This is a genomic window from Burkholderia sp. AU33423 (assembly GCF_002223135.1).
Taxonomy (GTDB): Bacteria; Pseudomonadota; Gammaproteobacteria; order Burkholderiales; family Burkholderiaceae; genus Burkholderia; species Burkholderia lata_D.
In genome coordinates this window covers 1,532,136-1,646,581 of sequence record NZ_NKFH01000007.1, presented here as the reverse complement: position 1 = coordinate 1,646,581, position 114,446 = coordinate 1,532,136, and the positions used below count along the sequence as shown (strand labels likewise).

102 protein-coding genes and 3 pseudogenes (2 of these 105 cut by a window edge) are annotated in these 114,446 nt (G+C 67.8%); 43 read left to right on the top strand and 62 right to left on the bottom strand.

Translation table 11 applies throughout. The features are described from left to right. The 3 genes from CFB50_RS25955 to CFB50_RS25945 form a co-directional block, all read right to left on the bottom strand. Positions 1–1,513 carry the 5' portion of an efflux RND transporter permease subunit gene (locus tag CFB50_RS25955; protein WP_089447657.1) on the bottom strand. It extends 1,628 nt beyond the left edge of the window, so 1,513 of the gene's 3,141 nt are visible here — the first part of the coding sequence; it begins with the start codon at positions 1,511–1,513; the stop codon falls past the left edge of the window. Beyond that, positions 1,510–2,628, bottom strand: coding sequence for an efflux RND transporter periplasmic adaptor subunit (locus CFB50_RS25950; protein ID WP_089447656.1), 1,119 nt, complete (start codon positions 2,626–2,628; stop codon positions 1,510–1,512). Before CFB50_RS25950 ends, CFB50_RS25955 begins: the two co-directional genes overlap by 4 nt. Positions 2,629–2,710: 82 nt before the next feature. Continuing rightward, the gene (locus CFB50_RS25945) at positions 2,711–3,328 is read right to left on the bottom strand and encodes a TetR/AcrR family transcriptional regulator (RefSeq protein WP_069251585.1); all 618 of its coding nucleotides are present in this window, start codon (positions 3,326–3,328) and stop codon (positions 2,711–2,713) included. A 77-nt stretch (positions 3,329–3,405) separates the two neighbouring features. Here CFB50_RS25945 and CFB50_RS25940 point away from each other — a divergent pair, with 77 nt between their 5' ends. Beyond that, a complete protein-coding gene (locus CFB50_RS25940) occupies positions 3,406–4,866 on the top strand; it encodes an efflux transporter outer membrane subunit (RefSeq protein WP_089447655.1) in 1,461 nt (486 codons plus the stop codon). A 464-nt stretch (positions 4,867–5,330) separates the two neighbouring features. Here CFB50_RS25940 and CFB50_RS25930 read toward each other — a convergent pair whose 3' ends face one another. The 4 genes from CFB50_RS25930 to CFB50_RS38975 all read right to left on the bottom strand — a co-directional run bounded on the left by CFB50_RS25930 (position 5,331) and on the right by CFB50_RS38975 (position 8,285). Further along, on the bottom strand, positions 5,331–6,083 hold the full coding sequence (locus tag CFB50_RS25930) for a hypothetical protein (RefSeq protein WP_089447654.1): 753 nt from the start codon (positions 6,081–6,083) through the stop codon (positions 5,331–5,333). Positions 6,084–6,137: 54 nt separating this feature from the next. Further along, positions 6,138–7,019, bottom strand: coding sequence for a YjfK family protein (locus tag CFB50_RS25925; protein WP_256979257.1), 882 nt, complete (start codon positions 7,017–7,019; stop codon positions 6,138–6,140). After that, positions 6,968–7,573 (bottom strand): hypothetical protein, encoded by a 606-nt coding sequence (locus CFB50_RS38980; protein ID WP_144020693.1) that lies wholly within the window; start codon positions 7,571–7,573, stop codon positions 6,968–6,970. Before CFB50_RS38980 ends, CFB50_RS25925 begins: the two co-directional genes overlap by 52 nt. Positions 7,574–8,084: 511 nt before the next feature. Then, entirely contained in the window at positions 8,085–8,285 is a 201-nt protein-coding gene (locus CFB50_RS38975) for a hypothetical protein (RefSeq protein WP_144020692.1), read from the bottom strand. 26 nt (positions 8,286–8,311) lie between these two features. Here CFB50_RS38975 and CFB50_RS25915 point away from each other — a divergent pair. Continuing rightward, a pseudogene (locus CFB50_RS25915) lies at positions 8,312–8,623 on the top strand (type VI secretion system-associated FHA domain protein); the annotation flags it as partial. A gap of 54 nt (positions 8,624–8,677) precedes the next feature. Here CFB50_RS25915 and CFB50_RS25910 read toward each other — a convergent pair. The 8 genes from CFB50_RS25910 to CFB50_RS25875 form a co-directional block, all read right to left on the bottom strand. Further along, on the bottom strand, positions 8,678–10,156 hold the full coding sequence (locus CFB50_RS25910) for a sensor domain-containing diguanylate cyclase (protein WP_089447651.1): 1,479 nt from the start codon (positions 10,154–10,156) through the stop codon (positions 8,678–8,680). Positions 10,157–10,530: 374 nt separating this feature from the next. Then, positions 10,531–11,976, bottom strand: coding sequence for an NAD-dependent succinate-semialdehyde dehydrogenase (locus tag CFB50_RS25905; RefSeq protein WP_089447650.1), 1,446 nt, complete (start codon positions 11,974–11,976; stop codon positions 10,531–10,533). A gap of 152 nt (positions 11,977–12,128) precedes the next feature. Further along, positions 12,129–13,427, bottom strand: a complete 1,299-nt coding sequence (locus CFB50_RS25900; RefSeq protein ID WP_089447649.1) for a c-type cytochrome — start codon at positions 13,425–13,427, stop codon at positions 12,129–12,131. A 15-nt stretch (positions 13,428–13,442) separates the two neighbouring features. Continuing rightward, positions 13,443–15,665 carry a xanthine dehydrogenase family protein molybdopterin-binding subunit gene (locus CFB50_RS25895; RefSeq protein WP_089447648.1) on the bottom strand — a complete coding sequence of 741 codons (2,223 nt, stop codon included), beginning with the start codon at positions 15,663–15,665 and terminating at the stop codon, positions 13,443–13,445. Between the two features lies 1 nt (position 15,666). Continuing rightward, positions 15,667–16,122, bottom strand: coding sequence for a (2Fe-2S)-binding protein (locus CFB50_RS25890; RefSeq protein ID WP_043183740.1), 456 nt, complete (start codon positions 16,120–16,122; stop codon positions 15,667–15,669). A gap of 136 nt (positions 16,123–16,258) precedes the next feature. Then, positions 16,259–16,558, bottom strand: coding sequence for a putative quinol monooxygenase (locus CFB50_RS25885; RefSeq protein WP_089447647.1), 300 nt, complete (start codon positions 16,556–16,558; stop codon positions 16,259–16,261). Between the two features lie 99 nt (positions 16,559–16,657). Then, entirely contained in the window at positions 16,658–17,716 is a 1,059-nt protein-coding gene (locus CFB50_RS25880) for an NADP-dependent oxidoreductase (RefSeq protein ID WP_089447646.1), read from the bottom strand. 234 nt (positions 17,717–17,950) lie between these two features. Next, entirely contained in the window at positions 17,951–18,571 is a 621-nt protein-coding gene (locus CFB50_RS25875; protein WP_089447645.1) for a TetR/AcrR family transcriptional regulator, read from the bottom strand. A 307-nt stretch (positions 18,572–18,878) separates the two neighbouring features. Between CFB50_RS25875 and CFB50_RS25870 the strand changes: the two genes are divergently transcribed. Beyond that, positions 18,879–20,450 carry a hypothetical protein gene (locus CFB50_RS25870; protein ID WP_089447644.1) on the top strand — a complete coding sequence of 524 codons (1,572 nt, stop codon included), beginning with the start codon at positions 18,879–18,881 and terminating at the stop codon, positions 20,448–20,450. Between the two features lie 115 nt (positions 20,451–20,565). Here the strand turns inward: CFB50_RS25870 and CFB50_RS25865 are convergent, their stop codons facing one another. Next, entirely contained in the window at positions 20,566–21,588 is a 1,023-nt protein-coding gene (locus tag CFB50_RS25865) for a DNA-binding protein (protein ID WP_089447643.1), read from the bottom strand. 523 nt (positions 21,589–22,111) lie between these two features. On the opposite strand from CFB50_RS25865, the gene CFB50_RS25860 reads away from it, so the two are divergent. Next, positions 22,112–23,296, top strand: a complete 1,185-nt coding sequence (locus CFB50_RS25860) for a thiolase family protein (RefSeq protein WP_089448417.1) — start codon at positions 22,112–22,114, stop codon at positions 23,294–23,296. Positions 23,297–23,509: 213 nt separating this feature from the next. Here CFB50_RS25860 and CFB50_RS25855 read toward each other — a convergent pair whose 3' ends face one another. Then, entirely contained in the window at positions 23,510–24,700 is a 1,191-nt protein-coding gene (locus CFB50_RS25855; protein WP_069251570.1) for a helix-turn-helix transcriptional regulator, read from the bottom strand. Positions 24,701–24,981: 281 nt separating this feature from the next. On the opposite strand from CFB50_RS25855, the gene CFB50_RS25850 reads away from it, so the two are divergent. From CFB50_RS25850 to CFB50_RS40180, 3 genes and pseudogenes are all read left to right on the top strand, one after another. Next, complete coding sequence (locus CFB50_RS25850) at positions 24,982–25,920, top strand: alpha/beta hydrolase (RefSeq protein ID WP_089447642.1); 939 nt, start codon at positions 24,982–24,984, stop codon at positions 25,918–25,920. After that, positions 25,917–27,041 (top strand): bifunctional 3,4-dihydroxy-2-butanone-4-phosphate synthase/GTP cyclohydrolase II, encoded by a 1,125-nt coding sequence (gene ribBA / locus CFB50_RS25845; RefSeq protein WP_089447641.1) that lies wholly within the window; start codon positions 25,917–25,919, stop codon positions 27,039–27,041. The genes CFB50_RS25850 and ribBA overlap by 4 nt, the downstream gene beginning before the upstream one ends. A 199-nt stretch (positions 27,042–27,240) precedes the next feature. Then, a pseudogene (locus CFB50_RS40180) lies at positions 27,241–27,450 on the top strand (type II toxin-antitoxin system HipA family toxin); the annotation flags it as partial. Positions 27,451–27,476: 26 nt separating this feature from the next. Here CFB50_RS40180 and CFB50_RS25835 read toward each other — a convergent pair. Further along, positions 27,477–28,694 (bottom strand): DUF2252 family protein, encoded by a 1,218-nt coding sequence (locus CFB50_RS25835; protein WP_089448416.1) that lies wholly within the window; start codon positions 28,692–28,694, stop codon positions 27,477–27,479. Positions 28,695–28,912: 218 nt separating this feature from the next. Here CFB50_RS25835 and CFB50_RS25830 point away from each other — a divergent pair, with 218 nt between their 5' ends. Next, a complete protein-coding gene (locus tag CFB50_RS25830) occupies positions 28,913–30,148 on the top strand; it encodes an NADH:flavin oxidoreductase (RefSeq protein ID WP_089447640.1) in 1,236 nt (411 codons plus the stop codon). Between the two features lie 60 nt (positions 30,149–30,208). Here CFB50_RS25830 and CFB50_RS25825 read toward each other — a convergent pair whose 3' ends face one another. After that, complete coding sequence (locus CFB50_RS25825; RefSeq protein WP_069251566.1) at positions 30,209–31,336, bottom strand: 4-hydroxyphenylpyruvate dioxygenase family protein; 1,128 nt, start codon at positions 31,334–31,336, stop codon at positions 30,209–30,211. A gap of 357 nt (positions 31,337–31,693) precedes the next feature. Between CFB50_RS25825 and shiA the strand changes: the two genes are divergently transcribed. Both shiA and CFB50_RS25810 read left to right on the top strand, forming a co-directional pair. Beyond that, complete coding sequence (shiA, locus tag CFB50_RS25815; RefSeq protein ID WP_089447639.1) at positions 31,694–33,001, top strand: shikimate transporter; 1,308 nt, start codon at positions 31,694–31,696, stop codon at positions 32,999–33,001. A gap of 211 nt (positions 33,002–33,212) precedes the next feature. After that, positions 33,213–34,514 (top strand): UDP-N-acetylglucosamine 1-carboxyvinyltransferase, encoded by a 1,302-nt coding sequence (locus tag CFB50_RS25810; RefSeq protein WP_089447638.1) that lies wholly within the window; start codon positions 33,213–33,215, stop codon positions 34,512–34,514. An 87-nt stretch (positions 34,515–34,601) separates the two neighbouring features. On the opposite strand, the gene CFB50_RS25805 is transcribed toward CFB50_RS25810, so the two are convergent. Then, positions 34,602–35,213: a hypothetical protein gene (locus CFB50_RS25805; protein ID WP_089447637.1), complete on the bottom strand. Its 612-nt coding sequence runs from the start codon at positions 35,211–35,213 to the stop codon at positions 34,602–34,604. A 297-nt stretch (positions 35,214–35,510) separates the two neighbouring features. Here CFB50_RS25805 and CFB50_RS25800 point away from each other — a divergent pair, with 297 nt between their 5' ends. Next, on the top strand, positions 35,511–36,281 hold the full coding sequence (locus tag CFB50_RS25800; RefSeq protein WP_069251562.1) for an IclR family transcriptional regulator domain-containing protein: 771 nt from the start codon (positions 35,511–35,513) through the stop codon (positions 36,279–36,281). A 105-nt stretch (positions 36,282–36,386) separates the two neighbouring features. On the opposite strand, the gene CFB50_RS25795 is transcribed toward CFB50_RS25800, so the two are convergent. From CFB50_RS25795 to CFB50_RS25775, 5 genes are all read right to left on the bottom strand, one after another. Beyond that, a complete protein-coding gene (locus CFB50_RS25795; protein WP_089447636.1) occupies positions 36,387–38,687 on the bottom strand; it encodes an ATP-dependent DNA helicase in 2,301 nt (766 codons plus the stop codon). Further along, positions 38,684–40,378 (bottom strand): VRR-NUC domain-containing protein, encoded by a 1,695-nt coding sequence (locus CFB50_RS25790; protein WP_089447635.1) that lies wholly within the window; start codon positions 40,376–40,378, stop codon positions 38,684–38,686. The genes CFB50_RS25795 and CFB50_RS25790 overlap by 4 nt, the downstream gene beginning before the upstream one ends. A 97-nt stretch (positions 40,379–40,475) precedes the next feature. After that, complete coding sequence (locus CFB50_RS25785) at positions 40,476–41,354, bottom strand: MipA/OmpV family protein (protein ID WP_089447634.1); 879 nt, start codon at positions 41,352–41,354, stop codon at positions 40,476–40,478. Positions 41,355–41,559: 205 nt separating this feature from the next. Further along, positions 41,560–41,871, bottom strand: coding sequence for a hypothetical protein (locus tag CFB50_RS25780; protein WP_041492268.1), 312 nt, complete (start codon positions 41,869–41,871; stop codon positions 41,560–41,562). Between the two features lie 323 nt (positions 41,872–42,194). Continuing rightward, a complete protein-coding gene (locus CFB50_RS25775) occupies positions 42,195–42,494 on the bottom strand; it encodes a hypothetical protein (RefSeq protein ID WP_089447633.1) in 300 nt (99 codons plus the stop codon). Between the two features lie 141 nt (positions 42,495–42,635). Here CFB50_RS25775 and CFB50_RS25770 point away from each other — a divergent pair, with 141 nt between their 5' ends. The 3 genes from CFB50_RS25770 to CFB50_RS25760 all read left to right on the top strand — a co-directional run bounded on the left by CFB50_RS25770 (position 42,636) and on the right by CFB50_RS25760 (position 44,231). Next, complete coding sequence (locus CFB50_RS25770; protein WP_089447632.1) at positions 42,636–42,884, top strand: hypothetical protein; 249 nt, start codon at positions 42,636–42,638, stop codon at positions 42,882–42,884. Positions 42,885–43,224: 340 nt separating this feature from the next. Next, positions 43,225–43,656: a CBS domain-containing protein gene (locus CFB50_RS25765; RefSeq protein WP_089447631.1), complete on the top strand. Its 432-nt coding sequence runs from the start codon at positions 43,225–43,227 to the stop codon at positions 43,654–43,656. Positions 43,657–43,715: 59 nt separating this feature from the next. Further along, complete coding sequence (locus tag CFB50_RS25760) at positions 43,716–44,231, top strand: PRC-barrel domain-containing protein (protein ID WP_089447630.1); 516 nt, start codon at positions 43,716–43,718, stop codon at positions 44,229–44,231. Positions 44,232–44,243: 12 nt separating this feature from the next. On the opposite strand, the gene CFB50_RS25755 is transcribed toward CFB50_RS25760, so the two are convergent. Next, positions 44,244–44,855 (bottom strand): DUF4142 domain-containing protein, encoded by a 612-nt coding sequence (locus tag CFB50_RS25755; RefSeq protein ID WP_089447629.1) that lies wholly within the window; start codon positions 44,853–44,855, stop codon positions 44,244–44,246. Positions 44,856–44,961: 106 nt separating this feature from the next. After that, entirely contained in the window at positions 44,962–46,953 is a 1,992-nt protein-coding gene (locus tag CFB50_RS25750; RefSeq protein ID WP_089447628.1) for a hybrid sensor histidine kinase/response regulator, read from the bottom strand. Positions 46,954–47,409: 456 nt separating this feature from the next. On the opposite strand from CFB50_RS25750, the gene CFB50_RS25745 reads away from it, so the two are divergent. Then, complete coding sequence (locus tag CFB50_RS25745) at positions 47,410–48,384, top strand: sigma-54 interaction domain-containing protein (protein WP_089447627.1); 975 nt, start codon at positions 47,410–47,412, stop codon at positions 48,382–48,384. Between the two features lie 29 nt (positions 48,385–48,413). On the opposite strand, the gene CFB50_RS25740 is transcribed toward CFB50_RS25745, so the two are convergent. Both CFB50_RS25740 and CFB50_RS25735 read right to left on the bottom strand, forming a co-directional pair. After that, positions 48,414–50,213 (bottom strand): methyl-accepting chemotaxis protein, encoded by a 1,800-nt coding sequence (locus tag CFB50_RS25740; protein WP_089447626.1) that lies wholly within the window; start codon positions 50,211–50,213, stop codon positions 48,414–48,416. A 342-nt stretch (positions 50,214–50,555) separates the two neighbouring features. Beyond that, positions 50,556–50,810 (bottom strand): DUF3562 domain-containing protein, encoded by a 255-nt coding sequence (locus tag CFB50_RS25735; RefSeq protein WP_089447625.1) that lies wholly within the window; start codon positions 50,808–50,810, stop codon positions 50,556–50,558. Here CFB50_RS25735 and CFB50_RS39640 point away from each other — a divergent pair. Continuing rightward, positions 50,803–51,042, top strand: coding sequence for a hypothetical protein (locus CFB50_RS39640; protein WP_179254226.1), 240 nt, complete (start codon positions 50,803–50,805; stop codon positions 51,040–51,042). The genes CFB50_RS25735 and CFB50_RS39640 overlap by 8 nt on opposite strands. Positions 51,043–51,367: 325 nt before the next feature. Continuing rightward, positions 51,368–51,802, top strand: coding sequence for a hypothetical protein (locus CFB50_RS25730; RefSeq protein ID WP_089447624.1), 435 nt, complete (start codon positions 51,368–51,370; stop codon positions 51,800–51,802). Positions 51,803–52,355: 553 nt separating this feature from the next. On the opposite strand, the gene CFB50_RS25725 is transcribed toward CFB50_RS25730, so the two are convergent. From CFB50_RS25725 to CFB50_RS25700, 5 genes are all read right to left on the bottom strand, one after another. Continuing rightward, positions 52,356–53,291, bottom strand: a complete 936-nt coding sequence (locus tag CFB50_RS25725; protein ID WP_089447623.1) for a universal stress protein — start codon at positions 53,289–53,291, stop codon at positions 52,356–52,358. 218 nt (positions 53,292–53,509) lie between these two features. Further along, positions 53,510–54,892 carry an amino acid permease gene (locus CFB50_RS25720; RefSeq protein ID WP_089447622.1) on the bottom strand — a complete coding sequence of 461 codons (1,383 nt, stop codon included), beginning with the start codon at positions 54,890–54,892 and terminating at the stop codon, positions 53,510–53,512. Between the two features lie 443 nt (positions 54,893–55,335). After that, positions 55,336–56,361 (bottom strand): DedA family protein/thiosulfate sulfurtransferase GlpE, encoded by a 1,026-nt coding sequence (locus CFB50_RS25710; protein WP_089447621.1) that lies wholly within the window; start codon positions 56,359–56,361, stop codon positions 55,336–55,338. Between the two features lie 185 nt (positions 56,362–56,546). After that, positions 56,547–57,053: a cupin domain-containing protein gene (locus CFB50_RS25705; protein WP_089447620.1), complete on the bottom strand. Its 507-nt coding sequence runs from the start codon at positions 57,051–57,053 to the stop codon at positions 56,547–56,549. Between the two features lie 370 nt (positions 57,054–57,423). Continuing rightward, complete coding sequence (locus CFB50_RS25700; RefSeq protein WP_069251543.1) at positions 57,424–57,894, bottom strand: universal stress protein; 471 nt, start codon at positions 57,892–57,894, stop codon at positions 57,424–57,426. Positions 57,895–58,218: 324 nt separating this feature from the next. Here CFB50_RS25700 and CFB50_RS25695 point away from each other — a divergent pair, with 324 nt between their 5' ends. Then, positions 58,219–60,327: a PAS domain-containing sensor histidine kinase gene (locus tag CFB50_RS25695; RefSeq protein WP_089447619.1), complete on the top strand. Its 2,109-nt coding sequence runs from the start codon at positions 58,219–58,221 to the stop codon at positions 60,325–60,327. Continuing rightward, complete coding sequence (locus CFB50_RS25690; RefSeq protein WP_039367385.1) at positions 60,324–60,971, top strand: response regulator; 648 nt, start codon at positions 60,324–60,326, stop codon at positions 60,969–60,971. The genes CFB50_RS25695 and CFB50_RS25690 overlap by 4 nt, the downstream gene beginning before the upstream one ends. Positions 60,972–61,038: 67 nt before the next feature. On the opposite strand, the gene CFB50_RS25685 is transcribed toward CFB50_RS25690, so the two are convergent. The 7 genes from CFB50_RS25685 to CFB50_RS25655 all read right to left on the bottom strand — a co-directional run bounded on the left by CFB50_RS25685 (position 61,039) and on the right by CFB50_RS25655 (position 69,302). Further along, positions 61,039–61,443, bottom strand: coding sequence for a lysozyme inhibitor LprI family protein (locus CFB50_RS25685; RefSeq protein ID WP_089447618.1), 405 nt, complete (start codon positions 61,441–61,443; stop codon positions 61,039–61,041). 526 nt (positions 61,444–61,969) lie between these two features. Beyond that, entirely contained in the window at positions 61,970–62,299 is a 330-nt protein-coding gene (locus tag CFB50_RS25680) for a DUF4148 domain-containing protein (protein WP_089447617.1), read from the bottom strand. Between the two features lie 223 nt (positions 62,300–62,522). Further along, positions 62,523–63,404 (bottom strand): PilZ domain-containing protein, encoded by an 882-nt coding sequence (locus CFB50_RS25675; protein WP_089447616.1) that lies wholly within the window; start codon positions 63,402–63,404, stop codon positions 62,523–62,525. Positions 63,405–63,483: 79 nt separating this feature from the next. Continuing rightward, positions 63,484–66,072 carry a penicillin-binding protein 1A gene (locus CFB50_RS25670; protein ID WP_089447615.1) on the bottom strand — a complete coding sequence of 863 codons (2,589 nt, stop codon included), beginning with the start codon at positions 66,070–66,072 and terminating at the stop codon, positions 63,484–63,486. A 176-nt stretch (positions 66,073–66,248) separates the two neighbouring features. Continuing rightward, positions 66,249–67,256, bottom strand: a complete 1,008-nt coding sequence (gene lhpH / locus CFB50_RS25665; RefSeq protein ID WP_089447614.1) for a trans-3-hydroxy-L-proline dehydratase — start codon at positions 67,254–67,256, stop codon at positions 66,249–66,251. A gap of 65 nt (positions 67,257–67,321) precedes the next feature. Continuing rightward, positions 67,322–68,443 carry a branched-chain amino acid ABC transporter substrate-binding protein gene (locus CFB50_RS25660; protein ID WP_089447613.1) on the bottom strand — a complete coding sequence of 374 codons (1,122 nt, stop codon included), beginning with the start codon at positions 68,441–68,443 and terminating at the stop codon, positions 67,322–67,324. Between the two features lie 121 nt (positions 68,444–68,564). After that, entirely contained in the window at positions 68,565–69,302 is a 738-nt protein-coding gene (locus tag CFB50_RS25655) for a FadR/GntR family transcriptional regulator (protein ID WP_089447612.1), read from the bottom strand. Between the two features lie 262 nt (positions 69,303–69,564). On the opposite strand from CFB50_RS25655, the gene lhpI reads away from it, so the two are divergent. From lhpI to CFB50_RS25640, 3 genes are all read left to right on the top strand, one after another. Next, on the top strand, positions 69,565–70,500 hold the full coding sequence (lhpI, locus tag CFB50_RS25650) for a bifunctional Delta(1)-pyrroline-2-carboxylate/Delta(1)-piperideine-2-carboxylate reductase (protein WP_089447611.1): 936 nt from the start codon (positions 69,565–69,567) through the stop codon (positions 70,498–70,500). A 168-nt stretch (positions 70,501–70,668) separates the two neighbouring features. Continuing rightward, positions 70,669–71,073: a response regulator transcription factor gene (locus CFB50_RS25645; RefSeq protein WP_069251532.1), complete on the top strand. Its 405-nt coding sequence runs from the start codon at positions 70,669–70,671 to the stop codon at positions 71,071–71,073. 16 nt (positions 71,074–71,089) lie between these two features. Then, complete coding sequence (locus tag CFB50_RS25640) at positions 71,090–71,869, top strand: helix-turn-helix domain-containing protein (protein WP_089447610.1); 780 nt, start codon at positions 71,090–71,092, stop codon at positions 71,867–71,869. 53 nt (positions 71,870–71,922) lie between these two features. Here CFB50_RS25640 and CFB50_RS25635 read toward each other — a convergent pair whose 3' ends face one another. The 6 genes from CFB50_RS25635 to CFB50_RS25610 form a co-directional block, all read right to left on the bottom strand. Continuing rightward, positions 71,923–72,273: a metal ABC transporter ATPase gene (locus CFB50_RS25635; protein WP_089447609.1), complete on the bottom strand. Its 351-nt coding sequence runs from the start codon at positions 72,271–72,273 to the stop codon at positions 71,923–71,925. Between the two features lie 155 nt (positions 72,274–72,428). Then, positions 72,429–72,668, bottom strand: coding sequence for a UDP-glucose 4-epimerase (locus CFB50_RS25630; RefSeq protein WP_069251529.1), 240 nt, complete (start codon positions 72,666–72,668; stop codon positions 72,429–72,431). Positions 72,669–72,684: 16 nt separating this feature from the next. After that, the gene (locus tag CFB50_RS25625) at positions 72,685–72,975 is read right to left on the bottom strand and encodes a DUF1488 domain-containing protein (protein ID WP_069251528.1); all 291 of its coding nucleotides are present in this window, start codon (positions 72,973–72,975) and stop codon (positions 72,685–72,687) included. 122 nt (positions 72,976–73,097) lie between these two features. After that, positions 73,098–73,496, bottom strand: a complete 399-nt coding sequence (locus CFB50_RS25620; RefSeq protein ID WP_011355271.1) for a DUF488 domain-containing protein — start codon at positions 73,494–73,496, stop codon at positions 73,098–73,100. Positions 73,497–73,639: 143 nt separating this feature from the next. Further along, the gene (locus CFB50_RS25615) at positions 73,640–74,842 is read right to left on the bottom strand and encodes an amino acid aminotransferase (RefSeq protein WP_089447608.1); all 1,203 of its coding nucleotides are present in this window, start codon (positions 74,840–74,842) and stop codon (positions 73,640–73,642) included. Positions 74,843–74,887: 45 nt separating this feature from the next. Further along, positions 74,888–76,273 (bottom strand): amino acid permease, encoded by a 1,386-nt coding sequence (locus tag CFB50_RS25610; RefSeq protein WP_089447607.1) that lies wholly within the window; start codon positions 76,271–76,273, stop codon positions 74,888–74,890. A 319-nt stretch (positions 76,274–76,592) separates the two neighbouring features. Here CFB50_RS25610 and CFB50_RS25605 point away from each other — a divergent pair, with 319 nt between their 5' ends. The 3 genes from CFB50_RS25605 (at position 76,593) to CFB50_RS25595 (ending at position 78,280) form a co-directional block, all read left to right on the top strand. Beyond that, positions 76,593–77,066: an Lrp/AsnC family transcriptional regulator gene (locus CFB50_RS25605; protein WP_089447606.1), complete on the top strand. Its 474-nt coding sequence runs from the start codon at positions 76,593–76,595 to the stop codon at positions 77,064–77,066. A 249-nt stretch (positions 77,067–77,315) separates the two neighbouring features. Beyond that, on the top strand, positions 77,316–77,948 hold the full coding sequence (locus CFB50_RS25600) for a type VI secretion system amidase effector protein Tae4 (RefSeq protein ID WP_089447605.1): 633 nt from the start codon (positions 77,316–77,318) through the stop codon (positions 77,946–77,948). Further along, a complete protein-coding gene (locus CFB50_RS25595; RefSeq protein WP_089447604.1) occupies positions 77,945–78,280 on the top strand; it encodes a hypothetical protein in 336 nt (111 codons plus the stop codon). Before CFB50_RS25600 ends, CFB50_RS25595 begins: the two co-directional genes overlap by 4 nt. 98 nt (positions 78,281–78,378) lie before the next feature. Here the strand turns inward: CFB50_RS25595 and CFB50_RS25590 are convergent, their stop codons facing one another. Beyond that, positions 78,379–79,290, bottom strand: a complete 912-nt coding sequence (locus CFB50_RS25590) for an EamA family transporter (protein WP_089447603.1) — start codon at positions 79,288–79,290, stop codon at positions 78,379–78,381. Between the two features lie 348 nt (positions 79,291–79,638). Between CFB50_RS25590 and CFB50_RS25585 the strand changes: the two genes are divergently transcribed. After that, the gene (locus tag CFB50_RS25585; protein ID WP_089447602.1) at positions 79,639–81,312 is read left to right on the top strand and encodes a phospholipase C; all 1,674 of its coding nucleotides are present in this window, start codon (positions 79,639–79,641) and stop codon (positions 81,310–81,312) included. A 94-nt stretch (positions 81,313–81,406) separates the two neighbouring features. Then, positions 81,407–82,828: a cytochrome-c peroxidase gene (locus CFB50_RS25580; RefSeq protein WP_089447601.1), complete on the top strand. Its 1,422-nt coding sequence runs from the start codon at positions 81,407–81,409 to the stop codon at positions 82,826–82,828. Positions 82,829–82,857: 29 nt separating this feature from the next. On the opposite strand, the gene CFB50_RS25575 is transcribed toward CFB50_RS25580, so the two are convergent. From CFB50_RS25575 to CFB50_RS25555, 5 genes and pseudogenes are all read right to left on the bottom strand, one after another. Further along, entirely contained in the window at positions 82,858–83,589 is a 732-nt protein-coding gene (locus CFB50_RS25575; RefSeq protein ID WP_089447600.1) for a class I SAM-dependent methyltransferase, read from the bottom strand. Between the two features lie 79 nt (positions 83,590–83,668). Further along, complete coding sequence (locus CFB50_RS25570; RefSeq protein ID WP_089447599.1) at positions 83,669–84,979, bottom strand: NAD(P)/FAD-dependent oxidoreductase; 1,311 nt, start codon at positions 84,977–84,979, stop codon at positions 83,669–83,671. Further along, a complete protein-coding gene (locus CFB50_RS25565) occupies positions 84,976–85,731 on the bottom strand; it encodes an amino acid ABC transporter ATP-binding protein (RefSeq protein ID WP_089447598.1) in 756 nt (251 codons plus the stop codon). Before CFB50_RS25565 ends, CFB50_RS25570 begins: the two co-directional genes overlap by 4 nt. After that, entirely contained in the window at positions 85,728–86,384 is a 657-nt protein-coding gene (locus tag CFB50_RS25560; protein ID WP_046547751.1) for an amino acid ABC transporter permease, read from the bottom strand. Before CFB50_RS25560 ends, CFB50_RS25565 begins: the two co-directional genes overlap by 4 nt. 88 nt (positions 86,385–86,472) lie before the next feature. Beyond that, positions 86,473–87,249, bottom strand: a pseudogene (locus CFB50_RS25555) (ABC transporter substrate-binding protein). A gap of 161 nt (positions 87,250–87,410) precedes the next feature. Between CFB50_RS25555 and CFB50_RS25550 the strand changes: the two are divergent. The 5 genes from CFB50_RS25550 to CFB50_RS25530 all read left to right on the top strand — a co-directional run bounded on the left by CFB50_RS25550 (position 87,411) and on the right by CFB50_RS25530 (position 92,579). Continuing rightward, the gene (locus CFB50_RS25550; protein ID WP_069251518.1) at positions 87,411–88,202 is read left to right on the top strand and encodes an IclR family transcriptional regulator; all 792 of its coding nucleotides are present in this window, start codon (positions 87,411–87,413) and stop codon (positions 88,200–88,202) included. Positions 88,203–88,470: 268 nt separating this feature from the next. After that, positions 88,471–89,181, top strand: a complete 711-nt coding sequence (locus CFB50_RS25545) for a GntR family transcriptional regulator (protein WP_089447597.1) — start codon at positions 88,471–88,473, stop codon at positions 89,179–89,181. Positions 89,182–89,253: 72 nt separating this feature from the next. Continuing rightward, entirely contained in the window at positions 89,254–90,060 is an 807-nt protein-coding gene (locus CFB50_RS25540; RefSeq protein WP_089447596.1) for an SDR family oxidoreductase, read from the top strand. 35 nt (positions 90,061–90,095) lie between these two features. Then, entirely contained in the window at positions 90,096–91,028 is a 933-nt protein-coding gene (locus CFB50_RS25535) for a 3-keto-5-aminohexanoate cleavage protein (RefSeq protein ID WP_089447595.1), read from the top strand. A gap of 222 nt (positions 91,029–91,250) precedes the next feature. Further along, entirely contained in the window at positions 91,251–92,579 is a 1,329-nt protein-coding gene (locus CFB50_RS25530; RefSeq protein ID WP_089447594.1) for an MFS transporter, read from the top strand. Between the two features lie 65 nt (positions 92,580–92,644). Here the strand turns inward: CFB50_RS25530 and CFB50_RS25525 are convergent, their stop codons facing one another. Both CFB50_RS25525 and CFB50_RS25520 read right to left on the bottom strand, forming a co-directional pair. Then, positions 92,645–93,967 (bottom strand): TIGR00366 family protein, encoded by a 1,323-nt coding sequence (locus tag CFB50_RS25525; protein WP_089447593.1) that lies wholly within the window; start codon positions 93,965–93,967, stop codon positions 92,645–92,647. Positions 93,968–94,175: 208 nt separating this feature from the next. Next, entirely contained in the window at positions 94,176–95,510 is a 1,335-nt protein-coding gene (locus CFB50_RS25520) for a chloride channel protein (protein WP_089447592.1), read from the bottom strand. Between the two features lie 497 nt (positions 95,511–96,007). Between CFB50_RS25520 and CFB50_RS25510 the strand changes: the two genes are divergently transcribed. Both CFB50_RS25510 and CFB50_RS25505 read left to right on the top strand, forming a co-directional pair. Continuing rightward, the gene (locus tag CFB50_RS25510; RefSeq protein WP_089447591.1) at positions 96,008–97,150 is read left to right on the top strand and encodes a porin; all 1,143 of its coding nucleotides are present in this window, start codon (positions 96,008–96,010) and stop codon (positions 97,148–97,150) included. 216 nt (positions 97,151–97,366) lie between these two features. Further along, the gene (locus tag CFB50_RS25505; RefSeq protein WP_089447590.1) at positions 97,367–97,669 is read left to right on the top strand and encodes a DUF4148 domain-containing protein; all 303 of its coding nucleotides are present in this window, start codon (positions 97,367–97,369) and stop codon (positions 97,667–97,669) included. Positions 97,670–97,802: 133 nt separating this feature from the next. On the opposite strand, the gene CFB50_RS25500 is transcribed toward CFB50_RS25505, so the two are convergent. Continuing rightward, complete coding sequence (locus tag CFB50_RS25500) at positions 97,803–98,750, bottom strand: LysR family transcriptional regulator (protein ID WP_069251510.1); 948 nt, start codon at positions 98,748–98,750, stop codon at positions 97,803–97,805. Between the two features lie 200 nt (positions 98,751–98,950). On the opposite strand from CFB50_RS25500, the gene CFB50_RS25495 reads away from it, so the two are divergent. Both CFB50_RS25495 and CFB50_RS25490 read left to right on the top strand, forming a co-directional pair. Next, a complete protein-coding gene (locus CFB50_RS25495) occupies positions 98,951–101,134 on the top strand; it encodes an FUSC family protein (RefSeq protein WP_089447589.1) in 2,184 nt (727 codons plus the stop codon). 137 nt (positions 101,135–101,271) lie between these two features. Next, the gene (locus tag CFB50_RS25490; RefSeq protein WP_089447588.1) at positions 101,272–101,484 is read left to right on the top strand and encodes a hypothetical protein; all 213 of its coding nucleotides are present in this window, start codon (positions 101,272–101,274) and stop codon (positions 101,482–101,484) included. 129 nt (positions 101,485–101,613) lie between these two features. Here CFB50_RS25490 and CFB50_RS25485 read toward each other — a convergent pair whose 3' ends face one another. Next, positions 101,614–102,723, bottom strand: coding sequence for a DmpA family aminopeptidase (locus CFB50_RS25485; RefSeq protein WP_089447587.1), 1,110 nt, complete (start codon positions 102,721–102,723; stop codon positions 101,614–101,616). Between the two features lie 72 nt (positions 102,724–102,795). Next, entirely contained in the window at positions 102,796–104,202 is a 1,407-nt protein-coding gene (locus tag CFB50_RS25480; RefSeq protein WP_089447586.1) for an APC family permease, read from the bottom strand. Positions 104,203–104,343: 141 nt separating this feature from the next. On the opposite strand from CFB50_RS25480, the gene CFB50_RS25475 reads away from it, so the two are divergent. Continuing rightward, complete coding sequence (locus CFB50_RS25475) at positions 104,344–105,144, top strand: helix-turn-helix transcriptional regulator (protein WP_089447585.1); 801 nt, start codon at positions 104,344–104,346, stop codon at positions 105,142–105,144. Between the two features lie 138 nt (positions 105,145–105,282). Continuing rightward, on the top strand, positions 105,283–105,666 hold the full coding sequence (locus tag CFB50_RS25470) for a hypothetical protein (RefSeq protein ID WP_089447584.1): 384 nt from the start codon (positions 105,283–105,285) through the stop codon (positions 105,664–105,666). A gap of 79 nt (positions 105,667–105,745) precedes the next feature. On the opposite strand, the gene CFB50_RS25465 is transcribed toward CFB50_RS25470, so the two are convergent. Then, a complete protein-coding gene (locus CFB50_RS25465) occupies positions 105,746–106,051 on the bottom strand; it encodes a panthothenate synthetase (RefSeq protein WP_089447583.1) in 306 nt (101 codons plus the stop codon). A gap of 231 nt (positions 106,052–106,282) precedes the next feature. Next, positions 106,283–107,713 carry a cytochrome P450 gene (locus CFB50_RS25460; RefSeq protein ID WP_089448415.1) on the bottom strand — a complete coding sequence of 477 codons (1,431 nt, stop codon included), beginning with the start codon at positions 107,711–107,713 and terminating at the stop codon, positions 106,283–106,285. A gap of 87 nt (positions 107,714–107,800) precedes the next feature. Between CFB50_RS25460 and CFB50_RS25455 the strand changes: the two genes are divergently transcribed. From CFB50_RS25455 to CFB50_RS25435, 5 genes are all read left to right on the top strand, one after another. Further along, a complete protein-coding gene (locus CFB50_RS25455; protein WP_089447582.1) occupies positions 107,801–108,736 on the top strand; it encodes a helix-turn-helix transcriptional regulator in 936 nt (311 codons plus the stop codon). 139 nt (positions 108,737–108,875) lie between these two features. Beyond that, on the top strand, positions 108,876–109,760 hold the full coding sequence (locus CFB50_RS25450; RefSeq protein WP_089447581.1) for a LysR substrate-binding domain-containing protein: 885 nt from the start codon (positions 108,876–108,878) through the stop codon (positions 109,758–109,760). Between the two features lie 182 nt (positions 109,761–109,942). Beyond that, positions 109,943–110,875 (top strand): AEC family transporter, encoded by a 933-nt coding sequence (locus tag CFB50_RS25445; RefSeq protein ID WP_089447580.1) that lies wholly within the window; start codon positions 109,943–109,945, stop codon positions 110,873–110,875. A 125-nt stretch (positions 110,876–111,000) separates the two neighbouring features. After that, entirely contained in the window at positions 111,001–111,936 is a 936-nt protein-coding gene (locus tag CFB50_RS25440; protein WP_089447579.1) for a DMT family transporter, read from the top strand. Between the two features lie 286 nt (positions 111,937–112,222). Further along, a complete protein-coding gene (locus CFB50_RS25435; RefSeq protein ID WP_089447578.1) occupies positions 112,223–112,597 on the top strand; it encodes a COG4315 family predicted lipoprotein in 375 nt (124 codons plus the stop codon). A 111-nt stretch (positions 112,598–112,708) separates the two neighbouring features. On the opposite strand, the gene CFB50_RS25430 is transcribed toward CFB50_RS25435, so the two are convergent. Together CFB50_RS25430 and CFB50_RS25425 are read right to left on the bottom strand one after the other, a co-directional pair. Then, the gene (locus CFB50_RS25430; protein WP_089447577.1) at positions 112,709–114,226 is read right to left on the bottom strand and encodes a CoA-acylating methylmalonate-semialdehyde dehydrogenase; all 1,518 of its coding nucleotides are present in this window, start codon (positions 114,224–114,226) and stop codon (positions 112,709–112,711) included. Between the two features lie 51 nt (positions 114,227–114,277). Next, positions 114,278–114,446 carry the 3' end of an aspartate aminotransferase family protein gene (locus CFB50_RS25425; protein ID WP_089447576.1) on the bottom strand. The gene runs 1,187 nt beyond the window's last position, so only the last 169 of its 1,356 coding nucleotides appear in the window; its start codon lies off the right edge, out of view; the stop codon is at positions 114,278–114,280.

The window sequence follows — 114,446 nt, the reverse complement described above, 5'->3', positions numbered from 1 at the left end:
CGTGACCGCCTTCGAACTTCTTGAGGTTCGGCAGCATCTTCACGCCGAGGTACGGCGTGAAGGCCACGGCGACGACCCACGATGCGATCAGCGCGATCCCGACGATCCAGAACATGTTGCTGGTGTATTCGCCCGCGGTGGAGCGCGCGAAGCCGTTCGGCATGAAGCCGACCGCGGTGACCAGCGTGCCGGCCAGCATCGGCGCGGCCGTATGGCTCCACGCATACGCCGACGCGGCCACGCGGTCGTAGCCTTCCTCCATCTTCACGACCATCATTTCGATCGCGATGATCGCGTCGTCGACCAGCAGCCCGAGCGCGAGGATCAGCGAGCCGAGCGTGATGCGGTCGAAGTTCTTGCCGGTGGCGGCCATCACGACGAACACCACGGCCAGCGTCAGCGGCACGGCCGCGGCGACGACGAGGCCCACGCGCCAGCCCATGCTGACGAAGCTCACCAGCATCACGACGAGCAGCGCGGCGAAGAACTTGACCATGAACTCGTCGACGGCGGCGCTGATGTTCACGGACTGGTCGGTGACCTTGGTCAGGCTCATGCCGAGCGGCAGCGCGGCGTTGATCGCGCCGACTTCCCGGTCCAGCGCACGGCCGAGGTCGAGCCCGTTCCAGCCGTCGCGCATCACGACCCCGAGCAGCAGCGCGGGTTCGCCGTTGTTGCGGATCATGAACGTCGACGGGTCTTCGTAGCCGCGCTCGACGGTGGCGATGTCCGACAGTTTCAGCGTGCGGCCCTGCGCGACGATCGGCGTGTCGCGAATCTTCTGCAGCTTGTCGAACGCGCCGTCCACGCGAATGAAGATCTCCGGCCCGCGCGTCTCGACGGAGCCGGCCGGCGTCAGCGCGTTTTGTCCGTTGAGCGCCGCGAATACGTCCTGCGGGCTCACGCCGAGCGTCGCGAGCCGGTCGTGCGACAGCTGCACATAGATGCGCTCCGCCTGTTCGCCGATGATGTCGACCTTCTTCACGCCCGGCACATGCAGCAGCCGCTGGCGCTGCGCCTCCGCATCGCGCACCAGCAGGCGCTGCGGTTCGCCCCTGGCCTTCAGCGCGAACAGCGCGAACGTGACGTCCGCGTATTCGTCGTTGACCAGCGGGCCGATCACGCCGGCCGGCAGATCGTTCGCCACGTCGCCGATCTTCTTGCGCGCCTGATAGAACTGCTCCTGCACGTCGGACGGCGGCGTGCTGTCGAGCAACGTCAGCGTCGTGAACGCGAGGCCGGGGCGCGTGTAGGTTTCGCTGCGGTCATACCAGCGCAGCTCCTGCATGCGCTTTTCGATCTTTTCGGCCACCTGGTCGTGCATTTCCTGCGCGGTCGCGCCCGGCCATGCGGTGACGATGGTCATCACCTTGACGGTGAATGCCGGGTCTTCCGCGCGGCCCAGCTTGAAGAACGACACGAGCCCCGCGAGCGAAATCAGGCAGATCAGGAACAGTGTGATCGCGCGCTCGCGCACCGCGAGCGCCGACAGGTTGAAGCGGCGCTCGCTCACGGCCGTACTCCTTCGCGTGCGAGCGTGGCGGCCTGCGCGGCCACGCGGACCGCGTCACCGTCATGCAGCAACTGCGCGCCGAGCGCGACGACCCGGTCGCCTTGCTTGAGTGCGCCGGACACGCGCGCGCTGTCGTCATCCACATGCTCGACCGTGACCGGCCGCCATCCCACCTTGGCAGGCTCGCCGGCGACGACCCACACGCCGGGCCCTTTGCCCCCGTCCAGCAGCGCGCCGATCGGCACCTGCAGGCCGGCTTGCGGCGTCGCGCGTGCGTCGTCCGGTATGCGGATCGTGACGGTCGCGCCCAGCGGCGCGGCGACCAGCGTGCCTTGCAGCACGTAGCGCGCTTCGAACGTGCGCGTTCGCGCATCCGCGGTATCGGAGAGCTGGCGCAGCGTCGCGGGGACACTCGAGCCCGGCTTGCCGAACAACTCGGCCTGCGCCACGGAGCCGACCGCGGGGCGCAGCGTTTCCGGCAACTGGATCACGGCTTCCCGGCTGCCGGCGTGCGCGAGCCGCACGACCGGCTGGCCGGCGCTCACGACCTGGCCGGGCTCCGCGAGCGTGTCCATCACGACGCCGTCGCCGTCCGCGACGAGTTCCGCATAGCCGGTCGCATTGCGCGCGACGCCGGCGTCAGCCTCGGCGGCGCTCAGCTGGGCTTTCGCGGCATCGGCCGCTGCCTTGACCTGGTCATAGGCCGATGCCGAGATGGCGCCGGTGCCGCGCAGGTCGCGGTAGCGCGCTTCGTCCTCGGCGGTCTGCCGCGCACGTGCCCGTGCCGCGGCCACCGCTTCGTCGCGGGCGCGCGCCGCGAGCTTCAGGTCGACGGGATCGATCCGCATCAGCGGCTGGCCGCGCCGGACGGTTTGTCCGGTATCGACGAGTCGCTCCAGCACCTTGCCGGACACCCGGAACCCGAGGTCGCTCTGTACGCGTGCGGCGACGGTTCCGGTAAACGAGCGTGACACGGGCGCGGCTGCCTGCACGATGGCGGTACGCACGAGCGGCGCCTCCGTGCGCGGATCGGAAGGCGCTTTTCCGCTGCAGGCAGCTAGCGCGAGGGGCAGTGCGGAAGCGACTGCGAGGAGAGCGGGGCGACGCCGGACCATGAAAGACCCACTGACGAAGTGATCGGGGCTTTCATTGTGTATCTAGTGACCAAAAGAGTCAATGGTCACAATGAGTGTCGATTCACGGGGCGAGACTGCGGAGCACCAGATTCGACAACTGCGCGGGCGCGGCGTCGGTCGTGTCGAGGTTGTACTGCAGCAGCAGCGGATTCAGGTATGGCCGCATCACGAGGTAGATCGCCGTCGCGGTTTCGTCCAGCGGCGTCTTGCGCTCGAACTCGCCGCTTTGCCGGCCCGCCTGCAGCACCTCCTGCAGCAGTTGCTGCACGCGCGCCTCATAGGCCTGCACCGATTGCCAGTTGCCGGTGGCGGCCGACGCGGCGATGTCGTACAGCTTGCGGTCGCGGAAGAACAGCCGCAGGCTCGCTTCCGTAAAGACCTTGAACATGCGCCGCAGCTTTTCGGTGGGCCGTTCCGCCTCGGCGACGGCGACCCGCACGTCGGTTTCGATTTCGTGCAGGCAGTTCGCGCAGATCATCTCGCCGATCGCCTGTTTCGACTCGAAGAACTTGTAGATATAGGCCTTCGAGAAACCGATGGCCTTCGCGAGATCGGACACGGTCGTCTTTTCGTAGCCGTACCGGCTGAAGTGCTCGGTGGCGGCGGCCACGATCTGGTCCCGCACGTCGTGATCGGCCGGGCCGCGTGCGGGAGCGGGGGAAGCGGTGTTTTCTTTCATGGGTTGCGGCTGGCAGGGATGGACAACGAGTGACTATTTGGTATTATAGTCACAATCTGATCTTTGCTAAAACCGTCATGCTACCGAAACCCATCGTTGCCGCGGTGCTTGCTGCGCTCCTGTCGGCGGGATGCGCCGTCGGTCCCGACTATGTGCGGCCGGACATCGCCATGCCGCAGCGTTTCCAGGGCCAGAACGCCGTGGAGCAGGGGCACGCGGCGGCCGAAGCGGAGCTCGCGACGTGGTGGACGGGCTTCGGCGATCCGCAGTTGACCCGGTTCGTCACGCTCGCGCTCGCGCAGAACCTCGATCTCGCGCAGGCCGCGGCACGCGTCACGCAAGCGCGTGCCGGGCTCGGTGCGGCCAATGCGGCGCTGTTGCCTTCGGGCACTGCGACCGGTCAAGCCGCGCGCGTCTACCAGTCGGTCGAAACGCCGTTGGGGCGCGTGCTGAATTCGACGCCCGGTTTCGACCGTCACGGCAACGACTACGAGGCCGATTTCAACGCGAGCTGGGAACTGGATGTGTTCGGCGGGTTGCGCCGCGGGCGGGAGGCGGCGCTCGCCGACTATCAGGCCTCCGAGGCGGCGGCGGTCGCCACGCGCCTTGCCGTGGCCGCGCAGACGGCGGACATCTACATCACGATTCGCGGGTTGCAGGGCCGGCTGAAGGTCGCGCGACATCAGGTGCAGACCGAACAGGATCTGTTGTCGACCATCAATCTGCTGTATGGAAAGGGGCTCGCGGCTGAGCTTCAGGTCAGGCAGGCCGAAGGCGCGCTCGCTCAGGTGCGCGCAACTGTGCCGGTACTCGAAGCCGCGCTGGACACGGCGATGAATGCGCTCGACGTGATGCTCGGCTCGCAACCCGGAACGTATCGCGCGGAATTGCTCGACGGCGGCGACGTGCCGGTTGCACCGCGGATCGCGGCGACGGGAACGCCAGGCGAACTCCTCAGGCGGCGGCCCGACCTGATCGTCGCCGAGCGGCGCCTTGCGGCGTCGAACGCGCGCATCGGCGCGGCCATTGCCGAGTATTACCCGAAGTTCTCGCTGAGCGGATTGATCGGCAGCGCGACGACGATGGGCGCGGGCAACCTGTTTGCAGCCGGCGCGAACCAGGCTGCCGGCGTGCTCGGCCTGCGCTGGCGTTTGTTCGACTTCGGCCGTATCAATGCGCAGATCGCGCAGGCCAAAGGGCAGGATGCCGAGATGCTTGCTGCGTATCGGCTCGCGGCGCTGCACGCCACCGAGGACGTCGAGAACGCGTTCTCGGCACTCGTCAGGCGCGACGAGCAGGCGGCGGTTCTCGCCGACGGCGTGGATTCGCTCGGCCGCGCGAGGGCCGCGTCGTTCGCGGCGTACCAGAAAGGCGTCGTCAGCCTGATCGAGGTGTTGCAGGCGGACGAGAGCCTGCTGCGTGCATCGGACGAGCGCGTGCAGGCGAAAACCGAAGCGGCTCGGGCGTCGGTGGCTGCGTTCAAGGCGCTCGGTGGAGGATGGCAAGGGGCGGCGTCTGAGGCCGTCGCAAGTCGATAACGGTCGTCTGTACGGATGCCTTGGCGGGGAGTGACGGACGGTGCCCGGTCCGCAATTACCGCGTCCAGCCAGTTGTTGCTGGGCTTCGCCATACCGTTCCGGCGCGAGACCTTCAGGCCCGTGTTCCCGCAATCGGGCGACCAGCCGGCGAACCTGTCGCGTCGTCAATTCCAGCCGTTCCGCTGCAAGCCATGGCTTGAGCTTGCCGTCAGCCATGTCCCGAATGACCTTGAATCGGTCCAGCTCGCGCTGCATCGTCGGCTCCCTGGTCAACGAGCCGTCCAGCACGCCAGCAGTCAAGAACACGACATTTTTATTTAGCGGAAACGCGACATCTGAACTTGGGACCTACAATTTTTCCGGTGATAATTCACGTTATGTCAAATAACGAATAAGCCACATCGATCGGCTCGATTCGCCTCTGTCTGCCGCGCGCCGTCGTCCCCGGCACGCGGCCTACCCGATTACGACTGCGAGATCCGGCGCAAGCGATCAATCACCGATTCCGAGCCAGCGGCCGCTCCACCCGCAGCGATGCGACGCGCTTCTTCGACCGCAGCCTGTTGATCGAGCGGCTTTTGCCCGATAGAAGCCACCGTCTGCGCGGCGTCGGCCGTAACACGCGCCTGCGCGGCAGCTGCCTGCAACGCGCCGAGTCCGGTTGAAGCGGAGCCGGTGCTCGCGCGCAAGCGGTTAAGTTCGTCCTGCTGCTGTTGCATCAATTGAGCACGCTCGCGATCGGCCTGCGCCTGCGCGAGGTCCGCCATTGCGGCGCGCGCTTTCGCATCGAATTCGTTCAACTGGGTTTCGACGGTCCTCAGGATTTCCTGCAGCGTCTCGACGAGTTGCCGAGCGCTATCGGCTTCGGCCTCACGCTGCGGAAGATCCCGCTTGCGGCGCTCGAGATCGTCGGTGAACTGCGTCAGCGTTGCTTCGTTGATTTCCTGCTTTTCGAACTTGTCGATCAGCACGACCGACGCTTTCACGTCCCCGTCGATGCTTGCCTTCAGTTCTGCCGCCGCGGTTTGCGCCTTGTTGCTTTTCTGCTTGGCCTCGGCAAGCTTTACCGCCACTTCATGCAGTTTCGCCTGCAGGTTGTCGCGGTCGACTTGCGTAGCCGTTTCGGGATCGAATGCGGCGATCTGTTGCGCCAGACGGTCGCCGACGGTTCCCACGTGTTTCGCAAGCAGTGACGAAACGAGTTTCCAGCCAGACATGGTGTTCTCCTTGGTGAATCTTGTATTGCGGATGGATCGCGGCGGCTTCGCGCCTCAGAAAATCTTGACGCGCAGCGGATCGAGGGCAAGGCCGGCGAAATAGTCGACCCAGACGGCCGGCGCCGGGCGTCCGTCCATCGTCTCGACGTGCTCGAAATCGATCCACAGGCGCTCGATCGGACCGCTTTCCTGCGCCGGGCCGGCCGGCAAGCGCCGCACGTACTGCATGAACGAATGCGTCTTCTCGACGCCCTTCTCGCCGACGCTATCGTCCAGGCGACGTTCCCGAGCAGTCCACGGCCTGATGTAGTCGCCACCGGGCGCGTCACGCTCGAACCCGATCGCATCGTTGCCGCCGAGCAGCGCATCGACGCGCGCCGGATTCCTGGCGAGATGGGCGATCTGGTCAAGCTCGTCGCGATCCATGTCGTAACGGTCCTGCCCGAGCCCGTAGCCGTTGCCGAGGAATGCATCCTGCTCCTCGGCCGTCACCGGATATTCGCGGTACAGGAACTGGTAGTAGGCGACTTCCCGAATATCCTGGGGATCATCCCTGCCCGTCATGAGCTGCAGGAACGCGCCCTGCCCGTTCCTGTCAGGGCCCGTGTTCGTGTACATCCGGAAAATCGACAGATCCGCGTCGGCGTCGATATGCAGGCGGCTGACCGCAACGATCGGCATCTGTGCGTCCGGCGGCACGACGAGGAGCGCGCCCTCCAGTAGAGCGAAGTCGGCCAGCACAAGCTTGATCATGCCGCCGATGCATGCGCCGAGCGGCAGTCCGGTGTCGACCCGGTCCGGTTGAACGGTGCGCGCTCGCGCAAGATCGTCGAGGCGCTTTTCACTGATGCGGCGAACGAGTTCAAGGATTCCCATGGTCGTTCTCAGAGGCGATAGTTGGTGTGGGATGCATAGCGCGCCTTTCTGAGCAGCCACGCGCGGCGCGCACGCTGGAACAGCCCAATGACGAGACAAATGGAGAGAAAGAGCATTCCGCCCAACAGGAACGCATTCATGATCGGATGCTTGCTTTCCCCCGTCGGCTGTTTTTCCGTCGTTGCCGGCGACTGAGCGAGTGTCTCCGCCTGGGCGTCAGATGCGGCGTCCGGCACGGCATCGTCGTCGGGTGCAGCTCGATATCTTGGTGCCGAGGTCGAGTCGACCGAACGCGTCACCGGTTGCTGGACCACGACGGTTTCGCGCGGCGAACTGCTGCGTCCGAGCAAGTAGCCCAGCAGGAACCTGTCATTGCTACTGGATTGCTGTCCAGCCACCGGTGGCGCTGCGCCATGCGCGGGGGCACTGTACGACGGCGAGGTGGATGCGTCGCTGTACGACGGGGTATCGCTGGACGCACTGTGGTGGGGCGAGCTGCCGCCACTGGCGTTATCGCTGCCATGCGACGACTGGTTCGAATTCAGCGTCGCAGCCGCGTCGCGGCTCGACTGAGCCGCATACAGTGCGCCGCCGAGCGCAGTCGCGGCGATCACTTTCCTGGAGCCGGAGCTGCTGAACCCCGATTTCGGGGGCGGGCTGGATGGACTCGCCGACGAAGGCGTCGATGAGCCGTAGGAAGTGCTTTTCGAGCTTGACGATCCGTACGAGCGCCCGTAACCGGAACCGGATGGGCTCGTTGACGAGCGAGCCGATGAGTCGTAAGACGAGCCTTTCGAATTCGACGAACTGTATGAGCGGCCGAAACCCGAGCTGGATGGATTCGTCGACGAACGAGCCGATGAGTCGTAGGAGGAGTTTTTCGAGCTCGACGAACCGGAGAAGCGGCCAAAACCCGAACTGGATGACGAACTGCTGGAACTCGAGCTGGATGAGTAGCGACTCGAGCGTGAGCCGGACGACGAGCCGCTGGAACTCGAACTGGACGACGAGCGGCTCGAACTGAAGCCGGAACTCTTTGCAAAGGCGACCGGCGCCGCGGAACCGGTGGCTAGCGCGAAGGCGACCAAGGTCGCAGTGACCTTGTGGCGTATGGTCCTCATGTTGTTAACGTCCTTGTTGTTCAAATAATGTCTGCCCGGGCCGGCCGGTCTCTCGGTTACCGTTCCAGTCCAGCTTCGTGCGCTGATTCTCGCGCCGTCTCTGCGTGGATCGCGCGCTGCTGTCGTGCAGTGCGCGATCCGAATAACCAGCCCCTTTCGACGCGCGCATGATCGTAGCAAGTTTAAAGAAGGCTTGCTTGATCATTTCAGTTTCATTTTCCGAAAAACGAACTCGCGGTGAGCGACGCGTTCCAGGACCTGCATGCGCACCAGATCGGCATGGTCGCCGGCATGCGCGCCGCGTTGATGGACCTGCTGACGCGCTTTTCGCCGCAACGCCTGCGCGAGCGCGACGACGCGATGCGCTGGTACGAGAAGCGCGTGCCCGTGCTGTACAAGGCGAGGATGTGGGATCGCTACGCGGCGACCCATCGCGACACGGTGTTCGCGATCGAGGACGATTTCGCGTCGGTGTTCGGCAAGGCGTTTCTGGCGGCGTACGACGCGGAAGTGGAAAGCTATCGCGGCAGCGGCTGGCGATGAGCGTCGAACGGCACGCCCGGCGCCGGTAGCGGGCGGTGCGTGCCGGCGGTGGTGTCAGGTGCCCGTGTCATGCGAGGCGACCTTGTTTCGCCCGGTTTCCTTCGCGTGGTACAACGCCTCGTCGGCCGCCTTGATCACCGACTCGACCTCCCCTTCCTGCCCGGGGGCCCAGCTTGCCACGCCGATGCTCGCGGTGACGCGCCCGAATTCGCTTTCCGCGTGTTCGATCGCGAGCCCGTCGATCGCCGCGCGAATCCGTTCGGCGATCTCGGTCGCGCCCGTGGCCGGCGTATCGGGCAGGATCACGACGAATTCCTCGCCGCCATAGCGTGCGGCGGTGTCCGCGGGACGCCGGATGTTGTCGCCGATGCATCGCGCAACCGCCGCCAGCGCGTCGTCGCCGGCCTGGTGACCATACGTGTCGTTGAAGGCCTTGAAGCGGTCGACGTCGACGAACAGCAGCGAAAACACCGAGCGGGCACGGCGTGCGCGGCGCCATTCGAGTTCCAGCACTTCCCCGAACGAGCGGCGATTGTTGAGCCCGGTGAGGCCGTCGGTGCGCGCGAGCATCACCAGCTCGGATTCGGCCCGCATCCTGCGCCGCAGCTGGGTGCCCAGCAAAAAGGACAGCACGATGAACGCCGCGCCGAAGGTCGCCACCAGCGCGCCGATCGTGATCGCGCGCCGCCGCCATGCCGCGTAGATGTCCTGCTCCGCCTCGGCGACCATGATGATCAGCGGCAGGTGCGGCAGCGTCTTGAAGTAGTACAGGCGGCGCACGTTGTCGATCGTCGAGGTCTCGATGAACGAACCTTCGGGCGCCGTCATGAAGTGGCGAAACGTCGCCGCCTTGCTGATGTCGCGGCCGATGGTGTGCACGTCGTACGGCTGGCGCATGAACATGATGCCGTTCCGGCCGACCAGCGAGATCGCGCCGTGCGAGCCGAGCGCGAGGCCGGCACACAGCGTATGGAAATACTCGAGATTGACCGCGATCAGCGCAATGCCGGCAAACGAGCCGTCCGGATTCGACACGCGGCGCGTCAGTGCCACGCTGAGCGAGCCGCCGCGCAGGCGGGACGCAAACGGATCGCTGATGTAAAGCCCGGCGTTCGGATTGTCCCGGTGAACCGTAAAGTATTTGCGGTCGCCGAAATTGCCTTGTCGCGGCACGTCGTTCGCCGAATCGAGGATGATGTTGCCGGCCGCATCCAGCACGAGCATCGAGCCGAGAAATTGCGCGGTCATCGCATGATCGAACAGGACGGCGCGCCGCAGGGCCGGCGTGGCCGCCATGACGTCCTGTCGCTGGAGGCCCTGGATCACCGCCTCCAGCGACAGGCCGTACAACTCGATATTGCGCTCGATGTCGCGCTCGGCGACGAGCGCCAGATTTCGCGACGTCTCGCGTGCGCGGTCGAGCGCGTCGTGACGGCTCTGAAACAACTGCAACACGCAGAGGCCCATCAGCGCGCACGCTATCAAGGTCCCCGCCAGCACAACGTAGTACGGCGCTGCCGACCGCGGATGCATCCGTGTCCTCTCAGGTTGGGCCGATGCTGACGCACCGGTTGTTATGGTTTCTTCTGAAGAAGCTATACCAAAAAGTATGACGTTCGGGTACGAGGTGCAGTCCGGACTTGCCAGCTTGCCGGTCATGTGAGCTGAACAGTATCGGGCGGAAGGGGCCGGCGTCCATTCACCGGGGGGATGCGGCGCGCGTCGTTGCCGGTGACGGAATTGAAACAATCCGCCCGCGGTGAAACGCATATTGAAATGCCGAGGGGGTTGCCGTTCGAATGCACGGCTGGAGCGAGACGCTGGCAAGCGACCGGGCGCGCTGCCCGGCCCACGCCGATCGCGTGCACGGCGCTGTCGGCGCCGCGCACGCGATCGATCGACGACCGTCAGACGGCCATCACCGTCACCGACTTCGTGACGAGGTACGGCTCGAGCGCTTCGGGGCCGCCTTCCGACCCGTAGCCCGAGTCCTTCACGCCGCCGAACGGCATTTCCGGCCAGGGCGTCGCCGGCTGGTTGATCCACAGCATCCCGACTTCGAGGCGCTGCGTGAGCAGGTGCACGTTCGCGAACGAACGCGTGAACGCGTAGCCGGCAAGACCGAACGGCAGGCGGTTCGCTTCCGCGATCGCGTCCTCGAGCTTGTCGAAACCGCGAATCGCGGCGACCGGGCCGAACGGCTCGTTGTTGAACACGTCCGCTTCGAGCGGCACGTTCGCGATCACGGTCGGCGCGAAGAAGTTGCCTTCCGAGCCGATCCGCTCGCCGCCGGTTTCGATGCTCGCGCCGACCTTGCGCGCGTTGTCGATGACCGCCGCCATCGCGGTCAGCCGGCGCGGGTTTGCGAGCGCGCCGAGCGTCGTGCCTTCCTCGAGGCCGTTGCCGACCTTCAGCCCTTCGGCATGCTTGACCAGCGCGCGCGTGAATTCGTCGCGGATGCTGTTGTGCACGAGGAAGCGCGTCGGCGAGATGCAGACCTGCCCCGCGTTGCGGAACTTCGCGCCGCCGGCCGCCTTCACCGCGAGCGCGACGTCGGCGTCCTCGGCCACGATCACCGGCGCGTGCCCGCCCAGCTCCATCGTCGCGCGCTTCATGTGCAGGCCCGCCATCGCGGCGAGCTGCTTGCCGACCGGCGTCGAACCCGTGAACGTGACCTTGCGGATCACCGGGTGCGGGATCAGGTACGACGAGATTTCGGCCGGATCGCCGTACACGAGGCCGATCATGCCGGCCGGCACGCCCGCGTCGACGAAGGCGCGCAGCAGTGCGGCCGGCGACGCGGGGGTTTCTTCCGGCGCTTTCACGAGGAACGAGCAGCCGGTGGCCAGTGCGGCGCTCAGCTTGCGCACGACCTGGTTGACCGGGAAATTCCACGGCGTGAAGGCGGCGACCGGGCCGACCGGCTCCTTCACGACCGTCTGCTGCGCGCCGAGGTTGCGCGGCGGCACGATCCGGCCGTACACGCGGCGGCCTTCGTCCGCGAACCATTCGATGATGTCCGCCGCCGACAGCACTTCGACGCGCGCTTCGGTGAGCGGCTTGCCCTGCTCTTGCGTCATCAGCTGCGCGATCGCGTCGGCGCGTTCACGCACCAGCGCGGCCGCCTTGCGCATCGTCGCCGCGCGCTCGTGCGCGGGCACCTTGCGCCAGGCCTCGAAGCCGCGCTGCGCGGCGGCGAGCGCACGGTCGAGATCGGCGATGCCCGCGTGGGCCACCTTGCCGATCGGCTTGCCGGTCGCCGGGTTCACGACGTCGATCGTCTTGCCGCTCGCGGCGTCGACCCACTCGCCGTCGATCAGCAGTTGCGTATCCGTATAAGTCACGTTAGCCATCCAGACACCCCTACATTGCGTCGATAAACGCGCGCTGCCGCGAACGGCCGCGCGCCGGTTGACAGAAAAAGCCACGCCGCCGGGGCAGGCACGCACCCGGCGGCAGTGACGGCGGGCACGCCGGCCCGCCCTCGTTCCGCATGGGGCCGCGCTCAGCGCGCGGCCGCCGTCGCCTTGCGGAGTTTCGCGACGTCCGCCGCCTGCACGGCCGGCGCACCGTTGTTCCAGCCGGCGCGCATGAACGTCAGCACGTCGGCGATCTGCCGGTCGTTCAACTGGTTCGAGAATGCCGGCATCGGATACGCGGACGGCACGCCATCGATCACGAGCGTCTCGCTGCCGTTCAGCGTCACGTTGATCAGCGACGCGGCATCGGCTTCGAGCACGTTCGGATTGCCGGCGAGCGGCGCGAGCAGCGGCGCGTAACCGCGCCCGTCCGCGCCGTGGCAATGCAGGCAGTAAGCGTTATACACCTTCGCGCCCGGATCGGCCGCCGGCCGGCCCAGCACGACCTGTGTCGGCTTCGGATCATAGCTGTACGGCGGCGCGCCCGTGCCGCCCGCCGCCGGCAGCGATTTCAAGTAACGCGAAATCGCCGTCAGATCGTCGTCGGAGAGCGCCTGCGTGCTGTGGTTGATCACGCTGACCATCGAGCCGAACGCGGTCGCATGGCGGTTCGCGCCGGTCTTCAGGAACTGCGCGACCTCGGCCTCGTTCCAGCGGCCGAGCCCCGTGTTGGGCTCGCCGGTCAGGTTCGACGCGAACCAGTTGTCGATCGGCGCGCCCGACAGGAACGCCGCGCCGCCTTCGTCGAGCGCCTTCTCCTGGAAGCCGACGCCGCGCGGCGTGTGGCACGACCCGCAGTGCCCGAGCCCCTGCACGAGATACGCGCCGCGGTTCCACATCGCGTCCTTGGCCGGCTTGTCGGCGTAAGGCGTCGTGTCGAGGAACACCTTGTTCCACAACGCGAGCGGCCAGCGCATGTTGAGCGGCCACGGGATGTCGGACGGCCGGTTCGCCTGCTTCACCGGTTCGACGCCGTGCATGAAATACGCATACAGCGCCTTCACGTCGTCGTCCTTCAGCTTCGCGTACGACGGGTACGGCATCGCCGGATACAGGTTGTGACCGTCCTTCGCGACGCCCTTGCGCAACGCGCCGGCGAAGTCGGCTTCGGTATAGCCGCCGATGCCCGTCTCCGGATCGGGCGTGATGTTGGTCGTGTAGATCGCGCCCATCGGCGTGACCATCTTCAGGCCGCCGGCGAACGGCGTGCCGCGCGGCGCGGTGTGGCACGCGACGCAGTCGCCCGCTTTCGCGAGATACGCACCGCGCGCGACGAGGGCGCTGTCGGCCGGCGCCGCCGGCGCGGCATGCGCGGCCGTGCCGGCCAGCAGTGCGGACACGGCGAGCAACGACGTGCCGAGCATCTTCAGGGTAAGGTTTTTCATGGTCGTCGCCTCCCCTCAAGCCGTCTTCAGCTGGTCGCCGACCGGCAGCTTGCGCAGCCGCTTGCCGGTTGCCGCGAAGATCGCGTTCGACACCGCCGCGGCTGTCGCGGCCGTACCCGGCTCGCCGATCCCGCCCGGCGCCTCGCCGCTCTTCACCAGATGGACCTCGATCGGCGGCGTCTCATTGATCCGCAGCATCCGGTAGTCGGTGAAGTTGCTCTGCACGACGCGGCCGTCCTCGATCGTGATCTCGCCGTACAGCGCGCCGGTGATCCCGAAAATGATGCCGCCCTGCACCTGCGCCTCGATCGTGTTCGGGTTGACAACCATGCCGCAATCGACCGCGCACACGACACGCTTCACCTGTACCTCGCCGTTATCCACCGCGACATCGACGACGATCGAGAAGAAGCTGCCGAACGCGTGCATCACCGAGACGCCGCGCCCCTGCCCCGTCGGCAGCGCCGGGCCGCCCCAGCCGGCCGCCTTCGTCGCGACGTCGAGCACGTTGAGCGCGCGCGGCGTCTTGCCGAGCAGCGCGCGGCGGTATTGCACCGGGTCGGTCTTGGTCTGCGCGGCCAGTTCGTCGATGAAGCTCTCGACCACGAACGTGCCGCGCGTCGGGCCGACGCCGCGCCAGAACGCGGTCGGCACGTGGCGCGGCTCCTGGCGCACGTAGTCGACCAGCTGGTTCGGCAGGTCGTACGGCAGCTCGGCCGCGACTTCGATCGCGTCGGGATCGACGCCGTCCTTGACCGCGGGCGGCGCGAAGCGCGCGAGGATCGACGAGCCGACGATCCGGTGCTGCCACGCGACCGGCTTGCCGTTCGCGTCGAGGCCGGCCGAGATCCTGTCGTAGTAGCACGGCCGGTACATGTCGTGCTGCACGTCTTCCTCGCGCGTCCAGACCACCTTCACCGGCGCGTTGACCTGTTTGCCGACCTTCACGGCCTGGCCGATCATGTCCGTCTCGAGCCGCCGGCCGAAGCCGCCGCCGAGCAGGTGGTTGTGCACGACGATCCGGTCGGGCGCGAGGCCCGTGAGCTGCTGCACGGTGTCGCGCGCCCGCGTCGGCACCTGCGTGCCGACCCAGATCTCGCACCCGTCGCCGCGCACGTGCACCGTGCAGTTCACCGGTTCCATCGTCGCGTGGGCGAGCAACGGCTGTTCGTAGACGGCGTCGACGCGCGCCTTCGCGTTCGCGAATGCCTTGTCGACGTCGCCGTCCTTGCGTGCGACCGCGCCCTTGCCGTTCGCCGCCGCCTGCGCGAGATCCGCGAACAGATCCTTCGTCGAGACCTTCGCGCCCGCGCCCTCGTTCCACTTCACGACCAGTGCCGACGCGCCGCGCTTCGCGGCCCATGTGTGATCGCCGACCACCGCCACCGCGTTGTCGACGCGCACGACCTGGCGCACGCCGGGGATCTTCTTCGTGGCCGTGTCGTCGACGCTCGCGACCGTGCCGCCGAACACCGGGCTGTTCACGATCACCGCGTACAGCATGCCGGGCAGGCGCACGTCGAGCCCGAACTGCGCGGTGCCGTCGACCTTCTCCGGCGAATCGAGCCGCTTCGCGGGCGTGCCGATCAGCTTGAAATCCGCCGGCTTCTTCAGCGCGACGTCCTTCGGCACCGGCAGCTTCGCCGCCGCGTCGGCGAGCTGGCCGTACGACGCGCGCCGGCCGCTCGGCGGATGCTGCACTTCACCGTTCGCGGCGCGGCAGGCTGCCGGGTCGACGTTCCATTGCTTCGCGGCGGCCGTGACCAGCAGCGTTCGTGCGGTTGCACCTGCACGGCGCAGCGGTTCCCACGCGTAGCGAATCGACGTCGAGCCGCCGGTGAGCTGGCCGCCGAGCAGCGGATCGAGGAACAGCTTCTCGTTCGGCGGCGCATGGTCGAGCGTCACGCTCGACAGCGGCACTTCGAGTTCTTCCGCGATCAGCATTGGAATCGACGTATAGACGCCCTGCCCCATCTCGACCTTCGGCATCACCAGCGTGACCTTGCCGGCACGGTCGATCTGCACGAACGCGTTCGGTGCGAAGACGCCCGGTTGAGCCGGTTCGGCGGCGTCCCCACCGATCACCGAACGACGTGCATCGTCACCCGCGGCCGGCATGCTGAAGCCGAGCAGCAATCCGCCGCCGGCCGCCGCGCCCAGCGACATGCCGAGCTTGAGGAACGAACGGCGCGACACGCCCGCGCCGGCCCGACCGGCTTCGATCAGTCCTCGTGACATGTCAGGCCTCCTTGGCGGCTTGCTTCACGGCCGCGCGAATCCGGTTGTACGTGCCGCAGCGGCAGATGTTGCCGGCCATCGCCGCGTCGATGTCGGCGTCGCTCGGGTTCGGGTTCGACGCGATCAGCGCGGTGGCGGCCATTACCTGCCCCGACTGGCAATAGCCGCACTGGACGACGTCGAGCTCGCGCCATGCCTGCTGGACCTTGTGGCCGGCCGGCGTCGCGCCGACGGCTTCGATCGTCGTGATCTTGCGGCCCGCGACGGCCGCGACCGGCAGCACGCACGAGCGCGCGGCGACGCCGTCGAGATGCACGGTGCAAGCGCCGCACTGCGCGATCCCGCAGCCGAACTTCGTGCCGGTGAGGCCGACGACGTCGCGCAGCACCCAGAGCAAGGGCATGTCGTCGGGGGCGTCGACCGAGCGGGTTTCGCCGTTGATGTTGAGGGTGATCATTCAGCCTCCGGGGCCGGTGTATGGGGGGAAGCGACGCGAACGATGCGCCACGTGGTGTTGTCATCGCCGCCGCGCGCTGTGCGGCGGGTGCCGTGCGGTCCGGGTGGGAGCGGGCCGCGACGGGGATGCTGCCTGGTTATTCGGCGACGTCGATGCCCGACAGCACCTTGATGACCGGCGGCGCGGTGAACCAGTCGGCCGACTTCGTGCGGAATTCGCCGAAATACGGGCTCGCGAGGTGCGCGTCGAAGGCGGCCTGGTCGTCGTAGATCTCGTACAGGTGCAGGTTCGGCGAGCCGTCCTGCTCGCGGAACAGGTCGTAGCGCCGGTTGCCCGGCTCGTTGCGCGTCTTCTCGACCATGCTGCGTAGCTCGGCCTCGGCGGCCGCCGCGTGTTCGGGTTTCAGGAACAGGGAAGCAATCACGTGAAGCGCCATCTTGTCTTTCTCCTATCGTCGATAGCGGAATCGAGCATGCCACAAGCCGGCGTCGCGTGACGCCAGCGTGCAGCCGTTGTGTGTCGCCGTGCCGAGGCGTCAGGCCAGTTCGTCCGGGCCCACGCGCACGACGACCTTGCCGAAGTTCTTGCCGGCCAGCAGGCCGATCAGCGCTTCCGGCGCATCGGCGAGATCGGGGACGACGTCCTCGCGCGTCTTCACCTTGCCCTGCGCGACCCATTCGCTCATTTCCTTCATGAACGTCGCATAGCCGGTTGCATAGTGATCCAGGATGATGAAACCCTGCATCCGGATGCGCTTGCGCAGGATCGTGCCCACGAGCGCCGGCACGCGGTCGCGGCCGGTCGACACGGCCTTGTCGTCGTAGGCCGCGTCGTTGTAGTGCGCGATGATCCCGCACACGGGCACGCGCGCATGGTCGTTGAGCAGTGGCCACACCGCGTCGAACACGGCCCCGCCGACGTTCTCGAAATAGATGTCGATGCCGTTCGGGCACGCTTCCTTCAGCTTCGCGGCGAACGCCGGATCGCGGTGGTCGACGCACACGTCGAAACCGAGCGTATCGGTCACGTACGCGCACTTGTCGGCGCCGCCCGCGACGCCGACCACGCGGCAGCCCTTCAGCTTGGCGATCTGGCCGACCACCGCGCCGACCGCACCGCTCGCCGCCGCGACCACCACGGTTTCGCCGGCCTTCGGCTCGCCGATCTTCAGCAGTCCGGTATAGGCGGTGAAGCCCGGCATGCCGAGCACGCCGAGCGCGTACGACGGATGGGCGAAGTCGCGGCCGAGCGGAATCAGGTCGCGGCCGTCGGACAACGCATAGTCCTGCCAGCCGGCGCCTGCTACCACCAGGTCGCCTTCGCGGAACGCGGGCAGGTTCGACGAGACGACCTGGCTGACGGTGCCGCCGACCATCGGCTGGCCGAGGTCGGCCGGCGGCGCATAGGACGGTGCGTCGCTCATCCGGCCGCGCATGTACGGGTCGAGCGACAACCAGACCGTGCGCAGCAGCACCTGGCCGGCGCCGGGCGTCGGGACGTCACCGGATTCGGTGCGGAAGTTGTCCGGCGTCGGCGCGCCGACCGGGCGCGAATTCAGGATGATCTGGCGATTAGCGGTCTTGCTTTGCGGCATGTGAGCCTCCGTCAACAGGAATGGACGTGCTTCGTGGGCACGATCGGATCAGGGATGGACCAGCGGGAGACGCACGCGGGCGGCTGCATCGGCGCTCAGGCCGTCGCGGCTGCGTGCATGCGGTTGAATCAATCGGGACAGCGTAACGCGGTGTGACACGTTCGTCATGCGTAGTTGAGTAGACCAGTCGTCTAGTATCAGGGTAAAAACAAGGCGCGCCGATGCGCGCCCGGGTTACGACTGCGCGCCGCTCGGGTCGAGCGGCGGCAGGTTCAGCATGCGCCGCGTTTCGATCATCGCCCTTTCGAGCGGCTTGCGGTTGCGGTGAATCTTTTCCAGCAGCGTCGCGCCCAGCCACAGCTCGTACAGGATGGCGGCCGTATGCGACGGATCGGCGACCCCGCTCAGCGAACCGTCGGCCAGCCCGGCCTCGATGCCGCCCGCGAGCCGCTCGATGATCTGGCTCGTGCCGTTCCGCAGCACCGCGCGCATCGCTTCCGACAGGTCCGACACTTCCGCGCCGAGCTTCACCGCGAGGCACTTGCCTTCCGGATCGTCCGCGCATTGCGTGTGCAGCCAGTTGCGCCAGTACGTCATCAGGCGCTCGGCACCCGTGCCGGCCTGATGCTTGAACAGGTTGTCGAGGTGCGCGAGATAGCCATCGAAATACGATTCGAGCAGCGCTTCGCCGAATGCCTCTTTCGAGCCGAAGTAATGGTAGAACGAGCCCTTCGGGATGCCCGCCGCAGCGAGAATCTCGTTCAGGCCAACCGCCGAAAACCCCTTGTGGAGCATGATCGGCTTGGCGATATTCAGGATGTGCTGGCGGACTTCCGCGCCCGAAGATGCATTCATGATGGCGTATGTTAGCAACGATTAGACCGGTCGTCTAGTAACGTCGAGCCGGCATGTTGAGCGGCACTTTACCCGATCCCCGCCGGGCGCCCAAACGTCGTGCCGGCATGCCTCGCTCCTGCCCCGCCCTCCCGCACGCGTGGCGTCACACGCACGACTCGGTTTCGTCGCAGGCGTTTCATCGATCTCCCGCATAAATACGCGCGGCGCATGTGCCGGCAATCGGGCCGCTTCGACCGGCATTGCACACGTGTGCAATGCGCCGGATCGTCGTTGTCGCCTCCCGAAACCGTGACCAGGAACGTCCATGACCGCTTCGAAACCCGAACGCCCGTCCGCGCCGAACCGCCGGCGCTTCATCCAGCGCGGCGCCGCGCTGACCCTGTCGCCGCTCGTCGGCACGCTGGCTGCCTGCGGCGGCGACGGCAACCCGACGTCCGCGTCGTCGTTCGCTACCGCAGGCGCCGCGGACGCGTCCGCGCACAGCTACGGCATCGCCGACCGCTCGATCACGATCAACGTCGTCAATGCGATCCCGTCGACGACGCTCGCGTACGGCAATGCGGCGAGCCAAAGCGGCTCGCTGCCGCAGGCGTCGCAAGCGCAGGTCGCAACCGGGCAATCGACCGCCGTCAGTGCGTCGAACAGCTGGGGCGATTGCACGGGATCGTTCGGCCTTGCCGGCGGCGACGCATCGTTTGCCATTTCGTACACGCATCCGTTCGGGTCGCAACCGACCACCGTCAGCGTCACGCCGTCGGCCGGCTACGTGTCGGGCGCCGACGCCGCCACGTTTCCCGGTCACGACTCGGTCGCGAATCTCACGCTGTATCGCGGCGTCCCGACCGCGAACGGCGCGTGGGTCGTCCCACTCGCGCAGCTCGCGACGCCGCCGGCCAACAACTGCCAGGATTTCGCGAACAGCATGTTCGGCAGCAACGTGCGCACGGCCGCGGCCATCCAGTCCGCGTACCAAAGCACCGGCCCGCTCGGCTACGTGCCGCCCGCCGACTTCACCGGCGGACAGCTGGCGGGCTTCGTCGCGCAATGGGTGCAGCGCTGGCAGAGCGGCGCGGCCTATGGCGTGCTGCCCGCTGCCGACGCGCAACTCATCGACGCGCTGAAGCAGTACGTGTCCGGCGCGTCGAACGCCGGCCCGCTGACGATGTGGGTGCCGCAGATCGCGTGGCAGGCCGGCTCCGATCCGGCGGTGTTCGCGCTGACGGGCTATCGCGCGTTTCCGTTCGTCGATGCACAGGGCAACTGGAACACGAGCACGCTGTCCGCGTTCCTGACGCTGCTGGCGGCCGGCTCGCATATCGTCGCGATCAGCGCGACGAGCGACCTCCCGGCGGGCGTCACGATGCAGGCGTTCGACAGCTTCATGGGCGCGAGCGGGCTGACGACGTCGACGGATATCGGCAACTCGCACTACGCGTCGGTGTTGAACACGACGGGCCGCTATTACCTGAGCGTCGGCAGCGATTTCGCGCCGGCGAACTGCGGGCTGATCCTGTCGTTCCTGTACGGGCGCACGGTGAACAACCTGCTCGCGGGCGCCGGTACATACAACACGTTCATCCAGCTCGAAGGCTGGCAGGCAGGCGGTTCGCGGCACAACGCCGACTATGCGACGTACCAGCAGACGCTGTGGAACATCTCGACGTACGGTGCGTCCGCGTACAGCGAGAAGCGCGCGACGTCGATCTTCCTCGCGCCGGCCGGGTGGACGCCGCAGGTCTATCAGACGACGCGGATGATGCCGTACGTCGGCGCCTATGCGCAGTCGAACGGCTCGCCGCAGGGTTGGCTCAACACGTCGCTCGTCACGATTCCGGCGGATGCGCCGGCGTTGCCGTCGCGGTATGTGTCGAGTTGATCGGTACCGGCGGATGGGCGGGCGATCGGGGGGTAAGAGGCTCGGTCGCTTGCCTGCCCGCTTCTGGCTTCTGGCGTGCGTCGCCTTCGGCTGACGCACGCTTGCGGTTTCTCCTTCAGCGCGGCGGCGCTTCGTCCGCGCGCTTTCGCGTGCGTGCCCTCCGCTCGTCCCGTTGTGCCGCTGGCGCTGCCTTGGCGCCACGCAGCGCCGACCGGCGCGAGAGTGCCGTCATTTCGCGCCGCAGCGCATCGAGTTCCTTGGCCCGTGCCGCATCGGCTGCCTGCGCGCCGTCGAGCTGCCCTTGAAGCACGCCGCATCGATGCAGCGCGTCGCCGAGCTGCGCCTGCAGCGCGGCCACCTCCTTCCGCTGCTGCGCATCGCGCTGCTCCGTGCGCAATGCTGCCGCCTCGAGTTCCTTCTGCATCCGCGCGGCCGCGAGCCGCTCGCGATCGATCTCCTGCAGTGCCCGCTTCTCCGACGCGCGCAAGCGCTCCTCGGCCCGGCCGGCATCGTCGCGCAGCCGGTCGAGCTGGGTGGTGAAATCCGCCCGTGCCTGCGCAAGTGCGCGGTCGCCTTCGGCGTTGTCGGCCGTGAGGCGTTCGATATCCGCTTGCAGCGCTTGCCGCGATGCGTCGTCCGCCGCCCTCGCCTGTTCCAGTTCCTGAATGCGCACCTGCGCGGCCAGCAGCGCGGCCGTGCGCTGCTCCAGCGCGGTTTCCGTGCGGGCCAGTTCGGCCTGCAGTGCCGCGACTTCCGCCTTCGCCGCCGCCCGCTCGGCCTCGACTTCCGCGCGCAATGCGTCGAGCGCGCCGGCCGCGTCGGCGCTCGACCGATTCCATAGCGCCGCCACCAGTTCACCGGCGGCTGCCTGCAGATCGGCCGGCAGATCGGGATGCTCGATGCGCACGCGACTCTTTTCCCGCAACTCGGCCCAGAACTCGCCGAGGACGGCCGTCGGCGTGCTCATGCTGCCCTTGCGGACGAGCTGGTACAGGCGGTTCGCGGTGGGCGTGATGCCGAAACGGAAGAACAGCAGCGCGCAGGCTTCGCGATACAGCTCGCGGGTTTTCGGGAAGTCGGCCTTGAGGCGCTCGATTTCGGCGGTCAGGCGGGATTCGTCGGCAGCGAGATCGGACATGGCGGGGTTGGGTGGGTGATTTCGTCAATAATATAACGTAAACCGTTAGATATCCAATTCAACGCGCTTCATAATTTGACATTATTTGTATAATGTCGAGATGATCGGACGCCACGTCGGGTACGAGCTTGCCGAGCACAACACGTCATCCCGATTCCCTCCCAGCCCGCCCCGCACACCCAAACGCCTCTGCAATCGGCGCAAAAAACCGTCAACACTGCGCGATTGAAAGACGCCCGCCGGCCGCGACGTGCGCATCGTCATACGCGCCCCTCTCGCCGGTGGCGTGCCCTGCCCCCTCAATCTCATACGCAATGCCCCCGTTGACAGTATGCATATGCATAGATACCGTTCCGTCAAAGAGCGCCGCGTAATCCGGTCATCGGAGGCGGCCGCCTTGCACCGCGCCGGCGGGTCCCGCCGGCGTCACGGTGCAATCGAACCGGCGACGCGAATGGCGCGGCGCGCACCCGTTCGCAACCGACTCGTCCGCGCAGCTTGCAACGCGATCCAGGAACGCAACATGAGTACACGCGAAGTCGTCATCTGCCACCCCGTCCGGACACCGATCGGTACGTTCAACGGGTCCCTGAAGGACACCCCGGCCACCGAGCTCGGGGCGATCGCCATCCGCGAAACCTTGCGGCGCGGCGGCCTCGACGGCGCGGCGATCGACACGGTCGTGCTGGGCAACGTGATCCAGGCCGGCAACAAGATGAATCCGGCCCGGCAGGCCGCCATCGGCGCGGGCCTGCCGGTCAAGGTGCCGGCGCTCACGGTCAACCGTGTCTGCGGCTCCGGCGCGCAGGCGGTCGTCAACGCCGCGCAGGAGATCCTGCTGGGCTACGCGAATGCGGCGATCGCCGGCGGCATGGAAAGCATGGAGCGTGCGCCGTACCTGCTCGACGGCGCACGCTCGGGTTACCGGATGGGCGACGCGCCGATCCGCGACAGCATGCTGCGCGACGGCCTCGTCGATGCGTTTTCCGACCAGCATTCGGGTTGGCATACCGAGGATCTCGCGAGCCAGCTCGACATCTCACGCGATCGCCAGGATCGCTGGGCGCTCCGCTCGCAGCAGCGCTTTTCCACCGCGCTGGCGGACGGCAAGTTCGACGCCGAACTCGTGCCGGTCGACGTCCTGCAGCGCAAGACGCGCGTCGCGTTTGCGCGCGACGAGACGCCGCGCCCCGACACGACGCTCGAAGCGCTCGCGAAGCTGAAGCCGGCGTTCCGCCCGGACGGCACGATTACCGCGGGTAATGCGCCGGGCCTGAACAGCGGCGCGGCGGCGATGCTGGTCGCGGATCGCGCATTCGCCGACGCGCACGGGATTGCGCCGAGTGCGCGGCTGGTTGCATTCGGCGTCGCTGCCGTCGAACCCGGCATGTTCGGGCTCGGCCCCGTGCCGGCCGTCCGGATCGCGCTTGAGCGGGCGGGCTGGACGCTGGCCGACGTCGAGCGTTTCGAGATCAACGAAGCGTTTGCGGTCGTGCCGATCGCGGTGGCGGCGCAGCTCGGCATCGCCGAGGAGATCGTCAACGTCGAAGGCGGCGCGATTGCGCACGGTCATGCGATCGGGGCGACGGGCGCGGTGCTGACGACCCGCCTGATCCATTCGATGCGGCGCGACGGCATCAAGCGCGGCGTCGTCACGCTGTGCATCGGCGGCGGCCAGGGCATCGCGCTGGCGATCGAGGCGCTTTGAGTCGAAGCTGACGCGGGCGCATCGACGATTCGGAGGAAAGGAAAACGCCGCGGGCGATGCGGCCCGCGGTGGGGGCTGCCCGAGTCACGGTGCAGCCAGCCACCTTCTCGGCGGCACGTCGCCACGTCGGCGGGCGGCCCGCAGGTTTTCGACCGCATCGCGCACGGATTCGGCGATTCCGCCCATGTCACCGATCTGGGCCCTGGCTGTCGCTTACCCGAGCGGCACGACGCTCCCGAGCAGAATCCGCACGAGCGTCGCCTGGCGCGTGACGCCCGTCTTCGAGAAAATCGCGCGCAGATGGGTGCGCGCCGTGTTCTTGCTGATCCCCGATTCCTCCGCAGCCTCTTCGAGCGTCAGCCCGTTCGTCAGCAGCAGCGCGAGCGACGTCTCGGCGGGCGTCAGGTCGAACAGCTTGCGGATGATTTCCTGCGCGCCCTGCGGCTTGCGGTCGGGATCGCGCAGGAACAGCGTGACGGCCGGCCGCCGCTTGTTGTCCTCCGACCAGTCGGACAGCAGCACCGTGCGTACCAGCAGCCCGAGGCGCGGCTTGTCGAAGCTGCGCGTGATCGGCATCGCCTCGACAGTCGCCGCGGCCGTGCCGTGGTGCCCCATCACCGCATGGCGGATCAGCCGTTTCAGCGTGCGGTTCTCCTGCGCATCGGTTGCCTCGATCGTGCCGCGCGCAATCGTCAGACCGTTGTTCTGCTTGAGGATCTCGTCGGCCACGCTGTTCAGGTCGATGATCGTGCCGTTCTCGTCGAGCGTAATCGTGCCGATCTGCATCCGGTTGATCGCATTCGCATAGATCGAGCGTTCGACCTCGGCCGTGTCGAGCCGCGAATGCAGTTCCACCGCGCGTTTCAGGTGCGGCAGCAGCAGCGCGCAGATCGCCTTGTCGCGCGCGGAGAACTGTTTCGACGCATGGTTGCGGCACACGCGGAAGCGGCACTCGACGCCCGACGCCGTGCGCAGGTCGGCGCCGAGGATATAGCGCACGTCCTGCGGCTTCAGGAACTGCTTGTACAGCTCGCTCGACAGCCAGCCCGTGTCGCCGAACACGTCGTCGACCGTGACCACGCGATCGGCCGGCAGGCCGACGAACGGGTCGAGCGAATAGTAGTAGTTGTTGTACGACGCCTCGCCGTCGCCCGGCACCACCGGGCCGAATTCCGACGCGTGCACGGACAGCGGCGCGCGGCGGTCGCTCGCGGCCGCGCGCAGGATCAGCGTCACGTAGTTCGCCTGCAGCCAGCGGCGGACCAGTTCGAGCGCGCCGGCCCACGGTGGCGTCTCCAGCGGCCCCTGGTAGATGCGCGCCATCAGTTCGCTGAAATCCGCGACGCCGATGTCGGCCTCGTCACTGGTTGCCTGGCTCTCTTGCGGAGCCCATCTCGTCTCCATCAGCACGCTCCATCCTCCATACGACATGTTTCCGGCGCGACCCACCCGCGCCGCCATGATTAAGACGCGTCTAAATTCCGGCGTCATCGGGAGATTCACTGAATGGTGAGAATTGGCCATCCGGGCGAACGAACCATCGTCCGATCGGATGATGTGGCGCCCTGCCCGCTGCGCTGGAATGCCCGTCAGGCCGTGCCGGCAAGCGTCCGGCGCGGACTCAGGGAAAACCGCGACACGGGTTTACCTGATTCAAAACGCATCCGATTCAGACAGGAGTCCCCATGCCGCTCGACCCACAGGCGCAGGCGCTGCTCGCCGCGTTCGCCCAGGCACCCGCGATCGATTTCGCACAGCTCACCGTTCCCGCGTATCGCGCGAGTCTTGCCGCCGGCGGCGCGTTTGCCCCGGGCGATGCCGTCGCCGCCGAAGAGGACTGGCGGATTCCCCTGTCGGGCCGTCAGTTGTCCGCACGGCTGTATCGGCCCGCCGCCGACGGGCCGTTGCCGCTGACCGTGTTCTTCCACGGCGGCGGCTTCGTGTCGTGCGGGATCGATACGCACGCGAACTTGTGCCGCAGCCTCGCAACCCGGGTGCGCACGCTCGTGCTGTCGGTCGACTACCGGCTTGCGCCCGAGGCGCGCTTCCCGGCGGCCGCGCACGACGCATGCGACGCGGTGCGCTGGGCCGCCGCCAGTGCGCGCGATCTCGGCGCGCGCGCCGGGGCGATCGCCGTGGCCGGCGACAGCGCCGGCGGCAATCTCGCGGCCGTCGCCGCGCTGCAGTTGCGCGGCTCGGGCATCGCGATCGCACACCAGTTGCTGCTGTATCCGGTTGTCGATTGCGCGACCGAGAATCCGTCGTACGAAACGCTCGGCAACGGCTATTTCCTGACGGCGGACGCGATGCGCTGGTTCAAGCAGCACTATTTCGACGACGGCGCCGATCGCGCGTCGCCGCTCGCGAGCCCGCTTGCCGCGCCGGACGTCGCAGGCGTGGCGCCGGCGACGATCATCAGCGCCGAATTCGATCCGCTGCGCGACGAGGCCGAAGCCTATGCGCTGCGTCTCGCGCAGGCCGGCACACCGGTGACGCTCGTGCGCTGGCCGGGCCAGCTTCATGGTTTCGCGAGCATGCTCGGCGCGATCGATGCAGCCGACCGCGTGCTGACCTTCGGCGCCGACGCGCTGCGCCGCGCGTTCGATGTGACGGAGGCGCCATGACGCTCGCCGGCACGCTGGAGATCGTCGACGAACTGCGGGCGGGTCGAATGGTCCTGCTCGTCGACGAAGAGGATCGCGAGAACGAAGGCGATCTCGTGATCGCGGCCGATCACGTGACGCCCGACGCGATCAATTTCATGGCGCGCTTCGGGCGCGGGCTGATCTGCCTCACGCTGACCGCCGAGCGCTGCGAGCAGTTGAAGCTGCCGCCGATGGCCGATCACAACGGCACGCCGTTCGGCACCGCGTTCACCGTCAGCATCGAGGCGGCCGAAGGCGTGACGACCGGCATTTCGGCGGCCGATCGCGCACACACGATCCGTGCGGCGGTGCGGGCCGGCGCCCGCCCGGACGACCTCGTGCAGCCCGGCCACGTGTTCCCGATCGCCTCGCGCCCGGGCGGCGTGCTCGTCCGGGCGGGGCACACCGAGGCCGGCTGCGATCTCGCCGCGCTCGCGGGGCTCACGCCGGCCTCGGTGATCTGCGAGGTGATGAACGACGACGGCACGATGGCGCGGCTGCCCGAGCTGAAGGCGTTCGCCGCGCATCACGGGCTGAAGATCGGCACGATCGCCGACCTGATCCATTACCGACGTGAACACGAATCACTCGTCGAACGCGTCGGCGAGCGGCCGCTGCATACGCCCTGGGGGCGTTTCCGCGCGATCGAGTATCGCGACACCGTGCACGGCGCGCCGCATCTCGCGCTCGTGCGCGGCGAGCCCGATCCGTCGACGCCGGTGCTGACGCGCGTGCACGAATGCCATTCGCTGCTCGACCTGCTCGATGCGGAGCCGTCCGCGCATTCGTGGCCGCTGCACGCCGCGCTGCAACGAATCGACGCGGCCGGCTGCGGCGTGGCGGTGCTGCTCGACTGCGACATGCGTGGCGACGCGATGCGGGTGCCGACCGGCCATGCGCGCCGCGACGGACGCGTGACGGGGATCGGCTCGCAGATCCTGCGCGAGCTCGGCGTGCGGCGGCTGAACGTGCTGTCGAGCCCGTTCCGGCTGCCGGCGCTGTCGGGGCACGACCTGGAAATCATGGCGTTCATTCCGCTCGGCGACGACGATCCGGAAAGCGCGCGGGGGGCGCACGCGAGCCCGCTGCGGGCGGCGTGAGGCGTTGACGCGGGATGGCGGGTCGGCTTTACGCCTGACAGGCTATCGCTTGTTTTTGGCGGATACGGTCTTTGGTTTGTATTTTGACAACGCATCCCGCTCGTCCGGCGTCACGCAGCAATCCTGCTCCCCCGTCGGAGCCAACATCGAGCGGCTCTTCAAGGTGCCGAGCACGGCTCGGCGCGCATAGGGCGACGCGATCCAGCCGCGCCACTGGATCGCGCAGGGCCGGCGTGCCGGCCGGACCGAAGACGACGTGCATGCCGCGATGGCGGGCGTCGTGGCTCGCACGGCACCCGCGATTGTCGAAGCGGCCGCGCAGATCCCGGCGGATTTTCCGGCGGGCGCGGCGAACGCGATCTTCGACGGCATGCGTCGGCAGAGCCTCACGCCAGGCGCGACCGGGTAGTCCCGGTCGTCGCTCGCGGCGACACGCTACTCACCGGCGGCGAAGCGCCGGCAATGCTCCAGATACCCCGCTTCGTGGCTGCTCACGAGCTGGACGATGCTGTTCCACAGCCACATGGGTGCATCGATCGTCTTCGCACGGTTGCGGCCGAGTTCGGTGCGCCACGCCGTGCGTGTCGGCTTGTCCATCTGGCGCGCGTGGGCGGCGCCGACCACCGCACCGAGATAGCGCGCGACGTCACGCGCATCGTCCTCGGCGAGCAGATCGATGTCGAGCTTCAGGTCCTGTGGCAACAGTTCCCGGATCACGACCGCGCGATCGAGCAGGCGCGCGGCCCGCATCCGCTCACCGAGGGCAGGCGACAGATGCCGCGCGCCTTCCACGACGCGCTCGGCGTTGTCGCGCGGCATCGCGGCCGTTTCGTCGCGCGGTGCCGCGGCCGTCACGCCCTCCTTGATGTCCATCAGACACAGGTCGTCGCCGTCGGTCACGTCGCCGTCGATGTCGAGCAGCACCGCGTAGCGCAGCCGTCCCAGCGAACTGCAGCCTTTCACCCAGTACGCCGCGTCGAGCACGTCGACCTTGCCCCCGTCGTTGCGGCCCTTGAGGCTCGTGGCGAGCGTCGCGATCGCATCGTCGCCGAACAGCTTGCCGATCGCACGGGATTCCTTCGCACTCAGCGGCCAGAAGCGGCGCCCAAGCGGAATCGTCGGCGCGAGCCCTTCGATCCGTTCGACAGCAAGTTGCCGCCACGAGCGGCGCATGGCCTGCTTCATCACGAGGTGCACCGGTTCGGGACGTTCGGGCAGCTTCGCGTGTCGGCTGCCGAATGCCGACGCATAACCGGCCGTCATCGCCTCCATCATGTGCACGATCGTCAGGCCCGCCAGTGCGGACCCGCGCGCGGCCGTCGCAAGCGAAAGCCCGAGGCGGATCAGGTCGTGAACGGGATTGCCGACGACCGTCTGGTCGAGATCCCGGATTTGCACATCGACCTTCCCATCGCTGTTCGCGACCGGGCCGAGGTTGCCGGTATGGCAGTCGCCGCAGATCCAGATCGACGGCCCGTGCGGCAGTGCGCTGCCGTTGGTTTCGACGAGCCATTCGTAGAACCGTGCCGTATTGCCGCGCACGTACGCGTGAGGTGAACGTGCCATCTTCCGGCGGCGCTGCTCGGTCAGGATCGCCTGGCGCCCGGCGGGTTTCGGCATGCGCTTCTGCTTCGGCTGTGACTGGCTGGTCATGCGGTTCTCCGGATGGTCCTGACGTGTGCGGCATGCCGCTTCGTCACGATGCCATTGATCGATGCATTTCTGCAAACCGGCAGCCTCGCCGATATCCGAACGCCACGGGCGGCCGTCTCATGCTTCATTCGGCCGGATCGGGCCATCCACCCGGACGATGCGCGCCGGTGCGGGGTGCGCACAATGATCGTCGAGCCCATTCCCGACGTCCGACCGACATGGAACCCACCGAACTGTCACCCGCGTTCAGCCCGCTGCAGATCGGCCCGCTGACGCTGCGCAACCGCCTGATCAAGTCCGCCACCAACGAAGGCATGACGCCGAACGGCGTGCCGTCGCGTGCGCTCGTGCGTTTTCACGAACGCATCGCCGAAGGCGGCGCCGCGCTGACGACCGTCGCGTACTGCTCGATCAGCGACGACGGCCGCACGTTCGTCGACCAGGCGCGGCTCGACGTGCCGACGGTCCGCCAGTTCCGCGCGCTGACCGACGCCGTCCATCGCCACGGCGCCGCCGCATCCGCGCAGATCACGCACGGCGGCTGCTTCACGTTCCTGCCGCAGCTGGCGACCAAACGGCCACTGAGTGCGTCGGGTGGCTTCAACAAGGTCGGCGTGATGAGCGGCCGCTTTCTGAAGCAGGCAATGACGCGCGACCAGATGTCGGCGGTCGCCGACGAATTCGCGCAGGCCGCACGCCATGCGCGCGACGCAGGCTTCGATGCAGTCGAGATCCACATGGGGCACGGCTATCTGCTCAGCCAGTTCCTGTCGCCGCTGTACAACCGCCGCCGCGATGCGTATGGCGGCGACGCGGCGCGGCGTGCCGCGTTCCCGGCCGAGGTGCTGCGCCGCGTGCTCGATGCGGTGGGCCGCGACCTCGCCGTCGTCTGCAAGATCGGCGTGACCGAAGGCGTGCGCGGCGGCGGAACGGCCGACGATGCCTGCGAAATCGCGCGGCGGCTCGAAGCCGAAGGCGCGCACCTGCTCGTGCTCAGCGGCGGGATGAACGTCGAATCGGTCTGGCAGCTGTTCGGCAGCCCGTTGCCCGGCGACGCGCGCGCGAATGCAGACAACGCGATCGTGCGTACCGCGATGGCGCTGCAGAAGCTCACCGAGCCGAAGATGGGCGCGTTTCGCGAGATGTATTTCCTCGAGCACTCGAAGAAGGTGCGCGCGGCCGTCAGGATGCCGCTCGCCTACCTTGGCGGCGTACGTTCGCGCGGGAACGTCGAGCGGGCGATGCGCGAAGGGTTCGACGCGGTGGCGCTCGCACGCGCGCTCGTGTTCGAGCCCGATTTCGTCAACGGGCTGCGCGACGGCCGGCTCGCGCAGTCGGGCTGCACGTCGTGCAACCGCTGCGTCGTGTCGATGTACACGCCGGGCGGCACCGCATGCGTGCTGCACGAGCCGAACGACCCCGCGCCGAACCGCGTGCCGGCCGCCGGCGCCTGACGCTTGACGTGTAACGCGTGACGCCCGAGGTCTGATGTCCGATGCGGGCGCCGCGGCCGCTCAGCCGGCGTCGCGTGCGCGGGCGAGCGCCGCGAGATTCCCTTCCCCGAACCCGTGGTGCCCCTTGCGCTGCACGATTTCGAAGAAGATCTCGCCGGGCCGGCGCTTGACGAAGGTCTGGAAGAACAGGCGCGGCGCGCCGTCGCTGCCGATCTCGCCGTCGACCAGCACCGCGCGGCGGCGCAGCGCGTCGAGATCGACGCCGTGCCCCGGCAGCCGTGCGTCGACGTCGTCGTAATAGCGGGCCGGCGGCTCGACGAATTCGACGCCGTTCGCACGCAGCGCATCGACACAGGACAGGATGTCGTCGGTGGCCAGCGCGACGTGCTGCACGCCCTCACCGGGGTGGTCGGGCAGGTACGCATGCATCAGCTCGGTGCGCCGCGTACCTTCCTCGTAGACCGGAATCCGCACCGCGCCGCACGGCGACACCATCACGCGCGATTCCTCCGACACATGCCAGTGCGCGTCGATTTCGTGGATCTCGCGAAAATGCAGCAGGTCGTGGTAGAAATCCAGCCACTCCTGCATGCGCCCCGCGCCGACGGTCTGCGTGAAATGATCGACCTGCTGCAGCCCGACGCCCACGCAGTCGAGGTCGGTATGCGCGGTCGCGATGTCGATCGGCCGGAAGTCGATGTCGAAGATCGAAATATCGCCGACGCCGCCACGCTGGCCGTCACGCCCGCGCCAGCGGTCGACGAAATAGAGGTGCGAATCGCCGATGCCCTGGATCGCCGGAATCTTCAGCTCGCCGACGCCGACCTTCTCGCCCTCGAACGCCCACGCGCCGAGCTCGATCGCCCGCTCGAACGCGCGCCGGGCGCTGGCCACGCGCAGCCCGATCGCGCAGACGCCCATTCCATATTCCTCCGCGTAGCGCGCGGCGAACGAATCGGGCTCGGCGTTGATCAGGAAGTGCATCTGCCCTTGCCGGTAGAGCGTGACGTTCTTGCTGACGTGCCGCGCAATCGCCTTGAACCCGAGCTGCTCGAAGCGCTGCGCGAGCGCTTCCGGCACGGGCGCCGCGAATTCGACGAACTCGAGGCCGGCCATCCCGAGCGGATTGGCAGCCGGATCGGCAACGGGCGGCGTATCGCTGGACAGGGGGTGGGAATTGCCGGGCATTCCAGTCTCCGGGGGCATGCGGTCGATGGGGATGGCGCTCGTTGCGTGCGGCATGCGCGGCCGGGGTGGCTGCCGCGCATCCGCCCCGAACGGGCGGGTTTTCAATGCTGCCAATTTTAACCAGTTCGTTCACGGCGGCACACCCTGGCCAAACGGGATATCGTCACGCCGCCTAGTGCAAACCCGGAAAGCGTTCGATAATCGCACGGATTTGAACGATAATCGCGCACTCTGTCCGATTGGCCAATTGCCGCCATGCGGCGCGCGCCCTATTCTCCGTTCACTCATCGACTTCAATGCAGCATCGGACGCGGCGCCGCCACGATTCCACGATGCGCCGTGCCAGGAGACATCGCCATGACCCCAACCTTCGACACCCTCGACGCCGCCGCCAGCGCCCGCATGCGCAGCCAGGCCCGCAAGGCCGCGATCGGTAGCTTCGTCGGCGCCGTCGTCGACTGGTACGACTTCCTGCTGTACGGGATCGTCGCCGCGCTGGTATTCAATTCCGAGTTCTTCCCGAAAGTCAGCCCGACGATGGGCACGCTCGCGGCGTTCGCGACCTTCGGCGTCGGCTTCCTGTTCCGGCCGCTCGGCGGCGTCGTGTTCGGCCACTACGGCGACCGGCTCGGCCGCAAGCGGATGCTGGTGCTGACCGTGATGCTGATGGGGCTGTCGACGGTCGCGATCGGCCTGCTGCCGACATTCTCGACGATCGGCTGGTGGGCGCCCGTGCTGCTGGTGCTGATGCGCGCGATCCAGGGTTTCGCGGTCGGCGGCGAATGGGGCGGCGCGGCGCTGATGGCCGTCGAAAGCGCGCCGAAGCAGAAGAAGGCGTTCTACAGCAGCGGCGTGCAGGTCGGCTACGGCGTCGGCCTCGTGCTGGCCACGGGCATCGTGTCGATCCTGAGCCACACGCTCGGCGAGGCCGCATTCAAGTCGTGGGGCTGGCGCCTGCCGTTCGTGTTCAGCATCGTGCTCGTGCTGATCGGGCTGTGGGTGCGCAAGAACATGGACGAATCGCAGGAGTTCGTCGAGAAGGTCGAACACGGCAACCGCAAGCTGCGCCTGCCGGTGCTGGAAGCGCTCACGCGCCATCCGAAGGCGTTCCTGCTGATCATCGCGCTGCGCCTCGCCGAACTGTTCACGATGTATATCGTCACCGCGTTCGCGCTCAGCTATTCGACGACGAACCTCGGCATGTCGCGCGACCTGTTCCTGAACATCGGCCTGCTGGTGGGCGCGGTGAGCTGCGTGACGATCCCGTGTTTCGCGTGGCTGGCCGACCGCTACGGCCTGCGCCGCATCTACCTGATCGGCGCGCTGATCGGCCTGGCGTCCGCGATCCCGTTCTTCGTCGCGCTGGAAGCGCGGTCGATCGCGTGGATCGTCATCTTCTCGATCCTGCTCGCGAACGCCGCGCACGACATGGTCGTGAGCGTCCAGCAGCCGCTGTTCACCGAGCTGTTCGGCGCCGAATACCGCTATAGCGGCGCGGGCGTCGGCTACCAGTTCGCGAGCGTGGTCGGCGGCGGGTTCACGCCGTTCATTGCGGTCGGCCTCGTCAGCGTGGCCGGCGGCTCGTGGCACCTCGTCGCCGGTTATCTCGCGGTGGGCTGCCTGATCTCGCTGGTGGTCGCCGCGCGGATGCGGGCGGCGCAGTAACACCCTGGCCCGATGGCCGGCCGCGACCTGTGGCCGGCCATCACGCATGGCTCGGCGCCAACCGGCAACGACCCCGCTGCTTCGCGTGCATGGCGTCAAACACTGTCAGTTACACGCGTCGATTCCCCTTTTCCCCGCTGAACATGCCACGCCGCCCGCCGACCAATGGCATCATATGGGCCTACGTCAGTCACCGATACGCCCCCATATCATGTCGAATCTCATCGTCCACGGCGGCACTCCGCTGCGCGGGGACATCAAGCCGTCCGCGAACAAGAACGCCGTCCTGCCGATCCTGTGCGCCACCCTGTTGACCGATCAGCCGCTGCGCCTCATCGGCGTGCCGGACATCACCGACGTGCGCAAGATCCTCGACATCTTCCGCACGCTCGGCAGCGACGTGTCGGTCGACTTCACGACGGGCCTGCTCGAACTCCATCATCGCAACACGAAATTCGATCCGGCCGTCCACCGGCTGCCGGAAGCGATGCGCTCGTCGATCATGCTGATCCCGCCGCTGCTCGCGCGCTTCGGCGTCGCGCGCCTCGAGAACGACGTGAAGGGCTGCACGCTCGGCGTGCGCGAGATCGATCCGCACGTTGAGGTGTTCGAGCGCTTCGGCGCGCACATCGAGCGCACGCCCGATTCGCTGATCGTCCGCACCGACGGCCCGCTGACGGCCAACGACCACTGGCTCGACTACGCGTCGGTCACGACCACCGAGAACTTCGCGCTGTGCGCGACGGCCGCGAACGGCACGTCGACGCTGATGAATGCGGCGTCCGAGCCGCACGTGCAGGAGTTCTGTCAGTTCCTCGCGATGATCGGCGTCGCGATCGAGGGCCTCGGCACGTCGCGGCTGTGCGTGACGGGCGGCCGCAAGCTCGGCGGCGGCGAGTTCCGCTTCGCCGAGGATTTCCACGAGATCGCGACGTTCCTCGCGCTCGGTGCGATCACCGGCGGCGACATCACGGTGCGCAACTCGTCGCCCGAACATTTCCCGCTGATCGACCGCACGTTCGCGAAGTTCGGCGTCAACGTCACGCATCGCGACGGCTGGTCGCGCGCGGAACGTGACGGCCCGCTGCGCGTGCGCCGGCCGTTCACGCAGAACATCCTCACCAAGGTCGAAGCCGCGCCGTGGCCGTACCTGCCGGTCGACCTGCTGCCGATCTTCATCGCACTCGGCGTGCGTGCGGAAGGCAGCGCGATGTTCTGGAACAAGGTGTACGACGGCGCACTCGGCTGGTCCGGCGAGCTGTCGAAGTTCGGCGCGCACGTGCTGCTGTCCGATCCGCACCGGCTGATCACGTTCGGCGGGCTGCAACTGACGCCGGCGCGCGTCGAGAGTCCGTACATCATCCGCGTCGCGATTGCGCTGCTGATGGTGGCCGCGAGCATCGAAGGCCGCTCGGAAATCATGAACGCGCTGCCGATCCGCCGTGCTCACCCGCACTTCGTCGAGAACCTGCGCTCGGTCGGCGCGAACGTCGAGTGGACGAGCGGCGAGTAAAGCCCTGACGGTACGGCGCACGCGCTGCGAACAGCCGTACCACCCTCCACACCCGGTCGGCGCCTGCGCCGGCCGCGCCTTCCCGCGTTACTCGCCTCCCCCGCAATCGACATCGCCGCCGCCCATGTGGTCGAACCCGTAGAGCATCACGGCCGTCGTGCCGCGCACGGGGTTGCTCGGGCGTTTCGCCAGGCTTTCATCGAGTGGAGACGATGGATACTGGATACTCGTGTCCATCAGGTTGCCCGGCTCCGAGCGCAACTCCGCTTCGGTCAGCTTGCTCCCTTCCGCGCGCGGCAGCCCGAACGCCTTGCGCACGTCCGCTTCGTTCCACGTCCCCTTCAGCGTGACGGTGACCATCTGCAGCCTGCCTTGCTCCCAGTCGAGATCGACCTTCGTCGCGAGCGGATGCACGCTGGCCGCGAGCCGGTCGGGGAACGCCGGGCCCTCGTAGTACGCCTTCGTGTTCTTGCACGCGTCGCCGGTGTTCCGGTACTTCTTCAGCGCGCAATTGAAGCGCTTGTCACGGTAGCCGAAGGTCGTTTCGACGTAGCAGCCGAATTTCGGCGACGTCATGCGCGGCCACGCACGCACGTCGACGGCCGGCTTCGGGAGCGGCGTCCCGGACGAAGGATTCGCCGCGGCAAGCAGCGGCACGGCCGCGACGAGCACGGCCAATACGGATTCGCGAATTTTCATTGTTCTGTTCCAGTCGAGGCGGCGATTCTAGCGCGGCTTCGCGAGCGTATTCGAGCCTGAGATGGCGCGGAACAGCGGCAAGGCCTGCGGCATGTCTTCCACACAGGTTGCGCACGTCCGGCTGACCCGGTAGTTCTGCCTGTTGCCGATTGTCGTCGACGGTCATGTTCCGGGTTCGGGGCGCGCATCCGCCGTCGAATCATTCGCGCGCTAATCGAGCGTCGCGGCAGATCCGATCTGCGCGATAATCGCCCATCCACGCGCGATTACCGCGCACCCAGGCACCCGCTCCCGACGATGAAAAAGCCCGAACTCGACCGACGCGACTGGATTGCCGGCCTGGAAAAAGGCCTGGCGATCCTCGAGGCGTTCGACAGTCAGCATGCGCGCATGACGCCCACCCAGGCCGCCGCGCGCACCGGCCTCACGCGTACGGCCGCGCGGCGCTACCTGCTGACGCTCGAATCGCTCGGCTACGTGTACACCGACGGCAAGCTGTACGGCCTCACGCCGCGCGTGCTGCGGGTCGGCTGGTCGTACTTCGATTCGGCCCGCCTGCCACGCACGGTCCAGCCCTATCTGCAGCAATTGAGCGCGTCGCTGAACGAGTCGGCGTACGTGAGCGTGCTCGACGGCTGGGAACTCGTGTTCATCGCGCGCAACGGCGTGTCGCGGGTGATGACGACCGGCTTCGTGCTCGGCGCGCGCGTGCCGGCGCCGCTGACGTCGCCCGGCGTCGTGCTGCTCGCCCATCATCCGGATCGCGAAGCCGTGCGCGCGTGGCTCGACGACACCGAACTGCCGCCGTTCACGCCGCACACGATCACCAACAAGGCGCGCCTGCTCGAACAGGTCGACCAGGCACGCGACGCCGGTTTCGCGGCGATCGAGCAGCAATTGCAGGTCGGCGTGCGCGGGATCGCGGTGCCGCTGAAGAATCGTCACGGTGAAGTGGTCGCCGCGCTGAGCACGAACATGCCGATCGGCGCGGAGACGGCCGACGCGGCCGTGCGGCGCGTCCTGCCGCACCTGCAGGAAGCCGCGCTCGCGATGCTGAATGTGCTGTAGCGGCAGCGCCCACCCAGGCCGCGTCCGCGGCCGCCCGATCTCGCAACGCGAAGGATGGCACCCACTTGCCGGAATCGGCGGTCTGCCGGAAGCGCTTCTTCCGTCTCACCCGATCCGCCACCACCGCGGCAGCAGGTCGCGCACTTCGCGCCGCCGGTAGCGATCGTCGATCAGGTGCACGACGCCTTCGTCATGCTCGGTGCGGATCACCCGCCCGGCCGCCTGCACGACCTTCTGCAAGCCCGGGTACAGGTACATGTAGTCGTAGCCGTTGCCGAAGCGCGCGTCCATCGCGCGCCGCATCTGCTCGTTGATGTCGTTGACCTGCGGCAACCCGAGCGTCGCGATGAACGCGCCGATCAGCCGCTCGCCGACCAGGTCCACGCCTTCCGAGAACGCGCCGCCCAGCACCGCGAAGCCGACGCCGCGCCCGCCCGCGTCGAAGCGCGCGAGAAACGCGTCGCGCTCGCTTTCCGCCATGCCGGGCGCCTGCGCCCAGACGGGCACGTCCGGATGCCGCGTCTGCATCAGCGCGACCACGCGCCCCAGGTAGTCGAAGCTGCTCAGGAAGCCGAGGTAGTTGCCGGGCCGCGTCGCGTATTGCGCGGCGATCAGGTCGGCGATCGGTTCGAGCGAACGGTCGCGATCGCGCCAGCGCGTCGACACGTGGCTCGCGACGCGCACCGTCAATTGCTCGGCGCGGAACGGCCCGTCGACGTCGAGCCAGCCCGTGTCGCCAGGCAACCCGAGCGTGTCGCGATAGAAATGAAACGGGCTCAGCGTGCCCGAGAACAGCACGGTCGCGCACGCGGCTTCGTAGCGCGGCGCAAGAAAGCCGGCCGGAATCACGTTGCGCACGCACAGCGTCGACTGGGCGCGGCGCCGGCGGCCGGCCGACGCCACGCCGTCCAGCGCCGGCTGGCGCGGCATCGGTTCGCCGTGCAGCGTCGCATCGAAGATCGACGCGCTGTCGAACGCCTCGGCCAGCACGCCGAACTGGATCGCCTCGAAATGAAACCGCAGCAGTGCGTCGCCGTTCGCGCGCGGCGCGTCGGTCAGGTGTTCGCCGATCGCCGCGACGAGGTTCTGCACGGCCGACACGATCGGGCCCGGTATCTCCGGATAGGCGGCATAGCGTTCGGCCTGCGCGCGACTGACCGTGCCCCAGGCGCGGGCGAGCCGGTCGAACGCCTTGCGCAGCGCCGCGGGCGCGGCCTCGCGGGCCGCCGCGAATGCGAACGGATCGAGCGACGCGCTGTACATCTTGCGCGCACGATCGAGCAGGTTGTGCGCTTCGTCGACGAGCACGCCGACCCGCCACTGGTTCTGCTGCGCGAGCGTGTGCAGCATCGCGCTGCCGTCGTAGTAGTAGTTGTAGTCGCCGATCACCATGTCTGACCAGCGCGCGAGTTCTTGCGACAGGTAGTACGGGCAGACGTCGTGCGCAAGCGCGGCCGCGCGCACCGTGTCGCGGTCGAGCAGCCCGGCCTCGATGGCCGCATCGCGCGCGGCCGGCAGCCGGTCGTAGAAGCCTTTCGCGAGCGGACACGATTCGCCGTGGCATGCGCTGTCCGGATGCTCGCACGCCTTGTCGCGCGCGACGAGTTCCAGCACGCGCAGCGGCAGCGCCGGCGTGCCGGCGCCGAGCGTCGTCGCCGCTTCGAGCGCGAGCGCGCGGCCGGGCGTCTTCGCGGTCAGGAAGTACACATGGTCGAGCTCGCCCTCGCCGCAGGCCTTCAGCAGCGGAAACACGGTGCCGAGCGTCTTGCCGATGCCGGTCGGCGCCTGCGCCATTAGGCAACGCTCGTCGCGTGCCGCGCGATAGACGGCCACCGCCAGCTCGCGCTGGCCGCTGCGGAACTGGCCGTGCGGAAACGCCAGCGCACGCAGCGCCGCATCGCGCGCCGCGCGATGGGTCGTCTCGCGCTCGGCCCAGCCGACGAAACACGCGCACTGCTCGGCGAAGAACGTCGCGAGCTCCGCCGCCCCCAGCGTTTGCGTCAGCACCGTCTCGCGCTCGGACACGATGTCGAAATAGACGAGCGCGACGTCGATTTCCTGGAGGCCACGCGCGTCGCACATCAGGTGCGCGTAGACCTTCGCCTGCGCCCAGTGCAGCGCGCGGTGGTTGGCCGGCATCGCATCGAGGCTGCCGCGATAGGTCTTGATTTCCTCCAGGCGGTTCGCTACCGGATCGTAGCCGTCCGCACGGCCGCGCACGGTGAGCGTGCCCCAGGTGCCCGTCAGCGCGATCTCGGTTTCGTAGCGGGCGCCGCGGTTCGACGTGACCGCACCGTGGCCGGCGATGCCTTCGAGCGCGGTCGGCGCGGGCGTGAAGCGCAGGTCGAGGTCGCCGCGTCGCGCTGTGAACTCGCACATCGCCCGCACCGCGACGACGTAGCTCATGCGGACAGTCCCGCCGCTTCGGCGTACGCGACGCCCTCACCGGCCCACTCGACATCGATTACGCGCACCGGGATGCCGTGCGCGACGCAGTACGCGAGCCAGCGCGTCTGGTTGTCCTGCAGGCGGTCGCCGGGGCCTTTCACCTCGATCAGCTCGTAGCGGCGCTCGCCGGGCCAGAAGCGGACGAGATCGGGCAACCCCGAGCGGTTGCTGCGGATATCCGCGAGCAGGCGCGTGAACCACAGCCGCAGGTGCTCGGGCGGCAGGCACGCGAGCGCCTCGTCGAGCAACGCGTCCGTCAGCACGCCCCAAAACACGAACGGCGATTGCAGCCCCGCCTTCGTCGCGAAATGCCGGCGGATCGTGTCGCGATACGCACCCGAATCGAGTTGCGCGAAGCACGCAGCGAACGCGTCCGTCCGGCGCGCGGCGAAATCGGGTGCGTGCAGATCGGCCGGGCCGCGCTGGAACGGATGGAAGAACGCACCGGGCACCGCGGCGAACACGGGCTCCCAGCACAGCAGTCCGAACAGCGAATTGATCAGCGTGTTTTCGACGTAATGGACCGGCGAAGCCGGCTGCGCAAGATGGTCGCGCACCGCGAATTCGACGCTGACGAATGCATCGGGACGGGCGATCACGAGCGTCTCGCGCGGCACGTCCGCCGCCACGGCAGCACGTGCGACGCGCTGGCCGAGCCGGCGCTGCAGGCGCGGCAGCATGCGCTCGACACGCTGGCGCTCCTCGTCGCTCTCGAAGCCGCCGCGCGCATCGAGCGCCAGCGCGAGTGCATCGTCGTCACGCCCGCAGCGTTCGAGCACGCGGATGCGCCGATGGCGGCTGCCGGGCCATGCGCTGCGCGCATACGCGTCGAGCGCGCCGTCCCAGTCGGCCCGGCGCTCACACGTCTGCCCGAGCGCGAACAGCAGCTTCGCGCGACGCGTCGCGAGCCACGGCTGCGCGCAGCCGACCGCGTCGATGGCGCGCATCAGGTCGTCGAACGGCAAATCGTCGGGCCACGCGTCGAGCGCGTCGCGACACGTCTGCAGCGCGAGATACGCGTCGACGTCGCCGCGCTGCTGGAACGCACGCGACGACGGCGCGATCGGCACGCTTTCGTACTGGAACACGCCGAGATCGGCGAGCACGAACTCGCTCCAGTCCTGATGGAGATTGCCGAAGAACATCAGGCGCAGCCGGTCGCACAGCGCGCCGACCGTCACGCGCAGCACGCGGTCGCCGGCCTGTGCGCACCACGTGTCGAGCGGTTGCGCGACGTCGTGCGTGGGTCGCAGCCGCTCGAGCCATTCGGGCTTGCGCTCGCCCGCATGCGCGGCGAGTGCCGGGAAGATGCGCAGCAGATCGGCCTTGGTCGACAGCGCGAACAGTTCGTCGAGCGTCAGCGCCGGCGCCGGATCGACCCAGCCGAGTGGGACGAGCGGCGCGACCGCGTCGAGCGTGCAGCCGATTTCGTCGTAGACGAGCTTGCTGGCGCGGAAGTCGGACCCGTTGCGCATCAGCATCCGTACGAGCAGCGCGCGCGACGCCTGCGGCAGCGTCGCAAACTGGCGGACGAACGCGTGCTCGTGCTCGTCGAACAGGTCGTCGTAACGCGCGCTGAGCCAGGCCAGCGCGCGTTCGAAATTGGTCAGGTAGTAAAACGCCGGGGGCGTCGGCGATGCAGGCGTCACGGGGATCGATCACTGTACATTTGTACAGGTCGGAATCATATCAAATGTGACGGCAACTGCCGCACGCCCCGTCGGCGATCGGCTCCCCGGCCCCCACTCAGAACTGGTAATTCACCGACATGTCGAACACGCCGTTGGTCTTCTGCTGCGTGATCGGGCTGTGCGCGGCGCGGCCGACGAGCTGCTCGATCGCGCCGTCGATCGTGACGAACCAGTGCTTGTTCAGGAACCAGGCCATCGTCACGCCCGCGCCGACCGACTTGAACCCGGCCCCCGATGAATAGGCCGGCAGCCCCGAGCGCGCGGCACCGCCCTGGCTCACGCCGAACCAGCTGTTCATGTAGCGCGAATCGGCGAACGACACGGTCGGCCCCGCGAACCAGAAGAAATGCTCGTTGCTGCCCGGCAACGGCATGTACGCGGAGAAATCGCCGACCCAGCCATTCGAGCCGCCGATGCTGCGCCGGATATCCGCGCGCAGCACGAGCGGAAATTCCTTCGAGATCACATAGTCGGCCGCCAGTTTCATCACCGGTGCCGCGTTGATGTTGTCGAGGCCGTTCAGGTGCTGGATGTCGTCGGCCGAGCGTCGCCCGAGGTCGTAACCGACGGACAGGCTCACGCGCCAGTTCGGCCCGCGCAGCACGTTCGCGCCGAGCCCTTCGCCGGTCGACAGGAAGAACAGGTCGCGATAGCGGATATCGACAGTCGGGCCGCCCATCACGCGATAGCGATCGGAGCCCGCATAGCGCGGCTGCAGCGTCATCGCGGCACCCATGCTGATATCCCAGGTGGAGATGTTCGGCTCGTACAGCTTTTGGAGCGGCACGCCGGCCGAGTATTGCCACTCGCCGAGCGGTGAAGGCGTCTGGGCCGACGCGTCGCGGGCGCCGGCCGCGGCGAGCGCCGCGCAGGCCGACACCCCGGAAACGAACCGGCGTGCGCCGGGTGACAGCAAAGGGCGAGCAACAGTCATCAAGGTCCCCGTCGGTTGCGCGAAACGAACCTGAATTAAAGAAGCGCATTGCGCCTCTTCGGCTGCAGCGGCTGGCAGCCTGCGGCGCGAACGTAGCGTGCGCTGAATTACGGACATCCTACGCGACACACGCGCAGACGCAAAGCGCCCGCTGCGCGCGGGCACTTTGCCGTACGCGGGGACCGTCCGGTGAAGCGTGGCGGAATCAGAATCGCTCGACGTGATAGTCGCCGGCCAGCGCGGCCGGGCTGCGCGTCGACATCATCCGCGAGAAGCCGTCGGCGAGCCGCCCGAGCGCGAGCTGCTTCTGGCTCGCATCCCAGTGGGTATAGGTGTCGTACGCGGCATCGTCGAACGACACGGTGACGGCGACCGGGCGGCCGCTGGCGCGAAAACCGATCTGCAGCACGCCGCCCGGCAATTCCTCGATGTGATAGCGCAACGAGCGCGACTCGAAATAGCGGCCCAGCACCTGAGCGATCGCGCGCTTGTCTGGCGATTGCACGTGAATGTCCATGATGGTCCTCCTTTTTTCAGTGTTCGCGCGGACGGTTGTGATGCACCGCCTCCCGGCATCCGTATCGGTGGCGGGTGCGACGGCGGGTCGCCCTGTGGCAGCCCCTCTGGCACCGGCGGATCGACGGGATCGTCGTGCCCGGGCGGCGGCGGGTCCGGGTTGACATCGGGCGTCGTCGGCTCGGGGCGGTGCAGCATGGATGGCGTATTCATGTCTCTCCTGCGCGACGGCGCGCGCATCTCGATGGCGCCGGCATCGCGCGCAAGCGGCGTGCCCGCTCCTGCGCGCCCGGTTGCCCGCTCCGGTCGGTCGCTGCCGTGCGCTCAGTCGTCGTAGGCCGCCATCACCAGCCACATCGTGCGCCCGTCGGCGGCGAGCCGTACCGCGAGCGCGAACCGGTCGGACGGCGTGCATTCCGCGACGAGCGCCCGCTGCGCACGCTCGGGGCCGTCGTAGACGGTTTCGTTCAGTACGCGTAGCTCGTCCTTGCCGTCGAACATGCGCCGCTCGGGCCGATAGACCAGCGACTCGCGCTTCCACGTGTCGAAACGCTCGCGCACGTGGGCGAAATCGCCGCCGCATACGTTCGCGTCGTAACGTATCCTTTCCCTAGGTGCATTCATCACGTTGTCCTCTTGTCCACGCCGACGGCGCAGCGTGGCTGCGCGGCGCCCCGTGCGGTTTCGCCAAAGCGCAAGCGTCGTACCGTCGGCCCGCGCAGGCATGGCGCTTGCGCCCCCATCGATGACAAAGGAGGTTCGACCATGACCGTTCACGCCCCCGGCCGCCACGACGCCGTGTCACCGGCTGCCGGACTGCTCTGGCTCGCCACGTCGCGCCCGCAGTCCAAAGACAAGACGGAGGAACGCATCGACGAGGGACTCGAGGAGACGTTTCCGGCCAGCGACCCGCCCGCCGTTGGCGGTGCGACCCGTATCGATCCTGCCAAGCCGTCCGGCGAGCACGAACGCCGCTCGCCGCACGTCCCTTCACCGCCCCGCGATCACGGCTGACGGCGGCAACCGGCCCGCGCTGCGCGGCGGCGCAGCGGCGTGCCGGAGCAATCCGGAGTTGATGTGATGAAACGCCTTGAACGCAGATGGCATGAAATCAGCGGCGCCGCCGGCGTCGCAGCGCTGGCGGCGATCGAAAGCGCAGTGGTGCTCGCGATCGTCGCGATGACGGGCATCGGTCACTGACGTCCTGCCCTGCCCGCTCGCGGCTGTCGCCGTGGAAGATGTACAAGCGGGCTGGCAAATTTCTCCGTCGCCTGGCCGGCGAAGCCCGGCGCGTGCCGCCCGCGCGCGGCACGCCATCTGCTCCCCGATAGTCTTGCTCACGAAGGAGACGTTCATGTATCGCGTCACCGAGATCATGTCGCGCGACGTCGTGTGCGTCGCGCCGACCGACACGATTCGCCACGCGGCCGAACTGATGCGGCGCTTCGATATCGGCGTGCTGCCCGTTTGCGACGGTTCCGAACTCGTCGCGATCGTGACCGACCGCGACCTCGCAGTGCGCGGACTGTCGCACGGCCATTCGTCCGATACGCCCGTGCAGGCGGTCGCGTCCAAACCCGTGCAGTGGTGCGTCGAGGACGACGGTGTCGGCGATGTCCAGCAGCGGATGGCCGACGTGCAGTTGCATCGGATGCCGGTGCTCGACCGCAACCGGCGGCTGGTCGGCATCGTGTCGCTCGGCGACATCGCGACGCGCGCCGGCGGCCCCGAGCGCGACGAGCTGGCCAATACGCTCGAGGACGTGTCGCTGCCGCGCCGGCGTTGATCGGCGCCCATTGATACCGCGTGGCCCGCCCGGGTGCCGCTTCGACCAGGAGGTGTTCGATGACAACGGACAGACCGTCGCGTGACGACACGCGCATCGTCGGCGGCAACCACCGCACGGCCGGCGGCGGGCCGGGGCCCGACGTGATGGCCGCCCGCACGCTCGAAGGCGATCGCGTCCTGTCGATGGACGGCGACGACATCGGCCAGGTCGCCGACATCATGCTCGACGTGCGCTCCGGCCGGATCGCGTATGCGGTCGTGTCGTCGGGCAGCGCGCCCGGGATCGGCGACAAGCTGCTCGCGGTGCCGTGGAACGTGCTCGCGCTCGACGTCGAGCGCCAGTGCTTCGTGCTGCCCGTCGCCACCGAACGCGTGCGCGAAGCCCCCGGCTTCGACAGGAACCGCTGGCCCGCCATGGCCGACCCGGAGTGGGCCGAGGCGCTGCATGCGTACTACGGCAGTTCGCCGTACTGGCTGATCGAGGAAGGTGAAACGGCGCTCGACGCTCCGCCGCACGAGGCGTCGCCGGGCGGCCCCGACACCCCTGAAAGCGCTGACGGCGGCAAGCGGTAGCGCGATCGCCGCTCAGTGTGCGGCCGCCACCGTCTGCGCGAGTTGCCGGGCGGCGGCCAGGTGCGCCTTGAGCGTCGGCAACGCGTTGGCCGCGAACGCGCGAAGCTGCGGATCGCGGCCGTTCCGCGCTTCTGATTCGTAGAGCCGGATCGCCGCTTCATGCGCGCTCGGGCCCGCCAGCGCGACATAGGCGGTGTCGAACGCATGACCTTCCTTGGTTCGCAACGCGGTCACGGCCGGATCGACGAGCATCCGCGACTGGACCGGTAAGCCCTTGTTCGCGCCAAGCTGCCGCAATTCGCCGGCGATCCGTCCGTGATCGTCGACCATGCGGCGCGCGAACGCCTTCACGTTGGGGTTCGACGAGCGGTCGAGCGCGAGCTGGCTGGCCTGCCGCTCGACCTTGTCGATCATGCCGGCCTTGTCGACGAATTCGACATCGATACCGGTCGGCCGCTGCGTCATGCCGGCCTCGTCGGGCGTCGTGCCGGGGCGGATGACGCCCGGCGCGACCTGGGCCGACGAAGCCGGTACCGCCTGAGCATGGGCGAGTACGGCGATCGATGCGCCGACGGTCGCGGCCAGCACAATCGCCGCCGGTCGATGGATTCGATTCGTTTTCATCCGGACCTCCGTGTGTCGCGACGGAGCGGGCCGGCCGCGCGGGTTGCCGTTGCATCCATCGCGCCTCCTTCCCTCGTCATGACCGGGCGAGCGACCACGCCGGCTGCTACCGGCCACGCCCTTCCCGGTCGTGCGCGGCGCCTGGCGCGACATCGGCGATCACGCTCGCCAGCGTCGGCATGTCCACCGGCTTGCGCAGATACGCGTCGAACCCGGCCGCCATCACGCGGTGCCGGTCGGCGTTGTCGGCGTGGGCCGTGACCGCGACGACGGGCAGATGCCCGCTGCTGCCCGGCAAATGACGGATGCGGTCGAGCAGCCAGAAGCCGTCACCGTCCGGCATGGCGAGATCCGACAGCACGACGTTCGGCGCCTGCCGTTCCACCGCGTCGAGCGCGTCGTGCCCCGACTGCGCGGTCGACACCTGCGCGCCCATCGTTTCGAGGGCCGCGGCGAGGCTCGCGCGCGATGTCGCGTCGTCGTCGACGACGAGCACGCGTTGGCCGCCGAGCGTCACCGGGTCCGGGATGCCCGCCGCGTGCAGCAGGTTTTCGGCCGGATCGTCGACGTCCCAGCCAGCCGGCAGCGTGACCGTGACGGTCGTCCCGCGCCCGGTGCCAGCGCTCGTCGCGACGACATCGCCGCCGTGCAGGTGCACGATGTTGCGCACGATCGACAGGCCGAGCCCGAGGCCGCGCGCCGGCGACGCGAATGCGCGTTCAGGCCGGCTGAACGTCTCGAACAGGTGCGGCAGGTATTCCGGCGCAATGCCCTGCCCCGTATCGGCGACCGACAGCCGCACGCGCTCGCCTGCCCGGGTCAGCGACACGACGATGCGGCCACCCGGCGGCGTGAACTTGATCGCATTCGACAACAGGTTCGACAGGACCTGGCGCACGCGCTCGCGGTCCGCCGGAATCACGCAGGTTGGCATCGCGTATTGGGTCGACAGCGTGAGCCCGGCCGCCTGTGCCGTCGCGTCGAGTTCACGCGTGGCATCGCGGACGACGCGCACGAGATCGACCGGTACGCGCTCGAGGCGCAACCGGCCGGTCGCGAGCGACGACGCATCGAGCAGGTCGGCCACCATGTGCGACAGCGACCGCGCGCTGCGATCGATCGCGTCGACGGCCTGCAGCGCGAGCCCCTGGCCGTCGACGTTGCGCAGCACCTCGACCCAGCCATAGATCACGTTCAGCGGCGTGCGCAGCTCGTGCGACACCGTGGCCAGCAGTTCGTCCTTCAGCCGGTTCGACGTGTCCGCCTGTGCGCGTGCGTCGTGGGCGCCGCGCAGCGAGCGCAGGTTGCGCCGCTCGCCGCGGCGCCGTTCGTGCGCATCGCGCAGCGTCATCGACAGGCCCGTGCAGTTGCCCTGCGCGTCGACCATCGGCGATGCGGCGAAGGTCGCCCGAAAACGGCCGCCGTCGCGTCGCACGCACAGCACGTCGAGCGGACCGACCGGCGCGCGCAGGTTCGCGAACGACGCGGGCAACGGATGGCGCCGCAACCAGCGCGGCGCGATCATCGCGGCGACGTCGCGCCCGGCGGCCTGCGCCGCGTCGATGCCGAAGATCCTTCGCGCGGCCGGATTCCAGCTCGTGATCCGGCGTGCGGCATCGACCCCGACGATCGCGTCGGGCGAAGCGTCGACCACACGGCGCAGCAGGCGGTCGTCAGGTACTGGCGCGCGTGGGGCCGGCGCCGGTTCGCGATGCGGCGCGCGGGCATCGGCGTCGCCGTCGTCATCGGGTTCGCGCAGACGATCGTTCGCGAGCAGCGGCTTTACGGTCATCACGAGCAGGCATTCGACGAAGCTGATCGCGACGAATGTGCCGGCCTGCGTGAGCAGCGTGGAAAGCGGCGCATCGCGCCACCACAGCGTGCCGATCACGGCTACGCTCAACGCGGCCGCGACCAGGCCGCCGCCGAACGACGTCAGCCATGCGGCAGCCGCAACACCTGCATAAAAAGGCAGCGGCGCAAATGGCGCGTGCTCGCCGACGACGCGAACCGCCCACGCCTGCAGCGCGGACGCCAGCCCGACGGCCAGCACGATCCATGCACCCTGCCGTAACAGCTCACGGGTCAGGGTTCTCATTGCATCCTTGCCTCGCGCCGGCTCCGGTCGCACGGCGTCATGCCGCGGGTCGACCATCCGGCCTGCCGTCGAGCGTGCCGGGCGAGCCTGAAAGCATCAGCAAGCGGCATGCCCGACGCGGGGCGCGGATGGCCGCCTGCCCGACTCCCCCTGTCGGGCGTGCCGTGACCGGTCGAGCGTCGGCCGGTGTCGCGCGCCGCATCGACGCACGCCGGGCACGACCGGTTTTTTCATCGAAATTCTGTAAAAAAGCACCGATACGACCCTGGATGGCACAGCAATGCCGCGATGCGCGTCAGGCGTCGATGGCCTGTTTCTTCCGGCCCCGCCGCTTACATTGGAAATATCTATTTTGCGGCACCTTCCTGGCTGTTTCGCTGTCGATGAAAATATTGCAATCAACGGAGCGTGTGGTGCCGATTTTCAAAAGGGCACCGCCAATGCCGATCCATGCCAATGGGAGACACCGCAAACCGGTCGAAGCAACGTGCGGACGACCGCCAGTTGTCCGGCCGGTCCACCGCGATGCGCACGCTGCTCGGCCGCATCGAAAAGATCGCCCCGACCCGCGCCAGCGTGATGATTGCCGGCGAAAGCGGGGTCGGCAAGGATATCGTCGCGCGCCGGCTGCACGATCTCAGTGCCCGGCGGGACGGCCCGTTCGTCCCCGTGAACTGCGGCGCGATTCCGCCCGATATCGCGGAATCGCAATTGTTCGGGCACGAGAAAGGCAGCTTCACCGGTGCCATTGCGCAGCGCGAAGGTTTCTTCGAAGCCGCGCGCGGCGGCACGCTGCTGCTCGACGAGATCGCGGAAATGCCCGCGCCATTGCAGGTGAAGCTGCTGCGGGCGATCGAATCGAACGTGATCGTCCGGGTGGGCGGCACCGAGCCGATTCCGCTCGACGTGCGCATCGTGTCGGCCACGCGCCACAACCCGGCCGAAGCCGTGCGTGACGGCCGGCTGCGCGAGGACCTGTTCTACCGCCTCGCCGCGTTTGCGCTGTACGTACCGCCGCTGCGCCAGCGCGACAGCGACATCGAGACGATCGCGCTGGAATTCGTCGACGCGCTCAACGCGCGGCACCATGCGCACAAGCGGCTGACCGATGCGGCGATCGCCGCGCTGCGCGCGTATTCGTGGCCCGGCAACGTCCGCGAGCTGCACAACACGATCGAGCGCGCGTACATCCTGGCGGACGAAGGCATCGACGTCACGCTGCCGAAGCCGGCGATGCCGCCCGAGCGCCTGTCGGAGAGCACGATGGCGCTGCCGCTCGGCGCGACCTTGCACCATGCGCAGCAGCGCTTCATCGCGGCGACGCTGCGCCACTTCGACGGCAACAAGCCGCGCGCCGCGAAAGCGCTCGGGATCAGCCTGAAAACGCTCTACAACCGGCTCGCGCTGATGCGCGACAACGGCCGCTCCTGAGGGCGCGGCCGACTTTCCCACCAGCCGCGTCAAGCGACCTTGAACCGCCCGACCGTGGTCGCCAGCGCGTTCGCCTGCGACTGCAGCGCGGTCGCGGCGGCAGTCGACTGTTCGACGAGCGCCGCGTTCTGCTGCACCATTTCGTCGAGCTGCGTGACCGCGCGATTCACTTCCTGGATGCCGCGCGTCTGCTCGTTCGCCGCGTGCGTGATCTCGGAGATGATCGTCGTCACGTTCGACACGTTGGACACGATCTCGCGCATCGTGTCGCCCGCCTGACGCACCTGCCCGGACCCGGCCGACACGCTCGCGACCGTCGATTCGACCAGCACCTTCACTTCGCGTGCGGCCTGCGCGCTGCGTTGCGCGAGGCTGCGCACTTCCTGCGCGACGACCGCGAAGCCGCGGCCCTGCTCGCCCGCGCGTGCCGCTTCGACGGCCGCGTTCAGCGCGAGGATGTTGGTCTGGAACGCGATCCCGTCGATCACGCCGATGATGTCGCCGATCCGGCCCGAGGCTTCCTCGATCTTCTCCATCGTCGCGACGACGTCCGACACGACCACGCCGCCGTGCGACGCGATCCGCGACGCGGCCGCCGCGCGTTCGTCGGCCTGGCCGGCGGCGGCTGCCGATTGACCGACCGTCGCCGTGATCTCTTCCATCGATGCGGCCGTTTCCTCGAGGCTCGCCGCCGCCGATTCGGTGCGCGACGACAGGTCCTGGTTGCCCGCCGCGATCTCGTTCGCGGCCGTGCGCACCGATTCGCTCGCGTCGCGGATTTGGCGCATCACGTCGTTCAGCTTGTCGACGAAGGTGTTGAACGAGCGGGCGATGTCGGCCACTTCGTCACGTCCGTCGGCCGGCAGGCGTTGCGTCAGGTCGCCGGCGCCCGAGCCGATCGCGGCCATGGCCTGGCGCACTTGCGACAGGCGGCGGAACGCGGTCGCGGTGATCGCGCCGATGATCAGCGACGCCACGCCGACGATCACCAGCAGCGTGATCAGCGAAGCGGTCAGCAGCGAGCGCATCCCGGCCGTCGCTTCGCTCTTGTCCAGCAGCACCAGCGCGTACCAGTCCGTGCCCGGCACGGGGCGCGCACGCACCAGCTTCGCGTCGCCGCCGACACTCACCTCGACGGGCGCGGTCGCGGCCGCGATCGTTGCGCCGTTCGTCGCGCCGAGTTCGGGCGACACATCGGCAACCGGCTTCAGCGTGAGCTTCGCGTCCGGGTGGGCAACCACGTGGCCGTTGCTGTCGATCAACATCCCGAAGCTCGCGGGCGTCGGGTGGATCGTCTTCACGTTCGCGATCACGGTGTCCATCGAGACGTCCGCCGCGACGACGCCCTTCAGCGCGCCGTCACGCAGGATCGGCACCGCGAACGTGACGACGAGGTTGCCCGTGCCGGCGTCGACGTACGGCGGCGTGACGACCGGCTTGCCGGCCTGCGCGGCCTGCTTGTACCACGGGCGGCCGGTCGGATCGTAGTCGGGCGGAATGCCGGTCGGGTCGGAGAAGTGGAACGCCTTGTCGGCGTAGCCCGCGTAGACGTTCGTGAAACCGCCGGCCGTGGCCATCTGCTTGAACACCGGCAGCGGATCGGGCGTCAACGCGGCATCCTGCAGCGACGAGATCATCCGGCTCCGGGTGGCGACCCAGTCGGCGATCCCGACCACGTGGCCGCTGGCGACGGAGGTCAGGTTGCGGTCGATCGCGTCGTCGTTGTACGAGCGCGCGATGAAATAGTTGATGAGCGTGGTGGCGACCAGCGCGAATACGACGATGGCAATACACGCGGCAAGGATGCGGGCGCGGATGGACGAGAGCATGGCAACGACTCGGTAAGGGAGCGCGAACGCCCGGTGGACGAATTCACCGGGTAAACGGCAATCGCGCCACTTACTTGAGGCCGCCGTGACAATTCAGTGAAACGTATGACAAAACGCAGGGCTGTTGTTAGCGGATCGTCAGGATGATCGCGCTGCACGGCGCCGTGCGCGCACCGCCGGCGGACGCGACGACGGCACCGTCGATCCCGGGCACGGCGATCAAACAGGGCGTTGGAACGGGCCGGTTCGCTGTCGACCGACGCATGAATGTCGATCAGGATCCGGCCCTGGCCCGGCGGCGGATCGTGTCACGGCCGCGGCATCAGCCGCGGCGCCCGCCCGTCACAGGCGATGGCTCGGACGCGGATCGGCGTCCGCGGATGGCGCATCGGCACGTGTGTCGTCGTGGAGATCGTCCTGCCGGCGCATCCGTTCGCGCAGGTGCCGGATCGCGAATACGTGGATGTAGTCGTGCACCCGCGCGTCGGACGACAAGACGCGTACTTCGTCATCGAGCATCGCGCGCAACTGATCCGAACCGATCGCGCGCTGTTTGGCGGCTTCCTTGAGTGAATCGAGCATATTGTCCTTGGACATCGACGGACTCCTGACGGTCGAGGAACGAAAAGAAGAAGGTACCGGAAGCTTAAAGACTGAATGGCGGCGCGGCGTGCGATGCGCCGGCGCGTGTTTGCGCGCGATCAACGGCCCGTTGTGTGCCGCCGTGCCGATCCGTCCCCGAACCGGCCGCGCAAGATTCGCGGCGCAAACTGCCCGCGAACGAAACTGGAAGCCCTGCCACGCCACCCCGGGGCGCGGCATCGGCTGACACAGGCTGACGATGGAACGCCGCCCGACGCCGATGCACTGGCCAAGTTAGACCGGTCGAAATCATGCGTCAAGCGATCTCCTCCCCGCGCTCCCCATTCGTCCGAACGAACGGGCCGGCGAGTCGCCGGGATGGTGGATCGGCCGACTGGCGTGTCAGCGGATTCCGATAGGCGCCGCGCAATACCTGACAGCGACTTCAGCGCGCGCTGCTTGGCAGCGCACGGGCGCGACACGATACTGATGACATGGACGAAACGTTCATACGGGTCATCGCTCAGCCGGCCGTCGAGCCGGCATGCGGGGCCTGGCGCAGGAGACCAACCATGACACATCGCAACTTATCGGGCCGGGACGGCCAGCGGCGCGCGTCGGGCAAAGCGCGCGCCCTGCCCACCCAGGCCGTGTCGGCCGGCAACCTTCCGTCCGACAATATCGACACCTTGCTTGCGCTCGCACGCGAAGCCGGATTGCTCGTCACGCTCGACGGGCAGATCGGCCGCGAAAAGTACCAGAGCGTCGCGGGCTCGGTGCTCGCGTTGCAACGGTTCGCCGCGGCACTCTGCGCGCGGGCCGCACCCGACGCGCCGGCCGATGCCGAGCCACATCGCAAGGCGCGCCCCGGCTGGCCGCATGCGAACCGCCTGCGCCACCGCACGTGCAGCGCGTGCGCGCCGCTGCATGTCGGGCGCCAGCGTCCGCGGGTGCGGCGCGGTGCCGGCCGACAGCACGACCTGCGGTCGATGCTTCGCTGCACCTGAGCATGCAAGCAGCCGTTGTCCGGCACAGGGGCCGTGCAACGGCTGAACATCTCGCAACGTCGGCAGTGCCTGCCGCCGCACGCCGTGCCTGTACGACAACGGCGCACATGCCGCGACCCTCACCGATCCGCATCGGCGCCAACGTGCGCCATCACGCATCATGACGTGCCGTTCGACACGGCCGTAATGACGACGATTCCTGCGGGGAAAGCAATCCAGACGGGGCCAACTACAACACGAACGAGGAAAGCGGACGGGGTAACTTGCACCCCGCCCGTCCTCCAAGGCAACCGTGGCTGCCTACCCTCGTGCCGGAGAGTTCTCGGTCGGATGACGCGCCGTGCATCGCACGTTGCGGCTCCGGAAATTGATGTAACGGCTGTGAATGCACCGTCGATCATCGCCACCAATACGCGTGTTGCGGCGTGGCTGTGCGGTACATGCATGACAGACCGGCTGCGTTGCCGGATGTTTCGTCAATGTCTCACGCGCGAGGCGCGCCGTTTCTGATGCAGGTCAAGCCAAGCCTGCTTCGATCGCGACACCGCGCGATTCATTCGGTGCCGCGCACGAGCAGCACCGGCACCTGTGCGAGATGCGCAATGCGGCGCGCAACGCTGCCGATCAGCCAGGCGGCGATGCCGCGCCTGCCATGCGTGCCGACCACCAGCAGTTCGGCGCGCCAGTGCACGGCGTCGCGCATCAGCGCATGGGCCACGTCGTCGCTGGTCGGGCGGGTTTCGACGACACCGCGCTTGCTCGGGTTCCCGGTCGCATGGAACAGCGGGCCGATCTTCGCGAGCGCATCCTCGCCCTCCGCGCGATAGGCATCCTCGAGCGCGCGCACCGGCACGATATCCGTCAGACGAACCGCGCGATCGATCACGTAGGCCGCGTACAGCAACGTCGTCGGCGTCGCGAAGCCGAGCCCGACGCGCACCGCGTGCAGCGACGGCTCGCTGCCGTCGACCGCGAACATCAGCCGCTGCAGGCCGCCGTCCGACGGCCGTACGTAGTCTGCCGGCACGATCAGCAAGGCGCAGCGCACGCGTGTCGTCAACGTGTCCGACATCGCGCCTTCGACGAGCCGCAGCAGCCCGTGATGCGGATTCGCGCCGACCATCAGCACGTCCGCATGCCATGCCGACGTATCGCTCACCAATGCATCGGCCACTGAGCCGCCCGTCACCGACGTGTCGATGATGGCCTGCTCGACCTCGATCCCGCTGTCGGCGAACATCGCCGCGATCCGTTCGTTGACGGCTTGCGCCTCGCGCATCATGTCCTCGCGCGCGGACGTCAGCAGTGCGTCGATGCGCGGAATGTCGGGCAATACGAGGCGCGGGTTGTCGATGGCGCACATGATGCGCAATCGCATGCCGGGGCGCAGCAGCGTGCGCGCATAGCGCGCGGCGGACAGCGATTCGGGCGTCGGATCGACGGCCAGCGCGATCCGCGCAAGCGTCGCGATGGGCTGGGCAGGCTGCATGGCGAAGGCCTCCGTGCGTGCGCGTCGTCGCGGAACGACGACGGGAGCTTCGCGCGGAAGCGGCGCACGGCGGCCGGACCGCCGCCGCGGTCGCGGCGGTCACGGGGATCGGCGGGTTGCCACGCGAAGCGCGGACAATCGATTCGTTCAGCATAGGTCGTCCGGCCCGCGCGTGCATGATCGCGATCAAGGGTCGCGCGGGCCCCTGCCCGTGCTGCTTACGACTTCGTCGGCACCGATGCCGCCGGACGGTTCGCGTAGAACAGCGCATACGTGATGCCGAGCAGCACGATCCATACCGGCCCGATCACGAGCGCGACGCGCGTGTCGGGCGTGAATGCCATCAGCACGACGACCAGCACCAGAAAGCCGAGCGCGACGAACGAACCGAGCGGATAGAACGGCACGCGGATCGGCAGGCGCGCGATCTTGTCGGCCGACAGCGTGCGGCGAAAGCGCATCTGCGCGATCAGGATCACGCACCACGTCCAGATCGCGCCGAACGTCGACACCGACGTGAGCCACGTGAACACGTGCTGCGGCGCGAGATAGTTGAGCAGCACGCCGATCAGCAGCAGCGCGACCGACACGATCACGCCGTACACCGGCACGCCGTGGCGATTGACCTGGCCGAGCTTGCTCGGCGCCTGGCCCTGCTGCGCGAGGTTATAGAGCATCCGCGCGGTGCTGAACAGGCCGCTGTTGCACGACGACAGCGCCGCGGTCAGCACGACGAAGTTGATGATGCCGGCGGCGGCCGGGATGCCGAGCCGCGAGAATGTCATCACGAACGGGCTGCCCTGGGTGCCGATCTGGTCCCACGGATACAGCGACATGATCACGAACAGCGCACCGATGTAGAAAATCAGCACGCGCCAGAACACCGAATTCACGGCCTTCGTCAGCGACTTCTCCGGATTGCGCGCCTCGCCGGCGGTGAGGCCGAGCATCTCGACGCCGAGATACGCGAACATCACGATCGGCAACGCGGCGACCACGCCGTCGATGCCGTTCGGCATGAAGCCGCCGTGCGCCCACAGGTTCGACAGGCCGATCGCGACACCGCCGTTGCCGATCCCGAACGCGATCATCAACCCGCCGCCGATGATCATCAGCACGATCGTGACGATCTTGATCAGCGCGAACCAGAACTCGAATTCACCGTACAGCTTGACCGCGATGAAGTTCACCGAGCCCATCGCCATGAGCGCCGCGAGCGCCCAGATCCAGTTCGGCACGCCGGGGAACCACATGTGCATGTAGACGCCGACCGCCGTGATTTCCGCCATGCAGGTGACGATCCACACGAACCAGTAGGTCCAGCCGGTCAGGTAGCCGGCGAGCGGCCCGAGGTAGTCGCGTGCGTAGCGGCTGAACGCGCCGGCGACGGGATTGGCGATCGCCATCTCGCCGAGTGCGCGCATGATCAGGAAAATCGCGATGCCGCCCAGCAGGTAGGTCAGCAGGATGGCCGGGCCGGCGACGCGGATCGCGGTGGCCGAGCCGAGGAACAGGCCGACGCCGATCGTCGCGCCGAGCGCCATCAGGTTGATGTGCCGCTCTTCCAGCCCTCTATGCAACTGGTCTTCTGGTTGTTTCAAGTCCGTCTCCTGGCAGCCGTGAACGAGCCGCCGTCATTGTCGATGTCAATGCGCGACCGTTCATGCCGATCCCGGCATGCCGAAAACGAAATAATCTCCGCCGTCGTTTTCTAAATTAGAAACGACACGGATACTGCGTCAATCCGACAGGAATCGCCGCGGATTATCCGTATGTTCCGGAACAATCCGGAAAACGGATCGGGCCTTTCACGGAATACGCCCGTGCGGCCCGTTCGACGCGGCTGTGCGCGTAACGGACGGCGACGGGATCAATCGCTTTCGGCGTGAACGAACACGCGTCGAATGTGCGCTATCAGGCGCACGCAATATGCAGGCGGGATTATAGGGAGGAGAAGCCGTTTCACGCCAGTCGATTTTCATCAAAATCGCGGGACGTGAAACCGGTAGTGGAATTCGAATGCGCGCGACTCTCGCGCGCGGATTTATTTCGACAGCGTCGCGCGCACCGTATATTCGCCTTCGATCGCAGCGTGATCCGGCCGCACGAAATAACGCGACGCATCGAGATCGGCCGGCATCGGCTCGACCGGATAGCCGTGCTTTTCCCACGCATCGAGTCCGCCCTTCAGCGCGCGGATGTTGTGGATCATCTTCTTGCGCTGCATCTTCGCGATCAGGCGCTTCGCGGTGGCCTCGTTCGGGCACACGCAATAGACGACGATCGGCCGCTTCAGCATTTCCGGATCGAGCAGGTCCGGCGAATCGAGATCGACCGGCACCGCGCCGGCGATCCGGTACGGTTCGCGCTCGCGGATCGCTTTCGGCCGCGCGTCGAAGATCAGCGGCGGCTCGTCCGACGTCATCATCTCGACGAGCTGCGGCGGCGAGATGCGCACCTGCGCGAGATAGCGGCGGAACTGCACGCGACGCACCCAGCGGTACAGCAGGAACGTGATGAAGATCGCGAGGAATGCATCGAGGATCGTGCCGCCGCTCGCGCGCACCCACAGCACGAACTGGACGATCTGGTCGTGAATGGCCGCGCCGCCGACCAGCCAGAACGCGGCCCACAGCGATGCGCCGGCCAGGTCCCAGAACAGGAACACGCCGACGCCGATCGCGGTCGTGCCGAGCAGTGGCGCCGACACGAGGCCGAGGCCCGGCAGGAATTTCGACAGCACCAGCAGCGGCGCGCCGTATCTTTCGAATACGTTACGTGCGAAACGCAGCGTCGTGTCGAGCGACAGCGAGAAGCGCACGAGGCCGTTCAGCAGGCGCCGGCCGCGCGTGCGGCCCATGAAGAACCACAGCGAATCGGCCAGCATCGTCGCGCCGATTGCCGCCGCGAACATGCTGACCCAGGACGCCTGCCCCATTGCCGCCATCGTGCCGCCGAGAATCAGCATCGGCACGGCCGGCACCGGCACGCCGAGCTGCGTGATCAACACGCTCGCGAACACGGCCCATGGGCCGAGCGACGATGGAATAGCGATGGGAAAGTGCCACACGGCGGCGCTCCTGGAGGGCATGCAGCCGTGCGACGAGGGCCGTCGGCACCGCTGGGCAACGGCTGCCGCGGCACGCCCGCGGCCGACCCGATGCACCACGGCATTCTAAACGGGTTTGGCCGCGACCGCGCGGAACACGCACCGTCGGCACGGGCTTCGCGCCCTTGGCGGCACCGCCGTGACCGTCACATGTCCGTGCGCTGGGCGAGCTGCCCGACGTGTTCCGCGTAGTCGGGAAACGAGGCGGCCAGCGCGGCCGCGTCGGCCAGTTCGAATTCCGCGAACTCGAAGCCCGGCGCCACCGTGCAGCCGACGAGCGCGACGTGCTCCGGCGCCGCGCAGCGCGCGCCGAACCAGCTTCCGGCCCGGACGACCGCCTGGAACACGGTGCCCGGATGCGTGAGCGGGTTGCCGAGCCGATGGATCGTCAGCCCGTCGCGCTCGTCGAGCACCCACACTTCGATCGGGTCGCCCGCGTAGAAATGCCAGACTTCGTCGGAACGGATCCGGTGCCACGACGAATACGCGCCGTCGCACAACAGGTAGTAGATCGCGGTCGACGCGGCGCGTGGCGCGCCGTCGGCCGGACGCACGACCGAATCGGTTGCACGGTAGGTTTCGCGGAAATAGCCGCCTTCGGGATGCGGCTGCAGGTCGAACTGGCGAATCAGGTCGGTAGCGGAGATCGGCATGGCGGATGACGTCGGTAAGGTAAGGAACCGGGCACCCGGCGTACGGCCTCGCTTCGCTCATCGCGAGCGCGACCGCATATCGCCGGATGCTGCTGCGTCGATCGCCGCGGCCATGCGCGCGGCGAACAAGCGGACACCGGTCGATGCTGCCAGAACTGCGTGTCGGGATGCAACCGCCGGCACGCGATCGCGCCCGTGAAGGGGCATCGGGCATGCTGCCCTCGCGCGGCCAATGTGACGGCAGCGACAGCCGCGCTCACATGCCGCGCGGCGTGCGTTTCCGTTTCATCGGGCGGTCATCCGACGAATGCGCGAGACGGTCGCCGCCCGCGACCGCCCGTGCGTCAACGTCGGCGCGTTGCCGCGTGCGTCACGCAGTCGCCGCCGTACCCGGCTCGTTGTGCCGCACCAGCAGCACGGGCCGGTCGGCCGCGCGCAGCAGCGATTCGGCGACGCTGCCGAGCAGGAGCCGGCGCAGGCCATGCCGCCCGCTCGTGCCCATCACGATCAGGTCGGCATCGGCTTCGGCAGCCGTGCGCATCAGCACGGTGGCGACATCCTCGCCGTACGCGTCGAGCGCGCGCACGGTGCCCGACACATGCTCCTGCGCGAGCACCGCCTTCGCATCGTCGAGCACCGGCGTCACGGCATCGGTCGCGGCCGCATCGCCTTCGCGCGCGGCAGCGAAGCCCGCATCCACGTCGACGAGCTGCGGTCGGTGCTCGACGACATACGCGCAGGTCACTTCACCGCCGGACGCCGCCGCGATCCGGATCGCCTCGTTCAGCGCGAGACGCGCGCTCGGGCTGCCGTCGAGCCCGACGAAAATCCGCTTGTACATGGTCCGTCCCTCCGACCGGGCACGCATCGCGCGTCGCGCGACGGCGGCCCGTTATCGCCCCCCGGCCCGGTGCCGGGTGGCCTGCCGAACAGTCTGCCCCACGTGCCGACGCGCCCGTTGATGCGCGTCAAAGCGCGGCCGGCGCGCCCGCTGCTTCCCGCCGGTTGCCGCAATTTCTAGTGGCCCCATTACAAAAAACGTGTAAATCGCGCACAATTTCATCTTGAAAATAGACGTTGCGTGCAGCCGGTGCGAGTTTTACCCGGTTTTGCTGTGCTGCTCCCGGTGCCAGCGAGCAGCCCCTGACAACAGAATGCCAATCGAATGACCGCAAGTGGAACCCGGACGCGTGACACCCGAGGGCCCACGCGCCTCCAGATCATGTTACGCCAGCCGCTCGCGGCCGGCGTCGTTGCACTGTGCGCCGGCGCCGTGCTGTCGCTCGGCGTCGCGCTGCTCGTGCGCGAGCAGTGGCAAGGCGCCGTCCATACGCGTTTCGAACGCCGCACGACGCACGTGACCGCGATGCTCCGCCACGAGCTGCAATCCGGCGCGGCCGTGCTCGAAGGCGCGCGCGGCGCGTTCAGCCTCGTCCCGGGCATGACGCCCGAACAATGGCGCCGGTATGCGGAGATGCTCGACCTCGACAGCGGCCGCTCGCCGGTCCGCCAGATCGGCTATGCGCCGCTGCCGCCCGCGACGCGCACCGCCCTCGCCGGCGCGAAGCCGGTGCCGGCCGGCATGCTCGCGACCGCCGCGCTCAGCGCACCGGCGTCGAATTCACCGGTCGTGCGTTTCGGCGCGTCCGACGCGGCGCCGCTCGGGCGCGCGCTGCAGACCGGCGACGTCGCGCTCGGCGTCCACCCGGCCGACGACGACACGTCGCGCGACGCCCGCACCTTCACGCTGTTCCTGCCGGTTGCCGCGTCACCGCATGCTGCCGCCACACCGCCCGGCCCGCGTGAAACCGGCGCCGACGGCGTGCTGTTCGCGGCGTTGAGCCCGCGACGCCTGGTCGAGCGGGCGCTCGACGCGGAACGCGGGATCGACGTATGGATCACCGCCGGCGGCGACCGGCGCGCGATCGTCAGCGTCGAAACGACGACCGACGAGGCGTCGGCTTCGCCCGACCTGATGCGGCGCACCGACGAACTGAATTTCGGCGGCACGGTGCTGACGCTCGCGTATTCCGCGGATGGCCGCCCGAGCGCCACCGGTGCGCAACGCGCGGCCGGCACCGTGCTCGCCGCGGGGTTGATCGCGTCGATCGCATTCGCGGTGCTGATCCATGCGCTGCTGCGCGCCCGCTCCGCCGCCGATTCGGGCGCGAGCAGCCGCGGCATCCTCAACGAGGCGCGGATGATGGGCATCATCCGTTCGTCGATGGAAGCGATCATCACGATCGACGAAAAGCAGACGGTCGTGATCTTCAATCCGATGGCCGAGCAGGTGTTCGGCGTGTCCGCGATGGAAGCGATCGGCGCGCCGCTGTCGCGCTTCATTCCCGAGCGGTTCCGCGCCGCGCACGCCAGGCACGTCGACCAGTTCGGCGTGACGGGCGTGTCCGAGCGGCAGATGGGCCGCCAGCGGGTGCTGTTCGGGTTGCGCGCCAACGGCGAGGAGTTCCCGATCGAGGCGTCGATCTCGCAGATCCGCGACGCGTCGGGCAAGCTCTATACGGTGATGCTGCGCGACATCACCGAGCGGCAGCGCGCCGAGAACGCGCTGAAGCAGTCGCGCGAGGAATTGCGCGAACTGTCCGCGAACCTGCAGAACGTGCGCGAAGAGGAAAAGACCCGCATCGCGCGCGAATTGCACGACGACCTCGGCCAGCAGCTCACCGCGCTGAAGATGGATCTGTCGGTGATCGAACAACAGCTGCGCGTGCCGGGTCGCATACAACCCGACGAAGACGTGCAGACGCACCTGCAGGGCATGCGGCGGCTGATCGACACGACGGTCGCGTCGGTGCGGCGCATCGCGGCCGACCTGCGGCCCGTGATGCTCGACGATCTCGGCCTCGTGCCCGCGATCGAATGGCTCGCGAACGATTTCACGAACCGCTACGGAATCGATGTCGAACGGCACATCGAAACCGGCGGGCTCACGTTCACCAGCGCGGGCGCGACCACGTTGTTCCGGATCGTCCAGGAAGCGCTGACGAACGTCGCGCGTCACGCGGATGCGACGCGCGTCGCGCTGCGGCTCGACGTCGAGGAAGGCTTCTGCGTGCTGCGCGTCGCGGACAACGGCCGCGGCTCGGTGCCCGGCGGTCCGACCCATGAAGACAAATCGTTCGGCCTGATCGGCATTCGCGAACGCGCCCACATGCTGGGCGGCACCGTGACGATCGACACCGCGCTCGCGCGCGGTTTCTCGATCACCGTCGCGCTCCCGCTCAGTACCGTCCAACAGGAAACGCTCATCTCATGATCAAGGTGCTCATCGCCGACGACCATACGCTCGTACGCGACGGTCTGCGACACATCCTCCAGAACGCCACCGGATTCGAGGTGGCCGGCGAAGCCTGCGACGGCCCGTCGACGATCGCGCTCATACGCGCCACGCCCGCGCAGGTGCTCGTGCTCGACCTGTCGATGCCGGGCCGCAACGGCGTCGAGCTGATCAAGCAGATCAAGGACGAGAAGCCCGCGCTGCGCGTCCTCGTGCTGACCATGCACGCGGAGCAGCAATACGCGGTGCGCGCGTTCCGCGCCGGTGCGTCCGGGTACCTGACGAAGGAAAGCGCGAGCGCCGAGCTGGTCGGCGCGGTCACCAAGGTGGCGTCAGGCGGCGTCTACGTGAGCCTCGCGATGGCCGAGCAGTTCGCGCAGAGCCTGAACGAGCCGGCCGAGACGCTGCCGCACCAGCGGCTGTCCGACCGCGAATTCGATGTGTTCCGGCGGATCGCAGCCGGCCAGACGCTGACCGAGATCGCCAACGCGCTGTGCGTGAGCGCGAAGACGGTCAGCACGTACAAGACGCGGATCCTGGAAAAGATGCAGATGCCGCACGAAGCGGCGCTGGTGCGTTACGCGATGCGGCACAAGCTGCTCGACGAAACGGACGACGTGTAACGGACGGCGTCCGGCAGCGGCGGGATGGCAGGTGCCGCCGGCCGGGCGGCGCGCCCCGCTTACCCGCTTACTTGGCCGCCACGGGGCACGCGAGATCGCCTTCCTCGCACGACAGATAGCCCTTCAGCGTTTCGGTGCGCAATTTCGTCAGATCGTCGAGGCAGGTCGACACGACCATCGGATACGCGCTGCCGCCCTCGGCGTTCGTGCTGGAGAAGTTGCATTCGGCATCGCGGTACGCGATCCACGCACGCTGCGCATTCACGAGTTTGTCGGCAAGCGGGCGCGCATCGCGCAGGCGCGCGGTGACGGCCTGGTAGGTCCGGTTCAGTTCCCCGTCGGATTTCTTGTACGCGCGATCGGCGCACGCCGTCATCGCCGCCTGATCCGTCGCGTCGGCACAATTCGCCTGCGCGTGGGCGACGTTCGCCGCCAGCGCGAGCGAGCACAGCAGACCAGTCAAGACACGCATGGATGCTCCTTGTTGTTCGTTGAAGTCGTGGAACCCGGTGCGTTGCCGCGCCCCGTTTGCATCGGCCACCCTGCCACGGTGACATCGACCGCGATGCTAGCGCACGCGCGGCGGATTGTCAGCGGGCGCCGCGCGACCGGCGGCCGCCAGGGTTGGTTCGCCACCGGCAGCTAACGCTCGAAGAACGGCGTCACGTCGAAGTAGTCGTGTCGGGACTGCCCGCTTGCGTCCGTCGCCGCCATCTCGTCGTATCGACGGTCGCCCTTCCGATCAGCGCCTGGCCGGTCACACGAAGCTGTTTCACCGCCAGCCACGATTGCGCTTCATTGACGGCGACCACATGAACGGCCTCTCGGGCGTCAACCTGTCGCCGCTGTGCGCGATATCCTGCGTTACGCCCTCCATTGCGCCGAACATCGTTTCCGAAACGTTTCGGCGCAAAAAAGCCCGCACTCGAATGAACCGGGTGCGGGCTTTCCGATACGGCTGAGACAGCGGCCCCGAAGGCCGCCATCCGGGAACGGGCTTAGTGGCCGAAGAACACCGACGAGCGGTCGGTTGCGGCCGGCACGACCACGCGCTGACCCGACTGCGACGCCGCGGCAGCGTTCGAACCGTAGCCCGTTGCATCCGCTTGCGCACCGGTGTTCTGTGCGGCGGCGATCTTTGCCTGTGCGGCCTGGATGTTTTCCGGGTAGTTCATCCAGTCGTTCGGGTTGTAGCCGGCCTTTTCGAGCTGGACCAGCTCGGCGCGCACTTGCGCGCGCGTCAGCGGCTGCTGGTTCGATTGGGCGAACGAGACGACCGGTGCGGCCACCAGGGCGGCCAGTGCAACTGCCTTGATCAGCGATTTCATGATGCGTTACCTCCAGAATTGTTTTGTCAGGCGCTTCGGACTCGGGGTCGTTGCGCATGAGTAGAAGTCTAGGAGGCGGCGCTATCAGGGTAAATACTTAAATCGCGAATTCACTGTTGACGGAAACCAGACAATCGCCACGGAATACACCGAATCATCAGACGATTATCGGCATTCACGCACTGAATACCGTGGCACGGCGCCCGGTGCGCCCAGCCCTGCATCAGCGCCGCCGGTCGGTATCCGACGACGCCATCAGCCGGTCGAACAGCAGCGCCTTGAGGCGGATCAGGTCGTCGGCGCCGGTCTCGCCGAAGGCCGCATGGTGCAGCGTCAGCGCGGGCGCCGCCGGATCGGCATGGACGGCCCGCACCGTGCCGTCGAGCGCCAGCAGCTCGACCCGGTCGCCCGCCGCGTACGGAAGCTGCACGCGCACGGGTTCGCCGATTGCGGCGATTGGCCGGTCCACGGCAATCGACAGGCCGCTCAAGCTGACGTCGTGCACCATCCCGATGCCTTCCGCCCCCTCCGACCCGCCCGCGCAGCAGGCGGCGATCCGCACGGGCACGCGCGGCTCCGCGCGCGTGCGCAGCCGGTCGACGAAGCCGGGCGGCGACAGCACCAGGAACCGCGACGCACCCGCCACCTGCACCGACTCGACCGTCGCGCCGAAACGCGACACCGCGGCACGGCCGATCGCCACGGCCTCGATGTCGTCGCCACGCGCGAAGTCGAGCGTGGCCGCCGGCTGCGGCTCGACGAACAGCGCGCCCGAAGCGGCGATGCCGATCAACCGGCAGCGCTGCAGCCCGCGGGTCGTGCCGACCCGGCGGCGGATGCCGATCGAAGCCCCCGCCGACAATCCCATCCGCGGCGTGTGAGGCGCCTCGTCAGGCACGCGCGTCTCGGCCGCGGCTTCGGCGTCGTCGCGCCGCCGTACCGGCCGGAAATGGTCGAACAGGAAGGCATGCTGCGCGGCATCGCGCAGCGTCGTGCCGGCCGGCAGCAGCGCGGCGCCGTCGGCATCGTAGAGATCGAAGCCGAGCGGGACGCCGGCGGCGAGATCGTCGCGCGTGAGCGGGACGTAGTCGGTAGATAGCCTCATCGGGGCGGCGCGGAACGCCCGCGCGAGCTGTCATGACAACATGATTACGGCAGCATCGCGCGAGTTCTGAACGGCACCGTTACTGCGAGGCGCCGGTTGCGTCGGGCGCGGCCGGTACCGGCGCCTGGGACGGTGGGGCCGAAGGAGCGGCAGCCGGTGCGGCGCCGAGGCCCGCGCTGCCTCCGCCCGCCGCGCTCGCCCCCGCGGGCGGCTGCGCGGGTTGCGGCTGCGATGCGCCTGCCGACAGCGCGGCGGCCGACGCGGCCACTTCGGACGCCGGCACCCATTCCTCGACGATGCCGCCCGATGCCGCTTCGGGCGCCGAGGCAGCCGATGCGGCCGAGGCCTCGCCGGTATCAGCCTCGGGCGCCTGCTCCACCCGCTGCGTCCTGACCGGTGCGGGCGCCTTCCTCGCCTCGGGCGGGAACCACGTATCGAACAGGTCCGTCGCGCGTTCGCGCAGCGACGCGAACCAGCCCGGCGACGGCTCGGTGTCGAATTTCGCCTTCGTATCGACGATCCGGGCGCGCTGCGCACGCTGGAAGAAATCGCCGACGATCGGCAGCGCACTGTGCGCGCCCTGCCCCCAGTAGTCGCTGCGCAGCGTCACGCGGCCGTCGTCGAAACCGACCCACGCACCGGCCACGAGGCCGGGCTGCATCAGGATGAACCAGCCGTCCGCGTTGTCCTGCGTCGTGCCCGTCTTGCCGGCCACGTCGCCGCGGATCCCGAAGCGGGTGCGGATGCTGCCGCCCGTGCCGCGCGTCACGACGTCGCGCATCACGCTGAGCAGCGTCTTGTCTGTTTCGGCGTCGAGCGCGCGCTCGGGGGGCGCCGGCGCGTATTCGGCGAGCACGTCGCCCTGGCGGTTCTCGATGCGCGTCACCATCTGCGGCTCGACATACAGCCCGCCGTTCGCGATCGTCGCGTACGACGCAACCATCTCCTTCAGCGTGACCGGGCTCGTGCCGAGCGCCAGCGACGGCACGCGTTCGAGCGGGCTTTCGCGCACGCCCATGTCGCGTGCGAGCCTGGCCACGGCAGCCGGCCCGACTTTCTCCATCACCTGCGCGGTGATCCGGTTGCGCGACAGCGCGACCGCGTCGCGCAGCGTCATCGGTTTACCGGTCGGCGGCACGTCGTCGTTCGGCCGCCAGATCTCGCCGCCCTTCAACGGGATCTCGACCGGCTGGTCGATGAACGTGTCGTCCGGCTTCATCCCGTTCGCGAACGCGACGCCATAGACGAACGGCTTGAACGTCGAACCCGGCTGGCGCCGCGCCTGCGCGACGTGGTCGAACGGTTCGTTGGTGAAGTCGCGGCTGCCGACCCATGCGCGGATCTGCCCGTCGCGCGGATCGATCGCGAGGAAGCCGGCCTGCACGTCGGTCTTCGTCTTGCACAGCGCGCGCAGGAAGCCGCGGTCGGCCGCGAGCAGCTTCATCGCGGCCGCGTCGTCCTTGCCGGCGTCCTGCGCGGCCTTGTACTCGGGCGACTCGCGCATGAAGGTGCGGAACACCTCGTTGTCGGTGCCGCAGCCGTCGCGGCCGCTCCACGCGTTGTTCGCGATGCCCTGCAGCTGGTTGCCCTGCAGCGTGAGCGCCTGCGTCGCCATCTGCTGCAGCCGCGAATCGATCGTCGTGCGCACGATCAGCCCGTCCGAGTAGATGTTGTAGTCGTTGCGGTCGGCCCACGCGATCAGCCATTTGCGCAGCTGCTGCGCGAAATGCGGCGCCGGCCCCGGCGGCTCCTTCTGGCGCTCGAAGTCGATCCGCAGCGGCCGGCGCTGCAACTGCGCGAACTGCGCGGGCGACAGCTTCCCGTACTTCACCATCTGGCCGAGCACCGTATTGCGCCGCTGCAGCGCGCGCTCCGGGTTCAGCACCGGGTTGTAGTAGCTGTTGCCCTTCAGCATCCCAACCAGCGTCGCGCTGTCGAGCACGTCGAGCTCGTCGGCCGACTTGTCGAAATAGGTGCGCGCAGCCATCTCGACGCCGTACGCGTTGTACAGGAACGGCACCGTGTTCAGGTAGGTTTCGAGGATCTGGTCCTTGCTGTAGACCGCCTCGATCTTCAGCGCGGTGATCGCCTCCTTCACCTTGCGCGTGAGCGTCGGCGCGCGGCCGATCTCGTCCGGATACAGGTTGCGCGCGAGCTGCTGCGTGATCGTCGAGCCGCCCTGGCGGCTGCCCGAGAACGTGTGGAGCGCGGCCGACGCCGTGCGCTTCCAGTCCAGGCCGTGATGCTCGTAGAAGCGGTGATCCTCGGTCGCGATCAGTGCGTCGACCATGTGCGGAGAGATCTGCTTGAGCGACACCCACTCGCGGTTCGACGGCTTGAATTCGGCCAGCAGCTTGCCGTCGGCGGACAGCACCTGCGCGGGCTGGTCGACGCGTGCCTTGCGGATGTCGCCGATGCCCGGCGTGAACGGGATGAGCACGACCACGTACACCACGAACAGCGCCGGCACGGCGGCGCCGGCAAGCAGTACGCCGCGGCGCGTCGGGTGGCGGACATGGTGCCACGCGGTGGCGGCGAGAGGCTTGACCCGCGCGACGGCGGCAGCCGCGACGGGTAGGGCGCGCGCGACCCATCTGGCACAGAAGGCACGCACTGACGACACGTTTCGGCGATTCACGCGGGTGGAGCTCGGCTGAAAAGGCTGCATCGTACCAAACTCGCGCGGGATGCCGGACTGCGATGGCGTGGCGGCGACACACGGGGGGGCCGGCTGTGCCGGCGGTCCACACGCAAAAAAGGCGCGTGCCCCGCAACGGGAACGACGCGCCAAACCTGGTACTACAACCGGGAAGCCGTGCGACGGCGGCCGATCGGCGCGGCCGCTCAGCGCACGAGAAAACCGTAGGTCAGCGGATCGCGCTCGTCGACGATCCAGTTCGCGAACCCGCAAATATGGGCGCTGCCCTCCACTTCCGGAATCACCGCCGGGATGTCGCCGACCGTCGTTTCACGCAGCACGCGCCCCTTGAAGACCGTGCCGACGATCGATTCGTTGACGAGCGTGTCGCCGGCCGCGAGCCGCCCGCGCTGGTAGAGCTGCGCAACCCGGCCGCCGGTGCCGGAGCCCGTCGGCGACCGGTCGACCTCACGATCCGCGAACACGCAGCAGTTCGCCTGCGTCGAGCCCGGGTGGCGCGGCGCATTCGCGATGATCGTGCCGTAGATGTGGTTGATTTCCGGGATCTCCGGATGCACGACCGGGTACTTCGCGTTCGCGGCGGCCTTCACTTCCGCGCCGAAGCGGATCAGTTTCTCCACCGCCGCTTCGCGCACCGGCAGGTCGAACGGCGCACCGTCGACGTAGAAATAGAACGCGCCGCCGTACGCGATGTCGCCGGTCACGGTGCCGAACGACGGCGTCTCCACCGACACGTCGCGCTGCCAGATGAACGACGGCACGTTGACGAAGCGCACGGGCCCCGCATGCTCGCCGTCCCACTTGACGAACGCTTCGATGAAACCGCACGGCGCGTCGATGCCGACCCGCGTTTCCGGCACCGTGCGCTGCACCCAGCCGAGCTCGACCGCCGCGGTCGACAGCGCGATCACGCCGTGTCCGCAATGATCGCTGTAGCCCTCGTTGTGCACGAAGATCACGCCGAAATCCGCGTTCGGCGACACGGGCTCGGTCAGGTAGCCGCCGTACATGTCGGCGTGGCCGCGCGGTTCGAACATCAGCGCGCGGCGGATCTCGTCGGCGTTTTCCTTGAGCCACGCGCGGCGCTGGACGATCGTGTCGCCGGGCGCGCGCGGCAGCCCGCTCGTGACGATGCGGAACGCTTCGCCGCCGGTATGGACTTCGACGGTGGAAAGGGATCGGGAAATTTTCATGGGGGAATCGAAAGCGTTGAAACGAAGAACGGCGGCCGCGCCGCCGTCCGATGGCAGGCTGGCCGTTACTTCGCGTACGGTTCCGGCAGGCCGTTGCGGATCACGTAGACGGTGGTCGGCGCGCCCTTCAGGTCGCCGTTCGCGTCGAACGAATAGGTGCCCGCGACGCCCGCGTAGTTCGACTTCGCGAGCTGCGCGATCAGCTTCGCCTTGTCGGTGGTCGTGCCGGCCTTGACCATCGCGTCGGCGAGCAGCTTCATCCCGTCGTAGTAGTTCACGCCGTAGACCTGCGTATCGGTGTGATACGTGTCGTGGTACTTCTTCAGGAATTCGCGCCCGGCCGCCGTCTTCTCGAGCGCGACGCCGCCCTGCGCGCAGTAGACGATCGACGCCGCGTCGCCCGCGACCTTGCCCATGTCGGCCGAGCAGATGCCGTCGCCGCCGAGCAGTTTCGCGCGCACGCCGCGCTGCTTCATCTGCTTGGCCATCGGCGCGCCCTGTGCCGCATAGCCGCCGAAGAAGATCACGTCGGGGTTGCTGGCCTTGATCTTGGTGAGAATGCCGAGGAAATCGGTGGCCGAGGAACTCGTGAACTCCTGGTCGACGATCTTGATCCCGTTCGCCTTCGCGACGTTCATGAACTGCTCGGCCACGCCCTGCCCATACGCGGTGCGATCGTCGATCACGGCGGCGGTCTTCGCGTTCAGCGTCTTCGCGGCGAAAGTGGCCATCGTACCGCCGAGCTGCTCGTCGCTCGCGCCGATCCGGAAGATGTTCTTGAAGCCCTGCTTCGTCAGTGCCGGGTTCGACGCCACCGGCAGCATCGGCACGCCGGCAGTCGAGTACACGCGCGAGGCGGGAATGGCGACGCCCGAGTTGTACGGCCCGAGCACCGCGACCACGCCCTTGTCGACGAGGTTCTGTGCGACCTGCACGCCGGCCTTTGGGTCGGCCTGGTCGTCGTCGGAGACCAGTTTGAAGGTGACGGTCTTGCCGGCGACCTTGATGCCGGCCTTGTTGAGTTCGTCGACGGCCAGGCGCGCGCCGTTTTCATTGTCCTTGCCGTTCGCGGCCTGCGGGCCGGTCAGCGGTGCCGAATGGCCGATCATGACGACTTCCTGCGCATGCGCGGAAGTCAGCGCGCCGGCGGCGATGGCCACCGAGAGCGCGGTAACGAGATGTCGCATGATGTCTCCTGATTGGTTTTGTGTGAAACCAATGTAGGATACGCGTGGTCACCATGCAAGCAATTTCAAAATAAAAATGTCGATTCTGGTCATTTTTCAGACCAGAACGAACCCGATGCGGTCACTTCGGCGCGATGTCGCGCCGCACGCGGAGGATGTGCTGCTCGACATAGAACGCCGCCGCTTCGGCGTCGCCGGACACGATCGCCTCGTAGATCAGCCGGTGTTCGGACACGTAGAGCCGGATCCGGCCCGCGTCGTAGATGCCGTCGTCCTTCAGCCGTTTCCACAGCGGCTGATCCATCGTCTTCGCGACTTCGTCCGCGATCTTCACGATCAGCGCGTCGCCGGTCATCAACGCGAGTTGCCGGTGGAACAGCCGGTCGCTCTCGTTCCACAGCGCGCGCTGGTGCGGATCGTCGACGTCGGTAATGGTTTCCATCTGGGCCAGATAGCGTTCGGCGCCCGGGTCGGCGCGGCCGTGCGCGGCTGCGAGGCGCGCGATCGCGGGCTCCAGGATCAGCCGCACGTCGAGCGTCGACGTCGGGCTGAAATCGGGTTCGGACGCCCGGTGCATGTCGCCGCGCTGCGCGAGCACGTCGAGCGGCGACGCGACGACGTAGGTGCCCGAATTGCGCTTCGTGAACACCAGCCCTTCGTTCTGCAGTGCGCCGAGCGCCTCGCGCACGGCCGGCCGGCCGACCTGGAACAGCCCCGCGAGCTCGCGCTCGGACGGCAGCCGCGACTCGGCGGCATAGCGCCCCGCGCGAATTTCGTCGCGGATTTTCTCGGCCACCTGCTCGTAGATCTGCAGCGGCCTGAAACCGCCTTCGAGTGTGTCGGGACGCGCGGACATCATCGTATGGCTCCTGCCCGGTCGCGGGCGTGAATCTGGAATGGGTTCGCACTATACCGGAGCGCGCCGGCATCGAGGCCATGACGCCCCTTCTGGACAGATATTAGAACCAAAACTGGCGAGGCGCTTTATTTTCTGGGTTGCGGGTGGGCCAGCAAGTGGTATAGATTCGATCCACACTGCCTGTGTCACGGTATCCGGCAGCTCTGTGGCGGGCGTGGCATGCGCCCGTCGTCCACGCTCACCGACGCATACGACGTACACGATGACCGCTCTTTCCCCGATTCCCGTTTTCGATGCGGCCGACACGGCCGCGCTGCTCGACTACCCGGCGCTGCTCGCCACGCTCAGGCAGGCCGTCGCCGACTATGCGGCGGGCGAGATCGTCAGCCCCGAACGCCTGGTCGTGCCGCTGCAGGCGGGCGGCGTGATGCTGTCGATGCCGTCGAGCGCGCGCGACCTCGCGACCCACAAGCTCGTGAACGTGTGCCCGGGCAACGGCGCGCGCGGGCTGCCGACGATCCTCGGCCAGGTCACCGCCTACGACGCGACCACCGGCGAGATGCGCTTCGCGCTCGACGGCCCGACGGTCACCGGGCGCCGCACGGCGGCCATCACCGCGCTCGGTATCCAGGCGCTGCATGGCGTCGTGCCGCGCGACATCCTGCTGATCGGCACCGGGAAACAGGCGGCCAATCACGCGGAAGCGCTCGCCGCGATCTTTCCCGAAGCGCGCCTCCACGTGCGCGGCACGCGCGCCGACAGCGCAGCGGCGTTCTGTGCCGCGCACCGCGCGCAGGCGCCGCGTCTCGTGCCGCTCGGCGGCGACGCGATTCCCGATGCGATCGACGTGGTCGTCACGCTGACGACGAGCCGCACGCCCGTCTATCGCGAAGCCGCGCGCGAAGGCCGGCTCGTGGTCGGCGTCGGCGCGTTCACCGCGGACGCGGCCGAGATCGACGCGAACACGGTGCGCGCCAGCCGGCTGGTCGTCGACGATCCGGCCGGCGCGCGCCACGAAGCCGGCGACCTGATCGTCGCGCAGGTCGACTGGCAGCACGTCGCGTCGCTCGCCGACGTGCTCGGCGGCGCATTCGACCGCAACGGGCCGCTGCTGTTCAAGAGCGTCGGCTGTGCGGCGTGGGATCTCGCCGCGTGCCGCACAGCGCGCGATGCGCTGGCTGCGCGCCAGGCCGGCTGACCCGGAAACTTCCTCCTTCAGCCGCGCTCGCGGCACCGCCACCCCGGGGCCCCTCCGGCGATTTCCCGTACGCGTTGTAGGAATCGCCCTACAACGCGTCGCAGCGGCCTACATCAACTTCCAATTCGGCCGATTTCATTTTCGGCGGCGCAACACGATACTGCCGGCATGAATGCCAGCCCGTTACCCGCCGCGCTCCGGGTGTTTCTCGTCGATCACGCCGTCGCCGTCCGGCAGCGGATCGCGCTGCTCGTCGGCGCGATCCGCGGTGTCGCCGTCGTCGGCGAAGCGGAAGACGGCCAGGATGCGTGGACGCAGATCCGCAGCAGCCAGGCGGACGTGGTGATCGTCGACCTGCGGCTGGCGGACGGCAGCGGCCTCGACCTGATCGGGACGCTGTCGAAGGCCGCGCCGCGCATCGTCACGATCGTGCTGACGAATCACTCGGCGCCGGCATTCAGAGAGGCATGCGCGTTGGCCGGAGCCGACTACTTCTTCGACAAGACCGTCGAATTCGACGCCGCATGCCAAGTCATCGAATCCCTGGTGCACGCTCGCGTGCACCGCCCCTGACGAGCCGGAGTGACTCATGTCCACAGCCACCCCCTGCGCCGCCGACGTATCCATCGCGCCTCGGCCGACGATTCCGCTTCGCGCGGTCACGCGCGCCGACGCCGCCAAACATCCCGCCGCGCGCTGCTCGGTGTGCGCGATGCGCACGATGTGCCTGCCGCCGCACCTGACCGCGGCCGAATACAGCCGCCTCGACTCGATCATCTGCACGACCCGGCAAGTGCGCCAGGGCGACGCGCTGTTCCGCATCGACGATCCGTTCCAGAGCATCTATGCGGTGCGCGCGGGTTCGTTCAAGACGGTGATGATGCATCGCGACGGCCGCGAGCACGTGACGGGCTTCCAGATTGCCGGTGAAACGCTCGGGATGGACGGCATCGGCGGCGGCCGGCATTGCTGCGACGCGATCGCGCTCGAGGACAGCGTCGTGTGCATCATCCCGTTCGGTGCGCTCGAAGCGGCGTGCCGCGAGATCAAGCCGATGCAACACTTCCTCTACCAGATGCTCAGCAGCGAGATCGTCCGCGAATCGAGCCAGATGCTGCTGCTCGGCACGATGTCGGCCGAGCAACGCGTCGCGCATTTCCTGCTGAACCTGTCGTCGCGCTTCGAGGCGCGCGGCTATTCGGCGACGGAATTCAACCTGCGGATGACGCGCGAGGAAATCGGCTGCTATCTCGGGATGAAGCTCGAAACCGTGAGCCGGATGTTCTCGCGGTTCCATCGCGAAGCGCTCGTCGAAACGCGCGGCAAGCGCGTGCGCATCATCGACTCGCAAGCGCTCGCACGGGTCTGACGGGCCAAGGCTACGCCTGGCTGGCCGCCCGCGCGACGCCGCGCGGCGATGCATCAGTGCACCGCACCGCCGGCCACCGCGTCGCGCAGCCCCACCCTTGCACCGCCCGCCTGGCACGCGATCAGCGCCTGTTCGGCCTGCGCGAACGCGCGGCGCAGCGCGTCGTTCAGGTCGTCGCCGACGCACGGCGGCAGCGGAATCAGCGCCGCGTCGTGCGTCACGAGGTCGAGCCGCACGTCGTACCGGCGCGCGCCACCGGCGGCGGCACGCGATTCGATCGCGAGGTGGCAACCGCGGATCAGCGCGCGGAACCGATCAAGCTGCACCAGTTGCACGCCGGCTTCGGCTTCGACCGCGGCGGAACCCGCGAATCCAAGGTAGACGATCTGCATGCCCACGCCCATGTCGTGTCTCCTGACGGGGCCGCCCGCTCGTCGACCGCCTTGCATGTGCCGCCCGCACCGAAAGGCGGCGGCACGTGTTGCCCGTGGCCCGGCGCGATTTCTGCGATCGCTGCCCGGCCGATAGTCTGCCCGCGCCGTCGCCGGCGCGGGTCCGTTCATACGTTGAAGGTCTGCGACGTCTTCATCTCGATCCAGGTCATGCCGGCCCGCAACCCTTCGATCATCGCCTCGCGCTCGGTCGGATACGCATGGCTGTGCTCGAACGTATGATGAAAACGTGCGGCGCCGGTGCCGTGCTCGACCGACACGCGGCAGCGGAATTCGCCCGATTCGCACGGGCGCGTCTCGACTTCGACGGACCAGTCGCGTTCGTGAATGTTGCCTTGCAGTGACATGCGCCCTCCTGCGGTATCAGTCTTCGAGCCGGAAGTGGCCGCTGTGCAGCAGCACCGGCCGGCCGCCGATTTCCTCGAGCATGCGGCGTGCCATCGCCTCGATCGCCGGCCGGTGCGCGTCGAATGCGGCCAGCAGGTCCCGTTCGAGCAGCGACGGCGCGCCGAAATGATCTTCCAGCGCCTCGGCCGTAACCGCGCACTGTACGCAACGTCCGTCGACCAGTGCCGAAAACGCCACGACCAGGTCGCGTGCGCAATATTCGGGTGGTTCCGGCGGGAAGGTAATCTGCATCTGTCCGCCTGTCATCGTCGTGATGGCTCCATGACAAGAGCATAGTGGCGCACGCGCCCGCACGCTTGACCCACGTCAACCGGTTCGCTGCGCCGCACGATCACGGCGCGGCTGCACGATGCCGCTACAACCGGCTTTCAGCCCGCGTCGGGCTCGATCGCCGCGCCGCGCTCCGCGAGCAGCTCGCGCAGCACGCTGCGGTGGCAATGGCGCTCGTCGTCGCAATAACAGCCGATCGAAAACGCGGTGGTCGCCGACAGCGCCGCCAGCAGGTCGAGCACCTTCGGCGCATCGCCATGCGCCATCTCCGCGCGGAAGTGACGGCGGAACGCGTTCCATTCGGCATCGGTTTCAGCGGCCTGCGCCTGTGCGACGAGTTCCGGGCTCGGCGACAGCGTCGGCAACCATACATCATAGTAGTTGCGCGACGCGAATTCCGCCTTCGGCACGCCGCGCGGCGGCCGCCGCACCGTTCCGATCCGCAGGCCCTCGCCGGCCGCGCGCGGCGTGCCGAGCTGGATGATCCGGATCCCCATGTTGCTCCTTCCGAATGGCGTTGGATGCCGTGATCGTACCGCCGCGCCTGCCCCGCGTCAGCCGGTGGCGCACATTGCGGCCGCCCAACAAAAAACCGGCTGCTCCCTTGCGGAGACAGCCGGTTCGGCCAGCCGCGCCGCGCTCAGACGCCGCTCTTCAGCACCTTGCCGATGGCATCCGCGACGATGGCGACGTTCGAGTCGTTCAGGCCCGCGACGCACATCCGGCCCGAACGCAGCACGTACACGCCGTGCACTTCGCGCAGCGCGTCGACCTGCGATTCGGTCAGGCCCGTGTACGTGAACATCCCGCGCTGCTTCACGTAGCGCGTGAGTGCTTCGCCGCTGACGTGGTCGCGCAGGCCGTCATGGATCGACTGGCGCATCCGCGCGATGCGGCGGCACATCGCCGCCAGTTCCTCTTCCCACTGCTTGCGCAGCGCAGGCGTGCCGAGCACGGTTGCCACGACCTTCGCGCCGTAGGTTTGCGGGTTGCTGTAGTTCGAGCGCACGGCGCCGGCCAGCTGGCCGAGCACGCGGTCGGCCGCGGCGGCATCCTCGCAGACGACGCTCAGGCCGCCCACGCGCTCGCCGTACAGCGAGAAGTTCTTCGAGAACGAGTTCGCGACCAGCGCCGGCACGCCGCGGCGGGCCAGCTCGCGCACCGCGAACGCGTCCGCGTCGAGGCCCGCGCCGAAGCCCTGGTACGCCATGTCGACGAACGGCAGCAGCCCGCGCGCCTCGATCACGTCGATCAGCTTCTCCCACTGGCCTTCGTCGAGGTCGACACCGGTCGGGTTATGGCAGCACGCGTGCAGCAGCACGATGCTGCGCGCCGGCAGCGCGTCGATCGCCGCGAGCATCGCGTCGAACTTCAGGCCGCCCGTCGCCTCGTCGTAGTACGGGTATGAGTTCACCGTGAAGCCGGCGCGCTCGAAGATGAAGCGATGGTTTTCCCAGCTCGGATCGCTGAGCCACACCTGCGAATCCGGGAAATAGCGCTTCAGGAAATCGGCGCCCACCTTCAGTGCGCCGGAGCCGCCGAGCGTCTGCAGCGTCGCGATGCGGCCGGCCGCGCGGGCCGGGTGATCGGCGCCGAACACGAGCGCCTGCACTGCATCGCGATACGCGGGCAGGCCGACCATCGGCAGGTACGGCTTCGCGCCGCTGTCGCGCTGCAGCGCGGTTTCGGCTTCGCGTACGGCACCCATCACCGGAATCCGGCCTTCGGCGTCGAAGTAGATGCCGATGCTCAGGTTGACCTTCTGGTCGCGCGGATCTTTCTGGAAGTTCTCGTTGAGCGTCAGGATCGGGTCGCCCGGGTACGCGTCGATGTGTTCGAACATGGCTTGAGTCGGTCTCGTTTGGAAGAATGATGGTGGTGGCCTGCGTCAGCGTGCGGATGCGCCGTCGTGCACCGCATAGCCTGCATTCTTCTGACGGAAGCGATACCCGACCGCGAGCACCGCGAGCCATACCGGGATCAGGTACACCGACAGGCGGAGATCCGGTGTCAGGTACATCACGACGAGAATGCCGGCCATGAAAGCCAGGCACAGGTAATTCGTGAAAGGATAGCCCAGACTGCGGAAGGAAGTCTCCTCCCCGGCTGCACGCTTGGCCTGGCGGAACTTCAGGTGGATCAGCGTGATCATCGCCCAGTTGATGATCAGCGCCGACACGACGAGGCCCATCAGCACCTCGAACGCCTTGCCCGGCATGAAGTAGTTGACCAGCACGCACACGCCGGTCGCGAGCGCCGACGCGCCGAGCGCGGCGAGCGGAATGCCGCGCTTGTTCACCGAGCACAGCACCTTCGGCGCGTTGCCCTGCTTCGCGAGGCCGAACAGCATCCGGCTGTTGCTGTACACGCCGCTGTTGTAGACCGACAGCGCCGCCGTCAGCACGACCACGTTCAGCACGTTGGCCACCAGGTTGCTGCTCAGCGCGTGGAAGATCAGCACGAACGGGCTGCCGCCGGTGACGACCTTTTCCCACGGATACAGCGACAGCAGCACGGCGAGCGCGCCAATGTAGAAAATCAGGATGCGGTAGATCACCTGGTTGGTCGCGCGCGGAATGCTGCGCTTCGGATCGTCGGCCTCGGCCGCGGTGATGCCGATCAGCTCCAGCCCGCCGAACGAGAACATGATCGCGGCCATCGACATCACGAGGCCCGACACGCCGTTCGGAAAGAAGCCGCCGTGCTGCCACAGGTTCCGGACACTCGCCTCCGGCCCCGCATGGCCGCTCGCGAGCAGCCAGCCGCCGAAGCCGATCATCCCGACGATCGCGGCGACCTTGATGATCGAGAACCAGAATTCCGTCTCGCCGTAAGACTTCACGCTTGCGAGGTTCAGCAGGTTGATCGCGACGAAGAAGACCAACGCTGACACCCAGGTCGGCACGACCGGCCACCAGTACTGCACGTAGATCCCGACGGCCGACAGCTCGGCCATGCTGACGAGGATGTACAGCACCCAGTAGTTCCAGCCCGACAGGAAGCCGGTGAAGTGGCCGACATACTTGTTGGCGAAGTAGCTGAACGAGCCGGCGACGGGCTCGTCGACAACCATCTCGCCGAGCTGGCGCATGATGAAGAACGCGACGATGCCGGCCACCGCGTAGCCGAGCAGCACGGACGGGCCTGCCATCTTGATCGTCTGCGCGATGCCGAGGAACAGCCCCGTGCCGAGCGCGCCGCCGAGCGCAATCAGCTGGATGTGCCGGTTCTTCAGCCCGCGCTTCAGGCCGTCGCTCTCGTTTCCAGAAACCATGTCTTCTCCACTTTGTCCGCCCCCGCCTATAGCGGGGTGCGGCGCGCCTCGGTGTGCCGGGCGCTGTTTTACTGTGCCGGGGCCGTTCGTGGAGCCGCCGGGTTGGGGACTGCAATCTTCGCGTGGCGGCGCCCGATTCGCGTCGGCGTGCCCGCCAGACCGGCCGCCGACCGTCGCCGCGCCCGCAGTGTTGCGTTCGCACACGAAAATCCGGCGTCAGTTTAGCGTCGCGACGGCGAAATCGGGTTTCGTAACCCGTTCATGCAAACCCTACATTATGAGATAAGATTGCATCCAGGAGACGAATGAGGAAACAAAAATGCATGAACCGATTCTGGATCGCCTCGATCGCCACTTGCTCGCGATCCTGCAGGAGAACGGCCGCGCGTCGAACCTCGATCTGGCGAAGGCCGTCGGCCTGTCGCCCGCGCAGACGCTGCGCCGCCACCGGCGACTGGAGGAAATCGGCGCGATCCGCCGCTACGAAACCCGGCTGTGCCCCGACACGCTCGGTTTCGGCGTGACCGCTTTCGTGCACGTGACGATGGAGCGCGGGCATATCCGCGACCTGTCGAAGTTCCAGAAGCTCGTGTCGGATCTTGCGCAGATCCAGGAGTGCTTCTCGGTGACGGGCGACATCGACTACGTGTTGAAGGTCGTCGCGCACGATCTGAAAGGCTTGTCGCGGTTCCTGCTCGAGACGCTGATGCGCATTCCCGGCGTGAGCGGCGTGCATTCGAGCGTGTGCCTCGACGAGATCAAGTGCACGAGTGCGATGCCGGTCGAGGCGTAACGCCAGCGCCCGGTTGCGATCAGCAATTGCGTGGAAAACGTGGTCGCTCCGTCCTTGCCCGATATCACGGATTAACAAGACACTCATAATCGGCAAATTTCGCGAAAAATCGTACAAGTCCAATAGGCGACTTGTTTCCTATCGGCGATCGTCTTCGACTCCTTAATGCACCGAGGATCGACGATGCGAAAAACAGTAGCAGCGACAAGAGGCAGCGGTCCGGCCACCATCACGAACGGGGCGTAACCGATGCCGAATCCGCCCACGAAAGTCCGCACCAACAGCACGCCGCTCTCTGAAAAAACAGTACAGCTCAAAGCGCTGACGTTTCAACAGCTTTGGAACGCATACCCAAAGGAAGACCCATACGACGACCCGACTGGCGAATATCAAAATCAATGTGCGATCAGGATGAGCGTAACTTTCCACGCAATCGGCAGCAGCATGAAGTCGTTTTCTCAGAAGGTATTGAAACCTATGCCTGGAAAACAGACGCTCGGACGCCTGGTCCTTAATGGCAAGGCAACTGCGACGCGCGCCTATGAGCTGGCTGAATGGTTAAAGCTTCGCCCATTCCTAGGCGTGGGAAAGCCGGAAAATATCACCGGCCCGGATTGGCAGAACAAGATAAAGGGCCGCACCGGCATCATTTACTTCTTCGGCTACTGGCGACAGGAAGGAGATTCTGCTGGAGCGTTGAGCGGCGGACATATCGACCTCTGGAACAACGACACCCTGACTCCCTCTGCCGTGTCGTTCTGGCGGTTTCGCATAGGCGTACCGAGCATGATCAACCCGCTCGATTATCTTCGGGGGCGACGAGGGAATTGGTATTCAGACCTGGCAGATTCGAAAGAAATTCTTTTCTGGGAAGTTGAATGAAACGACTGGCGGTCGCCATTCTGGGACTCACATGGGGCTTGCTCGTCACCTGGGCATCCCTTTATACGTTCAGCCATATTCATTGGCCCGCTACACCGTCACATTCGACTGGCTGTAACGACATGGAACACTGCGCATCTCACACAATGTTCATCGTGGGTCTGCTTGCCCTGACCCTGTGGCCTTCGTTCGTGTTTGCCACGCTCAACGCCTTTGCTTACCGGCGCTGGTCGTCCCGCACCTGGGTGGTCGCGTTCCTTGCCGCTACGTTATTGGTCGTCCTTTTTCATCTTGCAAGCTACGCGGCACCGGCGCTAGGTTTCTTGCGTTAGGCCGGACTACCGAGGCGGCTTCGGCACCTTATGCCCCGCCTCGATCTCCGTCAACGATCTCCACCGGCGATAGTTCGCTTTGCTACGCCTGTCGCCGCTCACCTCACCGCTTCGAACGCACTGATCAGCAACGCCCCCGCCGCGATCACCCCGCAACCGGCCGCCCGGCGCGGCGTCAGCCGCTCGCCGAGATACACGCGCGCGATCAGCGCCGCGAACACCACGCTCGTTTCGCGCAGCGCCGAGACCGGCCCCATCGGCGCGCGATCCATCGCCCAGATCACGATGCCGTACGCGAGCGCCGCGAACACGCCGCCGCACGCGGCCTTCGCCGTTTCGCCGACCTCCTGCGTCAGCCGCAGCGGCCCCGCCCGCAGCCGGTAGTACGCGGCCATCATCGCGCCCGTCAGCACGAACATCCACGCGGTATAGCCGACCGTGTTGCCGCTTTCCCGCACGCCGATCCCGTCGACCACGCTGTAGGCCGCGATCGACACGCCGGTCGCGAACGCGGTCGGCAGCACCTGCATCATCCGGTGCTTCGCGCCGCGCCCGCGCTCCAGGCCGATCGCCAGAATGCCCGCGCAGATCAGCACGAGCCCGCATTGCGCACCGACATTCAGGTGCTCGCCCGCGAACGCCGCCGCGCCGAGCGTGACGAGCAGCGGCGCGGTGCCGCGCGCGACCGGATACGCGACGGTCAGGTCGCCGTGCTCGTACGCGCGCACCAGCAGCAGCGTATAGACGACGTGCAGCACGGCCGACGCGACGACGCACGCCCAGCTCGCCGCCGAGATCGGCGCCGCGGCCGGCAGGAACGACAGCGCGAACAGCCCGATCGCGATCTGCAGCACCGTGGCCGACCGGAGCCGGTCGCCGCTGCTGCGGACGAGCGCATTCCATGACGCGTGCAGGAACGCCGCACACAGAACGGCAAACAGAACGGGGATCGGCACGATGAATACTCGCTGACGGTCGGCCACGCGAAATCGTCGCCGCAGGGCGTTCATCGTAGGAATATGTCATCCGATTGTCAAAAACGGGCGCCGCACCGCATCGTGCGCCCATCGGTCGATGACGTCCTTTCGCCCGCCCCACGCGGCATCCGCGGCAACCGGCCCGCGCGCTGCGGTATGTGACGCGAAGGGGGCATGCAGTCTGCCCCTTTCCGTTCACTTTCGCATCGCATTCCGCCGTAATGAAATCGATACCGCAGCGCAACCGCGACGAAACCACTCCGTCCCCATATCTTCATACGCGGCTGTTTCAATGCGCGTGCTCGCTCAAGAGCTCTGCGCCGAACCGACACGGCGACGGGGCCGCTCTCCACCATCGAAGACCTTACCTGGAGTTTCCCGATGTTCCGTCAAGCCTTGCTCGTCACCGCCTGCGCAGCCGCGGCGCTGGCGCTGTTCGCCTGCGGCGGCAGCGACGATTCCACGCCGACGCCCGCCGTGTCGTCGCAGGATGCGCTGCAGACCGCCACGCCGATCAAGCACGTCGTCGTGATCTACGGTGAAAACATCTCGTTCGACCACTACTTCGGCACCTACCCGAACGCGACGAACCCGTCGGGCGAACCGGCGTTCACCGCCAAGTCCGGCACGCCGACGCCCAACGGCCTGACGGGCACGCTGCTCACCGCGAACCCGAACTTCACGAACACGGCCAACGGCACCGACGCGGCGAACCCGTTCCGCCTCGACCGCACGCAGGCCGCGACCGCCGACCAGAACCACGCGTACACGGCCGAGCAGCAGGCCGAGGACAACGGCCTCGCCGACCTGTTCCCGAAATACACCGGCAAGGGCTCGTCCGGCGGCGCCGGCGCGTTCGGCACGAAGGGCCAGGTAATGGGCTACTTCGACGGCAACACCGTGACCGCACTGTGGAACTACGCACAGCGCTTCGCGATGAGCGACAACACGTTCACGACGGTCTACGGCCCGTCGACACCGGGCGCGCTGAACGTCGTGTCGGGCCAGACCAACGGGATGCAGATCGTCAAGACGTCGAAGCAGCCGTCGACGCTCGCCGCCAGCTCGTACTACATCAATGACGGCCAGGGCGGCTTCACGATGATCAACGACGTCGACCCGGGCTTCGACGTGTGCTCGAGCACGACCGACCAGGCGATGATGACGGGCAAGAACATCGGCGACCTGCTGAACGCCGCGAAGATCACGTGGGGCGGCTTCATGGGCGGCTTCAACCTGTCGACGACGAACGGCAACGGCACGACGGGCTGCGCGCGCAGCACGGTCGCCACCGCCGTGAACGCCGCGACGGCCGACTACATCCCGCACCACAACTGGTTCCAGTACTACGCGTCGACCGCGAACCCGCAGCACACGCGCCCGAGCTCGGTCGCGGCGATCGGCTCGAGCCTCCAGACGGACGGCAAGACCGCCGAACCCGCGAACCACCAGTACGACACGGACGACTTCTTCGCCGCCGTGAAGGCCGGCAACTTCCCGTCGGTCAGCTACCTGAAGGCCCCGGCCGCGCAGGACGGGCACGCCGGCTATTCGGATCCGCTCGACGAGCAGGCATTCGTGACGAAGGTCGTCAATTTCCTGCAGCAGCAGCCGGACTGGCAGAACACGGCCGTGATCGTCACCTATGACGACTCGGACGGCTGGTACGACCACGTGTACACCGCGCCGACGCGCGCGTCGTCGGACCCGGTCGACCAGGTCAACGGCAATGGCAAGTGCGGCACGGGCGGCACCACCGGCGTGAACGGCACGACCGTGAACGGCCGCTGCGGCCCGGGCGTGCGCATCCCGCTGATCGTGATCTCGCCGTACGCGAAGCAGAACTACGTCGACCACACGATGCTCGACCAGGCGTCCGTCGTGCGCTTCATCGAGGACAACTGGCTCGGCGGCCAGCGCATCGGCGGCGGTTCGTTCGATGCGACGGCGGGCGACCTGCGCGCGCTGTTCGACTTCACGTCGAAGCCGAACACGACGCCGCTGTACCTCGACCCGACGCTCGGCACCGCATTGAGCGCGGCCCCGGCGATCTGATCGGTACGTCGTGACCGCATGGCCGGCGCATCACGCGCCGGCCGTTTCCGTTTAACGCGCCGCTTCGTGCGGCGCCCGATTTCCGACCGACAGCATGACAGCTCGCCCCGCGTTCCCGTCCCCCGACACGACCGACACGCCCGCGCCGCGCTCGCCTTCCCGCCTGCTGCGCCGCGCGGCGTTCGTGATCGGCGCCGCCGTGCTCGGCTATGGCGCGTTCGCGATCGCGTTCCCCGCGCAGGTGCCCGCGGCGATCGGTACCGTCGTCGCCGACTGGACGGGCGCGAACCCGCATCCGGTCGTGCTGCAGCGGCCCGCCGCGCAGCCGCTGTCGGCAGTCGCGCAGCTCGGCCGTGCGCTGTTCGCCGATCCGTCGCTGTCCGCGTCGGGCAAGCAGTCGTGCGCGTCGTGCCACAGCCCCGATCATGCGTACGGTCCGCCGAACGCGCTCGACGTGCAGCCGGGCGGCCTCGCGATGACGCAGCAGGGCTATCGGCCGCCGCCGTCGCTGATGTACCTGTATCGCCAGCCGAACTTCAGCATCGGCCCCGATGCCGGTGAAAACGACGCCGCGCCGACCGTCGCGCAGCAGGCCGCGTCGGCGGCCGGCGTCGTCAAGGCGCAGAAGGTGGCCGGCACGTCGGCCGCGCCGCAGCTCGTGCCGCAGGGCGGGATGTTCTGGGACGGCCGCGCCGATACGCTGCAGCAGCAGGCGTTCGGCCCGCTGCTGAATCCGGTCGAGATGGCGAACGCGAGCGTCGACGACGTCGCGCGCAAGCTCAAGCAGTCGTCGCACCGCGCGCAGCTCGAGCAACTGTTCGGCGCGCGCGTGTTCGATAGCCCGCAGCTCGCGGTGTCGGAGGCGATGTTCGCGATCGCGCGCTACCAGGTGGAAGATCCGTCGTTCCATCCGTACAACAGCAAGTACGACCGCTGGCTCGAAGGCCGTGCGCGGCTCACGCAGGCCGAACTGCGCGGACTGCGCCTGTTCAACGATCCGGACAAGGCGAATTGCGCGGGCTGCCACCTGTCGAAACCCGGCAAGGACGGGCTGCCGCCGATGTTTACCGATTACCAGTACGAGGCGCTCGGCGCGCCGCGCAACAAGGAGCTGGCGCAGAACCGCAACCCGGCGTTCTACGATCTCGGCGTGTGCGGGCCGTTCCGCGACGACCTGAAGGACCAGACGCAGTATTGCGCGATGTTCCTGACGCCGACGCTGCGCAACGCGGCGACGCGCCACGTGTTCTTCCACAACGGCGTGTTCCACACGCTCGACCAGGTGATGGCGTTCTACAACGAGCGCAGCATCTCGCCGCAGAAGTTCTATTCGCGCGGCGCGGACGGCAAGGTCGACGAGTACGACGACATTCCGCCGAAATATCGCGCGAACGTCGATGTGACCGATGCGCCGTTCGATCGCAAGCCAGGCGACAAGCCCGCGATGACGGCGCAGGACATCAAGGATATCGAAGCGTTCCTCGGTACGCTGAACGACGAGCCGGTGCAGCACTGAGTGCGGGATGACCGCCGCGCTGCGTCGTATCAGTGGCGCGCGCGGATGCAGAGGAAGGCCGGGGCCAGCGACAGCTCCGCATGAAGCCGCTCCGACGCGGCCTTCATCTCGGGTAGCGGCTTCGGCTCGACGAACCGGTCGAGCCGCCAGCCGCTGTCGGCCACGGCGTTCAGGATGTCGGCGAGCGGCCGCCGCCACGCTTCGACATAGGGTTTCGGTTCGCCGAAACCCGACCAGTGAACGCCGAAGCGGGACGTATCGAAATAGGTGCCCTCGCCGCGCGTGCGTTCGTCCATCCAGTCGCGCATCGGATGCGCCATCGAAAACACGAGCGTGGCGCCCGGCCGCGCGACGCGCCGGAATTCGCGCAGCGTCGGCGCAAGATCGCGCACGTAGTCGAATGCGAGCGAACAGACGACCTTGTCGAACGCTTCGTCGGGCAACCAGGCGAGCGGCCCCTCCAGATCGCCCTCCACGATGTCGACCGGGAGGCCCGCGCAACGCGTTCTCGCCAGCGCGACCATCTCCGGCGTGACGTCGAACGCATGCACCGTCGCGCCCTGGCGTGCGAGGTGCGCGCTGCCGATGCCGGGCCCGCAGCCGGCATCGAGCACCGTCAGGCCGTCGACGTCGCCGAGCAGCGCCATCGTTGCCGGACGTTCGTAGAGCGCGTTGTGCGCCTTCGTCGGCGCGATGTCGGCGTAGCGTTGCGCGAAGCTCGCGTATGCCTGGCGCCCGGGTGGTTCGTTCGGATCGGTCATGCAGCCTCCGTCGATAGAAACTGGGGGAGCCGATTCTGCCTGATCCGCCGGCGGATGGCGACCCGGCGTCTCGCCTGCGTCACGACAGGCTGTCGAGCAGCCGATACCAGGCCACGCCGGCCGCGATATAGAAGCGCTGCAGCCCGTGAAACGGAATGGGCCGGATCGGCGTGCGCCGGAACGGCAGCGGCAGTTGCGCATCGCCCGACAGGTGCGCGGCCAGATGCTTGCCGAGCGTCGTCGCCATCGCGATGCCGCGCCCGTTGTAGCCGAGCGCGATCGTCACGCCCGGCGCGGGCTCGTGCACGTGCGGCATGAAATCCGCGGTGATCGCGACGCGCCCGGCCCAGCGGTACTCGAACCGGACACCCTTCAGTTGCGGATACAGCAGCGTCGTCGCACGCTCGAGATGGCGCCAGTCGCTCGTCGCACGCGGTCCCGCGAACGGGCCGCGGCCGCCCATCAGCAGGCGTCCCGCAGCATCTCGCCGGAAGTACAGCAGCAGGCGCCGTGCATCCGATGCGACCTCGCCGCCGGCGAGGATGTCGCGACCGAGTTCCGGCGCGAGCGGTTGCGTCGCGACGATGAAGCTGTTCGCGGCGATCACCGACTGGCGCAAGCCGGGCCACAGCCCGTCCGTGTACCCGTTGGTCGCGATCACGACGCGGTCCGCCGATACCGTCGCGCCGCCGGCCGTCGCGACCTGCCAGCGGCCGTCGGCACGCGTCAGCCCGACGGCGCGCGTCAGCCCGTGCACGACCGCCCCGCTCGCCTGCGCCGCGCGCACGAGGCCGCGCGTATAGCTGAGCGGCTGCACGCTGCCCGCGCGGCGATCGATCCAGCCGCCCGCGTACGCATGCGTGCCGAGCCGGCGCGCGACCTCTTCGCGACCGAGCAGTTCGACCGGTGCGCCGCGCGCGGCCCACTGCTGCGCACGCCGGGCGACCGTGTCGAGCATCGCGGCAGTCGGCGCCGGCTGGATCCAGCCGTGGCGTCGCGCATCGCAGTCGATCGCGTGCCGCGCGATCAGGTCGAATACCGTGTCGGCCGCACCGCCGACTACGGCGGCAAGCTGCTCGCCGGCTTCGTCGCCGAACCGGCGGATCAATTCGTCGGGGTCGTATTTCAGGCCGGGGATCACTTGCCCGCCGTTGCGGCCGGACGCGCCCCAGCCCGGCTGCGCGCCGTCGATCACGCGCACGTTCACGCCGCGTTCGGCCAGATGAAGCGCGGTCGACAGGCCGGTAAAACCGGCACCGACGATCGCCACGTCGCACGACACGGATGCGTCGAGCGCGGGTGTATCGGGTGCCGGTGCGGCGGTCGCCGCCCACAGCGAATCCGGCCACTGGGAGTCGGGCCATCCGGGTGCCGCGTTCCTTGCACTCATGTTCGATCCGGGTTGGCGGCGTCGTCCGACGCCAGCAGTCGACGCAGGAATTCCTGCGTGCGGGGATGTTTCGGCTGCGTGAGCACGTCGCGTGCGGATCCGCTTTCGCAGATGGTGCCGTCGTGCAGGAAACACACGCGATCGGCCACCTCGCGCGCGAATGCCATTTCGTGCGTGACGACGACCATGGTCATGCCGTCGCGCGCGAGCCCGCGCATCACGCCGAGCACTTCGCCGACGAGTTCGGGGTCGAGCGCCGACGTCGGTTCGTCGAACAGGATCGCCTGCGGCTCCATCGCGAGCGCGCGTGCGATCGCGACGCGCTGCTGCTGCCCGCCCGACAGCTCGGACGGATACGCATTCATCCGGTGCGCGAGCCCGACCTTGTCGAGCAGCGCGCGGGCCTGCTCGCGCGCTTGCGCGGCCGGCGTGCGCCGCACGTGGACGGGCCCTTCCATCACGTTCTCGAGCGCCGTGCGATGCGAGAACAGGTTGAAGCGCTGGAACACCATGCCGACGCGCATCCGCAGCTCGTGGATTCGTTTCGAATGCGCATCGACCTTCATGCCGTCGATCGTGATCGACCCTTCGTCGTAAGTCTCGAAGCCGTTGATACAGCGCAGCACGGTCGATTTGCCCGAGCCGGACGGGCCGATCAGGCACACGACCTCACCTTGCCGCACGTCGAGGCTGACGCCCTTCAGCACGGCGTGTTGCTGAAAGCGCTTGTGTATCGCATCGATCCGGATCATGCGCTTCTCCTCAGCGAGAGTCGCTTGCCGAGCCGGTTCACGCCGAACATCAACGGCAGGCCGAGCGCGAGATACAGCAACGCGACGAGCGTATAGACGCTCATGTTCTGGAACGTCGACGACGCGATCAGCTGGCCGGCGCGCGTGATCTCCGCGACCGTGATCGTCGACGCGACCGATGAATCCTTCAGCAGCATCACCAGCGTGTTGCCGTAAGGCGGCAGCGCGATGCGGAACGCCTGCGGCAGCACCACGCGCCGCATGATCATCGGCCCGCGCATGCCGATCGCGTGCGCGGCTTCGATCTGTCCACGGTCGATCGCCTCGATGCCGGCGCGGAAGTTTTCCGCCTGGTAGGCCGAATACGCGATGCCGAGACCGAGCACGCCGGCCTGGAATGCCGACAGCTGGATGCCGAGATCGGGCAACACGAAGTACATGTAGAACAGCTGCACGATGATCGGCAGGCCGCGAATCACGTTGACGACCGTGCTCCCAACCGTCGACACGGCACGGTTGGGCGACACCTTCAGCAACGCGAGGATCAGCCCGAGCACCGAGCTGAGCACGAACGCGCATGCCGTGATCTCGATCGTGACCACCGCCCCCTTCAGCAGGATCGGCAGGAAATCGATCGCGTTCTGAAAAAACATGAGGTCTCCTATGCGACGGCCCGGCGGCACGTCGCAGTGGGTGCCCGCGATGCGCGGGCGATACCGCTCGGGAATCCCGGGCGCGCGCTCAGCTCATGTGCCACTTCTGCAGGATCTGCTGCAGCGTGCCGTCGCCCTTCATTTTCCGGATCGCGCCGTTGAGCTGTTCGAGCGTCGCCGTGTCGCCCTTGCGTACGATGAAGCAGACCTGCCCCTTCACGACGCTCTGGTATTCGGGCACGAGCCGGACCTGGCGGTTGACGCCGTGTTCGATCTGATACGCGACGATCGGCTGATCGGCGAAGCCGGCCTTGATGCGGCCGAGCGCGACATCGCGCATGATGTCGGCGATCGAATCGTAGGTCCGGACTTCCTTGAAGATGCCCTTCTTGTTGAGCGCGTCGACGAACGCCGTACCGACCTGCGCGCCGACCACCTGCCCCTTGAAGTCGTCCATCGACGTATAGCGGCCCGGGTCGTCGGCCTTCACGATCAGGCCTTCACCGAATCAGTAGACGGTGTCGGAGAAATCGACGACCTGCTGGCGCGCCGGCGTTTTCAGCATCGCGGCCGAGATGATGTCGATCTTCTGCGTGGTGAGCGACGGGATCAGCGCCGAGAACACGGTCTGCTGCACGTCGACGCGAAACCCGGCCGACTTCCCGGCCGCGGTGATCGCATCGACCATCATCCCCTGGATCGAATTGCTCTTGACGTCGAGAAACGTGAACGGCACGCCGGTGGCCGTCGCGCCGACCTTCAGCGTGGGCTCGGCCGCGACGGCGCCGGCCGATGCCGTCGCGAGCGCGATGCAGGTGGCGAAACCGGCGGCCAGTGCGCCGAACCGCTTGATGAACGAAACCATGGTGTCTCCTTCTCGAATACTTCGGTGCGCCGGCCGGTCGCGGATCGACACTGCGACGATGAGTTGATCTTAAAACGAATCAAAAATATCGTAAAAAGATTTTTGAGTATCGATATTCGATACTATATGATGAGATATCGAATCGATTCGGTCCCTTGCCCATGGAAACGTCGCCCGATCAGTCAACCGACCTGCTGTTCAACCAGTCGCTGGAGAAAGGGCTGAACGTGTTGCGCGCGTTCAGCGCGAAGCGGCGCACGATGACGCTGGCGGAAGTGGCGGACGCGGCCGGAATGACGAAAAGCTCGGCGCAGCGGATGGTCTACACGCTCGAGAAGCTCGGTTACATCCGCAAGCATCCGGTTACGCGGCGCTACCAGCTCACGCCGCACGTGATGCGGATCGGCTTCAACTATCTCGCGGCCGATACGCTGATCGACGTGGCGAATCCGTTCCTGTCCGAACTCACGAACCTGACCGGCGAAACCACCAACCTCACCGAGCCGGACGAGGACGAAATGGTGTACGTCGCGCGTTTCGTGTCCACGAAGTTCGTGCCGATCCACATGCCGATCGGCAGCCGCATCCCGATGTACTGCACCGGCAGCGGCCGCGCGTTCCTGAGCGCGTTGCCGCCCGGCGACGCACGCGCGCGGCTCGACGGCATGGCGCGCACGCCACATACGCCGCGCACGGTCACGGCGCTCGACGAACTCGTCGCACTGCTCGACAGCGCGCGGCGCGAAGGCTATGCCACCAACCAGGAGGAGCTGTTCATCGGCGACATGTCGATTGCCGCGCCCGTGCTCGGTAGCCAGGGGCAGCCGGTGGCCGCCGTGCACGTGGTGGCGCCGACGAGCCGCTGGACGTTCGACGACGCGCGCCGCAAGCTCGCGCCGGCCGTGATCGACTGCGCCCGCGGCATCAGCAATTCGATCCGGACGCTCGAGTAGCACGCGCCACATGGCAGGCGCCGCGCCGTCGCAGCAGGTCAGGTTGCACGACGCGCGGGTGCCGCTGCCAATATCCTTGCCCGCGCCGGGCGCCTGCTCGTTCGCGGTAGCCGGGCCGATCGCGGTGTCGGCCTGACAGCCGCTTCAACCACCCTCCTCCGCGTTTTCCCCGATCCCGTTCGACTTGACTCGATGCCTTCGATCGTCAACACTTCGCACATTGCAAGTGTGATCACACATCACAGATCAAACCTCGGAGAACCCCGTCTTGGCGCCTCGTATCGTCACGCCCGCACTGAAAGCCGTTGAACAGGAAACGATGGCCGACAAGGTCTACCAGCAACTGCGCGAAGCGCTGATGAGCGGCCGTTTCGCGCCCGGCCAGGCATTGAGCCTGCGCAGCGTCGCCGAGGCGGTCGGCTCGTCGACGATGCCCGTGCGCGCCGCACTCACCCGACTGCACGCCGAGCGCGCGCTGGTCGACGGCCCGAATCGCGCGCTCGTCGTGCCGCCGATGACACTCGACATGCTCGACGAGTTGCGCGACGTGCGTATCGCACTCGAAGGCTGCATCGCCGAACGCGCGTGCGGACGAATGAGCGGCGCGCAGATCGCGGCCGTGCGCAAGACCTGCGAGACGATGCAGGCGCACGTCGAGGCAGGCCGCTCGCGCGCTTACCTGCAAAGCAATTTCGCGTTCCACAGCGCAATCTACGCGCACGGCGCGAGCGAAAGCACGCTCGCGATCGTCGAAAACCTGTGGATGCGCGTCGGCCCCTTCCTCAACATGGTCGCGCTCGACATCCCGCACATGCGGCGCTCGATGGATGCGCACCGCGCCATCGTCGATGCACTCGAACGGCGCGACGGCGCAGGCGTGCGCGCTGGCATCGCGCTCGACATCGGCGGCGCGGCACACGATCTCGCCGAGACGCTTCGGGCGGAACAGACCCCGCGGACCGTGAACACGAAGCCGTAGCGGCCGCCTGCCGTGGGCGCCCGGTCGCGAGCGTCTGCGATCCGACTACATCAACGATGGAGACAACCCGGCATGACAGCTTCCGACCTGCTGAAACCCTATGACGGCCTGCGCGTCCTCGTGACGGGCGGCGCATCGGGCATCGGTCTTGAAATCGCGGACGCATTCGCCGAATGCGGCGCACACGTGCATGTATGCGACGCGTCGCAAGCCGCGATTGCAGCGCTCGCCGACCGGCCGCCGCCCGCCGGAGCCGGCGCGATCAGCGCGACGCTGGCCGACGTATCCGATCCGGCCGCCGTCGAAAGCGTGTTCGCCGACCTATCGGCCACGCTCGGCGGCCTCGACGTGCTCGTCAACAATGCCGGCATCGCCGGTCCGACTGGCGGCATCGACGAAATCGACCCCGTGCAATGGGAACAAACCGTCGCGATCAACCTGACCGCGCAATTCCAGTTCGCGCGCCGCGCGGTGCCGCTGCTGCGCGAGTCGAAACACGGCGGCGCGATCATTGCACTGTCGTCGGTCGCCGGCCGGCTCGGCTATGCGTTCCGCACGCCGTATGCGGCCACCAAATGGGCGGTGGTCGGGCTCGTGAAGAGCCTCGCGATCGAACTCGGCCCGCTCGGCATTCGCGTGAACGCCATTCAGCCCGGCATCGTGCGCGGCCCGCGAATGCGCCGCGTGATCCAGGCACGTGCGCAGCAGCTCGGCATCGGTTACGACGAAATGGAGACGCGCTATCTCGAGAAGATCTCGCTGCGGCGCATGACCGACCCGGCCGAGATCGCCGCAACCGCGCTGTTCCTGTGCTCGCCGGGCGGGCACGGGATCACGGGCCAAGCGATCTCCGTCTGCGGCAACGTCGAAGTGCTCTGACGCACCCTGCATCGTTCACCGAAAGGAATCCATCCGTGGCCAACGCTCGCAAAGTCATCATCACCTGTGCGCCGACCGGCGCGATCCATACGCCGTCGATGTCGCCGTACCTGCCTGTCACGCCGCACGAGATCGAAACGGCCGCCGTCGCGGCCGCCGAGGCCGGCGCAGCGATCCTGCACCTCCACGCACGCAATCCGTCCGACGGCAAGCCGACCCAGGATCCGGCCGTGTTCGCCGAATTCCTGCCGCGCATCAAGGCGCAAACCGACGCGGTGATCAACCTCACGTCGGGCGGCAGCCCGCACATGACCGTCGACGAACGACTCCAGCCCGCACTGCATTTCCAGCCCGAAGTCGCATCGCTGAACATGGGCTCGATGAACTTCGGGCTGTACCCGATGCTCGAGCGCTTTCGCGAGCTGAAGCATCCGTGGGAACGCGAACATCTCGAGAAGAGCCGCGACCTCGTGTTCAAGAACACGTTCGCCGATATCGAGACGATCCTCACGCGCTGCGGCGCGAACGGCACGCGGTTCGAATTCGAGTGCTACGACATCTCGCATCTGTACAACCTTGCGCATTTTGTCGACCGCGGGCTCGCGAAGCCGCCGTTCTTCGTGCAAAGCGTGTTCGGCCTGCTCGGCGGGATCGGCGCGCACCCGGAGGACCTGATGCACATGCGCCGCACCGCCGACCGCCTGTTCGGCAGCGATTACGTGTGGTCGATCCTCGGCGCCGGGCGCAACCAGATTCCGCTCGCGACGATCGGCGCCGCGCAAGGCGCGAACGTGCGCGTCGGGCTCGAGGATTCGCTATGGATCGCGCCGGGCAAGCTCGCGGAATCGAGCGCCGCGCAGGTCCTGAAGATGCGACAGGTGCTTGAAGGCCTGTCGCTCGAGATCGCGACACCGGCCGAGGCGCGCACGATGCTCGCACTCAAGGGCGGCGACGCGGTGAATTTCTGATCGCCGGGTAGCCCCCCAACACCAGAGTCCGCAAGCGCAGTGACAAGGCGCCGGCCCGAGCCGGCCGGCGCCAGGACGCCCATCATCGCCCCGCTCCGTTCGAGCGCTGCCGGCGCGGCTCCGTCGTCTGCCCATCCGCTGCATGCATCGCAGCGGCATCTGCCGAACGCGGCGCACCGTGCTTGCCGTGCGCGCCGGTTCGCCCTTACCGGAGTCGTCCGCATGTCCACTCATCACGCCCAGGCCTTGTCTTCCGCCGCCGGCGACGCGAGCGCGTCGCTGAACCGGCTGCTGTTCCGCAAACTCCTGCCGCTGCTGATCGCCGCGTATGTGATCAGCTTCCTCGACCGCACCAACATCGCGTTCGCCAAACATTCGATGGGGGTCGATCTCGGCATTTCATCGGCCGCGTACGGACTCGGCGCGGGGCTGTTCTTCCTGACCTATGCGCTCTTCGAAATTCCGAGCAACCTGATCATGCATCGCGTCGGCGCGCGCTTCTGGATCACGCGGATCATGATCACGTGGGGTGCACTGTCGGTCGCCATGGCATTCGTCAGCGGCGAGACGTCGTTCTACGTGATGCGCCTGCTGCTCGGGGCTGCCGAAGCCGGCCTGTTTCCCGGCGTGATGCTGTACCTGACGTACTGGTTCGGCCGCGAAGAGCGTGCACGTGCGACCGGCTATTTCCTGCTGGGCGTGTGCATTGCGAATATCGTCGGCGGGCCGCTGGCCGGTGCGCTGATCGAACTCGACGGCACGCTCGGCTTCCACGGCTGGCAATGGCTGTTCGTCGTCGAAGGCATTCCGGCGATCCTGCTCGCGTTCGTCGTGTGGACACGGCTGCCGGATCGTCCGAGCGCCGCGCCGTGGCTCGCCCCGGAAACCGGCCGCGCGCTCGAGCGCAAGCTGGCCGCCGAACAGGACGCGGGCGTCGCGGCGCACGGCGGCCACGCGTTCGGCGCCGCACTGCGCGATCCGCAGATCTGGCTCGCGATCTTCGTGTACTTCTGCCACCAGTTGACCATCTACACGGTGATCTTCTTCCTGCCGGGCATCATCGGCGCATCGGGACGCTTCTCGCCGTTCGCGGTCGGGTTGTTGACCGCGCTGCCCTGGCTCGCCGCCGCGTGCGGCGCCGCCACGCTGCCGCGCTTTGCGCGCGAGTCGCGGCATTCGCGCCGGATGCTGTGTGCGGGGCTGGTCGTGATGGCGGCCGGGATGGTAGGCGCCGCGCATGCGTCGCCATTGGCGGGGCTGCTCTGCGTGTGCGTGGCCGCGTCGATGTTCTTCGTCGTGCAGTCGATCGTGTTCACGTTTCCGGCGTCGCGGCTCGCGGGCAGCGCGCTGGCCGGCGGACTCGGACTGGTGAATACGTGCGGGTTGCTCGGCGGCTTCGTCGGACCGACCGTCGTCGGTGCGATCGAACAGGCAACCGGCAATGCGAAGAACGGGTTGACGCTGCTGGCGGCCGCGCTCGTCATCGCGGCGTTCGCCAGCCTCGCGTTGCGGCACGGACACGAGCGGCTGGACGCGCGGTCGCACGGCTGACGGCAGGCCGGATTCGGGATCGCGAGAGGCGGACGTGTACGTCGCCCGTCTCTCGCGTCGCCCCGTCAGAACAGATACATCCCCGCGACGAACACGACGCCCGAGAACAGCAGCGTCGTCACGCAATACCCCATGATGTCGCGCACGCCGAGCCCGGCGATCGCCAGCGCGGGCAGCGCCCAGAACGGCTGCGCCATGTTGGTCCAGGCCTCGCCGTACGCGATCGCCATCGCGGCCTTGCCGAGATCGGCGCCGAGCGCCTGAGCGGCCGGCATCACGAACGGGCCCTGCACGACCCAGTGGCCGCCGCCGGACGGCACCGCGAAATTGATCACGGCCGAGCTCAGGAATGCGAGCAGCGGGAACGTATGCACGTTCGCAATATCGACGAACCACTTCGTGATCACGCCCGCGAGCCCCGAATGATCCATCAGCGCCTGGATGCCCGCGTAAAACGGGAACTGAATCATGATCCCGGACGCGCCGCGCGCCGCGCCGGCCACTGCGCGCGCATAGGCCATCGGCGTACGGTGCAGCAGGATGCCGGCCGCGAGGAACGCGAGGTTCACGGTGTCGATGTCGAGCGCGAAGCCCTTCTGCACGAACTTCAGCACGAGGAACGCCGCACACAGCGCCGCGACGAGGACCGACAGCAGGCGGCTTTCCTCCAGCCGTTCGGCGAACGTCGCGTCGGGCCCGAGCTGGCGCTCGACGCTCGGCGGTTCGGCCAGCAGCGCCGGATCGACGCTGACGACGTCACCCGGCTTCGGCATCATCATGCGCGCGAGGAACGGCAGCATCACGATCAGGCCGATCGTGATGAACGCGTTGTAGCCGGTGAAGATCGTCTCCGACACGGGAATCAGCCCGATGGTCTTCTCCATCGGATTGCCCTTCGTGGCCGCGACGAGCGGGACCGAGCCCGATAAGCCGCCGTGCCAGCTCAGGAAGCCCATGTAGGCGGACGCAACGAGCAGCCGGTAATCGCTGCCGGCGACACGGCGCGCCACCTCGCGCGCGAGCATCGCGCCGAGCACGAGGCCGAAGCCCCAGTTGATCGCGCACGCGAGCGCGCCGACGAACGCGACGAGCATCACGCCCTGCCCCGGCGTGCGCGCGGTGCTCGCAAGCGCGACGAGCATGCGCTTCACGGGCGGGGAACTCGCGAGTGCGTGACCGGTGACGAGGATCATTACCATCTGCATCGAGAACGCGAGCAGGTTCCAGAAACCCGAACCCCACATCGTCGTGAGTTGCACGGGCGTGTTCGGCGTGAGGCCGAACGCGAGCGCGAACGTGACGATCGTCAGCAGGATCGCGAAAATCAACGGGTCGGGCAACACGCGGTGGACCACCTGCGTGAAAAAGCGGGAAATGCGCTGTATCAACTTGAGCTCCTCGTTTCCTGATAGGGATGTCCGCGCGTGTCGTTGTTGGTGGAGGCGCGGAAACGCGCGGATTCTTGCACAGAACCGGCGCACGCGCTCTGGAGCACGCGGCTGCGATCGCGTGCTGGCGCGGATGAGGAAACCGGGAGGAAAACGACGACCGGCGGTGCAATCGGCACCGCCGGTGGAAAGGACCGATGCGTGTGCGTCAGCGAACGGCAGTCGCAGGCGTGCTCACGGTTGCAACCGGATTCGCCCGCCGTTCGGCCAGCCGCTGCGCGCACCGGTACGCGACCAGCGAGCCGGCCATGGCCAGCAGCATCGGCACGAGGCTGTCGTGATCCGCGCGCGTGAATTCGAGCAGCAGCACGACCGCCGTGATCGGCATCTGCATCGACGCGGCGAGAAACGCGGTTGCGCCGATCAGTGCGCACCCGCCGATCTCCGCGCCCGGCCACACGAGGCTCCACAGCCCGCCGAGCACGACGCCGAGCAGCGCGCCGTTCGCGAGGCCCGGCGTCAGCAGGCCGCCTTCCGCCCCCGCCCGCAGGCTGCCGGCCTCGATCAGCACCTTCATCACGAGCAGCGCCGCGGCAAGACCGATCGTCAGCGTGCCGTCGAAGCCCAGCGACGCCGGGCCCTTGCCATTGCCGAGCAATGGCGGAAACCACATCGCGAGCACGCCGATCATCGCGAAGTTGACCAGCGCGAGCACGGGCAACCGCCCGTCTTTCGGCGCGTTCGCCCGGGCACGCGTGGTGAGCCGCACGAAGCCGTACGCGGCGAAGCCGAACAGCGGACCGCAGACGATCGACCACGCCACCAGCGGCGTGCTCAGCACGAACGGCGGCACCGTGTACTGGTGTTCGTTGCCGAGGCCGATCCACGCAACGGCCGCGGCGATCGCCGACGTCGCGACCGCCACGACCAGCGCACGTAGTTCGAACGTGCCGAGCAGCACTTCGAGCACGAAGATCGCGCCGCCGAGCGGCACGTTGTAGACGGCCGCGAGGCCCGCACCGGCACCGCACGCGACCATCAGCCGGCAGTCGTCGGGCGTGAGCCCCGCCGCATGCGCTAGCCGCCCGGCAAGCAGCGCACCGATCTCGCGCGGCGCGACTTCGCGGCCGAGCGGCGAACCGAGCGCGACGGTGACGATCTGCAGCAACGCGTGAACCGTCGTGCTGACGACCGGCATGCGCGGATCGGCTGCACGCACCGCGCGACGGATGCTGACGAGCGGCCGGCCATACCGGTACAACGCCCACCAGCCGCCGCCGGCGACGATCCCGCAGACGACCAGCACCGCGACGCGGCGCAGCGGATCGGCGCCGGTCACGCCGGTGAGGAAGCTCTCGGTGCCGATCACGTGCGCGGTGCTGTAGCCGTACGCGACGTGCTGGATCGCATGCAGCAGCAGCGCGAGCAGCATGCCGCCGAGGCCCGCGCCGACGCCGGTCAGGATCGTGACGACGGCCATGCGCGCGAACGGGCTGGCGGCCGGCGGAGAGGATGCGGGGACGGACGGGAGATCGGGGCGCATGGGATCGGCGAATGGGTTCGACAAAACGGCGTGCAACACGCACGCCGCCGTCAGGACCGCATCGTAGGCCGGCGCCCATCATGAGACAAACGTCTTTTTCGAATCGACTCATGCATTTCATGAATGCATAGCGTCGAACGCCACGGGGTGGCCCACCGCCAGCGACAAATCCGCGTCGATCCGGATACGCGTGTGACGCCCGTCGTCGGCGTAAGCGCCTGTTCTCCGCGCGCCAGTCACGCCGATGAACCGCCGCGCCGCGTCCCGCGCATGTTGCAACGACGCGACAACCGGTCACGGAGGAGCGGATGCCACCTGCGCGCGATCGCGCAGAAACCACCGGCATCAGGCGCGCGCGGTACATCGTGTCAGTTTTGTGAAGGACTCTTGCCGGATCCGGAAAGGTGCGCTCGCGGCCCCGGCGGCCTTGCGCGCGCGATGCGTTCCTATACTTGCGCCGAACTTTCGTTCCCAGTCCCACACGCAGGAGCCCTGACTTGAAAAAAACCCTCATCGCCGGCGCATGCACCGCCGCACTGTTCGCCCCGCTCGCTCACGCACAGAGTTCGGTCACGCTGTACGGCCTGATCGACGCCGGCATCGTCTACACCAACAACGCCAACGGCGCGTCGCTGTGGCGCCTGAACAGCGGCACCGTCAACGGCAGCCGCGTCGGGTTTCGCGGCACCGAGGATCTCGGCGGCGGCCTGAAGGCGCTGTTCGTGCTCGAGAACGGCTTCAACGTGAACAACGGCGGGCTCGGGCAGGACGGCAAGCTGTTCGGCCGCCACGCGTACGTCGGCCTGAGCCGGAACGGCTACGGCACGCTGACGCTCGGCCGCCAGTACGACACGATGGTCGACTTCGTCGCGCCGCTGTCGGCCACGGCCGGCGACTTCGGCGACGCGAGCTTCGCGCATCCGTTCGACAACGACAACCTGAACCACTCGCTGCGCATCAACAACGCGGTCAAGTACACGAGCGAGACCTATGCGGGCTTCAAGGTCGGCGCGATGTACGCGTTCTCGAACGCGACGAACTTCGGCGCGAACCGCGCGTACAGCGTCGCGGCGAGCTATACGAACGGCCCGTTGAAGCTGGCCGGCGCGTACCTGCAGATGAACGGCACGAAGGGCTCGACGAGCGTGAGCCCCGGCGCGACCGATGCGGCCGAAGCGAAGAGCCTGAACCAGGGCGGCTGGTCGATCGGCTCGGACCGCATGCGTTCGTATGGCGGCGGCATCAGCTACGGGTTCGGCCCGGCCACCGTCGGCTTCGTCTATACGCGTTCGCAATACGACAACACGGGCTCGTTCGGCTCGACCGGCCAGGTCGCGTTCAACAACTACGACGTGAACGTGCGCTATGCGGTGACGCCGGCCGTCAGCCTCGGCGCGGCCTACGTGTACACGGACGCCAGCGTGTCGAACCCCGACAGCAAGCACGGCACCGATCCGAAGTGGCACCAGGTCGACCTGCAGGCCGTCTACAAGCTGTCGCGCCGCACGGACATCTATGCGGAAGCGATGTACCAGCACGCAGCGGGCCGCGGCTACCAGGCGTTCATCAACGGCTCGGGCGGCGCATCGAGCACGGCGAACCAGATCGTCGGCACGATCGGCATGCGCACGCGCTTCTGACCGGCGCAATGCCTCGTCGCCCGACGGCCACGAGCCTGCGTACGCACGCGGGTTCGCCGGCCGCGGGCGGCCTCCATCAATGTTGTGCCATCTGGAAGGCAGCCTGCCTGGAATCGGGGTTTTTACGCGCGCGGGCGCTGCGTAGACTGCCAGCAAAGGTCGGGGTCACGCATCGCGCGTCGAACCGGCCGCCCACCCCGCCCCCAGGAGAACCTCGTGAAATCGCTCGTCGTTACCGCCGCCGCTGCCGTCCTGCTCGCTGCACCGGCCCTGTCTTTCGCCCAGTCGGCCAAGTCGCCCGTCACGCGCGCGCAAGTGCTGCAGGAGCTGATCGATCTCGAGTCGGTCGGCTACAACCCGGCGCGCGGCGAAGTCAACAACTATCCGGACGACATCATGGCGGCGCAGGAACGACTCCACGAAAAGCGTCTCGCGGAACAGAAGGCAGCGCAGGCCGCCTACGGCCGCGCCGGCGCACCGACGACGGAATCGGGCGCGGCTGCCAAGCCCACGCGGTAACGGCATGACGAAGCGCCGCGCCCGCGTGAACGATGTCATGCAGGCGTGGCGCGGTTGCGTTCGCTTGATTGGCTCGATTGGCTTGAAAAGAAGACACCGGCGGCGTGGCAATGCGCCGGTGCGCGCCCGCCGCTCAGGCGGCCTGCGGTTCGCGATCGATCGCGTTCAGCATCTCGACGTCGCGCGCGATCATCCCCGGCACCTGGGCACGCAGCATCTCGACCCAGGTCCGCACCTTCGCATCGACGAAGCGGCGCGACGGATACAGCGCGTACACGTTCATCTTCTGCAGGATATGCGCGGGCAGCACGCGGACGAGCGTGCCGTCGCGCAGCGCGTCGATCGCCGAGTACAGCGGCAGCATGCCGATCCCGATGCCGTCGCGGATGGCAAGGGCAAGCGATTCGGCCGTATTGGTCTGCACCGGCCCCGCGACGTGGATCTGCTCGACGCCTTCCGGCCCTTCGAGCACCCATTCGTGCGTCGGGAACGCCGGCGTGCACAACGTCAGGCACGCGTGCGCAGAGAGATCCTGCGGGCGTACCGGCGCGCCGTGGCGTTTCACATAGTCGGGCGACGCGCACAGGATGCTGAAGGTCGAGCCGAGCAGGTGCGACACGAGTTCCGAATCGGGCAGCGACGACGCGGTCACGACGGCCATGTCGCTCGTGCCGTCGAACAGGTCGGGCATGCGCTGCGACAGCGACAGTTCGATCGACACGTCCGGGAACTGCGCGTGATAGCGCGTCAGCGCGGGCAACACATAGTGATGACCGACGCTTGCGAAGCTGTGCATGCGCAGCACGCCGGCCGGCCGTTCGTGCGCGCAGCTCGCCTCTTCTTCCGCGCGGTCGACGTCGGCGAGGATCTGGCGGCAGCGCCGCAGATAGCTTTCGCCGGCCGACGTGAGCGCGAGACGGCGCGTCGAACGATTCATCAGACGGGTGCGCAGGCGCGCCTCGAGCTCCGACACCGCGCGCGACATCGCGCCCGTCGTCGAATTCAGCGATTGCGCGGCGGCGGTGAAACTGCCCGTCTCGACGACGCGCGAAAACACCCGCATGTTTTGTAGGGTATCCATTCCTGTGAGCAACCTGTAGCGGAGCCGCTATTTTCCTCCACGGGATGCGACAGATTGTTACTCCGGCTGCAACTATCGTTTCCCCGCAGCTGCGTTAATGCGCGGGCGCCGCACTCCTACAATCGGCGCCTCAACAGTCGAACGGACCCGTTCGGACGCGCCGCGCACCCTGGCCGGCCCCGTACCGGCCCCCTCTTTTCATGAAGCCACAACCTGCGATCGAGCGTCCTTCCATCGAACCGGCACGATGGAGAACCTGGCTCGATCCACTCGGCGACGCGGCACGCGACTGGGCCGCGAGCGACGGGCTGATCTGGCTGCACCTCGCGAAAACCGTGTTCGCGGCGCTCCTCGCGATGGGCATCGCGATGCGCCTGGAGATGTCGCAGCCGCGCACGGCGATGACGACCGTGTTCGTGCTGATGCAGCCGCTGTCGGGGATGGTGTTCGCGAAGAGCTTCTACCGCGTGCTCGGCACGGCGGCCGGCCTCGTCGCCGCGCTCGCGCTCGGCGGGCTGTTCGCGCAGCAGCCCGAGCTGTACATGGCCGGCATCACGCTGTGGATCGGCACCTGCATCGCGCTCGCGGTGCGCAACCGCCACTTCCGCTGGTACGGCTTCGTGCTCGCCGGTTACACGGCCGCGCTGATCGGCCTGCCGACCGTGATGACCCCGCAGACGCTGTTCCAGTCCGCGCTCACCCGCGCCGCGGAAGTCGCGCTCGGCATCGCGTGCTCGGGTGCGGTCAGCGCGCTGATCCTGCCGCTCAGCTCCGCGAAGGCACTGATGCGTTCGCTCGGCACCCGCCATGCGACGTTCGCGGCGTTCACGGCCGGCGCGCTCGCGGGCGACGTCGCACGCGGCGATTTCGAACGGCGCTTCGCCGATTTCGTCGACGACATCGTCGGCTTCGAGGCCAACCGCGCGTTCGCGTCGTTCGAGGATCCGCACATTCGCGCGCGCAGCCGCCGCCTCGCGCGGCTGAACAGCGAGTTCATGAACGCGTGCACGCGACTGCATGCGCTGCACCAGCTCGTCAAGCGATTGCGCGCCAATGGCTCGGACGCGGTGCTCGATGCGCTGGCGCCGCACGTCGACGCGCTCGCGCAGCGCTTCGCCGCACTGCGCGACGAACGGCAGCGCGGCATCGCGCCGGCCACCGGCGCACTGCTCGAACTGCGCCGCTTCCACAGCGCATTGCCGAAAGCCGCGCGGGCATCGCGGCGAGACATTGAGGCGCACGCGGCCGGCGGCCTGCTCGACTTCGATACCGCGATCGAGCTGCTGTACCGCTTCATCGGCGAATATCTCGGCTACGCCGATACCTATGCGTCGCTCGACCAGGACGATCACGCGTTCGAGCGCTCGGTCACGCACTACGCGGTGAAGACCAATTCATTCTTCGTCGGGTTCGCGTTCCTGCGCACGATCGTCGCCGTCGGCGCGATGAGCGCGTTCTGGCTTGCGTCCGAATGGCCGAGCGGCCCGCTCGCCGTGATCGCCACCGCGATCGCGTGCGCGCTCAGCTCGACATCGCCACGCGCGCCGAAGTTCGTCGCGCAGATGAGCGTCGGCGCGGCGTTCGCGACCGCCGTCGGCTACGTGTTCCTGTGCTACGTGTATCCGAACATCGAAGGGTTCCCGCTGCTGTGCGCCGCGCTCGCGCCGGTGCTCGGCCTCGGCGCGTTTCTCGCGATGCGGCCGGGCTTGTCCGGTTACGGGATCGGCTTCGCGGTGTTCTTTTGCCTGCTCGCGGGGCCCGACAACGTGATCGCGTATACGCCCGAGGTGCTGATCAACAACGGCCTGGCGATCGTCATCGCGATGCTCGCGTGCTCGCTCGTGTTCGCGGTCGTGTTCCCCACCCACATGCCGTGGCTCACGGGCCGCATCGCGCACGACCTGCGCCGCCAGGTCACGCTGGCGTGCGAAGGATCGACGGATCGCCTCGCGCAGCGCTTCCAGTCGAGCACGCACGACCTGATGGCGCAACTGCGCACGCTGCTCGTGCGGCGCACGCGACAGCATCGCGATGCGATGCGCTGGATGCTGTCGACGCTCGAGGTCGGCCACGCGGTGATCGACCTGCGCGACGAGCTGAACGCGTTCTGCGCATCGAAGCCGCCGCAAACGCTGCGCTGGACCAGCTCGATCGACGCGGTGCTGCGCGAACTGCCGCGCTTCTTCGACGATCCGACGCCCGGCCATCACGCGCGCACGCTGAAATCAGTGAACCTGGCGATCCGCGCGGCGCAGCACACGCTGCAGGCGTGGTATGCAGTGCCCAACGAGCGGCACCGGATGCAGCGGATCGTCGGCTGCCTGCACTTCATGCGCAGTGCGCTGCTGGACAAGGACGCGCCGTTCAACCGGCATCGCCATTGACGATCGGTGCGCGCGCAACGGGATCCTTGTTCCGGATGGAAATAAGCTCTTCAGCCGCGGTGATTAATCTTTAAGCAGTGCGAGCCTATAGTTTCCTCACTGCCAGCGAGACTGGCACTCACCCAGGAGAAACTAAAATGAAGCCGCTGCACCTCGCCCTCGTTGCCCTGTCGCTCACCGCTGCTGTTGCTCACGCACAGCCGGCACCGGCAGACGTCGCACAGCAACCGGCGAACCGCGCTGAAGCCGTCGCCACCGCAGGCCGTGTCGATCGTTCGAAATCGAAGCAGGAAGATCCGAACGCGTGTGTCGGCCCCGTCAGCTTCTGCAACATCTACTTCGGCAACTGAGCATGACGCCGCGTCGTCACGGCCAGGCCCGCACCGCCCGCCTCGCATGCGCGGGCGCTCGGCGGCCCGGCCGATCGCCGCATCGCCGTGCCACCCCACGCCGCTTCGATTGAAGCGGCGCAGGCCGTTTCAGGCGCCGCGCCCCGGCCGCCAGCCCACCTCGCGCAACGCATCCAGCAAGCGCGCCTGCCCCAGCCCTTCGACCCGCGCGCCGCGCGACTCGACGTCGCCACCCGCGACGAGCGCATTCACGATCGCTTCCTCCACCGCTTCCGCCGCCGCGACGAACAGCGCGGAAATATGGTCGTTGTTGACCATCTTCACGTCGGCAGTCGGCATCCCCTTGCTGCCGTAGTTCGCCGCCGGCAGACCGTCGTTGCCGGTTGCGAACGCCAGGAAGATGTCGCCGCTCGAATCCTCCGTGCCGCCGCCGACGCGCGCCAGCCCGACGCTCGCGCGCTGTGCAAGACGCGTGCACTGGTGCGGCAGCAGCGGCGCGTCGGTCGCGATCGTCACGACGATCGAGCCCATCCCGGCCTCGCCTTGCGCGTCCGGCGCACGGAATGGCGAAGGCACGTGGCGCAGCACTTCGCCGACCGGATAGCCGGCCACGCGCAGCATCTCGCGCACGCCGTAGTTCGCCTGCACGAGCGCGCCGACGGTCCAGCCGCCCGCATCGGCCGCGAGCACGCGCGACGCAGTGCCGATGCCACCCTTGAACTCGTGGCAGATCATCCCCGTGCCGCCGCCCACGCCGCCTTCGGCAACCGGCCCCGACTGCGCGGCGGCCAGCGCACGCTGCACATGCGCGGCGCTCACGTGCTGCCCCCAGATGTCGTTCAGCAGCCCGTCGTAGGTTTCCATCACGACCGGCATGCACCAGTACACGCGGCCGGCCGCCGCTTCGCGCTCGTTCGCGACGAGCGCATCGCGCACCGCGCCGACGCTATGCGTGTTCGTATAGGCGATCGGCGTGGTCAGCAGGCCGGCCTCGCGGATCCATTCGAGCCCCGTCGCGTCGCCGTTGCCGTTCAGCACGTGCACGCCCGCGAAGCACGGCGAATCGTGCGCGGCGCCCGCGCGCGGCTCGATGACGGTGACGCCGGTGCGGATCGATGCGTCGCCGTTCTCGACGTTCAGCGTGCAATGTCCGACCCGCACGCCCGGAACGTCCGTGATCGCGTTGAAGCGGCCCGGTGTGCCGAGTCCGATGCGGATGCCGAGATCCCTCGTGCGCATGATGCAATTCCCCCAGTCTTTCAATGGTTCGGTGTTTCGATGTTTCGGTACGGCAAGCTTTCGATCCCGCGCTCAGAGCGTGCGGAAGGCTTTGCTGTGGCGCGCCCAGACCGCATACATCACGAGCGCGGCGACCAGCAGCCCCGCGATGATGATCAGGTCGGTCGGTTTCGTGGCCGTTGCGAGCGTGGTGTAGAGCGTATACGCGGCGCCGGCTACCGCCACGAGCGGCGTCACGGGCCACAACGGCATCCGGTAGTGATGCTCGACGTCACGGCGCACGAAGCGGCTCGCGAGCGCGGCCAGCCCGACGACCAGATAGATCAGCAGCAGCAGGTCGACCGTGAACGCGGTCAGGTCATCGAGGCTCGACACGAACACGAGCCCGGCCGACGGCACCGCGAGCGCGATCGTCGCAAGCCACGGCGATTCGAAGCGCGGATGGATCGTCGAGAAGGCGCGGTTGCAGGTGCGTGACCAGAGCGCGTGCCGGCCGCTGCTGTACAGCAGCCGCCCCATCGTGATCACGATCGCGATGATCGCATTGAACACCGACAGGAAGATCCCGCCGCTGACCACGCGCGACACGGCCGGGTTGCTCAGCGAGCGCACGACATAGCCGATCGGGTCGGCACTCTTCGTCAGATCGGTCAGCGACGGCGCACCGAGCACGATCGCGGTGAGCGGAATCAGTTCGACGACGAGGATCACGAGCAGCGAGTAGATCACCGCCTTCGCGACATTTCGGTTGCCGCCGCGCAGGTCTTCCGCGAGATACGCCGCCGAACCGAAGCCGTTGTAGCAGAAGATCGCCGTGCCGATCGCCGGGACGATCGCGGCCAGCGTCGCCGGCACGAGCGCGTTGCCGCTCGCGACGACCGGCGCGATCAGCGCGTCGGCGCCGCGATGCGGCGAACCGAAGCCGAGGCCCGCGATCAGCATCAGCACGCCGATCTCGACGACGAGAAATGCGCCCGTGATCCACGCGTTCGTCTTGATGTTCAGCATGCCGAGCAGGTAGCTGAGCAGCACGATCGTCAGCGCGACCGACTGGTTGCTGAAATGCGTGCCGAGCGCGTTGTTCAGGTAGGGCGCGGCGCCGCTCGCGAGCACGGCCGGGATGAACACGCTGACGGACAGCACCGTGATGAAGGTCAGGTAGCCGGGCAGCGTGCCGAACACGCGCTTGGCCATCACGTACTCGCCGCCCGCGCTGCGGTGCGCGGCGCTGAGCTCCGCGTAGCAGAGCGCGAACGCCAGCGCGAGCACGCCGCCGAGCAGGAACGACAGCACGGCGCCGCTGCCGGCCTGCTGGATCGCGAACGGCGCGATCACGAAAATCGAGCTCGCGGGCGTCACGCCCGATACGGTGATCATCACCGCATCGCGCACGCTGAGCGTCTGCGACAGCGCGCGCGGCGCGTCTTCCGTTGCAGGCGCCGCTTGCAGCGTGCCCGTCGATTCCGACATCATCGCCATTTCGTTCTCCTGTGCTTGGGCCAATCCTTTGCCACTTTTTTTTGAACGCCCATACTCGGGCCCGATTGATTGCGTGGCAGTCTAGGAAGCCAATTTCAGGACCGCTATTCCCCCTTCGTGTTACGCCCTTCCGGTGGTGGTATGGATCGTCTCTTTTCCGAAATCGCGATGCACCAGGCGCTCGGCCGCGCAATCGATCATCTCGGCCAGCCACGTTTCTGGCGGTTCCTGGTGCTGCTGCTCAATGAAATGGTGCCGTTCGACAATGCGCTCGCGACCGCGATCGGCCGCGACGGCGTGCCGCTCGTGCTCGACGAATACGACACGGGCGGCACCGACGCCGCGTCGCCCGTGCCGCTCTACCTGAACGGCGTGTATCTGCTCGACCCGTTCCTGCAGGCCGCGCACGACGGGCTCGCCGACGGCTGCTACCGGCTCGAGGAAGTCGCGCCCGACCTGTTCCGGCAGAGCGAATATTTCCTGAGCTACTTCCGCGATGCAGTCGGCGACGACGAGATCCAGATCCTCGTGCGACCCAACGCCGACATGCTGCTGTCGCTGTCGCTCGGTGCAGGCACGCGGTTCGACGTCGAGCCGCTCGGCAAGTTGACGGCCGCGATGCCGTGGGTGCTCGCGGCGATCCGGCAGCACTGGCGGCTGGTGGGCGACGCGGCGCGCACAACGCCCGACGCCGATCTCAGTGCGCGGGTCGAGCAGGCGCTTGCCCGCTTCGGCGCGGGCGTGCTGACCGATCGCGAGATGTCGATCGCGAGAATGGTGCTGCGCGGCAATTCGTCGAAGGCGATTGCCGAGCGGCTCGCGATATCCCCCGAAACGGTGAAGGTGCACCGGCGGCACCTGTACGCGAAGCTCGGGATTTCGTCGCAGCCGGAGCTGTTTTCGCGCTTCATCCAGGCGCTGGGGGAAGACGCGGCCGGATGACGGCATCGGTGCCGGCGGATGGCAACCGGCGTGGAATCGGGCACACTCCGGGACGCGCCGCGCGCCTCGCTCATCCGGTGACGCCGATACGGATATGCCGTCGACAACAAGATTGCCCAAAAACAGGAATTCCGATTCATGTCGCTCATTCCGATCGTGGGACTTGGCTGGCTGTTTCTGTGTGCGATCAGCGCCGCATCGCTCGTGATCGTGCCGCCCGTGGTGCTGGTCGCGTGCCTGATGGGGAAAGACGCCTGGTCGCTCCTGACCCGCGGCCGGCTGCAGTTCGCGTTCCTGGCCTACCTGGGTTCCGCGCCGGTGCCGGCGGTCTTCACGTTCCTGCTGGAAATCGGCGCCACGGCCGGGAATCACGGCGGCACGGCGTCCGACAGCCTGCGCCAATGGAACGAACGGTTCTTTTTCGTGTTCGTCGCCGCGGCGGCATTGAGCGGCCTGCTGTTGCTCTTGCGACCGAAAGACAGGAATGCGGCGAACGTCGAACCACCGCAGCCTGCGCGATAGCCGCGCGCGCGAACGCCGCGTCATGCCGCCTGCCCGGTTCTCGAGCAGGGGCATCGTCATGCGCTGATTCCGGCTGCTTCTACTTCCATTTCGCGCCGATCTGCGCGAGCCCGGCGTTCTTGAGATCGTCCGGCAACATCACCACGCGGAACTCGCAGTCCGCATTCAGCATCAGGAACCACGGCTCCGCGAGCGCCGGGATCTGCGACGGATCATTCAGGTCGACGATCACGACCGCCCCGCGCCCGCCGTTCTGCTCCGTGAAATACACGGCCTCCGGCTTGACCGCTTCGAGTATTCGCCCGATCACGTCGCCGACGCTGCCGTCGCGCACCAGCGTGTTGAACGGCTCGTGAGGGATTCGTATGTTGAGAAGCATGCGCATGACCTTCCTCCTTGGGCTCCGCCCGACTTGGGCCCTTCAAGCATAGGTGCTGCGCGATGCCGCGCCAGTCGCGCTGAACGCAGCGGCCGGCACGCATTCATATTCCGACGATTCGATTTCGTTGCGTGTCGCGAACGGCAAGCGTTCGCGACACGCGAATCAGCCGAGCCTGCCGTCGCGTTCGATGTGTCGTCGACTCAGCGGCCCGCTCGCCCGGCCGCGCCGTCCGCCTCACGCGGAACGCCCATCCGCCACCGGCGCGATCGCGAGATGCAGCGGCCGGTCGGGCCGCAGCGTCACGTTCAGCACCGGCCGCGGCGGCTTCATGCCAGGGGGCGCCGACAATGCGTAGCGCTGCAGGATCATCGCCGCGACGACCGTCATTTCCGTCATCGCCAGATGCTGCCCGAGACACACGCGCGGGCCCGTGCCGAACGGCATGTAGCTTCCGCGCGGCGCAGCCGGCGCGTCGTCCGCAAAACGCTCGGGACGAAACACGTCGGGCGCGTCGAACCATCGCGCATCGCGCTGCATGAGTTGCAGCGGCAGCATGAACAGCGTCCGCGCGGGAAACTGCCACGGCCCCAGCACGATCGGCCGCGACGCGCGGCGGCTGATCAGGATCGGCGCGGACGGATACAGGCGCAGCGTTTCCTCGAGCGTGTGCGTCAGGTAGCGTAACGACGATCGCGTCTCGGCGGACGGTGCGCAACCGCCCAGCACGCGCGACACTTCATCGCGCGCGGCGGCCTGCGCCGCCGGGTTCGTCGCCATGCACCACGCCCACCAGGTCAGTGCCCCGGCCGTCGTCTCGTGGCCCGCGAGGAACGCGGTCATGCATTCGTCGTGCACGGCCTGCAGCGGCCATCGCCGCGCGTCGTCCCGATGCAGCCGCAACAGGCGCGACAGCAGATCGTCGGGCCACGCGTGCGTCGGCAGGCCGAGACGCGCATGCAGTTGCCGGTCGATCAGCCCGTTCAGCACGGCCATCGCCCGCGCCTTGCCGCGCTTCCACGGCACCCAGTCCGGCGTGCTCGCCGGCCAGTAAAAATCGGCGTTGGCCGCCGCGCTCACCACGCGCACGGCTTCCTCGGCCGCACGTGCATCGTCGCCGATCGCATCGGAGAACATCGTGCGCATGATCACGTCCATCGCCAGCGACGTCAGCGCGCTTTCGATCGGCCAGTCCGGATCGTGCGCGGGCCACTGCGCGAGCGCATGTCCGGCCGTCGCCGCGATCGACGGCACGAACGTCTGCACCGCCTTCGGCATGAAATTCGGCTGCAACGCCTGCCGCTTGTCGCGCCACGCATCGCCTTCGGCGATCAGCACGCTATGGCCGTGGACCTCAGCAAACACGCGGACGGCACGCTCCCAGCGCCCGAGCGCATCGTGATGCGTGACCAGGAGTTCGCGCACGAGCGCGGGATCGGTCACGACCACCGCATGCTCGGGCCACATTCGCAAGTGCATGACATCACCGTATTCGCGCTGCCAGCCGGCCAGCGTGCCGAGCAGGTCGCGCGACATCGCGCGCAACAGACCCCAACCCGTCAGGCCGGCAGGCGGCCCCGGCGGCCATACGCCGGGCGGGTGAAGCACGGGCGCCGAAGCCGCGGCGTCCGTACGGAATGGACATGAGGATGTGGATCGCGTGTTCATGGGACGGATTGTCCGCACCGGCATGCCGGCGGTCTTGAACGCAAACGACATCGACACGCGTCGGGCCGCTCCCTATACTCCATCGTCATGTTCCCCGACCCGTCATCGATCCCGCTGTCGTGCCCCGATCCGCTGGCACGCGCCCCTCGCGCGCCGAGCGACGGGCGGTCGCCGCATGGACGGCTGTACCCCGCGCCGGCTGCCCTGCAGGGCGCGGTGGTCGCGATCGTGTTGCACGACACGCGCGGGGTCGCATTGAGCGACGCGCAGCGGCTCTCGCATTTTCCGGCCACGCCGCTCGTGTGCGTGTCGTGGTATCGGGATCTCGACATGGGCTTCGTCGAACACGCGTCCGACGGGCCCCGGTGGCGCCCCTTCGGTGCCGCGGCGACGCTGTCGGGCAGCCATTCGGCCCCTACCGTGGCCTGGGCGCCGACGGGCGGACGGATCGGCATGCTCTGCTTCACCGCCGATGCGGCGCGGGCGCTGTTCGGCATCGCGCTGGCGGACATCCACGACCGCGTGCTCGATGCACATGCGTGCCTCGGCCACGACTGGCACCCGCTGCTCGATGCGCTGGTCGGCGCGGAACGCGATGCCGATGCGCTGGCGGCGATCGAGCATCATCTTGCGCCGCGCTGGCAGGCGTTACGGCCCTCTACGCCGCTGTCGTCGCTCCGCAACGCGGGGCGGAGTTGGGTCGAGCGCCTCGCCCTGCAGGCGCGCGAATGGCGGCATACCCACAGCCCACGCCAGGTCGAGCGGCGTATCAAGACCTACAGCGGCCGATCGCTGCGCGAATGGCAAACGCTCGTCAGGACGGAAAGCGCGTTCTTCGCGGCGCGCGACCGGTACGAAGCCGGCGCCGACTTCAACTGGGCCACGCTGGCGCTGGACGAAGGGTTCGCCGACCAGGCGCACCTGAGCCGCGAGGTCAAGCGCATCACCGGTTTCTCGCCGAGCGAATTCACGCAACGCTTCATCGAGGACGAATCGTTCTGGATGTACCGGCTGTGGGTGTGACGCGACGGCGATCGCGCGTCGATCGCCGTTGCCCTGCCGGTTCCTGATTGTCCGTTCCGACCCGCACGGGCATGATGGGCGCGGACCCTCCGCATGCCTGTCGTCCGCTGTCCCTCCCGCCTCTCACGTGACTTCACCCATGTCATTACGCGCATTCAGAACGCTGGTCGCCATCGCCCGATACCGTACATTCGCGCGCGCCGGCGAAGCCATCGGCCTCACGCAATCGGCGGTGAGCCTGCAGATCAAGACGCTCGAAAGCGAATACAACGTGCAGTTGTTCGATCGCTCGCGCCGCCAGCCGGTGCTCACCGAGGCCGGCAACATCCTGCTGGCGCAGGCCGAGCAGGTGCTCGCGCTGGTCGACCGGATTCCCGATGCGCTCAGCGACGAGAAGAAGCTGGCCGGCCGCCTGCGGATCGGCGCGATCCAGACCGCGCTGTCCGGGCCGCTGCCCGACGCGCTGCTCGCGCTGCGCGCGGCGCACCCGGGGCTGCGCGTGCACGTGTCGGCCGGGATGTCGGCCGAACTGGCGAACCGCGTCGCGGCCGGCGAACTCGATGCGGCGATCACGACGCGCCCCGTGCGCCCGCATCCGGCGGAACTGACGTGGACCACGCTGTACGAGGATCGCTTCTGGCTGCTCGCGCCGCCCGACCATGCGGAACGCGATGCGGTCACATTGCTCGATTCGCTGCCGTTCATCCGCTTCGATGCGCAGGCATGGGCCGGCCGCATGATCGCCGCCGAGCTGCGCCGCATCGGCGTGCGCGTGCGCGAGGAGATGGTGCTGGACAGCGCGGAAACGATCGCGCGCATGGTCGCGAGAGGGCTCGGCGCGGCGATCGTCGCGCTCCCCGATTCAACGCTCGCGCGGCTGCCGCCCGTCACGCGCTTGCCGTTCGGCCAGCCGCAGATGGGGCGCGCGGTCGTCCTGCTCGAACACCAGTCGCGTCCGGCCGAACGTTTCGCGCGTGCGCTGGCCGCCGAAGTCACCGCGTCATCGATGAGAATTTCTCATTGAACACCCGATAATTAACCATTATTCCTGTTGCTTTCGCGTGTTAACTTGGCGGCATCGTCACTCCTTCGATTGCGTGTCGCCATGTTGCCCGCCGGATGGATTCCCGCCTCGTTCTGCCGCTTTGCGTGCCTGTCGCTCACGGTAGCCCGCACCGCCAGCACGGCTCGCGTGAAGGCGCGTCGATGATCGGCCCGGTCCTGCTCGCGCTGGCGCCGGTTGCACTGCTGGTCGCGTTCGGTCACGGCCTGCGGCGCACGGGCTTCATCGGCGACGCGTTCTGGCCGCAGGCGGAGCGGCTGTGCTACTACGTGCTGCTGCCCGCGCTGTTCGCGGACGGCCTCGCGAACGCTCGGCTGCAATCACTGCCCGTTTTACCGCTCGCGGCGGCGCTGGTCGGTTCGACCGCACTCGCCGCGGCGCTTCTCCTGCTGGTCCGCCGGTTCGTGCGGGTCGACGGCGCCGGCTTCACGTCGGTATTCCAGGGCGCCGTGCGCTTCAACAACTATGTCGGCACCGCGCTCGCGGCCGGCCTGTTCGGCGCACAAGGCATCGCGCTCGCGGCCGTATGCGTCGCGGCGATCGTCCCGACCGTCAATCTGATGTGCGTGCTCGTGTTCGCGCGCTACGGCGACACGCGGCTCGGCGCGGCGGCGCTCGCGCGCCAGATCCTGTCGAATCCGCTCGTCGTCGCGTGCGCGCTCGGAATCGCGATGCAGGCCGGCGGCGTCACGTTCCCGGCGGCCGTCGAGCCGGCCGTGCGCGCGCTCGGCGTCGCGTCGATGCCGCTCGGCCTGCTGTGCGTCGGCGCGGCGCTGCAATTCGATGCGGCGCGGGCGTGGCTGCAGCCGGTGTGCGTCGCGTCGGCGTTCAAGTTCATGGCGATGCCGCTCATCACGCTCGCCGCCGGCCGCCTGTTCGGGCTCGGCGATGCCGCGCTGACGGTCGCGCTGCTGTTCCAGACGCTGCCGACATCGTCGGCGTCCTACATCATGGCGCGCCAGCTCGGCGGCGACGCGCCGCTGATGGCCGGCATCACCGCGTTCCAGACGGTCGCCGCGGCGTTCGCGATGCCGGTCGTGCTGACCGCGCTCGCGTCGGCGCCCGTGTTTCGCTGACGACGCAGCGCCGCTCCCATTCCCCTGAATCCGGCCTGCCAGCCGGCCATCGCGCGATTCGGCATCGTCTGCCGCGCGCGGTCGCTCACGCGTTGCCGCAGGCGCTCACCGAGATACTCCGTCACATGAACGCTCCCGCCCCGCCCGCCGCCCTCGTCGCCACCCGGCCGCACGCGGCCATCTACGTGAAGCTCACTCTCGTCGCGCTGTTCTGGGGCGGCACGTTCATCGCGGGCCGGATCCTCGCCGCGACGATGTCCGCGACCGCCGCGGCCACCGGCCGCTTCGCGATCGCCGCGCTGCTGCTGGTCGTGCTGACGTGGAAGATCGAAGGCGGGCTGCCGAAGCTGAGCGGCCGCCAGATCCTGACGACCTTCGGGCTCGGCGCGACCGGCATCTTCCTGTACAACGTGTGCTTTTTCGCGGCGCTGACGCGGATGCCGGCGGGGCGCACCGCGCTGTTCGTCGCGCTGAACCCGGTGGCCACCGCCGTGCTGCTGTCGATCGTCGTGCGCGGGGAGCGCCTGTCGCTGTCGCGCCGGGCAGGCATCGCCATCGCACTGTTCGGCGCGCTGGTCGTGATCAGCCGCGGCGATTTGCTGCGGGTGCTGACCGATCTCGGCAACACGTTCGGCGCAGGCGAACGCTTCATGCTGTGCGCGGTGCTGAGCTGGGCCGCCTATACCGTGATCGGCCGGTGCGCGCTCGACGGGCTGTCGCCGCTCGCGGCCACGACGTATGCGGCGCTGTGGGGCCTCGCGCTGCTGATCGTCGCGCACCTGTTCGGCTCGCCCGCCGACAGCGGTACGCCGCTGACGTGGCAGGCCGCCGCGTCGATGCTCTATCTCGGCGCGATCGGCACGGTGGTCGCGTTCGTCTGGTATTCGCAGGGGATCCGCGAACTCGGGCCGGCCCGCGCGGCCGTGTTCACCAACCTGGTGCCCGTGTTCGGCGTGCTGCTGTCGGTCGCGCTGCTCGGCGAGCCGTTGTCGCCGTCGATGCTGGCCGGCGGTGCGCTCGTGATCGCGGGCGTCGCGTTGACCAACCGTGCGAGGCGCTGACGCATTGGCGTGCGTACCTCGCGCCTAAGGGGACGGATGCAAATTCCGGAGCCGGAGCATGACGGCCGTGGTGTAACACCCACGCGCGGCCGATGCGCCCCCCGATGTTCTCGCAGCCCCGCCAAAAACCGCCTATCGTGAATGGAGCGCCCCGTTCATCGCCACTCGACCCTGCGTCGCTCGCACCGGCGGTAACGGCACCGCGTTCCGGCACCATTCATCGCGATCCTGGCGCACGCTCGCCCGTGCACGATCGCGGCCGCCCACCGGATTACAGGAGGCCCTCATGAAAGCCGCGCTGCTCGTCAGCTCCGCCCTGCTCGCCATTGCATCCGCTTCGGCGTCGGCCCAAGGCTCGATCACGAAAGTCGAAAACGGCGCGCTCGTCGCCGCAAACGGGATGACCGTCTACACATTCGACCAGGACAAGCCCAACGCCGGCACCAGCGCCTGCACCGGCCAATGCGAATCCTTCTGGCCGCCCTACAAGGCCAGTGCGACCGATGTCCCGGTCGGCCCCTACACGCTCATCAAGCGCGATGACGGCAGCCCGCAATGGGCGTACAAGGGCAAGCCGCTGTACTTCTTCTCGAAGGACATGAAACAGGGCGACCGCAACGGCGACAACTTCAAGAACATGTGGCACGTGGTGGCGCCGTAAGCGTTCTGCTGCCTTCCGCCCCCTCCGCGCGGCCATGAAAAAGCCCGTTCCGATCGTCGATCGAAGCGGGCCTTTGCCCGTCATGCCGGCTGCAGGCAGCCGGCATGCGCGTCAGCGGTTCGACGGAAAGCTGAACACGGTGCCTTCGCGCACGCCGGCCGACGGCCAGCGCTGCGTGATCGTCTTGCGCTTCGTGTAGAAGCGCACGGCGTCCGGGCCGTACGCGTGCAGATCGCCGAACAGCGAACGCTTCCAGCCGCCGAACGAGTGGTACGCAACCGGCACCGGCAGCGGCACGTTGATGCCGACCATGCCGATCTGGATGTTGTCGCTGAAGTAGCGGGCGGCCTCGCCGTCGCGCGTGAACAGGCACGTGCCGTTGCCGTACTCGTGCGCGTCGATCAGCGCCATCGCCTCGTCGAGCGACTTCAGGCGGATCACGCCGAGCACGGGCCCGAAGATCTCGTGCTGGTAGATCGGCATGCCGGGCTTCACGTTGTCGAACAGGCACGGACCGAGGTAGTAACCGCCGTCGTGACCGTCGACCTTCACGCTGCGGCCGTCGACGACGAGCGTCGCGCCCGCTTCCACGCCTGCTTCGACGAAGCCCGTCACCTTCTCGAAATGCTGCTGCGTGACGAGCGGGCCCATGTCGACGCCCGCGCCGTTGCCCGGGCCGACCTTCATCTTCTCGATCTCGGCCTTCAGGCCCGCGACGACCTGGTCGCCCGTCTCGTCGCCGATCGCGACGACCAGCGGAATCGCCATGCAGCGCTCGCCGCACGAACCGTACGCGGCGCCCATCAGCGCGTTCACCGCGTTGCCGATGTCGGCGTCCGGCATCACGACCGCGAAGTTCTTCGCGCCGCCGAGCGCCTGCACGCGCTTGCCGTGCGCGCAGCCGGTCGAGTAAATGTATTCGGCGATCGGCGTCGAGCCGACGAAGCTCACCGCCTTCACGCGCGAGTCGGTCAGCAGCGTGTCGACCGCTTCCTTGTCGCCGTTCACGACGTTCAGCACGCCCGGCGGCAGGCCCGCTTCGAGCGCGAGCTCGGCCATGCGCAACGTCGACGACGGCGTACGCTCAGACGGCTTCAGCACGAACGTGTTGCCGCACGCGACGGCCATCGGCCACATCCACAGCGGCACCATCACCGGGAAGTTGAACGGCGTGATGCCGGCCGCGACGCCCAGCGCCTGGAACTCGCTCCACGAATCGATCGCGGGGCCGACGTTCTTGCTGTGCTCGCCCTTCAGCAGTTCCGGCACGTAGGTCGCATATTCGACGTTCTCGATCCCGCGCTGCAGTTCGCCCATCGCATCGGCGAGCACCTTGCCGTGCTCGGCCGTGATCAGCGCGCACAGCTCGTCGGCGTGTTCCTCGAGCAGCGTCTTGAAGCGGCTCATCACGCGGGCGCGCTTCAGCGGCGGCGTGTTGCGCCAGGCCGGGAACGCGGCCTGCGCGGACGCGATCGCGGCTTCGACGGTCAGCTTGTCGGCGAGCGCGACGCTCTTGTGCGATTCGCCGGTGGCCGGGTCGAACACCGGCTGGACGCGGCTGCCGCCGTCGACGCGCTTGCCGTCGATCAGGTGGCCGACGGTGGAAGTTACGTTGCTGTCGTGTTTCATCTCGTTCAGGCTCTTTCGTGAATTCGGTTATCGCTCAGGGCAAGCCGCGGCTCAGTCCACTTCGTTCAGTGCATCGGACAGCGCGTTGACCAGGTTGTCGATCTCGCGCTTCTCCGAGATGAACGGGGGCGCCAGCTGGATCGTGTCGCCGCCGTAGCGCACGTAGAAGCCCTTCGCCCAGCAGCGCATCGCGATCTCGTACGGGCGCCGTGCCGGCTCG

Coding starts and splice junctions, on each gene's coding strand:
- CFB50_RS25660 (WP_089447613.1), bottom strand. CDS start 68,443: ATGCGACATCTCGTTACCGCGCTCTCGGTGGCCATCGCCGCCGGCGCG.
- CFB50_RS25465 (WP_089447583.1), bottom strand. CDS start 106,051: ATGCGCATGCTTCTCAACATACGAATCCCTCACGAGCCGTTCAACACG.
- CFB50_RS25500 (WP_069251510.1), bottom strand. CDS start 98,750: ATGGATACCCTACAAAACATGCGGGTGTTTTCGCGCGTCGTCGAGACG.
- CFB50_RS25945 (WP_069251585.1), bottom strand. CDS start 3,328: ATGAAAGAAAACACCGCTTCCCCCGCTCCCGCACGCGGCCCGGCCGAT.
- shiA (WP_089447639.1), top strand. CDS start 31,694: ATGACCCCAACCTTCGACACCCTCGACGCCGCCGCCAGCGCCCGCATG.
- CFB50_RS25950 (WP_089447656.1), bottom strand. CDS start 2,628: ATGGTCCGGCGTCGCCCCGCTCTCCTCGCAGTCGCTTCCGCACTGCCC.
- CFB50_RS25880 (WP_089447646.1), bottom strand. CDS start 17,716: ATGCCGCAAAGCAAGACCGCTAATCGCCAGATCATCCTGAATTCGCGC.
- CFB50_RS25580 (WP_089447601.1), top strand. CDS start 81,407: ATGACAGCTCGCCCCGCGTTCCCGTCCCCCGACACGACCGACACGCCC.
- CFB50_RS25550 (WP_069251518.1), top strand. CDS start 87,411: ATGGAAACGTCGCCCGATCAGTCAACCGACCTGCTGTTCAACCAGTCG.
- CFB50_RS25725 (WP_089447623.1), bottom strand. CDS start 53,291: ATGCAGCCTGCCCAGCCCATCGCGACGCTTGCGCGGATCGCGCTGGCC.
- CFB50_RS38975 (WP_144020692.1), bottom strand. CDS start 8,285: ATGATCAAGCAAGCCTTCTTTAAACTTGCTACGATCATGCGCGCGTCG.
- CFB50_RS25870 (WP_089447644.1), top strand. CDS start 18,879: ATGACCGCTTCGAAACCCGAACGCCCGTCCGCGCCGAACCGCCGGCGC.
- CFB50_RS25570 (WP_089447599.1), bottom strand. CDS start 84,979: ATGAGTGCAAGGAACGCGGCACCCGGATGGCCCGACTCCCAGTGGCCG.
- CFB50_RS25705 (WP_089447620.1), bottom strand. CDS start 57,053: ATGCCGATCTCCGCTACCGACCTGATTCGCCAGTTCGACCTGCAGCCG.
- CFB50_RS25850 (WP_089447642.1), top strand. CDS start 24,982: ATGCCGCTCGACCCACAGGCGCAGGCGCTGCTCGCCGCGTTCGCCCAG.
- CFB50_RS25875 (WP_089447645.1), bottom strand. CDS start 18,571: ATGAATGCATCTTCGGGCGCGGAAGTCCGCCAGCACATCCTGAATATC.
- CFB50_RS25595 (WP_089447604.1), top strand. CDS start 77,945: ATGAAACGACTGGCGGTCGCCATTCTGGGACTCACATGGGGCTTGCTC.
- CFB50_RS25775 (WP_089447633.1), bottom strand. CDS start 42,494: ATGAATGCACCTAGGGAAAGGATACGTTACGACGCGAACGTATGCGGC.
- CFB50_RS25645 (WP_069251532.1), top strand. CDS start 70,669: ATGAATGCCAGCCCGTTACCCGCCGCGCTCCGGGTGTTTCTCGTCGAT.
- CFB50_RS25635 (WP_089447609.1), bottom strand. CDS start 72,273: ATGGGCGTGGGCATGCAGATCGTCTACCTTGGATTCGCGGGTTCCGCC.
- CFB50_RS25560 (WP_046547751.1), bottom strand. CDS start 86,384: ATGTTTTTTCAGAACGCGATCGATTTCCTGCCGATCCTGCTGAAGGGG.
- CFB50_RS25735 (WP_089447625.1), bottom strand. CDS start 50,810: ATGTCCAAGGACAATATGCTCGATTCACTCAAGGAAGCCGCCAAACAG.
- CFB50_RS25435 (WP_089447578.1), top strand. CDS start 112,223: ATGAAAGCCGCGCTGCTCGTCAGCTCCGCCCTGCTCGCCATTGCATCC.
- CFB50_RS25750 (WP_089447628.1), bottom strand. CDS start 46,953: ATGAGAACCCTGACCCGTGAGCTGTTACGGCAGGGTGCATGGATCGTG.
- CFB50_RS25900 (WP_089447649.1), bottom strand. CDS start 13,427: ATGAAAAACCTTACCCTGAAGATGCTCGGCACGTCGTTGCTCGCCGTG.
- lhpI (WP_089447611.1), top strand. CDS start 69,565: ATGACCGCTCTTTCCCCGATTCCCGTTTTCGATGCGGCCGACACGGCC.
- CFB50_RS25765 (WP_089447631.1), top strand. CDS start 43,225: ATGTATCGCGTCACCGAGATCATGTCGCGCGACGTCGTGTGCGTCGCG.
- CFB50_RS25825 (WP_069251566.1), bottom strand. CDS start 31,336: ATGCCCGGCAATTCCCACCCCCTGTCCAGCGATACGCCGCCCGTTGCC.
- CFB50_RS25930 (WP_089447654.1), bottom strand. CDS start 6,083: ATGTCTGGCTGGAAACTCGTTTCGTCACTGCTTGCGAAACACGTGGGA.
- CFB50_RS25675 (WP_089447616.1), bottom strand. CDS start 63,404: ATGAGGCTATCTACCGACTACGTCCCGCTCACGCGCGACGATCTCGCC.
- CFB50_RS25795 (WP_089447636.1), bottom strand. CDS start 38,687: ATGAGCTACGTCGTCGCGGTGCGGGCGATGTGCGAGTTCACAGCGCGA.
- CFB50_RS25780 (WP_041492268.1), bottom strand. CDS start 41,871: ATGGACATTCACGTGCAATCGCCAGACAAGCGCGCGATCGCTCAGGTG.
- CFB50_RS25495 (WP_089447589.1), top strand. CDS start 98,951: ATGAAGCCACAACCTGCGATCGAGCGTCCTTCCATCGAACCGGCACGA.
- CFB50_RS25485 (WP_089447587.1), bottom strand. CDS start 102,723: ATGCGCACGAGGGATCTCGGCATCCGCATCGGACTCGGCACACCGGGC.
- CFB50_RS25575 (WP_089447600.1), bottom strand. CDS start 83,589: ATGACCGATCCGAACGAACCACCCGGGCGCCAGGCATACGCGAGCTTC.
- CFB50_RS25445 (WP_089447580.1), top strand. CDS start 109,943: ATGATCGGCCCGGTCCTGCTCGCGCTGGCGCCGGTTGCACTGCTGGTC.
- CFB50_RS25835 (WP_089448416.1), bottom strand. CDS start 28,694: ATGACCAGCCAGTCACAGCCGAAGCAGAAGCGCATGCCGAAACCCGCC.
- CFB50_RS25740 (WP_089447626.1), bottom strand. CDS start 50,213: ATGCTCTCGTCCATCCGCGCCCGCATCCTTGCCGCGTGTATTGCCATC.
- CFB50_RS25755 (WP_089447629.1), bottom strand. CDS start 44,855: ATGAAAACGAATCGAATCCATCGACCGGCGGCGATTGTGCTGGCCGCG.
- ribBA (WP_089447641.1), top strand. CDS start 25,917: ATGACGCTCGCCGGCACGCTGGAGATCGTCGACGAACTGCGGGCGGGT.
- CFB50_RS25450 (WP_089447581.1), top strand. CDS start 108,876: ATGTCATTACGCGCATTCAGAACGCTGGTCGCCATCGCCCGATACCGT.
- CFB50_RS25655 (WP_089447612.1), bottom strand. CDS start 69,302: ATGATGTCCGCGCGTCCCGACACACTCGAAGGCGGTTTCAGGCCGCTG.
- CFB50_RS25455 (WP_089447582.1), top strand. CDS start 107,801: ATGTTCCCCGACCCGTCATCGATCCCGCTGTCGTGCCCCGATCCGCTG.
- CFB50_RS25640 (WP_089447610.1), top strand. CDS start 71,090: ATGTCCACAGCCACCCCCTGCGCCGCCGACGTATCCATCGCGCCTCGG.
- CFB50_RS25685 (WP_089447618.1), bottom strand. CDS start 61,443: ATGCGTGTCTTGACTGGTCTGCTGTGCTCGCTCGCGCTGGCGGCGAAC.
- CFB50_RS25745 (WP_089447627.1), top strand. CDS start 47,410: ATGGGAGACACCGCAAACCGGTCGAAGCAACGTGCGGACGACCGCCAG.
- CFB50_RS25670 (WP_089447615.1), bottom strand. CDS start 66,072: ATGCAGCCTTTTCAGCCGAGCTCCACCCGCGTGAATCGCCGAAACGTG.
- CFB50_RS25910 (WP_089447651.1), bottom strand. CDS start 10,156: ATGCATCCGCGGTCGGCAGCGCCGTACTACGTTGTGCTGGCGGGGACC.
- lhpH (WP_089447614.1), bottom strand. CDS start 67,256: ATGAAAATTTCCCGATCCCTTTCCACCGTCGAAGTCCATACCGGCGGC.
- CFB50_RS25565 (WP_089447598.1), bottom strand. CDS start 85,731: ATGATCCGGATCGATGCGATACACAAGCGCTTTCAGCAACACGCCGTG.
- CFB50_RS25865 (WP_089447643.1), bottom strand. CDS start 21,588: ATGTCCGATCTCGCTGCCGACGAATCCCGCCTGACCGCCGAAATCGAG.
- CFB50_RS25730 (WP_089447624.1), top strand. CDS start 51,368: ATGACACATCGCAACTTATCGGGCCGGGACGGCCAGCGGCGCGCGTCG.
- CFB50_RS25615 (WP_089447608.1), bottom strand. CDS start 74,842: ATGTTCGAACACATCGACGCGTACCCGGGCGACCCGATCCTGACGCTC.
- CFB50_RS25430 (WP_089447577.1), bottom strand. CDS start 114,226: ATGAAACACGACAGCAACGTAACTTCCACCGTCGGCCACCTGATCGAC.
- CFB50_RS25460 (WP_089448415.1), bottom strand. CDS start 107,713: ATGAACACGCGATCCACATCCTCATGTCCATTCCGTACGGACGCCGCG.
- CFB50_RS25830 (WP_089447640.1), top strand. CDS start 28,913: ATGGAACCCACCGAACTGTCACCCGCGTTCAGCCCGCTGCAGATCGGC.
- CFB50_RS25890 (WP_043183740.1), bottom strand. CDS start 16,122: ATGATCACCCTCAACATCAACGGCGAAACCCGCTCGGTCGACGCCCCC.
- CFB50_RS25810 (WP_089447638.1), top strand. CDS start 33,213: ATGTCGAATCTCATCGTCCACGGCGGCACTCCGCTGCGCGGGGACATC.
- CFB50_RS25805 (WP_089447637.1), bottom strand. CDS start 35,213: ATGAAAATTCGCGAATCCGTATTGGCCGTGCTCGTCGCGGCCGTGCCG.
- CFB50_RS25475 (WP_089447585.1), top strand. CDS start 104,344: ATGGATCGTCTCTTTTCCGAAATCGCGATGCACCAGGCGCTCGGCCGC.
- CFB50_RS25625 (WP_069251528.1), bottom strand. CDS start 72,975: ATGACAGGCGGACAGATGCAGATTACCTTCCCGCCGGAACCACCCGAA.
- CFB50_RS25600 (WP_089447605.1), top strand. CDS start 77,316: ATGCCGAATCCGCCCACGAAAGTCCGCACCAACAGCACGCCGCTCTCT.
- CFB50_RS25620 (WP_011355271.1), bottom strand. CDS start 73,496: ATGGGGATCCGGATCATCCAGCTCGGCACGCCGCGCGCGGCCGGCGAG.
- CFB50_RS25585 (WP_089447602.1), top strand. CDS start 79,639: ATGTTCCGTCAAGCCTTGCTCGTCACCGCCTGCGCAGCCGCGGCGCTG.
- CFB50_RS25610 (WP_089447607.1), bottom strand. CDS start 76,273: ATGGTTTCTGGAAACGAGAGCGACGGCCTGAAGCGCGGGCTGAAGAAC.
- CFB50_RS25470 (WP_089447584.1), top strand. CDS start 105,283: ATGTCGCTCATTCCGATCGTGGGACTTGGCTGGCTGTTTCTGTGTGCG.
- CFB50_RS25605 (WP_089447606.1), top strand. CDS start 76,593: ATGCATGAACCGATTCTGGATCGCCTCGATCGCCACTTGCTCGCGATC.
- CFB50_RS25490 (WP_089447588.1), top strand. CDS start 101,272: ATGAAGCCGCTGCACCTCGCCCTCGTTGCCCTGTCGCTCACCGCTGCT.
- CFB50_RS25680 (WP_089447617.1), bottom strand. CDS start 62,299: ATGAAATCGCTGATCAAGGCAGTTGCACTGGCCGCCCTGGTGGCCGCA.
- CFB50_RS25440 (WP_089447579.1), top strand. CDS start 111,001: ATGAACGCTCCCGCCCCGCCCGCCGCCCTCGTCGCCACCCGGCCGCAC.
- CFB50_RS25885 (WP_089447647.1), bottom strand. CDS start 16,558: ATGGCGCTTCACGTGATTGCTTCCCTGTTCCTGAAACCCGAACACGCG.
- CFB50_RS25530 (WP_089447594.1), top strand. CDS start 91,251: ATGTCCACTCATCACGCCCAGGCCTTGTCTTCCGCCGCCGGCGACGCG.
- CFB50_RS25905 (WP_089447650.1), bottom strand. CDS start 11,976: ATGGCTAACGTGACTTATACGGATACGCAACTGCTGATCGACGGCGAG.
- CFB50_RS25520 (WP_089447592.1), bottom strand. CDS start 95,510: ATGCGCCCCGATCTCCCGTCCGTCCCCGCATCCTCTCCGCCGGCCGCC.
- CFB50_RS25770 (WP_089447632.1), top strand. CDS start 42,636: ATGACCGTTCACGCCCCCGGCCGCCACGACGCCGTGTCACCGGCTGCC.
- CFB50_RS25800 (WP_069251562.1), top strand. CDS start 35,511: ATGAAAAAGCCCGAACTCGACCGACGCGACTGGATTGCCGGCCTGGAA.
- CFB50_RS25590 (WP_089447603.1), bottom strand. CDS start 79,290: ATGAACGCCCTGCGGCGACGATTTCGCGTGGCCGACCGTCAGCGAGTA.
- CFB50_RS25895 (WP_089447648.1), bottom strand. CDS start 15,665: ATGTCACGAGGACTGATCGAAGCCGGTCGGGCCGGCGCGGGCGTGTCG.
- CFB50_RS25690 (WP_039367385.1), top strand. CDS start 60,324: ATGATCAAGGTGCTCATCGCCGACGACCATACGCTCGTACGCGACGGT.
- CFB50_RS25480 (WP_089447586.1), bottom strand. CDS start 104,202: ATGGCGATGATGTCGGAATCGACGGGCACGCTGCAAGCGGCGCCTGCA.
- CFB50_RS25700 (WP_069251543.1), bottom strand. CDS start 57,894: ATGTACAAGCGGATTTTCGTCGGGCTCGACGGCAGCCCGAGCGCGCGT.
- CFB50_RS25630 (WP_069251529.1), bottom strand. CDS start 72,668: ATGTCACTGCAAGGCAACATTCACGAACGCGACTGGTCCGTCGAAGTC.
- CFB50_RS25760 (WP_089447630.1), top strand. CDS start 43,716: ATGACAACGGACAGACCGTCGCGTGACGACACGCGCATCGTCGGCGGC.
- CFB50_RS25855 (WP_069251570.1), bottom strand. CDS start 24,700: ATGGAGACGAGATGGGCTCCGCAAGAGAGCCAGGCAACCAGTGACGAG.
- CFB50_RS25940 (WP_089447655.1), top strand. CDS start 3,406: ATGCTACCGAAACCCATCGTTGCCGCGGTGCTTGCTGCGCTCCTGTCG.
- CFB50_RS25540 (WP_089447596.1), top strand. CDS start 89,254: ATGACAGCTTCCGACCTGCTGAAACCCTATGACGGCCTGCGCGTCCTC.
- CFB50_RS25860 (WP_089448417.1), top strand. CDS start 22,112: ATGAGTACACGCGAAGTCGTCATCTGCCACCCCGTCCGGACACCGATC.
- CFB50_RS25695 (WP_089447619.1), top strand. CDS start 58,219: ATGACCGCAAGTGGAACCCGGACGCGTGACACCCGAGGGCCCACGCGC.
- CFB50_RS25785 (WP_089447634.1), bottom strand. CDS start 41,354: ATGACTGTTGCTCGCCCTTTGCTGTCACCCGGCGCACGCCGGTTCGTT.